This window comes from Stenotrophomonas sp. YJH_SMC_58 (assembly GCF_059369635.1).
In genome coordinates this window covers 1-111,154 of the sequence record NZ_JCAFSW010000002.1, presented here as the reverse complement: position 1 = coordinate 111,154, position 111,154 = coordinate 1, and the positions used below count along the sequence as shown (strand labels likewise).

Sequence of the window (111,154 nt, the reverse complement as noted above, 5' to 3'; positions counted from 1 at the left end):
TTCAACACGCCTCGGAATGGACATGCCGGATTCCTCCTCGACGGTACGCTTCTGGCTGCTCAATGCGCTGGTGTGGGCGCTCTATGGTGTTGCCGGAATCGGCCTGCGCCAGGCCTATTTCAGCGATGCCGGAAGCGCAGGCGTGTTGATCACGCTGGGACTGGCGTTGGCCCTGTTCGGGTGCAGCGGTGCCATCCGCGCGCTGGCGCTGCGTGCCGACTGGTGGGCGCGCGGCACGGCCGGGCTGTTGCTGCGGCTGGCGCTGTCGGTGGCATTGGGCGCGGCAGTGGCGCAGCTGCTGGTGAACATCGCGCTGCACTCAGCGCTGGCCTGGAACTGGGTGAGCCTGGGGCGGCAGACGGCCGACTTCAGCCCCAAGGCGCTGCTGCTCTACTGGTACACCACTGCGGTGATGCTGGCCCTGTGGGCAGCGCTCTGGGCAGGCCTGCACAGCCTGCGCCGGATACGCAGTGCGGAACTGGCGCGCCTGCGTGCCGAGGCCGAGCGCAGCGCGCTGGAGCGCGATGCACTGCGTGCACGGCTCAACCCGCATTTCATGTTCAATGCGCTGAACAACCTGCGCGCGCTGATCCTGGAAGACCCGGAGCGTGCGCGCGACATGGTCACCCGCCTGTCGCGCACGCTGCGCCAGGCGCTGGCACACAACCGCAGCGAGCAGGTCACCCTGGCCGAGGAACTGGTGGTCGTGGACGACTACCTGGCCATCGAGGCAGTCCACTTCGAACAGCGCCTGCAGGTAAGCCAGCACATTGATGCCGATGCCCTGCAGGCACAGCTGCCGGCGATGGCGCTGCAGCTGCTGGTGGAGAATGCGATCAAGCATGGCATCGCCAGCCGCCCGGGCGGCGGTGAGGTGCAGATCCGTGCCACGCTGGACAATGACGTGCTGCGCCTGCAGGTGGACAATCCGCTGGGCAGCGCCAACGAGCCCACCCATGGCCATGGCGTTGGCCTTGCCTACCTGCGTGCGCAGCTCGGCACGCAGGGTCGTTTCACCCTGCAGCCGGTCGGCGACCGCATGCAGGCCCTGCTGGAGATTCCGCAATGAGTGGCGTGCTGCGTGTGTTGATCGTTGATGATGCACGGCTGGCGCGCCAGGAGCTGCGCACGCTGTTGTCGGCGCTGCCGTGGGTGCAGTGCGTGGGCGAGGCCGACGATGTGCCCGCTGCACGCGAGGCGATCGCCACACTGGCCCCGGACCTGGTGCTGCTGGATGTGCAGATGCCCTCCGGCAGCGGCTTCGATGTGCTGGAGGGGCTGGAGACGGTGCCGGCGGTGGTCTTCGTTACTGCCTACGACACCTACGCGGTGCGCGCCTTCCAGGCCAACGCGCTGGACTATCTGGTGAAGCCGGTCGAGGCGCCGCGCTTGCTGGAAGCGTTGCAGCGGGCGCGCCAGCGCGAGGTGGTGGCGGGCGAAACGCCGGAGCCGCGCAGCACGCTGGGCGCGCAGGACCAGGTGTTCGTGCGCGAGGGCGAACGCTGCTGGTTCGTCGCGGTCTCGGAGATCCGTCGGCTGGTGGTGGATGGCAACTACACACGGCTATGGTTCCGCGACCAGAACGCCCTGCTGACCCGCAGCCTGAGCGCGCTGGAAGCACGCCTGCCGCCGGAGTTGTTCTTCCGCGCCAACCGCAACACGCTGGTCAACCTGCGCCGCATTCGTGGCGTGACGCCCAGCATTGCAGATGGCTACGATCTGGCGCTGGACGACGGCAGCGAGGTGGAGGTATCGCGGCGGCAGGCACGTGAACTGCGCGAGCGGATGGCGTTGTAGCTGCCGCTACAGCTCGGCACTGACCGGGCTGGTGATGAATCCCCACAGCAGGCGTGCCATCACTGCGGGCGAGCGTGCCTGCCTGCGTGCATAAGTCTGTAGCGCATCCAGCCGCGGGCGGTCATAGAGGTGGCCGGCCAGCAGCACGGCATGCACGCGGCGGGTATTGGCGATGTCGTGCAGCGGGTTGCCATCAAGCAGCACCAGGTCTGCGGCTTTGCCGGCCTCGACGCTTCCATGCGATGCCTGCCGTTGCAGATGACGTGCGGCCTGCAGCGTAGCTGCGCGCAGCACGTCGGCCTGGCTCAGGCCGGCCTGTCGCAGCCACTGCAGTTCATCGTGGTAGCGGAAGCCGCCCAATCCGGTATCGGTGCCGACCAGCACGGTGACGCCGGCACGATGGGCCGCACCGGTGAGAGCCAGGCCATGCTCGAAGTAGGTCTTCAGTGCGTCTTGGCCGCGTCGGCCGGGATAGCGCGCTGCGGTGGCCTGCAGGTCATCACGCCACGCCCAGCGTGAAAGCGGGTCCAGATAGGCCAGGCGCGGATCGTCGACGAAGGCGGGGTCGCTTGCGCGTGCATCTTCTTCGCGGGTGACATGGGTCGGTACGAACGCGGCACCGCTGGCCTGCATCAAAGCGAACGCCTTGTTGCAGAGCGTGGGCTGATAGCTGGCAACCATGCGTTCGGCCAGTACGATCGGGTCTTCGCCGTCGAGCGTGCCACCGCGCCATGCCGCCGCGTTGTCGAAGCAGTGGCGCACGAACAGATGGGCGTGCTCGAAGCTGCGCTGGCCCGCCTGCACCGCGTCGTCCAGAGGCACCGCCTTGGGCAGGTGGCCGACCAACGGACGGCGCAGCTGCTGCGCCTCGGTGGCCAGCCGCTGATAGGTGTCCGCACGCAGCCGGTTGTAGACCTTCAACGCGTCGACCCCGCGCGCGCTGTACGTCCGTGCACGCGCAGCGGCGGCCTCCGGCGTGAGTGACGGATCTTCGAAGTAGAAACTGGCGATCTGTACGAAGCGCGGTGCAACCTGCTGCCCGGCAATGGCCTGTGCGGTCCAGCGGCGCTTGTCGGCCACGCAGGCGATCAGCGGATCGGTGGTCTGCGGGCAGTCCATCATGTCACGGGTGCCGGTGATGCCGTTGGCCAGCATCAGCGGGAACTGCAGCTGCGGCGACAATTGCAGTGCATGGGTGTGCATGTCCCAGAAACCGGGCAGCAGCCAGCGGCCGCCGGCGTCGAGCACGGGAAGCCGCGCGTCCTGCGGATCTTCCCCAATGGCAGTGATGGTGCCGTGGCGCACTGTCACGGTGGTGGGTTCGCTGACCTGGCCGCGCGCCACGTCCACCACCCGCGCATTGACGATCACGCGGCTGTTGCCCGGCTCGGGCAACGGCGGAGCCGACAGCGGCCAGAGCAGAGCGGCGGCGAACAGCAATGGCGGCGCCAGCAGGAGGATGACCAGTACGATCGGCCACTGCCGACGGTGGGCGGAACGGGGCAATGCGCATGCTGCATCCATGAGCCGGCGATCCTTGTAGTGGGTCGCCCGCAGGGTGCTGCAAGCGGGACGCTGGCGCCAGTGACCATCGGCATCCGGCCCTGTCTGCCTCCGGGGCGGTTACCCTGTGCAGCAGAACTCCTGATCACACCCGCGCCATGTCCATCGTCCTCACCGATTTCGCCCGTCCCCGCCTGTTCCCGCGCGTGCCGCGTGGCAACACCATCCAGGACTGCACTGCCGAGCAGTTCGAGGCACACCTCAATGCGCATGCGCCGCTGAAGGTGCTGGATGGCTACGCGCCGTTCTGCAAGCTGTTCGTCTACGAGAACTGGACCAGCACGCGCTGCCTGACCGTACCGATCACCGAGGCCAACCGCCACCTGCTGCGCAGTGGTTACGAAGCGCGCAACCGCGAGGAACTACCGGTGCTGGTGCGCTGGTTCGAGGGCGTGGAATCACCGCGTGCGAACTACCTGGTGGTGATCCTGTACAGCGCCGGGCAGCTGGCCAGGGAAGGCTCGCCGATCGAGGCCGACTGGGGCATCGTCGGCTGCATCTACACCGCCGAACCGGAAGAGGTACCGATGGCGCCGATCACGATGATGCGCAATGCGCTGGGCGTGGACGAGGGCGGATCCGGCGTGCCGCTGGACCGCGAAGCCTACCGGCGTTCCGTCGAGTTCTGGGAGAACAACGCGAACTGGCGGCCGTGAGCAACATTTGTCATCCACGCATCGCGTGAATGTGCGGACCGCAGTAGAGCCACGCCATGCGTGGCCGCTTGGCCTTCACGCAGCTTTCCATTCCCACCACGGGTAATGGTACTCGCGGTCGATGGCCTGCCAATGCTGGCCGCATTGCGTGCAGGCAACGGCGTGGCAGTCGCCCCAGCAGCCCTCAGCCTCTTCCACAGAGAGCAGCTGCATCTGTCCTTGTTCAATCAGGCGACGGGGATCGAAGAACGGGTAGCCGGGGTTGAGCGCGCACAGGCAACCCTCGCGTGCACGCCAGTAACGCAGCCGACGCAGGGCGGCCTTCAGATACGCCTGGTTGCTGATCAGCATGCCGCCAAGCGCGATGCCCTGGCAGCGTTGTTCGATCAGATCCACATGTGCGCTCAACGCGTCCAACGATGAGGCACTGAACAGTCGTGCGACGACGCGGGCGGCATCGGTGATGCGCGTCGCGTCGCGCGACAACAGGTCCTGCAGCAGCACATCGGCCTGTGCATCGTCGAGCCGGGGTATCGGCGCTGCAGACCACGGCCAGCGCATCAGCGTGACTTGCCGATGGCGGCGTAGTTGCCGGTTGTCAGGCGCAGCAGATCGGCCGGCGCCAGTTCCACTTCCAGGCCACGGCGACCGGCGCTGACATGCAGGCTGGGCAGCGCTTCGGCGCTGGCGTCCAGGAATGTGCGCAGGCGCTTCTTCTGCCCGAGCGGGCTGATGCCACCCACCAGGTAACCGGTCGCGCGCTGCGCGGCGTCAGCAGCAGCCATCTCGCACTTCTTGCAGCCGGCGGCTTCGGCCAGTGCCTTCAGGTCCAGCTGGCCGGCCACCGGCACGATCGCCACCAGCAGTTCGTGTGTCTCGGTGCTGGCCAGCAGGGTCTTGAAAACCTGGGCCGGATCGAGGCCGAGCTTGTCGACAGCTTCGCCGCCATAGGATTGGGCGTGGGCGTCGTGCACGTAGCTGCGCACGGTGTGGGCGATCTTCTCGCGCTTGAGCAGGTTGATGGCCGGGGTCATGGCTGCATCGTAGCGCGCGCTGGGCGCGTTGCCTTGACCGAAGCTACTGCCGGAGCATCCACGCATGGCGTGGATCTACCGTGGGGACTGGATGCGGGGTGTACGACCATACGCAAACGCAGAACGGACGCCCGAAGGCGCCCGTTCTGTCTGCATCTGTTGCCGGGGTCAGAGCCCCTTCCTGCGGAAAGGGATCCGACCCTGCGTACGCCGGTAGTGCCGGCCGCTGGACGGCACTCCGCAGGCATCAGTAGCGGTAGTGGTCCGGCTTGAACGGGCCTTCCACCGGCACGCCGATGTAGTCGGCCTGTTCCTGGCTCAGGGTGGTCAGCTTCACGCCGATCTTTTCCAGGTGCAGGCGGGCCACTTCTTCGTCCAGCTTCTTCGGCAGCAGGTAGACCTTCTTCTCGTAGTTGTCCTTGTTCGCCCAAAGGTCGATCTGTGCCAGGGTCTGGTTGGCGAAGCTGTTGGACATCACGAAGCTCGGGTGGCCGGTGGCGCAGCCCAGGTTCACCAGGCGGCCTTCGGCCAGCAGGAAGATCGCGTTGCCGTTCGGGAAGATGTACTTGTCCACCTGCGGCTTGATGTTGACGTGCTTGATGCCGGCGAACGACACCAGCGCATCGACCTGGATCTCGTTGTCGAAGTGGCCGATGTTGCAGACGATGGCCTGGTCCTTCATCGCGCTCAGGTGCTCGATGCGGATGATGTCCTTGTTGCCGGTGGTGGTGACGTACAGGTCGGCACGGCCCAGGGTCGATTCGATGGTGTTGACTTCATAGCCTTCCATCGCCGCCTGCAGGGCGCAGATCGGGTCGATTTCGGTGACGATCACGCGCGCGCCGTAGGCACGCAGCGAGGCGGCGCAGCCCTTGCCGACGTCGCCGTAACCGCAGACCACGGCCACCTTGCCGGCCAGCATCACGTCCATCGCGCGCTTCAGGCCGTCGGCCAGCGACTCGCGGCAGCCGTACAGGTTGTCGAACTTGCTCTTGGTGACCGAGTCGTTGACGTTGATCGCCGGGATCAGCAGGGTGCCGGCCTGGGCCAGCTGGTACAGGCGGTGCACGCCGGTGGTGGTCTCTTCGGAGACGCCCTTCCAGTCCTTGACCACGCGGCCCCAGTAACCCGGGCGTTCCTTGGCGACGCGCTTGAGCAGGTTCTTGATGACCTGTTCTTCGTGCGAGGACGAGGCGGTGTTGACCCAGTCACTGCCGTTTTCCAGCTCGTAGCCCTTGTGGATCAGCAGGGTCACGTCACCGCCGTCGTCCACCACCAGCTCCGGGCCGGTCAAGGTGCCATCGGCCAGGGTGAAGGTCAGCGCGTCCAGGGTGCAGTCCCAGTACTCTTCCAGGGTCTCGCCCTTCCAGGCGAACACCGGGGTGCCGGTGGCGGCAATGGCGGCAGCGGCGTGGTCCTGGGTCGAGAAGATGTTGCACGAGGCCCAGCGCACGTCGGCGCCGATGTCCTTCAGGGTCTCGATCAGCACCGCGGTCTGGATGGTCATGTGCAGCGAGCCGGTCACGCGCACGCCCTTCAGCGGCAGCTCGGCCTGGTACTTGCGGCGGATCGACATCAGGCCCGGCATTTCGTGCTCGGCAATGTCCAGTTCCTTGCGGCCCCAGTCGGCCAGCGTGATATCGCGGATCTTGTAGTCACCTTCGGTGGAGAAGGTCTTGGCAACAGCGTTCATTCGTGTGCTCCGGTTGTGGACGAGCGGATGCTCGCATCTAGCCGGGCGCCGTTGTTACAAAGCCACCTTACCGAGCCTGGCCGGGCCTCGTGGGATCCGGTCGCAGCGCCCCTCGGCAGGGGAGAACCCCCATTATATCGCGGCCCCGGCGTGACATCGGGATGACCCAACCATCGGCAGATGGGGCCGCGTGCACGGCCTGTTAAGGTCGGTGTTTTCACGCATCACACAGGTGGAACGATGAGCATGCACGCGCGCCGTACTCGGCGCTGGACCGGCCTGGTCCTGTCGATGGGACTGCTGGCGGTGGCCCCGCTGGCCTGGGCCGCAGCGCCGCAGCCGGTGGCCGCACAGGCCCAGGGCGTCAACGGCTACGAACTGCCGTCGGCCGCGCTGCAGGCGGTGGTGGACGCGCCGCGTGCACCCTCGTTGTACCTGTCGCCGCGCCGCGACGTGGCCGCGATGATGCAGATGCCGTCGCTGCCTTCGATCCAGGTGGTGGCGCAGCCGGAACTGAAGCTGGCCGGCCTGCGCATCAACCCGCGCACGTTCTCCGACAGCCGCTTCAGCTTCGGCGAGAAGCTGTGGCTGATGAACGTGGCCGACGGCAAGGAGCGGCAGATCAGCGGCCTGCCTGCCAAGCTGTCGATCGCCAGTGTGACGTGGTCGCCGGACCAGAAGTGGCTGGCCTTCAACCAGGTCGACGCCGGCAGTGGCGCCAATGAACTTTGGCTGGTGGACGTGGCCGGCGGCAGCGCCCGTCGCCTGGTTGCCGGCCTGAACACGGTGATCGGCAGCGGCTACCAGTGGCTGCCGGACAGCCGCGGACTGGTGGTGTTCACCCGCCCGGCCAACCTCGGTGCGGCCCCGGCCGCCGACGGCATTCCGACCGGCCCGGCCGTGCAGCAGACCAGCCAGGGCGGCGGCGTGGTGTCGATCCGTACCTACCAGGACCTGTTGAAGAACGAGGCCGATGCGCGCCAGTTCGATTACTACGCGACCACCCAGCCGATGGAAGTCAGCCTGGATGGCAGTACCCGCGCGATCGGCGCGGCCGGCATCTTCATGGGCTTCTCGGTGTCGCCGGATGGCCGCTTCGTGCTGCGCCAGCCGGTACAGCGCCCGTATTCGTACGTGGTGCCGGTGGACAGCTTCCCGCGCCGCATTGAAGTGATCGACCGTGCCAGCGGCAAGCTGGTGCACACCGTGGCCGTGCGCCCGCTGGTGGAAGGGCTGCCGACCGGCAACGACGCCGAAGTGACCGGCGTGCGCGACATCCGCTGGCGCGGTGATGCCGACGCCACCCTGGTCTGGGCCGAAGCGCAGGACGGCGGCGACCCGAACAGGGACGCCAAGGTACGCGATGCGGTGCTGATGCAGGCCGCGCCGTTCGACAAACCGCCGGTCACCCTGGCCCAGCTTGGCAGCCGCCTGGCCGGCATCAGCTGGGGCCGCGGTGACCTGGCCCTGCTGACCGAATCGTGGTGGAAGACCCGCAGGACCAAGACCTGGTTGATCGCCCCGGACAACGCCAGTGCCGAGCCGCGCCTGCTGTGGGACCGCGATGCGCAGGACCGCTATGCCGATCCGGGCCGGCCGCTGTTGTCCAGCGACGACCGCGGGCGCTCGCTGCTGCAGACCAGCGCCGATGGCAGCAGCCTGTATCTGGCCGGTGCCGGTGCATCGCCGGAAGGCGATCGTCCGTTCGTGGACCGCTTCGACATCGCCACGGGCAAGGCAACCCGCCTGTTCCACTCGCAGGCGCCGAGCTATTCGCTGCCGGTGGCATTGCTGGACAACCAGGGCAGTTCGCTGCTGCTGAGCCGCGAGAGCCCGGACGAGCCGGCCAACTTCTACGTGCAGTCGCTGGCCGATGCTGGGAGCGCACCGCGCGCGCTGACCCACTTCGCCCATCCGCTGCCGCAGCTGAAGGGCGTGCAGAAGGAGCAGATCCGCTACAAGCGCAAGGACGGCGTCGACCTGACCGCGACCCTGCTGCTGCCGCCGGGCTACGACCCGAAGCGCGACGGCCCGCGCCCGCTGCTGATGTGGGCCTACCCGGGTGAGTTCAAGAGCGCAGCCGCGGCCAGCCAGGTGACTGATTCGCCGTACCGCTTCAACGCGGTCAGCTACTGGGGCCCGCAGGCGTTCCTGGCCAAGGGCTACGTGGTGCTGGCCAGCCCGTCGATGCCGATCATCGGCGAGGGCGACAAGGAGCCGAACGACACCTACATCGAACAGCTGGTGGCCAATGCACAGGCGGCGGTGGATGAAGTGGTGCGCCGTGGCGTGACCGATCGCGAGCACATCGCCATCGGCGGCCATTCCTACGGTGCGTTCATGACCGCCAACCTGCTGGCGCATACGCGCCTGTTCAAGGCGGGTATCGCGCGCAGCGGCGCCTACAACCGTACGCTCACGCCGTTCGGCTTCCAGGCCGAGGAGCGCAACTACTGGCAGGCGCAGGACGTCTACCAGAAGATGGCGCCGTTCAACTACGCCGACAGGATCAAGGACCCGATCCTCTTCATCCACGGCGTGGACGACAACAACTCCGGCACCTTCCCGATCCAGAGCGAGCGCATGTTTGCTGCGGTGAAGGGCCTGGGTGGCACCGCGCGGCTGGTGATGCTGCCGAACGAATCGCACGCCTACCGCGCACGCGAATCGATCATGACCATGCTGGCCGAGAGCGAGCGCTGGCTGGAGCAGACCATCGGCCCGGCCGAGCAGGGCAAGGCGAAGAAGAAGCGCTGACCGGGCCTGGTAGTGCCGGCCGCTGGCCGGCAACCTCATGGAGACATGCAACCTGAGGTTGCCGGCCAGCGGCCGGCACTACCAGATGAAACCAATTTTGCATCGCAGCACGACGCCCGATATGGGATAGGCTTGGGGCCTGGATCCGTTGACCGAGGCCTGTGCGTCGCCGATGAACGAGTACCGCAGCAGCATCGAATTTGCTTCTCCCGATCTTCCGCTTCGCGATGATGTGCGCCGACTTGGCGCGCTGGTCGGTGACCTGCTGGTTGAACAGGTGTCGGCAGCGTTTCTCGACGATGTCGAAGACGTGCGCACCCGCGCCATCGCCCGCCGCGAGAATCAGGCGCCCCTGTCCGAGCTGGCCGAAGGCCTGGCCGGGCGCACGCCGCAGCAGGCCGAGACCATGGTGCGGGCGTTCAGCACCTACTTCCAGGTGGTCAACATCGCCGAGCGCGTGCATCGCATCCGCCGTCGCCGTGACTACCAGCGCGCCGGTACCGCAGGTGCGCAGCCCGATGGCCTGCAGGACGCGCTGCAGCACCTGAAGGTGCAGGGCGTGGGCCTGGACGAACTGGCGCAGTGGCTCCCGCGCATCGACATCGAGCCGGTGTTCACCGCGCATCCGACCGAAGCCGTGCGCCGCGCGTTGTTGGAAAAAGAGCAGCTGATGGTGGCCAGCCTGGTCGACAACCTCGACGGCCAGCGCACCCCGGGTGAGGCCGCCGCCGATGCCGCGCGCTTCCGCATGGCGCTCACCGCGTCGTGGCAGACCACCGATTCCTCACCGGTGCGGCCGACCGTGGATGACGAGCGCGAGCACGTCGGCTTCTACCTGGTGCAGGTGCTGTACCGGGTGATCCCGGTGCTGTACGAATCGCTGCAGCAGGCGCTGCGCGATACCTACGGCGAAGAACTGCCGCTGCCGCGCCTGCTGCGCTTTGGTACGTGGGTGGGCGGCGACATGGACGGCAACCCGAACGTGGATGCCCACACCATCCGCAATACGCTGGATGCGCAGCGGCAGGCGGTGCTCGGGCGCTACCAGAAGGAACTGCTGCAGCTGGCCAGCCTGCTCAGCCAGTCCACCGAGCGGGTAGGGGTGAGCGATGCGCTGCAGGCGCGCGTGGCGCAGTACCAGCAGCTGCTGCCGCAGGTGCAGTCGCGCCCGCGCCACGCCGATATGCCGTACCGCCTGCTCAACGACCGCATGCGCGCGCGCCTGCAGGCCACGCTGGAAGACGGCGAGGGCGCTTACGCCGGCCCGGATGAACTGATCGACGACCTGCAGCTGATCCTCGACAGTTTGCGCGCCAATCGCGGCGAACACGCTGGCGGCTTCGCCGTGCAGCGGCTGTTGTGGCGGGTGAAGACGTTCGGCTTCCATCTGGCGCGGTTGGACGTGCGTCAGGAATCGAGCGTGCATGCGCGCGCGCTGGCGGCGGTGCTGGGCGGCGACCCGGCGTGGGAGGGCCTGGATGCCTTGGGCCGCGCGCGCCTGCTGGCACCGCATGCCAGTGGCGAGGTGCCGTTGCCGAAAGGCGACGACGAGAGCAACCAGCGGCTGGATGCGGTGTTCGCCGCGCTGGCCGATGCGCGTGCGCGGCATGGCAGCGATGCGCTGGGCAGCTACATCATCTCGATGGCGCACGACCGCAGCGACGTGCTGGCCGTGCTGGCGCTGGCGCGGCGTGGTGGCCTGGTCGATGCCGATGGCGGCGTGCCGCTGGACATCGCGCCGCTGTTTGAAACCGTGGACGATCTCAAGCGCGGCACCGCCACGCTGCGCGACCTGCTGGAGGATCCGGTGTACCGCGCGCACCTGCGTGCACGCGATGATGTTCAGATGGTGATGCTGGGCTACTCGGACAGCAGCAAGGACGGTGGCATCGCCGCCTCGCGCTGGGGCCTGCAGCGCGCGCAGGTGGAACTGCTGGAGGTGGCGGCCGAGGCGGGCATCCGGCTGACCTTCTTCCATGGCCGTGGCGGCTCGATCAGCCGTGGCGGTGGCAAGACCACGCACGCGGTGGATGCTTCACCACGCGGCAGCATCGATGGCCGCCTGCGAGTGACCGAGCAGGGCGAGGTGATCCATCGCAAGTACGGCATCCGCGCGCTGGCCCTGCGTTCGCTGGAACAGGCCACCGGTGCGGTGCTGCGCGCCAGCCTGCGCCCGCGTGCCGCCGAGCCGCGCGAGGATGAGTGGCGACCGGTGATGGATGCGGTGGCTGCGGCCAGCAGCGAGGTGTATCGCGGGTTCGTTGGCCAGGCCGGCTTCATGGATTACTTCCGTACCGCCACGCCGATCGATGTGATCGAACGGATGACCCTGGGCTCGCGTCCGTCGCGCCGGCTCGGCCAGGACGCAGCACTGGGCAACCTGCGTGCGATTCCCTGGGTGTTCGCCTGGAGCCAGGCGCGTGCCGTCATTCCCGGCTGGTACGGCGTAGGCAGCGGCCTGCAGGCGGCGGTGGATGCCGGCCACGAAAAGACCCTGCGCGAAATGGCGCGTGACTGGCCGTTCTTCCGCACCTTCCTGGATGACATCGCGATGGTGCTGTCCAAGGGCGATATCACCATCGCCGAGCAGTTCTCGCTGTTGTCGGGCGGCCTGCACGACCGCTTCTTCCCGCAGGTGCAGCGCGAACTGGAACTCACCCGGCACTGGCTGCTGGCATTGATGGACCAGCAGACGCTGCTGGACCACGATGCGCGACTGGCGCTGTCGATCCGCCTGCGCAATCCCTATGTCGATCCGATCAGCGTGCTGCAGGTGGACCTGCTGCAGCGCTGGCGGGCCAGCGGACGCGAGGATGACGATCTGCTGCGCGCGCTGGTGGCCTGCGTGAACGGTGTTTCGCAGGGCGTGCAGAACACCGGGTGAGGTGTCGCGGTAGTGCCGGCCGCTGGCCGGCAACCTCATGATGTCTGGCGGCACGCACGAGGTTGCCGGCCAGCGGCCGGCACTACCTCATTCCTCCGGCGACGGCGGGTTCGACGCCAGCAGTTCCAGATGGCGCTGTTCCATTTCCTGGCGCAGCTGGCGGCGGATCAGCGCGGCCGCCTGGCGGCGCTTTTCGTCCGAGGTGACCGGCTGCAAGGGTGGCACCGGCGTCGGCCGGCCTTCCTCATCCACCGCCACCATGGTGAAGAAGCAGCTGTTGGCGTGGCGCACGCTACGCTTGAGGATGTCCTCGGCCACCACCTTGATGCCGATCTCCATCGACGAGGTGCCCGTGTAGTTCACCGATGCCAGGAAGGTGACCAGCTCGCCCACCGCGATGGGCTGGCGGAACATCACCTGGTCCACCGACAGGGTGACTACGTAGCTGCCGGCGTAACGGCTGGCGCAGGCGTAGGCGACCTGGTCGAGCAGGCGCAGGATCGCACCACCGTGGACCTTGCCGGAGAAATTGGCCATTTCCGGCGACATCAGCACGGTCATGGACAGCTGGTGGGTTTTCAGTTCGGTCGACATGCGGCGGATTGTATCGGCGTGGCGTAGCTCTTGTAGAGCCGAGCCCATGCTCGGCTGCTCTTGTCGCAAGAAAAAGAAAGCCGAGCATGGGCTCGGCTCTACAGAAAGCAGAAGGGCCGCGTGAGCGGCCCTTCGTGTTTCTTACTTCAGCTTTGCATCGGCGCGCAGGGCGGCGGCGCGGTCGGTCTTCTCCCAGGAGAAGGCCGTGGCGTTGACGGTCTCGCCTTCGCCGTTGAGGTAGCTGAACTCCTTCGGCTTGCGGCCGAAGTGGCCGTAGGCCGCAGTCTGCTGGTACATCGGGTGGATCAGGTCCAGCATCTTGATGATGCCGTACGGGCGCAGGTCGAAGTGCTTGCGGATCAGCTTCTCGATCTTGTCATCGCTGATCTTGCCGGTGCCGAAGGTGGTGACCGAGATCGAGGTCGGCTCGGCCACGCCGATGGCGTAGGAGACCTGCACTTCGCAGCGGTCGGCCAGGCCGGCAGCAACCACGTTCTTGGCGACGTAGCGGGCCGCGTAGGCAGCCGAACGGTCGACCTTGGACGGGTCCTTGCCGGAGAACGCGCCACCACCGTGACGGGCCCAGCCGCCGTAGGTGTCGACGATGATCTTGCGGCCGGTCAGGCCACAGTCGCCCACCGGGCCGCCGATCTCGAACTTGCCGGTCGGGTTGATGTGGAACTTGGTGCCCTTGTGCAGCCACTTGGCCGGCAGCACCGGCTTGATGATTTCTTCGCGGACGGCCTCGATGAGGTCCTTCTGCTTGATGCCCGGGGCGTGCTGGGTCGACAGGACCACGGCGTCGATGGCCGAGACCACGCCGTTTTCATAGCGCAGGGTGACCTGGCTCTTGGCGTCCGGGCGCAGCCACGACAGCGGCGAGTTCTTCTTCTTGCGGATCTTGGCCTGCTGCTCGACCAGGCGGTGCGACAGGTGGATCGCGGCCGGCATGTAGCTGTCGGTCTCGTTGGTGGCATAGCCGAACATCAGGCCCTGGTCGCCCGCGCCCATTTCTTCCGGCTTCTTGCGGTCCACGCCCTGGGCAATGTGCGGCGACTGCTTGCCGATCAGGTTCAGCACGCCGCAGGTGGCGCCGTCGAAGCCGACGTCGGAGCTGTCATAGCCGATGTCCGTGATGACCTTGCGGGTCAGGGCTTCCAGGTCGATCCAGGCGCTGGTGGTGATTTCACCGGCCACGATGGCAACGCCGGTCTTGACCATGGTCTCGCAGGCCACGCGGGCGCGCTGGTCCTGGGTCAGGATCGCGTCCAGCACCGCATCGGAGATCTGGTCGGCAACCTTGTCCGGATGGCCTTCGGAGACCGACTCGGAGGTGAAGAGATAGCTGGACATCAGGCGTAATATCCCTTGATTCGGATGGAAAGATGGGCGCGCATGATACACGGGGTGCGCCGCCTGTGCATTGTGAACCTGTACCGGTTGCCGGTGGTTAAGCCCGCGTAGGCCCGGCAAGGGCCGTCCTGACGGGATTGGGCCCCGGCCTCGAGGCCCAGTGTTCCACCAGCGTGACAGCGGGCCGGGTGGCGAGGTGGGGCGGTTGCGGCCCCTCCGGCCGGGGGCGACCGTCATCGTTCTGCCCCGAAACCGCCATCTGGCTGCCGCCTGCCGGGCGCAGGCTGTCGGCCAATCCGGCCGCCGGGCATGAGTGGATCCGCCATGCAGGAACTTGAACAGCGTCTCCAGCAACGCTTTCCCGATTGGTTCCATGGCCGCCGTGGCCAACTGGCGCGGCCATTGCTTCGCAGCGTCGGGCGCTGGTCGCGGTTGGACCAGATCGAAGCGTTCCTGCAGCGCAGTGCAGGATTGCGCGGATTCGGCTTCGTCGCCGCCGGGCTGGAGTTCATCGATGGCCAGTACCAGGTGGATCCGGCCGCGTTGGCGAAGATCCCGGCCACCGGTCGCTTGCTGATCGTCGCCAACCACCCGTCCGGCGCACTGGACGCGCTGGCCCTGCTGGACGCGGTCGGCCGCATCCGCCGCGATGTGCGGATCGTGGCCAACGACCTGCTGGGGGCGATCGCGCCACTGCAGGACCTGCTGTTGCCGGTGCGCATCCTCGGTGGCAAGGCCCAGCGTGGCAGCCTGCACGCTGTGGAGGAGGCGCTGGCCGCCGAGCAGTGCGTGATCGTGTTCCCGGCCGGCGAGGTCTCGCGCCTCTCGCTGCGAGGCATCCGCGATGGTCGCTGGCAGCGCGGGTTCGTCCGCTTTGCCCGTGCCGCCGGGGCGCCGGTGCTGCCGGTACGGGTGGAAGCGCGCAATTCGGCGCTGTTCTACGGCGCCTCGACCCTGTTCAAGCCGGCCGGCACCGCGCTGCTGGCGCGCGAGATGTTCACCCGCCGCGGCCGCCCGCTGCGCCTGAGCATCGGTGAGCCGATGCAGCTGGGCAAGGGCGGTGACCCGGGCGCGCAGCTGCTGTCGGTACGCCGCGCGCTGTATGCGCTGGGCCGCAATGGCGCGGCCGGCAATGCCGCTGCCTTCGCAGGCCCCGAGCCGCTGGCGGCCCCGGTGCCACCCTCGCAGGTCGCCGCTGGGATTGCCGCAGCCACCCAGCTGGGCCAGACCGCCGACGGCAAGCAGATTCTGCTGGCCACTTGTACTGCCGATTCGCCGCTACTACTGGAGCTGGGCCGCCTGCGCGAACTGACCTTCCGCCAGGTGGGCGAGGGCACTGGGCGCAGCCGCGACCTGGACGATTACGACCCGCAGTACGAGCACATCGTGATCTGGGACGCGGCCGCGCAGCGCATCGCCGGCGCGTACCGGATCATGCGCGGCGCCCATGCGCTGGCCCGGCACGGACTGTCCGGGCTCTACAGCGCGTCGCTGTTCCGCTATTCCGACGATGCCATCACCCACATCGCCGAAGGCCTGGAACTGGGCCGCAGCTTCGTGGTGCCCGACTACTGGGGCAGCCGCAGCCTGGACTACCTGTGGCAGGGCATCGGTGCCTACCTGCAATGCAGGCCGGGCATCCGCTACCTGTTCGGCGCCGTGTCGATCAGCGCGGCGCTGCCACGCGATGCGCGCGAGCAGCTGGTGGCGTACTACCAGCGCTATTACAGCGGTACCGCTGGCCTGGCCGAATCGAACCGGCCGTTCCAGTACTTCGCCGCACCGCCGAGTTTCGGTGAGCTGGATGCAGGCGCCGCGTTCGACGTGCTCAAGGCCAACCTGGCCGCACTCGGCACCGGCGTGCCGACGCTGTATCGCCAGTACACCGATCTGTGCGAACCCGGTGGCGCGCGCTTCCTCGCCTTCGGTGTGGACCCGGACTTCAGCGATTCGATCGACGGCCTGATCGAAGTGGACCTGTGCGCGATCCGGCCGAACAAGCGCAAACGCTACCTGCGCGATGCGGGGACGCCGGCATGAGCGTGCTGGCGAACCTGTCGCCGCACCGGCGCGCAGTGTTCGTCTCCGACGTGCACCTGGGTTCACGTCATTGCCATGCCACCGAACTGGCACGTTTTCTCTCGCAGCTGCGCTGTGAGCGTCTGTACCTGGTCGGCGACATCATCGACCTGTGGTGGATGGCCCATCGCCGTGCCAACTGGCGGCAGTCGCACAGCGAGGTCATCCAGGCCCTGCACGCGCTGCGCCGTGCCGGCACCGAGATCATCTACATTCCCGGCAACCACGATGCCTCGCTGCGCCAGGTGTGCGGGCTGATGCTGCCAGCGATGCAGGTGCGCCGCCGCGCCATCCACGTGACCGCCGATGGCCGTCGCCTGCTGGTCGCGCACGGCGACGAGTACGACGGCGTGACCCACTTCGGTGGCCTGCAGGAGAGGTTCGGCGACTGGCTGTACTACCGCATCCTGACCGGCAACCAGGCCTTGAATGCAGTGCGGCGCCGGCTGGGCATGCGCTACTGGTCGCTGTCGGAATTCCTGAAGAAGCGCAGTGGTGCCGCCGAACGCTACATCGAGCGTTTTGTGCAGGCCGGGCTGGATGACGTGCGCCGGCGCGGACTGGATGGCATCGTCTGTGGTCACATCCATCGCGCTGCGTTGATCGAACGCGATGGCCTGGTCTACGCCAACGACGGCGACTGGGTGGAGAGCCTGACCGCGCTGGCCGAAGACCACGATGGCGCGCTGCGCCTGCTCGATCACAACGGCCAGACCCTGGTGAAACTGCCGGGCGCGCGGTTGTCGCAGGCGGCGTAACCCGTTCCGTAGAGTCGACTGTCGCGTGTAGCGCGTGGTTTCCGCAGCCTGATGGGAGAGCAGTCGACCAGCAGTCGACTCTACAGACGCGGTGTCCGGGAGTGAGACGGCGCGCCCGCAAGCCGCTAGCATCGGCCCATGGATTCCCTGACCCAGATCGTGCTCGGCGGCGCCGTCGCTGCTGCCATCGCTCCGCCCGGCCATCGCCGCGCGGCCCTGCTGGCCGGTGCCGCGCTCGGCACCCTGCCGGACCTCGATGCCCTGTGGTTGGGCTTCACCGCCGCCGACCCGGTGGCGAACATGATCGAGCACCGCAGCTTCAGCCATTCGCTGCTGGTGCTGCCCTGGGTGGCGGCACTGATCTGGTGGTTGTTCAGGCGCTTCGGCAACGGCCGCGTCGCGCAGTCACCGGTGCGCTGGTTCTGGGCGATCCAGCTGGCGCTGGTCACCCATCCCGTGCTGGATGCGTTCACCGTCTACGGCACCCAGTTGTGGTGGCCGCTGCGCCCACACCCGACCATGGGTTCCAGTGTCTTCATCATCGATCTTGGCTACACGGTGTGGCTGCTGCTGGGTTGCGTGCTGGCCTGGTTTGGCCGCGCCCGCCCCTGGGCTGGCAAGGTGCTGGGCGTGGCGTTGCTGGTCAGCAGCGCCTACCTGGGCTGGGGCCTGATCGCAAAGGCCCAGGTCGACCGTGCTGCCCAGCAGAGCCTGGCGGCGATGGGTCTGGGCGATGCACCGCGCTTCTCGGTGCCGATGCCGTTCAACACCCTGCTGTGGCGCGTGGTGGCGATGACGCCGAACGGCTACGTGGTGGGCGACCGCTCGCTGGTGGCCGACCATGGACCGATGCAGTTCGAAGGCCATGCGTCCAAGGTGCAGGCGTTGCGCGAAGCAGGGAGCATCCCGGCAGTGCAGCAGCTGACGTGGTTCAACCGTGGCTTCATGCGTGCACAGGTGGTGGATGGGCGGCTGGTCCTGAGTGACCTGCGCATGGGGCTGGAGCCTGACTACACCTTCAACTTCGCCGTGGCCGAGCAGGTCGACGGGCAGTGGCGACCGATCACACCCGAGCAGGTGCGGACGGATTACAGCAGCCCGGCCGCGCGCGCGGATGCCGGGCGCCGGCTGGCGGCGATATGGCAGCGGATCTGGCACGAGCCTGCAGCCTCCGGGACTGGTGCGGCACACCCGTAGATCCACGCCATGCGTGGATGGCGGGACCATCGGCAGTGCTGCGTTGGCTCAATACACCGTCGCGCGGCCCTGCACGAACGAGTAGAAGAACACCGCGTTCGGGTCGTTCTGCACCAGGCGGAACTCGCGGCGCATGCCTTCCACGGTTTCCTCGTCCACCGAGCCGGCCTGCAGCAGCTGGTCGGCGGCCGACAGCAGCAGCTGTTCCCAGAACGCGATCATCGTCTTGCGACGCGCCGGCTCGCGGTTGTCCAGGTGGATGGTCTTGATCTCGGTGTGCACGTCGCGGAAGCCGCCGGCCAGCAGCAGGTTGCCCAGCTTGGCGCCGACGAACGGGTCGCCCCCGTGGTCGTACTGGAAATCGTTGAAGGCCATCCAGTAGCGCCAGATGTGCGGCGAATACGGATCGAGCAGGAACGAGGCATTCATCACTTCGGTGATGTACACCGGCGAACCCGGTGCCAGCACCCGGCGCACTTCGCTCAGCACACGTGCGGGTGACGGCACGTGCTCCAGCACCCAGCACAGGAACGCCGCGTCGAAGCTGCGTGCCTCGAACGGCAGCTCACCGGCATCGGCCTGCTGCAGGGTGTAGCGGTCGCTGCACCACGGCGTGCGCGCCAGGTTCTCGCGCGCGGTGGCCAGCTGCGTTTCGCTCAGGTCCACGCCGGTCACGTGCAGCTCGGGGAAGCGGCGCAGCAGGATCTCGGTCTGTGCGCCCACGCCGCTGCCGACTTCCAGCAGGCGACGTGCGCCGCTGTAGTCGATCTGGCCGAAGATGCTTGACTCCAGCAGCCGGGCCTGGGTCATCAGGCGCTGCTGCTCGGTGCCGGAAAACCCGTGCAGATAGGTCGGGGAGGAAATCGGCGGGGTCATGGTGGGCTCTTGTAGCGTCGAGCTGGCTCGACTGTTCGCAGACGCGGGGCTGGTGGCTCAGGCCGCCGAAGGCAGCGCCGGTTCCCCGGCGATCAGGCGGTCGAAGTATTCGGTGGTCAATGCGATCTGGCTGGCCGGATCCTCGGCACGGTTGACCACCGCGCGGAAAGCGGCATTCTCCGGCCGGTCCTTGGCATACCAGCCCAGGTGCTTGCGCGCGATGCGCACGCCCTGCGGCTCGCCATAGAACGCATGCAGCGCGTGCAGGTGGCCAAGCAGGATGTCGCGCACTTCCGCCAGTGATGGCGGTGGCAGTTCCTCGCCGGTGGCCAGGTAGTGCGCCACTTCGCGGAAGATCCACGGCCGGCCCTGCGCCGAGCGACCGATCATCACCGCATCCACGCCGGTTTCCTTCAGGACGTAGGCGGCCTTCTGCGGCGAATCGATATCGCCGTTGGCGATCACCGGAATGCGCAGCGCGGCCTTGATCTCGCCGATCGTGGCGTACTCCGCCTGGCCGGTGTAGTGCTGGTCGCGGGTACGGCCGTGCACCGCCAGTGCCGCGATACCGCTGTCCTCGGCGATGCGTGCGATCAGCGGGCCATTGCGATGGTCGCAGTCCCAACCGGTGCGGATCTTCAGCGTGACTGGCACGTCCACCGCGTTGACCACGGCCTCGAGGATGCGCGCCACCAGTTGCTCGTCGCGCATCAGTGCCGAACCGGCCCAGGCGTTGCACACCTTCTTGGCCGGGCAGCCCATGTTGATGTCGATGATCTGCGCGCCGTGGTCGACGTTGTAGCGCGCGGCCTCGGCCAGCTGCTGCGGCTCGGTGCCGGCGATCTGCACGCTGATCGGGGCCGGTTCGCCGTCATGGTCCATGCGGTGGATCGACTTGCGCGTGTTCCAGAAGCGCGGATCACTGATGGTCATTTCCGAGGCGGCCAGACCCGCGCCCAGCCGTTTGCACAGCAGGCGGAAGGGCTTGTCGGTGACGCCGGCCATGGGCGCCAGCACGACGTTGGGGGCAATGGTGTACGGGCCGATCTGCATGCGCTCATTGTAGGGCGCGCGCGGCGGTACGGCCGCGTCGGGCGCGGTCCGGTTCAGGCCGATCGGCACCGACCTCATGCCGTACCGGCATCAGCAGATGCTTGACGGTTGCTTCCGCCGCCCCCACGGGCGGGCGATGGTGGGCGGCTACCCCAGGCTCTGCCAGGCCTGGCCGGTACCCAGCGCGAAGGCCAGCCCCAGGCTGAGGCAGACCACTGAACTGACCACCCAGAAGCGCCGGCCGTTGTAGCCGGGCCGGAGCAGGGCCAGCCCGAAGCCCATCGCCGCGCGCAGCAGCAACAGCAGGGCGATGCCCGACAGGACCAGACGGCTGGCCGGCAGCGGCGAATGCCAGCCCGCGGCTGCCAGTGCGTACAGCGTCCAGGCCACCAGCACGGCAGTGATGCCGGCGGTCATCAGCGGCGGCCACCAATGCCCGGCCTGTGCCAGCCGGACCATGCGCTGGCCAGCACCGAAGTACCTGTACCACGCGGCGCCGAAGGCAATGCAGCCGATATGCAGCAGCGCCGCAGCGGCACTGCCTGCGGCCGCGACCAGCAACCAGGGGAATCCGTCCATGTCCTGCCCGTGCAAGGAAGCTGCGCGGATCGTGAGCGAGGGGCAGGATGTGGGCAATGCGACAGGCGGTCGCAGGGGCTGGGCAATGGGCGAAATAAAGGCCCAGGTGCCTGTGCACCCGGGCCTTGTCATCCACGCGTGGCGTGGAATTACTTGGCTTCGGCGTCGGCCGGGGTGAAGCGCGGCATCGCCGCTGCAGCGCCTTCCTTCTCGGTCGAGCGACCGGCGAACTGGTTGGCAAAGCGCACGTGGCGGGCGAACGGTGCATCGGCCACCTGTGCCAGCGACGCAGCCAGCGCACCGTTGAAGGCATCACCGGCACCGGTGGTGTCGATGGCCTGCACCTGTTCGGCACCCACGCGGTAGTACGGCTGGGTATCGCCGCGCAGGTTCTCGTCGGCATGCGACACGAACACGCCCACCGAACCCAGGGTCACCACCACCGTGCCGTTGCCGACCAGCTTGCGGCACAGCGCGTGCAAGCTGGCGCCATCCAGCGCGGCGACGTCGTTGGCATCCACGCGCTCACCGACATGACGGCCGAGCAGGGCGGCGAACTCGGTCTCGTTCGGGGTGATCACGTCGGCCAGCTTGAGCAGGCCGATGGTGGAGGGGGCATCGGCCGGTGCGGTGTTGAGCACGGTGGTGACGCCGGCCTCGCGGGCCGTGGCCAGTGCCGCTTCGATGGTCTGCACCGGCGATTCCAGCTGCACCAGAACCACCCTGGCGCCGGTCAGCAGGGCCTGCTGCTGTTGCAGGAAGTCGGTGCTCAGCGCAGCGTTGGCACCCGGGCCGATCACGATGGTGTTGCGGCCACGGGCATCGACGTAGATGCCGGCGGTGCCGGTCGGTTCGCTGCTGGCTTCGGCGATGAGGCCGAAACCATCCTGCGCCGCCAGTTCGCGCGCGGTGGCGCCACCGGCGTCGTCGCCCAGCGCGCACACGAAGTGCGTCTCGGCACCGGCGCGGCAGGCCGCCACAGCCTGGTTGAAGCCCTTGCCACCGGGGCCGGTGCTGTAGCGGCCGGCAATGGTCGCGCCCGGTGCCGGCAGCGACTCGCACCGCCACACGTGATCGACATTGAAGGAACCGACGACAACGACACTGCTGCTCATAGGAAATCTTTTCTCAACCAGGGGTTCAACTGAAGTGCGTCAGCACGCCGGCGATGGTCGCCGTCATGAAGGTGGCAATGGTACCGCCCAGCACCGCGCGCAGGCCGAACTTGGCCAGGTCGTGGCGGCGCTCCGGCGCCAGGCCACCGATACCGCCGATCTGGATCGCGATCGAGCTGAAGTTGGCGAAGCCGCACAGCGCGTAAGTGGCAATCAGGCGGCCTTCGGCGGACAGGCTCACGCCCGGGATCTGGCCGTTCACGATCTGCGACAGTTCGGTGTAGGCGACGAACTCGTTGATCACGACCTTCTGGCCGATCAGCGAGCCGACGGTGGTGGCGTCGGCCCACGGCGTGCCGATCACCCAGGCGATCGGGGCCAGCAGATAGCCGAAGATGGTCGACAGGTTGGTCGGCTTGCCGATGGCAGCGGCCAGGCCGGTCACTTCGCCCACCCAGGTCAGCGGCGCGTTCAGCAGCGCGATAAGGGCGATGAAGGCCAGCAGCATCGCGCCGATGTTCAGCGCCAGCTTCAGGCCGTCGCCGGCGCCGGCCGCAGCCGCGTCGATGATGTTGCTGGAGGTCTTTTCGACTTCCATCTTCACCGTGCCGCGGGTGAGCGGGGTGCCGGTTTCCGGGATCAGCAGCTTGGCCACGACCAAGGTGGCCGGCGCGGCCATGATGCTGGCCGCCAGCAGGTGCTTGGCGTAGAAAGCCTGCTGCGCCGGATCGCCGCCGCCCAGCATGCCCACGTAGGCCGCCAGCACGCCGCCGGCGATATGCGCCATGCCGCCGATCATCATGGTCAGCAGTTCGGACTGGGTCATCCTGGCGATGTACGGGCGAACGGTCAGCGGCGCCTCGGTCTGGCCGATGAAGACGCTGGCGCAGACGCTGGTGGTTTCCGCGCCGGACACGCGCATCACCTTGGTGATCGACCAGGCCATCACGCGCACGATCGCCTGCATGACGTTGAGGTGGTACATCACCCCCATCAGCGCCGAGAAGAAGATGATGGTCGGCAGCACCTGGAAGGCGAAGATGAAGCCGTAGTTCTTGGTGTCCATCAACGAGCCGAAGATGAAGCCCGAGCCCTCGTTGACGAAGCTGAGGATCTTGACGAAGCCCTTGCCCAGGGCATCGAACACGTCGCGCCCGCCCGGCACCAGGATCACCAGCGCCGCAAAGGCGATCTGCAGGGTGATACCGGTGGCAACCAGCTTCCAGTCAACTGCACGCTTGTTGTTGGAAAACAACCAGGTGATGCCGATCAGCACCGCCAACCCGAACAGGCCGAAGCCGATCCTGCCCAAACCTTCGACCATGTGAGTGACTCCCCTGGGGCGTCGCGAAAAACGGGAAGCCTAGTGCAGGGCAGGGGCCGGGGCAAGAAAAAGCAGCGTGCGCGCACCTAACGGTACCGATCGGGCCAGCAACGGCAAGGGCTTGCGGCCGGTGGCGGCAGGTAGAATGTAGTTCGATCCCGGCCCGGATGCGGGCCCGCAGCAGGAGATTTGCATGCAATACCGTCGCTTGGGCTCCACCGGCCTGCCGATTTCCGCCCTGTCCTTCGGCGCCTGGGTGACCTTCGGTGACCAGATCCCGCGCGACGAGGCCCGCAACCTGGTGGCGGCCGCCTGGGATCATGGCGTCAACTTCTTCGACAATGCCGAGGGCTATGCCAACGGCCGCGCCGAACAGGTGATGGGCGATGTGATCGCCGACCTGCGCCTGCCGCGCGACGGTTTCTGCGTCTCCAGCAAGGTGTTCTTCGGCAGCGCCAAGGACCCACGGCCGACCCAGCGCGGCCTGTCGCGCAAGCATGTGACCGATGCCTGCCATGCCGCGCTCAAGCGCCTGCGGGTGGATTACCTGGACCTCTATTACTGCCACCGCCCGGATCCGGACGCACCGGTCGCCGAGACCGTGCATGCCATGGACACCCTGGTGCGGCAGGGCAAGATCCTCTACTGGGGGACCTCGGAGTGGTCGGCCGTGCAGATCCAGCAGGCGCTGGACATCGCGCAGGCGCGCAACCTGCAGGGCCCGTCGATGGAGCAGCCGCAGTACAACCTGCTGCACCGCGAGCGGGTCGAGGTCGAGTACGCGCCGCTGTATGCCGGCGCCGGACTGGGCACCACCATCTTCTCGCCGCTGGCCTCGGGCCTGCTCACCGGCAAGTACGACCAGGGCATCCCGGCCGATGCACGGCTGGGGCGCGAAGGCATGGAGTGGTTGCAGGACCTGGTGCTGGGGGCCGACGCCGGGGCCCGCCTGGGTCAGGTGCGCCGTTTCAGCGAAGTCGCGCGCGCGCTGGGCCAGGCCCCGGCCACGCTGGCGATTGCCTGGTGCCTGCGCAACCCGAATGTCTCCAGCGTGATCCTCGGCGCCAGCCGGGTCAGCCAGCTGCTGCAGAACCTGCAGGCCCTGGACGTGCTGGAGCAGGTCGACGCGGCCGGCTGGGCGCAGGTCGAAGCCGTCTTCGCCTGAACCCCGGGGCCGACCGGGCCTCGGGGGCCTCGCTCGGGCCGGTTCGGCCGAGGGAACGGGACGGGAACGCGAACGGGAACGGTAGAGTCGCCTGTGAGTCGACTGCTTCGAATAACCGACTGCTTCGAGCAACAGCAGTCGACCAACAGTCGACTCTACACACCTGCGTCGCCATTTAATTGATGCGATCTATCGAATTACGGAACTCGATCATTAATCCCATCAATGAAATTGAGAATGGTTGTTGATTGTCAACTGAGAATCATTATCATTTGACTCGTCCCTCGCACGAGTCCAGATGCTCATGAATGCTCAACCTGTACTGCTGCGCCCCGAAACGCTGACCCTCCGCGATCGACCGGTCCGCGTCGTTCCGCCGGAAGAGGTCATCGACAGCGAAGCCCTGCTCAAGGGCCGTCGTGAAATCCTGATCCAGCACGGCGACCGCTTCTATCGCCTGCGGCACACCAGCAACGACAAGCTGATCCTGACCAAGTAATCGCGGTCTGGTCGCCCGCCTCCCTCCCTCCTGCCGGCAGGGCCGACAGGGTGGGCGACCCGTCCGCTCCCGCTCTCTCCCCCTCGGTCTACCGCGTGCACCTTCCGGGTGTGCCGGTAACCGGGGGTTCCCCTGCCTGACCGAACGAACCCGATGACCCGCCATACCGCCCTTTGCCTTGCTGTCTGGATGGCGCTGCCGCTGTCCGCCCACGCTGCTGCCACTGCTGCCACTGCTGCCACTGCTGCCACTGCTGCCCCCGATGCGCGCGAATTCGATCGGGTGCAGGTCACCGCCACCCGCACCGAGCGGGCGGTGAGCGACGTGGCGGCCACGGTGGATGTCATCGACCGTGAGCAGATGGACCGGCACCTGGTGCAGGACATCAAGGATCTGGTGCGCTACGAGCCGGGACTGTCGGTCACCCGCAGCGCGACCCGCTTCGGCCTGGATGGTTTCCGCATCCGTGGCCTGGACGGCAACCGCGTGCGCATCCAGACCGACGGCATCGTCATGCCGACCCGGTTCGACATCGGTTCGTTCGCCAGTTCCAACCGCAACTTCACCGACCTCGATACGCTCAAGCGCGTCGAGATCGTGCGTGGACCGGCCAGCTCGCTGTACGGCTCCGACGCACTCGGTGGCGTGGTCGCGTTCGTGACCAAAGACCCGGCCGACTATCTCAAGGACGGCAAGAACAGCTACTTCGGCCTGAAGTTCGGCTACGACGGTGAGTGGAAGGGCCTGCTCGGCGGTGCCACCGCCGCCTTCGGTGGCGACCACTGGAGCGGCCTGGTCAACGTCAACCATCACCAGGGCCAGGAAACGGACAACAAGGGCACGGTGCGCAGCGACAACGACACCCGCACCGCGTCCAATCCGCAGGATCGCGACGGCCGCAGCCTGCTCAGCAAACTGGTCTATGCACCCAGCGAGGACCAGCGCTTCCGCTTGACCGTGGAAGGCAACGAAGACACCACCGATACCAATGTGCTGTCGGCGATCGCCAGCGTTGCACCGCGCCCCGGCGCGATGGCTGCGGCCACTGGCATGAAGTCCCACGACACCCAGAAGCGCAACCGCGTGTCCTTCGCCCACGAGATGGATGCGCTGGACCAGCCGTTCGCCGACAGCCTGCATTGGCAGGTGTACGCGCAGAACAGCGAAACCCGGCAGCAGACCGACGAGACCCGCACCGACGGCACCCGCCGCCACCGCGTGTTCTCCTTCGACCAGCATGCCTATGGCCTGCAGGCGCAGTTCAACAAGGCGTTCACCACCGGCAGCGTCGAGCACGCATTGACCTACGGTTTCGAAGGCACCCGTACCGAGATCCGCCAGAAGCGCGACGGCTATCAGGTCAGCAAGGCTGGCGTGGTCAGCAACACGGTGCTGCCGGACACCTTCCCGGTGCGTGACTTCCCGATCAGCAAGACCACCGAGCTGGGCCTGTATGCACAGGATGAGATGCGCTTTGCCGATGGCCGGCTGTCGCTGGTACCGGGCGTGCGCGTGGACCGCTACGAGCTGAAGCCGGAAGTGGACAGCATCTTCGCCGAAGACAACCCGACCACGGCCGTGGCGCAGCTGAAGAAGACCAGCGTGTCGCCGAAGCTGGGCATGGTCTGGCGCTTCACCGACGAATGGTCGCTGTTCGCCGGTTATGCGCGTGGCTTCCGTTCGCCGCCGTACAACGACGTCAACATCGGCCTGACCAACGTCGCCTTCCGCTATACCGCCATCGCCAACCCGGATCTGAAGCCGGAAACCAGCGACGGTTACGAACTGGGCCTGCGCTTCATCGCGCCGGCGGCGTACGTCAGCGTCAGCGGCTACTACAACGACTACAAGGATTTCATCCAGTCCAACGTCGATACCGGTCGCAACGCACAGGGTTTGACCGTGTTCCAGTCGCAGAACATCGCCGACGCGCGCATCTATGGCGCGGAAATGAAGGCCGGCATCGAGTTCGGCGAACTCAGCCCGGCGCTGAAGGGCTGGGCGCTGCGCAGTGCGTTGGCATGGTCGCGTGGTGACAACCGGACCGATGACGAACCGCTGGCCTCGGTCGATCCGCTGCGTGGCACGCTGGGCCTGATGTACGACACCGATACCTGGGGCGTCGAACTGGCCGGTACCTTCGTGCAGCGCAAGAAGCGCCTGTCGCCGCCTGCAGCGCAGACCAATCCGAACGCACCGGCGCCGTTCGTCTACCAGCCGGCCGGCTACGGCGTGCTGGACCTGATGGCGCACTGGAACTTCGCGCCGGGTGCCACCTTCAATGTCGGCGTGTTCAACCTGGCCGACAAGCGCTACATCGAATGGTCGTCGATCACCCCGAGCCTGATCACCGATCGCGCACTGAGCGATCGTTTCAGCAGCCCGGGCCGCACCTTCTCCGCCAGCCTTGCCGTTTCCTGGTGACCTCATGAGCCGAGCACTGTCCGCACGCAGGAATGACTCCATCGCCGCGCCGAACAGCGCGGCCTGGCCGACCCCGGCACAGCTGGCCACGCTCGGCACCGTGTTGTGCCTGTACCACGCCGACGGCAACGAGCTGGGCGGCTGGCGCCAGGCCGTACGCGTACACGCCTGTCAGGGCGTGGACAGCGAGGGGCTGCGCGAAAGCCTGTGCTTCCTTGATGGCCGCGGCCGCTGCGTGTGGCGCCTGTACCTGCTGCCCGACAGCGATTTCCTGGCCTGGGACCGTCTGGTCGCGCCGCTGCCGCCGGGACCGGAACACGACGTCGAGGCGAGCGTTGGCGAACGCTTGTGGCGGCGTCTGGCCGGCCATCTTGGCGGCCAGCGCTGGCGCCTGTGCGCGCTGCGCCTGCATGCCGCCGACGACGGACGCACGCTGGCCGCCAGTCTGTCGACCCTGTCCTCGCTGGGCGCGGCCACCGCGCGCCGCATCGCACGCCTGGAAGGTGCTGAAGGCGAGCTGGCGATCGACGACTGCTGCTGTGCCGACGCCGCCCGGCGTCCGGCGCCCCAGATTCCCGGCGACCTGCCGCTGATCCGCCTGTGACCCTCTCCTGATGGAACGCCCGTTGGCCACGGATGGCCCCTCGATGAATCTGCAACCCCGAAGGAAAACCCCGATGAAGCTCCAGACAGCCAGCGCCATGCTGCTGCTCGCCGCCAGCGGCGTGGCCAGCGCGCAGCCCTCCGACATCGCCCGCGACCACGACAGCATCCTCGCCATGCAGGGTGAGTACACCGTGGACTTCGCCTTCGACGAGACCGTGCTGCTGAAGCCGGGCTACGAGCGTGCACCGGCGATGCGCAGCGGCGGCAGTGAAGTGGTCATCGTGGTCGAGGACACGCCGAAGCGCATCGTGCTGCAGCACCTGCTGCTGGATGAAAAGAGCGGCCACATCACCAAGCACTGGCGCCAGGACTGGGTGTACGAAGCACCGAACCGTTTCGAGTTCAGCGCCGACCAGACCTGGAGGGTGCGCAGTATTCCGTCGGCGGTGAACCAGGGCGCCTGGACCCAGTGCGTGTACGAAGTGAGCGACGCACCGCGCTACTGTGGCACCGGCACCTGGACCTACACCAACAACGTGCCGAGCTGGACCAGCGACCTGAGCTGGCGCCCGCTGCCGCGCCGTGAGTACACCAAGCGCAGCGACTACAACGCGCTGGCTGTGGTCAACCGCCACACGCTGACCCCGAACGGCTGGACCCACGAGCAGTTCAACACCAAGGTGCAGCGCAACGCCGATGGCAGCCAAGTGGAGATCGCACGCGAGTTCGGCTTCAACGACTATGTGAAGACCACCGAGGTCGACTTCACCCCGGCGCGCAACTACTGGAAGGCCACCGCCGGCTACTGGGCCAAGGTTCGCCAGCGCTGGGACGGTTTCCTGACCCAGGCCCCGGGCGTGCACCTGAAGACCAGGATCGACGGCATGGCGATGATCATTCCGCTGTTCACCCAGGCCGAAGCGATCCAGTCCGGCAAGAAGGTGAAGGACAAGCAGATCGACGACGTGTTCGCCAAGTACGTGGAAAAGGCCCAGTAGATCCACGCCATGCGTGGAATGTGCTTGTTCCTTGAACACTGGCAGCGCCGTCCTGGGCTCTTGGTAGGTGCCGAGCTTGCTCGGCACGCGCCCCGGTCCGGCGCCGCCTCAGGCCTCGCGCAGCGCCAATGCCGGTGGCGTATGCAGGATCGCCCGCGTACCCCACCAGCCTGCCAGCAGGCTCAGCCCGATGCCGACCACGCCGCCGATCAGCAGGCCCGGCCACGGCGGCAGCAATGGCAGCTCGAACACCTTCTGCGAGACTGCCACGCCGATGGCGGCCGCCGCGCCCACCGCGAGCAACGCGGCCAGCGTGCCCAGTGCGCCGAACTCCACCAGCACCGCACCGCGCAGCTGGCGCCGGGTCGCGCCCAGCGTGCGCAGCACCGCGCTGTCGTAGCGACGCTCGCCCGCCGTGGCCTGCAGCGCGGCCAGCAGCACCAGCACGCCGGCCAGCAGGCTGAACACCATCACCAGCTTCACCGCCTGTGCCACCCGCTCCATCACATCGCGCACCTGCGAGATCACCGCGTCCACGTCCAGCAGCGACAGGTTGGGCTGAGCGCGCACCAGCTCGCCCAGTCCGGCTGCCTTGCCGGCCGGCAGGTGGAATGCCGACAGCAGGTTGTGCGGTGTATCGCCCACCGCGTTCGGGTTCAGCAGCACGAAGAAGTTCGGGCGGAAGGTGTTCCAGTCGGCCTTGCGCACACTGGTCACGGTGAACTCGCGCTCCTGCTCGCCTACTGCAATGGTGATGCGGTCGCCCGGATATACGCCGTAGCGCTTGGCCCAGCCGATCTCAACCGACGCCTCCGATGCCGTGCTGTCGGGCGTCCAGAAGGTGCCGTTCATCAGCGTGTTGGCCGGCGGGAAGCTGCTGCGCCAGCTGAAGTTCAACGGCCGGTTCTCGTCGTCATCATCGCGCTGACCTTCGCCCTGTGCCGCTTGTCCGTCCTGACCGGGCTCGCGATCCACGCGCAACGGCGGCTTGCCGTTGATCGCGATCAGGCGGCCGGTGGCCATCGGTTCGATGCTGGCGTCGTTGGCGCCCAGTCCACGCAGCGCGGCCAGCACGCTGTCGCGCTGTTCGGGCTGGATGTTGATCAGGAAGTAGTTCGGCGTATCCGCGGGCAGGCGTTCGCGCCATTGCTGCAGCAGGCCGGGGCCGGTCACCGCCAGCAGCAACAGCGCGCACAGCGACAGCGACAGCCCGACCAGCTGCATCACCGCCAGCATCCGGCGCCGGGTCAGCGCCGCCAGGCCCAGCCGCCAGTGGCCGTGCAGGCGGTGCTGCAGGCCGCGCAGCAGCTGCAGCAGCACGAAGCCGACCACGCCGGCCGCCACCGCCAACGCGGCCAGGCCGCCCAGCACCCATAGCGCCAGCTTGAGATCACCGGTCACCTGCACCGCCAGCAGCAGGCTCGCCGCCAGCGCTGCTACGTAGGCCAGCAGCGAGGCCGGGGGCAGGGCGGCGAAGGAGCGGTTGAGCACGCGCATCGGCGGCACCCCGCGTAGGCGCAGCAGCGGCGGCAGGCCGAAGCCGAACAGCAGCAACAGGCCGATGCCGGCGCCGGTCAGCGCCGGCATTGCCTCGGGCAGCGGCAGGCGCTGCGGCACCAGGCTGCCCAGCACCTGCACCAGGCCTTCCTGCGCGGCCATGCCCAGGCCGATGCCGAGCGCACAGGCCGGCACCGCCAGCATCAGCAGCTGCAGCGCCAGGCCAAGCAGGATGTCGCGCTGGCGCGCGCCCAGGCAGCGCAGGATCGCCACCTGGTCGATGCGGCGCAGGGCAAAACGGTTGGCCGCCAGCGCGGTCGCCACGCCGGCTAGCAATACCGCCAGCAGCGCGCTCAGGCCGAGGAAGCGCCCGGCCAGATCAAAGGCCTGGCGCACGCCGCGCTGGGTGTCGTCCACGCTAAGCAGGCGAAGGCCTTTCACCTGTGGCAGCAGCCACTCGCGCAGGGACGCGACCTGTCCTGCCGGTCCTGCAAACATCAGCCGGTAGTTGATGCGGCTGCCCGGACCGAGCAGGCCCGTGCCTTCCACATCGGCGCGGTTGACCAGCAGGGTGGGGGAGAGCGTCAGCAGGTCGCCACCGGTATCCGGTTCGGCCTCGATGATGCCGGCGATGCGCAGCGTGCCAGCGCCGAACTCGAGATCGTCGCCGGCCTTCAGTCCCAGTCCCTGCAACAGGCGCGGGTCGGCATAGGCCTGGCCCTTGGGCGGCGTGCCGGCGTTGGCGATCAGCGCGCCACCGGGCGTGCTGCGCACCCGCAGCGTGCCACGCAGCGGATAGCCCGCCTGCACCGCCTTGATGCTGGCCATCTGGCTGGCATCACCGTTGAACAGCACGCTGCCGAAGCTGGCGATGCGGGTGAAGGCCAGTCCACGCCGCTGCGCCTCGTCGACGAATGCCTGCGGCGGGTCATCGCGCCCGGCGATGCCGAGGTCGCCGCCGAGCATCTCCGCCGCGCTGCCGGTCAGTGCCAGGTTGACCCGGTTCACCAGCGTGCCGACCGCGGTCATCACCGCCACGCCCAGCACCAGTGCGGCGAACACGGTCAGCAGGTCACCGGCCAGCGCCTCGCGGCGCAGCGCGCGCCACGCATGCCGCAGCAGGTTCATGCCTGCGCCCCACGCTCGACCGGCAGCAGGCGGCCGTCGTCGATGCGGTGGATGTACTGGCAACGCTGGGCCAGGCGCAGGTCGTGGGTGACCAGCACCAGGGTGGTGCCGCTGCCGGCGTTGAGTTCGAACAGCAGGTCGCTGATGTGCTGGCCGGTGGCGTGGTCCAGCGAGCCGGTCGGTTCGTCGGCGAACAGGATGCGCGGGCGGGTGACGAACGCACGTGCCAATGCCACGCGTTGCTGCTCGCCGCCCGACAACTGGCGCGGATAGTGGCGGGCGCGATGGGCCAGCCCGACCTGGGCCAGCACTTCATCGACCCGCGCCCGGTCTTCGCGCCCGGCCAGTTCCAGCGGCAGCGCGACATTCTCGGCGGCGGTCAGCGCCGGCAGCAGGTGGAAACTCTGGAACACGAAGCCGACCTCACGCGAGCGCAGCTGGGCGCGGGCCTCCTCGTCCAGCGCCGACAGGTCCTGGCCAGCCAGCGCGACGCGGCCGCGACTGGGCAGGTCCAGCCCGGCCAGCAGGCCAAGCAGGGTGGTCTTGCCGGAACCGGAGGCGCCGACGATGGCCACGCTGGTGCCTTCATGGACCTTCAGGGTGATGTTGTCCAGTATGTGGACTTCACCCTCCGGGCCCTGCACGGACTTGCCGACCTGGTCGACGGCGATGGCGACGGGCGCGCTGCGGGGGGACAGGCTGTCGATGAGGAGACTCCAATGCGCAAGACGGGATGGAGCCGGCGAGCCGGCGCGATGATGGTGCTGCTGCTAGGGTTCCTGCTGCTGCCGGGGCTGGCCTGTGCCAAAGGTCCGGCCGGTACCGTGCTGGTGCTCGGCGACAGCCTCAGTGCTGCCCACAATATCCCTGCCGACGCCGGCTGGGTCAGCCTGCTGCAGCAGCGGGTCAGGCAGCAGTCGAAAACCCCGGCGCGCATCGTCAACGCCAGCATGAGCGGCGAGACCACCGCCGGCGCACTCACCCGCCTGCCGGCCCTGCTGGCGAAGGAAAAGCCGACCGTGGTAGTGATCGCCCTTGGCGGCAATGACGCACTGCGCGGGCTGACCCCGGCGCAGGTGCAGGGCAACCTGGGAAAGATGGTGCAGGCCAGCCAGAAGGCGGGCGCGAAGGTGCTGCTGCTGGGCATTGACGTGCCGCCCAACTACGGGCCGGCCTATCGCCAGCGCCTGGCGGCGGCCTACAAGGCGCTGGCCACGCAGTACAAGGTGCCGCTGCTGCCCTTCCTGCTGGAGGGCGTCGCCCTGCAGCCGGGCATGATGCAGGCCGACGGCCTGCACCCGACCGCACAGGCGCAGCCAAAGGTGCTGGACAACGTCTGGCCGCTGCTGAGGCCGCTGCTCTGAACCGTTTGTGTACCTCTTGACGGAACTTCACATCGCGTCCACCGTCGATCCGGCATGTTTCACAAAGCTGAAGTTAGAGGGAATCACATGCGTCAGACGAAGGAGACCTCCGGCTTGGTGCTGGTGGTCGAAGACAACCGCAACATCTCCGAGATGATCGGGGAATACCTGGAAGGTCGCGGCTTCGAAGTCGACTATGCACAGGACGGCCTGGATGGCTACCGCCTTGCGGCGGAGAACAGCTATGACGTCGTGGTGCTCGACTTGATGTTGCCGCGCCTGGATGGCATCGAAGTGTGCCGTCGCCTGCGCAACGATGCGCGCAAGTCCACCCCGGTGCTGATGCTCACGGCACGCGACACGCTGGACGACAAGCTCACCGGCCTGGGTTTCGGTGCCGATGACTACCTGACCAAGCCGTTCGCGATCCAGGAGCTGGAAGCCCGCCTGCGCGCGCTGATCCGTCGCGAACGTCGCCAGGTCGGTTCGGAAGTGCTGAAGGTGGCCGACTTGGTGCTCGATCCGGTCAGCATGCGTGCGACCCGTGCCGGCACCGAGCTGCAGCTTTCGCCGATCGGCCTGCGCCTGCTGACCATCCTGATGCGCGAATCGCCGCGCGTGGTCACCCGCCAGGAGATCGAGCGCGAGATCTGGGGCAATGGCCTGCCGGATTCGGACACCCTGCGCAGCCACCTGTACAACCTGCGCAAGATCATCGACAAGCCGTTCGACCGTCCGCTGCTGCACACCGTGCAGAGTGCCGGCTACCGCATTGCCGACATCGCCCAGCCGATGGCCTGAGCAGGATACCCGCCGGTGCAGCAGCAGGCCCGGCCGGGTTGTGGCCACGTACGAGGGCAGGGCATGACCGGCCGGCGTTGCCGCCGGTCATCGCCCATGCACCCGCACGGCGTGGCGCGCTGCCTATAATCGCAGCGCTCTGACCGGGACTCCGCAATGCCGCACGGCCTGCCGCGCAAGATCCGTATCGCCTTCATCCTGCAGGCAGTGCTGGCCAGCCTGGGTATCCTGCTGGGTGCGTGGCTGGTCTCGCTGGTGATCAAGCACAGCCTGGTGGGCGCTGCCCTGCGCGAGGAGGCGGCGTACTACTGGACGCTGCACGAAGCGTCCCCGGTGCAGCCACCGCCCAATACCCAGAACATCCGCGGCTACCTGCTGGAAAGCGGGCAGTCGGCACTGTCGTTGCCGGCCAACCTGCGCAATCTGGAGCCCGGCTTCCACGAACTACCCAAGGACGACCAGCTGGTGCTGGTTGATGTGCGCCCGGCTGGCCGCCTGTACCTGGTGTTCCTGCGCTCGCGCGCAGAGATGCTGGCGTTCTGGTTCGGCATCGTGCCGGTGCTGCTGACCCTGTTGGCGGTGTATGGCGCCAGCTGGGTGACCTACCGCGCGTCCAAGCGCCTGGTGTCGCCGGTGAACTGGCTGGCTCGACGCGTCTCGCGCTGGGACCCGGGGCATCCGGAAGCGGCCGACCTGGAGCCCAACAAGCTGCCGGCGGACATGCAGGGCGAGACCCGGCAGCTGGCGGCCGCGTTGCACTCGCTGGCCAACCGGGTCAGCGCGCACGTGGCTCGCGAGCGCAACTTCACCCGCGATGCCAGCCATGAACTGCGCACGCCGCTGACCGTCATCCGCGTTGCCAGCGACATGGCACTGGGTGATGAAAGCCTGCAGCCGCGCCTGCGCCGCAGCCTGCAGCGCATCCAGCGGGCTGGCCGCGACATGGAAGCGGTGATCGATGCGTTCCTGATCCTGGCCCGCGAGGCAGACGTCGAACCGCAGATCGAGCTGTTCGACGTCAACGACATCGTCCGCTATGAAGTGGACAACGCCAACGAACTGCTGGGGGCTCGCCCGGTGTCGGTGCACCTGCACAGCGATGGCCCGGTGCAGCTGCATGCGCCGCCGCGGGTGCTGCAGGTGGTGGTCAGCAACCTGGTGCGCAATGCATGCAGCTACACCGACGAGGGGCGCATCGACGTGCATGTGCACAACGATCGGGTGGTGGTGCACGATACCGGCATCGGCATGTCCCCCGAAGCGCTGTCACGGGCGTTCGAGCCGTTCTATCGCGCCGAACCCAGCCGGCCGCAGGGTACCGGCCTGGGCCTGTCGATCGTACGCAGGCTGTGTGATCGCTTCGGCTGGAAGGTCAGCCTGGCCAGCGAGCCGGGCCAGGGCACCGAAGCGACGGTGGTGTTCCGCTGACCGGGCGCCTGCTGCCTTGGTAGTTGCCGACCTTGGTCGGCGCTTTCAGCAGGATTCACGCCGGTGTCCCATGCCAACCAAGGTTGGCATCTACCGGAGCGCGTGCGTGGCGCGCTCCGGCGCACGTCCGCCTCAGTTGCAGTTGACCTTCGGCGCCAGCGCCCTGGTCCAGATCGCATACCCGGCCGGGGTCATGTGCAGCATGTCCTCGCGGAACAGCTTCGCATCCGGCTGGCCATCCGCGCCCAGCATCGGTGTGTAGATATCGGTGAAGCCGGTGTTGGGCAGCTTGGCCAGCGCGGCCTTGATCAGCGTGTTGGCCTCGTTGATCGCCGGCAGCAGGTGCGCCCGCGACGGGCTCGGCTTGATCGACAGGTACTCGACCTTGGTCTTCGGCAGGTCGCGATGCACGCGCTGCACGAAGGCGACCACGTCGTCGCGCACCTGGGTCGGGGTGCGGCCGCTGTTGAGGTCGTTGTCACCGGCGTAGAAGAACACCTTGCACGGCGCATACGGCACCACGATCTGGCCGGCATACCAGGTGCTGTCACGCACTTCCGAGCCGCCGAAACCGCGGTTGAATACAGGCTGGCCGGGGAAGTCGGTGGCCAGGTTCTCCCAGAAGCGGATGGAGGAGCTGCCGATGAATTCGATGCCACCGCGGGGCGGCGGGTTGGCCTGGTCGGCGCTGGCGAACCGGGCCATGTCGCCGGCCCAGGCCACGTTGGAGACCTGTTCGGGTACCCGGGGCGACGTGGTCGGGCCCAGGGCCTGGGCCAGCGGTGCGGCGGTCAGCAGGCCCAGCATCAGCAGGCAGGTACGGCGACGGGACATCAGGCGCTCCAGCAGGGAAGGGAACGTCATCATAGAAGCTGGGGCGGGCCGGGGCTTGCCCCTGGCAGTCCATTCACCGGGCCGGTGCCGGGATGCGGCTGGCGGCCTTGTGGCAAAATGGCGGCCATCTGCCTATTCCTGTGCACCCATGATTCCCTGCCGTGCGTCTGAGCGGTCGCTGCGCCGCGCCCCTGTTGCTGGATGTTCCACCCGTGGCTGATCAGTTCGGCCATCTGCCGCGCGGCCCGCGCCGCATCTTCCAGGCCGCCCGCTGGTCCTGGCAGGGCCTGCGCGCCGCCTGGCTGCACGAATCGTCGTTCCGGCTGGAGGTCTACCTGCTGATCCTGCTGGCGCCGGTCGCGGTCTGGCTGGGGCAGACGCCGGTCGAGCGTGCGCTGATGATCGGTTCGATGCTGCTGGTGCTGGCGATGGAACTGGCCAACTCGGCGATCGAGGCGGTGATCGAACGTTACGGCAGCGAAATCCACGAGTTGGCTGGCCGCGCCAAGGACATGGGCTCGGCGGCGGTGTTCGTGCTGATGATGAACGTGCTGTTGTGCTGGGCCCTGGTCGTGGTTCCGCACGCGCTGGCCGGCAGCTACGGCTGAAGCCCCATTCCCCCACTGCCTTGAAGAGATTCCATGTCCTTTGAGTTCCTCGCCGACCCCAATGCCTGGGTAACCCTGTTCACGCTCAGCGCGCTGGAAATCGTGCTCGGCATCGACAACCTGGTATTCATTTCCATCGCGGTCAGCAAGCTGCCGGAAGAACGTCGCCCGTTCGCACGCAAGCTCGGTATCGCCGTGGCCTGCATCACCCGTATCGGTCTGCTGGTGTCGCTGGCGTATCTGGCGCACATGGCGGCCAACCTGTTCACGGTGGCCGGCATGGGCATCTCCATCCGTGACCTGGTGCTGATCGTCGGTGGCCTGTTCCTGATCATCAAGGGCTGCATGGAGATCAAGGAACTGATCAGCGGCGGCGAGGATGAAGATCCGAGCACCACCAAGGCCTCGGCCGTGTTCGGCTACGTGATCGCGCAGATCGCGGTGATCGACATCGTGTTCTCGCTGGACTCGGTGATCACCGCGGTTGGCATCGCCGACCACATCCCGGTCATGGTCGCCGCCATCCTGCTGTCGGTGTTGGTGATGCTGCTGGCCGCCAACCCGCTGGGCCGCTTCATCGACGCCAACCCGACCGTGAAGATGCTGGCGCTGGCCTTCATCCTGATGATCGGTGCGGTGCTGATCCTGGACGGCCTGGACGTGCACGTGCCCAAGCCCTACATCTACGCCGCGATGGGCTTCTCGGTGCTGGTGGAATGGCTGAACCTGCTGATGCGCCGTCGCGCGCGCGAGCACAACGTGCCGGGCGCCGGCAACTGGTAAGCGCCTCTGGCATGTAAGTCCCTCAGAACCCCCGGCCCGGCCGGGGGTTCTGCGTTTGTGGGGGGGGCACGGCTCTGCTACGGCGCTGCGGTTTTTGCACTTGCAGCGGGTTTCCGTGCCTCACTTGTGAACCAGAATCAACAGTGTTTTCCCGGGGCGAGGCTTAATCCGCCACAGCAAAGCGCGCAGGCTACGCACTCCCGAATCCCTCCCCCAGGACCCCCCCATGAATTCCAGAGCCGCCTTGCTGGCGCTTGCCGTCGGCGCCTTCGCCATCGGAACCACCGAGTTTGCGCCGATGGGCCTGTTGCCGGTCATCGCCGACGGCGTGGGTGTGGGCATTCCCACTGCCGGCATGCTGATCACCGCTTACGCCGTGGGCGTGATGCTGGGCGCACCGGTGATGACCCTGCTGATGGGCCGCTTCGGCAAGCGCACCGCGCTGATGCTGCTGATGTCGATCTTCGTGGTCGGCAACCTGCTCTCGGCACTGGCCCCGAACTACGGCCTGCTGTTGCTGTCGCGCCTGGTCACCAGCCTCAACCACGGTGCCTTCTTCGGCATCGGTGCGGTGGTTGCCGCCAGCCTGGTGCCGAAGGACAAGCAGGCCGCCGCCGTGGCCACCATGTTCATGGGCCTGACCATCGCCAATATCGGCGGCGTGCCGCTGGCGACCTGGGTGGGCCAGCAACTGGGCTGGCGCCTGTCCTTCGCCGGTACTGCAGTGTTGGGCCTGATTGCGATCACCGCGCTCGGCTTCGCGCTGCCGGCATCTGCACCGGGGCCGCGCCCGGACGTGCGCCGCGAACTGAAGGCCATCCTGCAGCCGCAGGTACTGCTGGCGATGGGCACCACGGTGCTCGGCGCGGGTGCGATGTTCACTCTGTACACCTACGTGGCGCCGGTGCTGACCGAACTGACCGGCGCCTCCAACACCTTCATCGCGATGTCGCTGGCCCTGATCGGTATCGGCTTCACGTTTGGCAATGGCATCGGTGGGCGCATGGCCGACTGGTCGCTTGATGGCGCGACCCGCATCCTGCTGGCGGTCCTGGCCGTGCTGATGTTCGTGCTGCCGCTGGCCTTCATGCACCACGCCACTGCGGCGCTGGGCGTGCTGCTGTTCGGCGCGGCGACCTTCGCCATCGTGCCGCCGCTGCAGATCCGGGTGATGCAGGCGGCGAGCGAGGCGCCGGGCCTGGCGTCGTCGATCAACGTGGGTGCGTTCAACCTCGGCAACGCGGTGGGTGCCGCGCTGGGGGGCGCGGTGATCAGCTCGGGTTTGGGTTACGCGGCGATTCCGGTGGCCGGTGGCCTGCTGGCGGCATCGGGCCTGCTGCTGGCGTGGCTGGGGCGTCCCCGCACTGCGGTGGCTGAAGCCTGCTGAGGGGAGAGGGTTTCCGGCAGGGCTTGCAGCCCTGCACCCGCTGCAATCAACGTCAACGTCAAAAGCTGGTTATCCGTGGGGTGGCGGGGTGGGTCCGGTGGCGGGGGACGCCGTGAATCCGTCCCTGGAGGCTTGGCAGCCGCATCCATGCGGCCAGATCAGACACCCCCGCCACCGGACCCACCCCGCCTTCGACAATTTCCCGCGGTCTGCCGGAACGGCGTTCCGCTCCGGTAGGTGTCGACCTTGGTCGACACGAATGCCTGAAGAACCGCGTTTTGCTTTTGATTTTTCTTTTGATCTCCCCGCGGTGCCCAGGAAATTGTCCGTGGCCGGGAGGGTGGGTTGGCTGGGGGCGTGAGCGCCATGGGCCCGAGGCATGCCACGGGCGGGTTGGGCAGGATGCCCAACCCCGGTCTTGCCGTGTGCGCAGGACAGCGCACACGAGCAAGCGCGATCGAGCTTACATGGACGTACTTGCAGCGCCCCCCAGCCAACCCACCCTCCCGGCCGACCCCGATAACGCTTCCTCGCCAACCACCGCGGAGGGGGCGGTGCCCGATGGCCGGTCTTTCACTCGAACCGTGGCATGCTCGGTGCCCAGTCCACCCGGAACCTCCGCCATGCGCCTGTTCACCCGTGTCCTGCCCCTGATGCTGCTGGCCTCCCTGCTGTCCGGCTGCGGCTACAACGCCATCCAGCAGAAGGATGAAGCGGTCAAGGCCGGCTGGTCCGAAGTGCTCAACCAGTACAAGCGCCGCGCCGATCTGGTGCCCAACCTGGTGCAGACCGTGAAGGGCTTCGCCAGCCAGGAAGAGCGCGTGCTGACCGAAGTCACCAACGCCCGCTCGCGTGTTGGTCAGATCAACGTCAACGCCGACGACGAAGCCTCGCTCAAGCAGTTCCAGCAGGCCCAGGGTGAACTCGGCAGCGCACTGTCGCGGCTGCTGGTGGTCACCGAGAACTACCCGGTGCTGAAGTCGGACCAGAACTTCCGCGACCTGCAGGCTCAGCTGGAAGGCACTGAAAACCGCATCACCGTCGCCCGCGGCCGCTACATCCAGCAGGTGCAGGACTACAACACCTACATCCGCTCGTTCCCGCAGGTGATCACCGCCAAGATCTTCGGTTACAAGACCAAGCCGAACTTCACCGTGGAAAACGAAGCGCAGATCTCCAACGCGCCGGCGGTCGATTTCGGCAGCGCGCCGCAGCAGCAGCCGGCACCGCAGCCGGGCCACTGACCCATGCGCCTGGCCACTGCGCTCCTGGCCCTGCTGCTGTGGCTGCCGCTGGCTTCGCATGCACAGCAGCTCGCTCCGATTCCGGCGCTGGATTCGCCGGTGGTCGATACCACCGGCACGCTGGACGCCACGCAGAAGCAGGCGCTGGTGCAGCAGGCGATTGAGCTGCAGCAGCGCAAGGGCAGCCAGCTGCAGGTGCTGGTGGTGCCCACCACCCAGCCGGAAGACATCGCGCAGTACACCACGCGGGTCTTCGACCAGTGGCAGATCGGCCGCAAGGGCGTGGACGACGGGGTGCTGCTGGTGGTGGCCAAGGACGACCGGCGCGTGCGCATTGAACCCGGTTATGGTCTGGAGGGAGCGATTCCCGATGCCATCGCCAACCGGGTCATCCAGGAGTACCTGGTGCCGCGCTTCCGCAGCGGCGACTACGCCGGTGGCATCACCGACGCCACGGCGGTGCTGGTCAAGCTGATCGACGGCGAAACGCTGCCGGCACCGGTCAGTGGCCATCGCGGGCGTGAGCCCAGCGGTGGTGGCGATACCTGGTTCCTGGCGCTGTTCATCGGTGTGTTCGCCGGCAGCATCCTGCGCGGCGTGTTCTCGCGCGTGCCGCGACCGCTGCGCGGCCTGCTCGGCGGTGCCGGTGCGGCGCTGGCGGCGTTCCTGTTCACCTCCACGCTGCTCGCCAGTGGCCTGGCTGGCGTCGTGGGCCTCATTGTTGCCATGCTCTCCGGTCACCCGGGCCGCTTTGCCGGTGGCGGTGGCTGGGGCGGTGGCAGCTGGGGCGGCGGAGGCGGCTTCGGCGGCGGCGGCGGTTGGGGCGGCGGCGGTGGCCGCTCCGGCGGTGGTGGTGCTTCGGGGGGCTGGTGATGATCCAACGACTGTGTCGTCATGTATTTTCGCCGTCGGTACGGCGCGCGTTCCCGCCCGCCACGCTGCAGGCGATCACCGAGGCCATCGCAGCCGGTGAGCAGCGCCACGGCGGCCAGGTGATGTTCGCGGTGGAAGCGGACCTGCCGCTGGCCGCGCTGTGGCACAAGGTCACCCCGCGCCAGGCCGCCGAACATGCCTTCGCGCGCCTGCGCACCTGGGATACCACCCACAACAACGGTGTGCTGATCTACCTGCTTCTGGCCGACCACGCCATCGAGATCGTCGCCGACCGTGGCCTGCAGGGCCGGGTCAGCCCGGCACAATGGCAGCGGGTCTGCACCCACCTGCGCGAGGGCCTGCGTGGCTCCAATCCGGTGGAAGCGCTGCAGGATGCCATCGACGAGGTCTCCAGCCTGATCGAAGGGCACTTTCCGGCCTCGACCCGGTCGAACGATGACGCGTTGCCGAACTCGCCCCAGCTCCTTGGTTGAGCCGGGGCGGCACTGGCCCGAGAATAGGCGTTCAACCGCAAGGCACCTTCCATGATCTATTTCCACGACATCGACCCCATCGCCCTCTCGCTGGGGCCGATCAAGGTGCATTGGTACGGCATCATGTACCTGCTGGGCTTCACCGCCGCCTGGCTGCTGGGACGCAAGCGCATCGCCGCCGGCCGCCTGCCGGGCGTCGACGCCAATGGTTTCTCCGACCTGCTGTTCTACGCCATGCTTGGCGTGGTGCTGGGCGGGCGCATCGGCTACATGCTGTTCTACGCGCTGGGCGATTTCCTGCACAACCCGCTGCTGCTGTTCAAGGTGTGGGACGGCGGCATGAGCTTCCACGGTGGCCTGCTGGGCGTGCTGGGCGCCTGCTGGTGGTGGTCGCGCAAGCACAAGCTGCATTTCTTCGACACCATGGATTTCATGGCGCCGCTGGTACCGCTGGGCCTGGGCTTCGGCCGCATCGGCAACTTCATCGGTGCCGAGCTGTGGGGCAAGTACACCGACGGTACCTGGGGCGTGGTGTTCCCGTCCGGCCTGCCGGCGCCGCTGAACCAGCTGGACCACGCGACCCTGCAGGCGCAGTTCGCCACCGGCGCGCTGAACCAGTTCGCGCGCCATCCGTCGCAGTTGTATGAAGCCTTCCTGGAAGGCCTGGTGATGTTCGTGGTGCTGTGGGCCGTGTCGGCCAAGCCGCGCCACCGTTACCTGGTCGGCGGCCTGTTCGCGCTGATGTACGGCCTGTTCCGCTTCGCGGTGGAGTTCGTGCGCATGCCCGACAACGGCGTCTACGTGGCCTTCGACTGGCTGACCCGTGGCCAGATCCTCAGCCTGCCGCTGATCGCCTTCGGCCTGGTGCTGCTGGTGATGTCGCGCCGCGCGCCGGTGCTGCAGCCGCAGTTGCCGGTGGCTGCCGAGGGCAAGGCATGAAGCCCTACCTGGACCTGCTGGCGCACGTGCTCGAACACGGCGCCGAGAAGAGTGATCGCACCGGCACCGGCACCCGCAGCGTGTTCGGCTGGCAGATGCGCTTCGACCTCAATGAAGGTTTCCCGCTGGTCACCACCAAGAAGCTGCACCTGCGCTCGATCATCCACGAGCTGCTGTGGTTCCTGAAAGGCGACACCAACATCGGCTACCTGAAGGACAACCAGGTGCGCATCTGGGACGAGTGGGCCGACGGGAACGGCGATCTCGGCCCGGTGTACGGCAAGCAGTGGCGCAGCTGGGCCACCGCCGATGGCCGTGAGATCGACCAGATGCAGTGGCTGGTGGACGAGATCAAGCGCAACCCCGATTCGCGGCGGCTGGTGGTCAGCGCCTGGAACGTGGGCGAGCTTTCGCAGATGGCGCTGATGCCGTGCCACAACCTGTTCCAGTTCTACGTGGTGGACGGCAAGCTCAGCTGCCAGCTGTACCAGCGCAGCGGCGACATCTTCCTCGGCGTGCCGTTCAACATCGCCAGCTACGCGCTGCTGACCCACATGGTGGCGCAGGCCACCGGCCTGGGCGTGGGCGATTTCGTGCATACGCTGGGCGACGCGCACCTGTATTCGAACCACTTCGAGCAGGCGCGCGAGCAGCTGTCGCGTGAACCGCGCGCGCTGCCCAAGCTGTGGTTGAACCTGGAGGTGACCGATCTGTTCGGCTTCCAGTTCGACGACATCCGCATCGACGGTTACGATCCGCACCCGGCGATCAAGGCGCCGGTGGCGGTATGAGCGCGATGAAGCTGTCGATGATCGTGGCGCTGGATCGCAACCGTGGCATCGGCCAGGGCAATGCCATGCCCTGGCACCTGCCGGATGATTTCAAGCACTTCAAGGCGCTCACCCTGGGCAAGCCGATCCTGATGGGCCGCAAGACGGCCGAATCGATCGGCCGCGTGCTGCCGGGACGGACCAACCTGGTGCTGACCCGCAGCGGCCAGGTGCCGTTCGAGGGCATGCGCGCGGTGGCGTCGCTGGACGAGGCGAAGGCGATTGCCGAAGGCGAGGGCGCCAGCGAGCTGTGCATCATCGGCGGCGGCGAGATCTTCCACCAGCTGCTGGACCAGGCCAGTGACCTGTACCTGACCTGGGTGGATGCCGAAATCCCCGCTGATACCCATTTCCCCGAAGTCGACATGCAGGACTGGCGGGAAGTGAGCAGCGAGCCGCACCCGGCCGACGAACGCCATGCCTACGCGTTCCGCTTCGCGCACTACGTGCGCCGCTGATCGCGCAAATACCAACGAAAACACCGACGGGGATGTCGACGGGGTAGAGTCGACTGTTGGTCGACTGCTCTCGGCGGTCACCCGAAAAACCCACGCTGCGCGCGATAGTCGACTGACAGTCGACTCTACCTGGGCTGTCGCTGCGGCATCCGGTAATGCCCGATGATGGCGTGCTGGAACAACAGGTTCTCTTCGCGCGTGCCGCGCGCGATGTTGTGCAGCACCAGCGGCGTGCCATTGGCCAGCCGCCGGTCGGAGACGATGCCCACGTGCAGCAGGCCGTTGCCGTTGAGCTTCCAGGCGACGATGTCGCCGGCCGCATAGTCGGTGGCGGCGGCCGTGATCGGTTGCTGCCAGCCCTGCCGTTCGAACCAGCGCATCAGGTTCGGCACACGGCGATGATCGATGTTGCGGTCCGGCCGTGACAGGCCCCAGATCGCGGGATAGGCACTGAAATTGCCGCGCATGTCTTCATGCACGCGCGCCTGCAGGTCCAGGCCCTGGCTGCGCAGGGCACGCACCACCACGTCGGTGCACACGCCGCGATCAACCGGAACGTCGCCGCCGGGATAGGCCAGCACCTGATAGGCAGGGTCGTAGCGGGTGGTGACGCCGACCTGTGCGCGCGCCGCTGCCACCAGCGGCGGCGAAGGCGCCTGCGGCTGCGATGGCGTGAGGCCGGCGTTTCCGCCGTCGGCGGGGGCCGGGGCCGAAGGGGGCTGGCAGCCGCTGGCCAGGGCCACCGTCAGCAGCAGCACCGTCCATGGTGCCCCACCGCGCCGCGTCATGCCTGCGGCGGGGGACTGTTGCTGCCGGGGCCCGCAGAGCCACCACCCGCGCCGCCGCCACGGCGCCGACGACGGCGTGGGCCGCGGTTGCCCGGGTTGGCGGCCGGGGTGTTGCCGCCGCCCTGTTCCTTGCCCTGCGCCGATGCCGCCGGGCGCTCGTGCGCCGGTCGCGCTGGCGGGCGTGCGTTGGGCACGGGTGCGGGGACATCGCGGCCCGGCACCTGCACCACGCGCAGTTCATCGGTATCGAGCTGGATCGCGGTCAGCTTGCCGCCCCAGACTGCGCCGGTGTCGATGGCATGCACGCCCTGGGTGATGGTCAGGCCCAGCGCCGACCAGTGGCCGCAGACGATCTTCAGGTCGCGCTCGACCCGGCCCGGCACTTCGAACCAGGGGTACAGTCCCTGTTCCTGCGTGCCCGGCGTGCCCTTGTCCTCGATGCCGATGCGCCCGCGCGGGGTGCAGTAGCGCATGCGGGTGAGCACATTGATGATCGCGCGTGAACGGTCGTAGCCGGACAGGTTCGGTGCCCAGCTCGGCTTGTCGCCGTACATGTTGCGGAACAGCTTGCGGTAGCCGGCACCGTGCAGTTGCACCTCGACCTCGGCGGCATGCTTTTCGGCCATCTGCGTGGTCCACTTCGGCGCCAGGCCGGCGTGCACCATCATCCATCCCAGCTCGCGGTCCACGTGCACCAGCTTCTGCAGGCGCAGCCAGTCCAGCAGTTCGTCGCGGTCCTCGGCCTGCACGATGCGCAGCAGGTCCGGGTTGACCTTGCGCTGTTCCTCTTCGGTGCGTGCACCGACGGCCAGCAGCGAAAGGTCATGGTTGCCCAGCACCACCATGCTGTGCTCGCGCAGCGAATGCACCAGCCGCAGCGTTTCCAGCGACTGGCCACCGCGGTTGACCAGGTCGCCGCAGAACCACAGGGTGTCCTGCGCCGGGTCGAAGCGGATCTTCTCCAGCAGCCGCTGGGTGACGTCATAGCAGCCCTGCAGGTCGCCGATCGCCCACACACTCATCGTCCGGCCTCCGTGTCAGTGCAGGGTACGCGGGATGGCCAGCACGAAAGGTGCGACCGGCGCGGCAAATTCGGTGCCGTCGTCGGCGACCATGTCGTAGTGGCCCTGCATGGTCCCGTGATCGGTCCCCAGCATGACACCGGACGTGTAATGGAAGTCTTCACCGGGACGCAGGCGTGGCTGCTCGCCGATCACCCCGTCGCCATCGACATGCTCGACGCGGCCGTTGGCATCGGTGATGCGCCAGTGGCGTGCGACCAGGCGCGCGGCAACCCGCCCCTGGTTGTGGATGCGGATCGTGTAGGCGAACGCATAGCGTCCGTCTTCCGGCGCGGATTGATCGTCGAGGAAGCGCGGTGCGACTTCGACGGAGATGGCGTAAACGTCAGCGTCTTCCATACCGGCAGTGTAATCAGGAGGCATTGGCCAAAGCGATGAATTCGGCCACGTCCAGCTGTTCGGCGCGGGCATCGGGACGCACGCCGGCGGCAACGAACTGTTCGGCGGACACCACGTTGTTCAGGGCGTTGCGCAGGGTCTTGCGGCGCTGCCCGAAGGCGGCCTTGACCACTTCGGCGAAACGCTTGTGGTCGTTGATGTCGATCGCGGCCGGGTCACGCGGCACCAGCCGCACCACGGCCGAATCGACCTTCGGCGGCGGCCGGAACGCGCCCGGCGGCACCACGAACAGCGAGGTCACCTGGCAGTAGGCCTGCAGCATCACGCTGAGCCGGCCGTACACCTTGCTGCCGGGGCCGGCGGCCATGCGGTCGACCACTTCCTTCTGCAGCATGAAATGCATGTCGCGGATAACCGCGGCATGTTCCAGTGCATGGAACAGGATCGGCGAGGAGATGTTGTAGGGCAGGTTGCCGACCAGGCGGATCGGCTGGCCGGCGGCCAGCTCGGTGAAGTCCACGCGCAGCACGTCGCGGTGGACGATGGTCAGCTCGCCCAGCGGCTCGGCGGCGGCGGTCAGCGGCGCGATCAGGTCACGGTCGAACTCGATCACCGTCAGTTTCGGATGCACGCGCAGCAGCGGCAGCGTGATCGCGCCCTGGCCGGGACCGATCTCGACCAGGCGGTCACCGTCTTTCGGGTTGACCGCCATCACGATCTTGTCGATGTAGTGGCGGTCGGCCAGGAAATGCTGGCCAAGCTGCTTCTTGGCCGGGGCGGTGAACACCGGGCCGGAGGGGGAGTGCGGGGAATTCATGCGCTCAGTGTACGTTGCCGCGCAAGCTGCGCACACAACGTCGTTGCCGCCTGCAGGCTGGAAGGATCGGCAACGCCACGGCCGGCAAGGTCCAGCGCGGTGCCGTGGTCCACTGCAACGCGTGGGTAGGGCAGGCCCAGGGTCAGGTTCACCGCCTGCTCGAAGCCCGAGTACTTCAGCACCGGCAGGCCCTGGTCGTGGTACATCGCCAGCACGGTGTCGAAGCCGGCCAGCTTGGCCGGCAGGAAGGCGGTATCGGCTGGCAGCGGCCCGATCAGGTCCATGCCCTCCGCGCGCAGGCGCTGCAGCAGCGGGATGACCAGGTCCAGTTCCTCGCGGCCCAGATGGCCGTCTTCGCCGGCGTGCGGGTTCAGGCCGAGCACGGCGATGCGTGGCGCGGGCAGGCCGAACTCGCGGCGCAGCGCGGCGTGCACGGTGCGAAGGGTGTGTTCCAGGCTGGGCGTGGTGATCGCGTCGGCCACCTCGCGCAGTGGCAGGTGGGTGGTGGCCAGGGCCACGCGCACGATGTGGTTGGCCAGCATCATCACCACCTTCACCCCAGCCTGGTCGGCCAGCAGTTCGGTGGTGCCGCTGTAGGCGATGCCGCCTTCGTTGATGACGGCCTTGTGCACCGGGCCGGTCACCACGCCGTGCAGTTCGCCTGACAGGCAGGCCTGGCCGGCACCGAGCAGGGCGCCGATGACCGCGCCGGCATTGGCCGGATCGGCCTGGCCGAAACGGCTCGGGGTGGCATTGGCCACCACGCGCAGGCGCAGGTCGCCGGGGACGCGCGCTTGGGCATCCTCGGGCAGCAGTTGCAGCGGCAGGTTCAGCGCGGCCGCGGCCGCGCGCAGGGTGTCCGGGTCGGCGAAGGCCAGCAGCCGACAATCTTCACGCGGCTGCTGGACGAGGCGGACGCACAGCTCCGGGCCGATCCCGGCGGGCTCGCCCGGTACCAGAGCGAGCTCGGGGCGCATCGATCAGGACTGCGGCGGCGTGGCGGTGTTTTCCGCGCGGTCGCCACTGCGGAAGCTGACGTAGGCTTCGCCGCGCAGTTCCTGCAGGAAGCGGTTGTACTCGTCTTCCAGCTTGCGGCGGCCAATGGTCTCGCGGACCTGGGCACGCTGGTTGTCGTTGGTCACGTCGGTCTGGCGAGTGGCCACGCGCTGCAGGATGTGCCAACCGGCATCGGTGCGGAACGGCTGGCTGACGCCGCCGTCCTGGATGGCGGCCACCTGCTGGCCAAAGGCCGGACCGAACGCATCGGCCGGGAACCAGCCCAGATCGCCGCCCTGACCCTTGCTGTTGTTGTCCTCGGAGGACTCCTTGGCCACGGTCTCGAAGTCCGCGCCACCGGCAATGCGGGCACGCAGGGTATCGATCTTGGCTTTGGCGGCCGCGTCGGTCTGATGATCGTCCACGCGCACCAGGATGTGGCGACCGTGGTACTCGGTGACGGTGCTTGCGCCAGCGGTGGCGCTGGCATCGCGCACTTCCACCAGCTTCAACAGCTGGAAGCCGCTGGGGCCACGGATCGGGCCGACTACTTCGCCGGGCTTCATCTTTTCCATCATCTGCGCGAAGGCCTGCGGGATTTCATCCAGGCTGCGCCAGCCCAGGTCGCCGCCTTCCAGCGCATTGGGGCTGTCGGAATAGCGCACGGCCGCCGCGTTGAAGTCCAGCTCGCCCTTGTCCAGCAGGGCCTTGACGCCATCGGCCTTCTTCTGGCCGGTGGCGATCTGGTCGGCGTTGGCGCCGTCCGGCAACGCGACCAGGATGTGCGCCAGGTGGTACTGGTTGCCTACCGTGGCCTGCTGCTTCAGCGCGGCATCGACTTCACCCTCGCTGACGCTGATGCGGCTCTGCGCGAAGCTCTGGCGCAGGCGCTGCACGGTGATCTCATCACGCACCGATGCGCGGAAATCGTTGAAATCGATGCCGTCGTGGGCCAGGCGCTGGCGCAGGGTGTCCAGGTTCGAACCGTTCTGCTGGGCGATGGAGTTCATCGCCTGGTTCAGCTCCTGGTCGCTGACCCGGATGCCGCTGCCCTGGGCGCGGGCCACCTGCAGCTTGACCAGCACCAGGCGCTCGAGCACCTGGCGGCTGAGCACGTCTTCCGGCGGCAGCTGGTTTTCCCGCCCGGCGTACTGCGCCTTGATGTTGGCGATCGCACGCTGGAGCTCGCTCTGCAGGATCACGTCCTCATCGACGACGGCGGCAATGCGGTCGAGCGGCTGCGCCTCCTGGGCAAGCACCTGCAGGGGGGCGGACACGCTGGACACCGCCAGCAGCGAGGCGAGTAGAACGGGGAAGCGCTTGGTCATGGGATCAGATTCGGATCGTAGTCATCGCGGGTCGCCCCGGTGTTGCTGGGCGGCACGAGATAGAGGTCGTCGCGGTTGTAGCCGAGGATAGCACGGCGCAGAGTGCGGTCCGTGTCCTGGCCGATGGAGCTCAGGCCCTTCAGGACGAACTCCACCTGGATGGAGTTGTTCATCTCGCCTTCGCGATTGCGGACATAGCGGCGGCCGACCACACGCACGGCCAGGCAGCAGCTGTCCCACTGGACACCGCCGATGATTTCCAGCGGCTCCTTGTCCTGCAGCGAGTAGTAATAGCGGCCGACCAGGCTCCAACGCGCATTCAGCGGGTACAGGAACGACAGGTCGGCCTGCTCCAGCAGGGTGCGGTCATACTTGTTGGCACCGGGCAGAGCACCGGCATTGATGCGGTAGCGGTAGCTCAGGTTGACCACGCCGTCGTTGGGCATCAGGTAGCGGGCACGGACGCTGGCCAGATCCTCGCGCTTGTACTTCGGGTCCCACTGGTAGGTGGCGCCCAGGGTCCAGCGGTCGTTGATCATGTAGTTGCCGTCGGCGATCCAGGCCGACTTGCCCTTTTCCACCGGGGCGCCGCCGGGGGTGGTGGTCACCCGCGACTCATCGAAGTACTGGATCTGGCCGATCGAGGCCGAGAAACGTTCCTTGCCGGTGGTCTGGTCGATGAACCGGGTGCTCACCGCCAGGGTCAGCTGGTTGGCGTCGTTCTGGCGGTCGGCGCCGGTGTAGCGCGAATCGCGGAACAGCTGGCCCCAGCTGAAGGTGAAGTCACGGGTGTCGAAGATCGGAAGGTCGTCCTGGTTGCGGTACGGCGTGCGCAGGTAGAACAGGCGCGGTTCCAGGGTCTGCAGGAAGGACTTGCCGCCGATGCTGGTTTCGCGGTCGAAGAACAGGCCGGCATCGATGCTGCCGATCGGCAGGCTGCGGCTGGGCGAGGTGTTGCCGCGCAGCTGCTCGGGCGTGGCCGTGTTCGGGTCGATGCCCTGCGAACTCAGGATCTGGGCCTGGATGCCTCTCACACCATCCACCAGGCCACGGTCCAGCTGATAGGCGGTGTAGCGGTAGGCCAGGGTCGGGGTCACATACCAGGCCGCGCCGCTGATCGGGAATGACACATACGGCTTCACGTCCAATCGCGAACCGCCGCTGACACCGACGCCGTCGGTCCACTGCAGTCCATTGCGGGTGTACTGCAGATCCTTACCGGTGCCGACGGCGTTCTTGAAGTTGATGTCGTCGTGGGTGAAGCGCACCGCTTCGGCGTAGATGCCGGCTTCCAGCCAGGGCCGGACCGGCTTGTCCCAGTTGAAGTACAGGCGCGGCTGGCGGTTGTAGGGCAGGGCGCGCTCGTCGAGCGTGTAGTCGGTCAGCTGCCAGCGGTCGGCCATGATGCCGGCCGTCCAGTTCTTGCCGGTGCCGTACAGGCCCACCGTGCTCTGCAGGTTGGAGGCGGTCACCCCCACCAGGCGGTTGGCGAAATCCTCGACATAGCGCTCGTCGCTGACCCAGGCCAGATTGGCACGCGCGTGCCAGTTACTGTCCAGGTTGTGGTAGCCGGAGAACATCACCCGGCCGCGGTCACGGTCGCGCAGGCGGTCGTTGGGCATGAACGAGGTCAACACCTCGCCGCGGCCGCCGTTGTAGAGGTAGCGGAACTCGTTGTCGAGCAGCAGGCCGCGCCGGCTCATGTAGCGCGGGGTCAGCGTGTCGTCGTAGTTCGGCGCCAGGTTGAAGTAGATCGGCTGGGCGTAGTCGAAGCCGTTGCGCCCGGACATGCCCAGCTGCGGGAACAGCAGGCCGGTCTTGCGGCGGTCATCGATCGGGAACTTGAAGTACGGCGCCCACAGCACCGGCACCTTGCCGATGCGCAGCACGGCGTTGCGCGCGGTGCCGAAGCCCTCGTCGTTGTCCACTTCGATCTGCGGTGCCGACAGCTTCCACACCGGCTGCGAGGGGTCGCAGGTGGTGTAGGTGGAGCGGTGCATCTGGCCGACCGCACCCTGCAGGTCGACCGACTCGGCATCGCCGTTGCCCCGGCGCGACACCAGCTGGTACTTGATGTCGGAGATCTTGTGGGTATCGCTTTCCTGGTTGCCTTCGGCACGCTTGGCGACCATCCGGATCGACCCGTCCTGGTAGCGGACATTGCCGTCGGCGATGTAGTTGCCGGTCTCGGTGTCGAAGCTGAGCTTGTCGGTACCGACGAACTGGTCACCCCGGCGCAGCGCCACGTTGCCCTCGTACTGCGGCACGGTGGTGGTGCCCAGCAGCTGGTCACCCTCGATGTCGGTCGGCTGCTGCTCGCGGGCGGCCGCGGCGGCAGCCTTGTCCTGGGCCGGGACCGGGGTGGGGGCGTCAGTGAACGCGGGAATGACGTCGGTGGCCGGGCACAGGCCCCAGTTGAGCGGCTTTTCATCGGCCATCGCCGGCAGGCTGATGGCGATGCTCAGAGGCAGGGGAAGCAGGCGGAGGGCTCGGCGCACGCGGTTCGGATTCGGGCGAAAACGGACGGTAGCTTGCCCCATCCCTTGCATAGGGGCAATGAAGGACGCCGGAGCCTGCCGGTTCGGGTTCATCCGGCGGAGGTGCCCACGGACGGCGTGAGCAGGGCCTGGACATGGGCCACGCTGCACTCGGCCAGGGCCTGCAGGTCGTAGCCACCCTCCAGCATCGAGACCACCCGGCCGGCCGCGTGACGGCGTGCCAGCGCGTGCAGTTCACCGGTGATCCAGGCGAAATCGTCGGTCTCCAGCATCAGGTCCGCCTGCGGATCACGCAGGTGGGCGTCGAAGCCGGCCGAGATCAGCAGCAGCTGCGGGCGGAAGTCGTCGATGGCCGGCAGCATCTCGTCGGCCCAGACATTGCGGAAGCGGAAGCCACCGCTGCCCGGCGGCAGCAGGATGTTCATCAGGTTGCCGGCACCGCGGTCACGGCGCAGGCCGGAATTGGGGAACAGCCCGGCCTGGTGGGTGCTGTAGTACGAGACCCGGGCGTCGTGCTGGAAGATGTCCTGGGTGCCGTTGCCGTGGTGGACGTCGAAGTCGACCACCGCGATCCGTTCCAGGCCGTGGCGGTCGCGGGCATAGGCGGCGGCGATGGCGATGTTGTTGAGCAGGCAGAAGCCCATCGCCGTGCTGCTGGTGGCGTGGTGTCCCGGCGGGCGTACCGCGCAGAAGGCCAGCGGGTCGTCGCCCAGCATCACCGCATCGACCGCGGCCACGCCGGCACCGGCGGCGTGCACGGCGGCGCTGGCCGAGCCGGGTGAGGTCCAGGTGTCCATGTCCAGCTGGCGCAGCGGTGCGGTCTGCGGTTGCAGCACGAAGTCGAGAAGGGCGCTGTCGTGGACCCGGGTCAGTTCACCGAACTTGGCCGGTGGCGCTTTGCGCCACTCCAGCTGGCCGGGGAACGCGGTGTGCAGCGCGTCCAGCACATGCTGCAGGCGTTGCGGGCACTCCGGGTGGCCGGGGCCGGGGTCGTGCAGCAGGCAGGACGGATGGGTGTAGACCAGCATCGTGCAGGCTCAGCGCTGGCGCTGCTGTGGTTGCCACAGCGCTTCGCCCTGGCCGTCGGCACGGGCCAGCACCCGGGCCAGTACGAACAACAGGTCCGACAACCTGTTCAGGTACTGCAACGCCTCGCTGCGCACGGCCTCGTGGCGGGCCAGGGTGACCGTTTCGCGCTCGGCGCGGCGGACGATGGTGCGGGCCAGATGGCAGCGCGCGGCGGCTTCGCCGCCGGCCGGCAGGATGAATTCCTTCAGCATCGGCAGGCCGGCGTTGTAATGGTCCAGCTGCTGTTCCAGGGCGGAGACATCGGCGGCGTGGATCGCGGCGTGGCCGGGGATGCACAGTTCGGCGCCCAGGTCGAACAACTGGTGCTGCAGATGCACCACCAGCGCGCGCACATCCTCGGGCAGGGGCACGGCCAGCAGCAGGCCGAGCGCGGCATTGGCCTCGTCGACGGTGCCGTAGGACGCCACCCGGGCGTCATCCTTGGGCACGCGCTGGCCGTCACCGAGGCCGGTACTGCCGTCGTCGCCGGTGCGGGTGTAGATGCGCGAGAGGCGATGACCCATGTCGCGGCTCAGTGGCGGATGTCGCGGCGGGCCTGCTGGAGCTTCAACACCTGCTCCACGGCCAGCTGCAGGGCGGCGGCCAGCGCCACGTAGATCGCCGTGGTGCGCAGGTAGGGGCCGAACCACTGCGCGTAGTTCTGTGCCCAGCCGGCCAGGGTCGGCTCGGCCACGTTGCTGCTGGTCCAGTAGAAGCCGCCCTGCGCCAGCAGGTGGCAGACCGCCACCGAGGCGACCAGCAGCAGCGCGCCCTTGGCCAGTACCGGCCAGCGCGCGCTCTGGTAGTTGCGGCCCAGCAGCATGCCGCCGGCCCACAGCGAGAAATAGGCCGGCAGCAGCAGCCAGTAGCCCGGCGACACGCAGTAGTGCTGCCAGAAGTCCAGGCCGCTGCTGCGGATCACGATCCAGTCCACCAGCACCGCGAACACCATCAGCAGCGGGAACGCCCAGCGCGTCCAGCGGGCCAGGTAGAAGCCACCGATGAAGAACACCGCCCATGAGGCATCGGGGATCGCCGCGAAGTGATTGACACGGGTCGCTGCCAGCACCAGAACGAGCACGGACAGGACGAAGGCGCGGTTGGCAGTGTCGGACATGGTGGCGGGCCCGGAGCGGATTCAGGTTTCATTCTAGCCCGCCGCGCGGGTTGGCGCAGGACCGGCCGTTCGGCGTACAGACGGGGCGAGCGCGTATCATGAACGCATGAGTGAACGACATGACGTGCTGATTGTCGGTGGTGGCCTGGTCGGCGCCAGCCTGGCCATTGCCCTGGACCGCCTCGGCCGCGACGTGGGCCTGCTCGAGGCCAGCCCGGCCGGCGAGCTGCCGGCGGTGTTCGACCAGCGCAATCTCAGTTTTGCCGCTGCCACCGTCAATGCGCTGACCGCGCTGGGGGTGATGCAGAAGCTGGCGATGGCACCGGGCCCGATCCGGCGCATCCACGTCAGCCGTGCCGGCGATTTCGGCCGTGTGCAGCTGGAAGCGGCCGATTACGACCGGCCTTGGTTCGGCCAGGTGGTGGTCGCCCGCGACTTCGGCCAGGCGCTGGAAGCGCGGCTTCAGGAGCTGCCGCGGCTGCGCCGTTACCGGCCGATGCGGTTCCTGGGCCTGGGTGAAGTGGTCGACGGCTACCGCCAGGTGCGGGTCGCCGATGAGGCCGGCGAGCGCGTATTGCTGGCACGGCTGGTGGTGGGTGCCGACGGTACGACCAGTGGCGTGCGTGGTGCACTGGGCATCGAGGTCGACCGCCATGATTTCCAGCAGACCCTGTTCGTGGCCCGTGTACGCAGCCAGCGCGTGCCGGATGGCACCGCGTGGGAGCGTTTCACCGATACCGGTCCGACGGCCCTGCTGCCGCGCGGCGATCGTCACTTCGGCACCGTGCATGGTGTTGCGCGCGACCAGGCCGATGCGGTGATGGCGCTGGACGATGCCGCCTGGCTGCAACGCCTGCAGAACGCGATCGGCTGGCGTGCCGGCCGCCTGCTCGAGTCCGGCCCGCGCAGCGCCTACCCGCTCATCCAGGTGCTGGCGCGCGCCCTGGCCGGTGAGCGCACGGTGCTGCTGGGCAATGCCGCGCAGACCATTCATCCGCTGGGTGCACAGGGCTTCAACCTGGGCCTGCGCGATGCGCTGACCCTGGCCGAGCTGCTGGAGGATGCGCATGAAGATGCCGGCAGTGATGCACTGCTGCAGGCCTATGTCGCGCGCCGCGAGGAAGATCGCCGGCAGACGGTGGCGTTCTCCGGCGGCCTGGCGCGCCTGACCAGCAACCCGGCGCCGCTGATGCGGCCGCTGCGCAGCCTCGGCCTGGTGGCCGCGCAACGCGCATCGGTGCAGTCGATGCTGGTCGGTGGCGCGATGGGCTTCCGCGGCGAAGTGCCGCGCCTGTGCCGCGGAGAAGCCGCATGAGCCGGCGCATGCGCCTTGATGTGGCCATCGTCGGTGGTGGCGTGGTCGGTGCCGCGTGCGCGCTGGCGCTGGCCGATGCCGGCCTGTCGGTTGCGCTGGTGGAAGGTCGTGAGCCCGCGCCGTGGCAGGCCGCACAGCCTGACCTCCGCGTGTTCGCCTTCGCTGCTGACAACGTACAACTGTTGAGCCGCCTGGGCGTGTGGCCGGCGATCGTGCAGGCCCGCGCCTGGCCCTACCGGCGCATGCAGGTGTGGGATGCGGCCGGCGGCGAAGATCTGCTGTTCGATGCCGATCGCTTCGGCCGTCGTGAACTGGGCTACATCGTCGAGAACGGCCTGCTGCAGGATCGCCTGTGGGCGGCGTTGCCGGCGGCGGGCGTGCAGCTGCACTGCCCGGCGCGGGTGGAAGCGCTGGAGCAGGACGACGACGGCGTGCGCCTGCGCCTGGATGACGGTCGTCGCCTGGAAGCGGCGTTGGCGGTAGCCGCCGACGGCGCCGAATCGACCCTGCGCCAACTGGCCGGGATCGAGGTTGAAAAGCATGACTACCACCAGCGTGGCGTGGTGGCCTACGTGGACAGCGATCTTCCCAACCAGGCCACCGCCTGGCAGCGTTTCCTGCCGAGCGGGCCGCTGGCGCTGCTGCCGGTGGCCGAGCGCCGCAGCTCGATCGTCTGGACCCTGCCCGAGGACGAGGCGGCGCGCGTGCTGGCGCTGGACGAAGACAGCTTCAACCGCGAACTGACCCGCGCCTTCGCGGCGCGGCTGGGTGAGCTGCGGCTGGCATCACCGCGCGCAGCCTTCCCGCTGCGCCGCCAGCTGGCACGTCACTACGTGGCCGGCCGTGTGCTGGCATTGGGTGATGCCGCGCACGTGGTGCATCCGCTGGCCGGGCAGGGCGTGAACCTGGGCCTGCGCGATGTGTCCGCCCTGCAGCAGTGGCTGGCGCCGTCGGCCGAGCGCCGTGGGCAGCCGCGGCTGTCGCCGCAGCGCCTGCAGCGCTGGGCACGCGAACGGCGCAGCGACAACCACATCGCCGCCTACAGCTTCGATGCGATCAACCGCCTGTTCTCCAACGACGAAATGCACCTGACCCTGGCCCGCGGACGCGCGCTGGGCTGCGTCGGCAAATGGCCGCCGATGGTGCAGGCATTCTGGAAGCGCGCCGCCGGGGTGTAGCCGGAGAGCGAACCGCACGTTGCTGGGGGGCACCGCTGGCGCGTTAGCAACCACGGGATCCCGCTCTGGTAGGTGCCAACCTTGGTTGGCACGTCTGCCAGGTCACGTCGGCCCAGATGGGGCGACGGCGTTTCCGATGCTGTGCCAACCAAGGTTGGCACCTACCGGAAGCGGACTCCGCTACCGCTACCGCCGTTGCTCCAGTAGATCCACGCCATGCGTGGATGAAGATCGCGCTGGATCAAAAAAGGGGACGGAGGGGATTAAGTCGTTTGTGCCACAAACGACTTAATCCCCTCCGTCCCCTTTTTCAGTCGACCAGCCAGCCGGCCAGGTCGGCACGATCCAGCTTGCCGCGACGCTTCACGTCCAACGCATTGAACTCATCGGCCAGCGCCGGATTCGCCTGCGCTTCCTCGCGGCTGATGAAACCATCGCCGTTCACATCCAGCGCAGCGAAGTGGATGCGGTACTGGCCAACCACGCTGCTCGGTTCCAGCGAACGCACGGTCACCTGCGCCTCGCCGGCCGGCTGCGGAATCTCGACGCTGCCGCTGACCCGGCCCGCATCCAGCGGTTGCTGGCGGATCGCGCCGCCGGTGGGGCCCAGCGGCTGGCTTTGTGCCGGGGTGTGCGGCAATTGCTGGGCCACCGCTGGTGCGGCGGCCAGCAGGGTGATCAGCAGCGGAATCGTTCGATGTCGCATGGATGCTCCTCCCTCTGCAGCGCCGGGGTATGCCCGGCGGACGTGATGGCCTCAGCGCAACGGCGAGGCCAGTACGGTGATCTCCTCACGGTCGTGATAGAGCTGCTTGGCACGCACCACCAGCGGTTTGCCGGCCTGGTCCTGGAACAGGTCCAGGCACAGGCGGGTTTCGTCCCAGCGCTTCTTCATCGGCAGCTTCAGGTTGAAGATCGCGTGCCGGCACCAGCCTTCGCGGAACCAGGTGGCCATGCGTTCGGCCACGCGGCGCGGCTGCTCGACCATGTCGCAGACCATCCAGTCCAGCGGCTGTTCCGGGTGCCAGTGGAAGCCATCGGCGCGCAGGTGCTCGACCAGGCCGGTGTCCAGCACGTGCTGGCGCAGTGGGCCGTTGTCGATGCTCAACACGTGCATGTGCTGGCGGGTCAGCACCCAGGTCCAGCCGCCGGGGGCGGCGCCCAGGTCGGCTGCACGCATGCCGGGCTTGGCCAGTGCTTCGCGTTCTTCCGGCGTCAGCAGGGTCAGCAGCGCTTCGTCCAGCTTCAGCGCCGAACGCGAGGGTGCTTCGGGCAGCAGCTTCAGGCGCGGGATGCCCAGTGCCCACGGCGCGCTGTCGGTCGGGTCGGCCACGCAGACGAAGGCGTGGGTGCCGTCGACGAACACCACATGCAGGCGCGGCAGGCGGTTGTTCGGCTTGTCAGTCAGCTTGCCGGCCTTGCGCAGCGCCGGGCGCAGTGCGTTGCCGAAGGCGCGGGCCAACCCGGACAGCGGCTTGCCGGCGTCCGAGTCCGGGTGTTCCACCCACAGGTCGCCGAAGCGCGGCGCATCGGCCAGCACGTCGAGCATCGGGGTAATACGGTCGGCCGGGTCCAGCTGCGGCAGCTCGGCCAGCACCACCAGCTTCTGCCGCGCGAAAATCAGCTCGCGCCAGCGCAGGCGCGGCGCCAGCGCGGCGGCTTCGTCGCACATGAAAAGCACGTAGCCATCATTGCGCTGGGTGCGCGCGTAGCCGGCGAAACCGGCTTCACCGGCGCGGAACTGCAGCTCGCCGGCCAGCTCGGGCTCGAAGCCCTGCCGGCACAGGCACAGCAGGCCGATGCCGGTCTCAGTAACGGGCGCCATCGCTTTCCCCGTAGGTGCGCAGCACGCTGCGCGCGGCGTCGCGGTTCAGGCCCTGCACCACTTCGATGCCACGCTTGTTGAGCTCGCCGACCCAGTCGGCCGGCAGCGGGCCTTCATCGAACGGGGTCAGTTCCTCGACGTCGGCCGAGTTGGCACCGATCAGCAGGCGGTCGATGCCGGCCCACACGGTAGCGCCATAGCACTGGCAGCACGGCTGCGAACTGGTGGCCAGGGTGACCGGCGACAGCACCGCGTTCAGGCGCGGGGTCTGCAGGCGCTGCTGGGCCAGCATGTAGGCCATGTTCTCGGCGTGCGCCAGCGAGGTCGCGTGCGGCATCACCCGGTTCACGCCCGCGGCGATGACCTTGTCGTCCGGTCCGAACACCACGGCACCGAACGGACCGCCACTGGCGTGCTCGACGTTCAGCCGCGACAGCTCGATCGCCAGCGCGACCTTGGCCTCATCGCTCGGATATCGACGATCCAGGTCGATCTGGTCGTGGATCCAGGCGGGAAGGGTCAGGTGGACTTGCGCGTACAGCATCGCGGGGGTGCCTCGTGTGGGATGGGAAAAAGTGCGGTTGCTTGGGGAACCGGCGCGCAGTGTAGCCGCACGGGCCTGTACCGGGTGTGGGCGTGGGTCAGCCCGGCGAGCCGGTGCGGATCACCACGTACTGCTTACGGAACTCCAGCCCGGCCTGCGGCCAGCTGGCCGCGTAGGCGCGCAGCAGGGGCAGGGCGGCGGCGAAGTCGTGGCCGTTGACCCGGCAATCGGCCTCGCACAGGCCGTCGGCATCGCGCGAGGCGAACAGGCGGATGGCGAGGAATTGGCGGGCTTTCAGCAGCTCGTCGAAGGCCTCCATGCTGCGGGTGAACAGGCAGCAGGGGCAGGAGCCATGATCGTCTTCGCTGCAGGTGGAGGCATCCACTTCCTGTGCACGGTAGTGCGCCAACGGCCCCAGCACTACAGTGCGCTCGTGTTCCTCGCCATTGTCACCGGCCGGATAGGTCAGGCCCATCATCGGCAGGCCCTGTGCGTCCTGGGCGCCGATCGCGGTCTGCAGGGTCACCAGGTCCACCCGGGCCCAGGCCTGGAAGCCGGACAACAGCGATGCCTGCTCATCGGCACCATTTGCGTGCTGGTACTCGAACAGACCATCGGCGAACAACTGCGGATGCTGGCTTTCAATGACGGTGGAGGTCTGCCAACCACCGTTGTCGCGCGCGTGTGCGGCCATTGCATGCGGGGTCAGGCGCAGGCCGCTGTCCAGCAGCAGCGCGTTGCCGTCGACGTGGCTGGCGACGCCCGCGTCCTGAAGGACCTGCTGCAGCAGCGGGAGGAGAGCGGCGGAGGTCGTGGTCATGTCAGGCCTGTGGGGTGGATGGGGTGGAACATCCAGGCAGGGCCTGGGCATCTAGCGGTCGAGCGCGTCGAGTTCGGCGCGATATCGCTGCGCGTCGGATTGCTGCTGCGGATCGTTGCCGTGGTCGCGCAGCCAGCTTCCCAGCTCGCGGCGATAGTCCGCGCGGAACTCGGCATTGCCCGGGCTGAAATGCAGCTTGCGTGCCGCCACCTCCACCCGCTCGCGCGCGCTGGCCCGGGCCTGGGCGACGCCGTGCGGGGATTCATTGGTGAGGATGACGAAGTTGCGTGGGAAGCCCGGCGTGTACTTGACCACGAACGGCTGGTCGCGCGCCGGGATACGGATGGCGTTTTCCAGCGGCCACAGCGAAGCGGTGTTGGTGTGGAACACCACGTCCACGTCGCGGCCCTCGGCGGTACGCAGCACCCCTTCGTAGCGCCAGATGTACTGCTCGTTGAGCGTGGAGCTGGTTCGCTCGGCCTTGACGATCACCGCTTCACCACGCTCGCCCACCACGTTGAGGAAGGTGGCGTTGAGGAAGTGGCCGAAGAACATGTTGAGCATCGCCAGCGGGAACACCACGATGGCGTAGCCCGGAAAGCGCCGCCACCACGAGACCAGCCCGGCCAGCACCATCGCTGCAAAGAACGTCAGCAGCGGATGCTGCGAGATGAACCAGAACAGGACGGAGAGGGCGGTGATCATTGTCGATGGCGTGCGGGCGCCGTGCTGGCGCCCGCGCAGGTCCTCAGGCCGACCAGGTATCGCGCAGGGTCACGCTGCGGTTGAACACCGGCGTGGCTTCGGTGTGGTCGCGGCGGTCGGCGACGAAGTAGCCGGTACGTTCGAACTGGAACGACTGCTCCGGCGCGGCGCTGGCCGCGGCCGGCTCGACATAGCCGGTGACGGTGCGGCGCGATTCCGGATTGAGGTAATCGCGGTAGGTCTTGCCTTCCGATTCATCATCCGGGTTCGGCACCGAGAACAGGCGGTCGTACAGGCGGATCTCGGCCGGCACACCATGCACGGCGCTGACCCAGTGGATGGTGCCCTTGACCTTGCGGTTGGCGCCTTCCATGCCCGGACGCGATTCCGGATCCAGCCAGCCGCGCAGCTCGGTGATGGTGCCGTCGGCATCCTTGATCACTTCGTCGCAGCGGATGATGCCGGCGCCGCGCAGGCGCACTTCGCCACCCGGCACCAGGCGCTTCCAGCCCTTCGGCGGCACTTCGGCGAAGTCCTCGCGGTCGATCCACACTTCGCGTGCGAACGGCACGTCGCGGCTGCCGAAGCTCTCGTCCTTCGGGTGGTTGCTGAAGGTCAGCTGTTCTTCATGGCCCTCAGGCAGGTTGGTCAGCACCAGCTTGACCGGATCGATCACTGCCATGCGGCGCGGCGCGGCACTGTCCAGGTCTTCGCGCAACGCGCCTTCCAGCACGCTGAAGTCGATCAGCGAGTTCTGCTTGCTGATGCCCACGCGCTCGGCGAACAGGCGCATCGCGGCCGGGGTGTAGCCACGGCGACGCAGGCCCTGCAGGGTCGGCATGCGCGGGTCTTCCCAGCCGTCCACCAGCTGCTCGGTGACCAGCGCCATCAGCTTGCGCTTGCTCATCACCGTGTAGTTGATGTTCAGGCGCGAGAACTCGATCTGGCGCGGCTTGGCGGCTTCGCGCGGCAGGCCGGCATCGACCAGCGGCTGGGTCAGCGCGTCGTCATGGGCGAAATCGACGTTGTCCACGCACCAGTCGTATAGCGGGCGGTGGTCTTCGAACTCCAGCGTGCACAGCGAGTGGGTGATGCCCTCGATCGAATCACCCAGCGCGTGGGCGAAGTCGTACATCGGGTAGATCGGCCACGCGTTGCCGGTGTTCTGGTGCTCGACGTGCTTGATGCGGTACAGCGCCGGATCGCGCAGGTTGATGTTGCCGCTGGCCATGTCGATTTTCGCGCGCAGGGTGCGCGCGCCATCCGGGAACTCGCCTGCGCGCATGCGGCGGAACAGATCGAGGTTTTCCTCGACGCTGCGGTCGCGCCACGGCGACGGGCGGCCCGGTTCGGTGAGGGTGCCGCGGTAGGCGCGCACTTCCTCGGCCGACAGGTCGCAGACGTAGGCCTTGCCCTGCTCGATCAGCTTCTCCGCGGCCAGGTAATAGGCCTGGAAGTAGTCCGAAGCATGGCGCAGCTCGTTCCACTCGAAGCCCAGCCAGCGCACGTCGTCCTGGATCGCGGCCACGTATTCCGGGTCTTCCTTGGCCGGGTTGGTGTCGTCGAAGCGCAGGTTGCAGACGCCGCTGAATTCGCCGGCGATGCCGAAGTTCAGGCAGATCGACTTGGCGTGGCCAATGTGCAGGTAGCCGTTCGGCTCCGGCGGGAAGCGGGTCTTGATCGCCTGGTGCTTTCCGCTGGCCAGGTCCTCGCGCACGATCTGGCGGATGAAATCGCGCTTCTCGTGGCTGTCGGCGGGGGTCTCGGGGCTGGCGGGGGTGTGCTCGGACATGAGTCTGGGGCGAAAAAGGGCAGAAAGACCAACAGTCTAGCGCGTACGGGGCAGGGCTGCCCGGTGGGGTGTGGGGATGCCGGCCAGCGGCCGGCACTACCCAACTGCACGGCGATCCACATTCCGCAGGCCCGCTGCCGGCGCTACCGGAAGGTGGATGGGTAGTGCCGGCCGCTGGCCGGCAGAACGGTCATGCGCCGTCACCACCACCATTCAGCCCCCGGGCGTATGCTGGAACCCTGTCCCACGGAGCCGCCGCATGCACATCGTGTACAAGGCCGACAACCTGTTCGACGCCCACCTGGTCAAGCACGCGCTGGAAGATGCCGGCATCCCGGCCTTCGTGTTTGGCGAGCAGCTGCTGGGCGGCATGGGCGAGCTGCCGCTGTTTGGTGTGCTGCGGGTGGGAATCCCCGATGCGGCACGCCCGCAGGCCGAGGACATCGTGGCGGCGCTGGACTTGGGCCACGCGCCGGACGCCCCCATTTCAGATGCAGACGACATAGCCGGACTTCCGGCGTAGGAGCGCATCATGTTGGGAATTGGCCAGGGCATCCTCGGCATCGGCGCCTTCAAGCAGCGCCTGCCACGCCCGGAAGAGGCGCTGCCGGGGCGTGACCAGCCGCTGCCGCTGCACAGCAACCAGCACTTCGTGAACAGCCATCCGCTGAAGGACCGTTTTGCCGGCCTGCAGCAGATCCGTTTCGCGCTGGGCTGCTTCTGGGGCGCCGAGCGCAAGTTCTGGACCGAACCGGGCGTGTACAGCACCTCGGTGGGCTATGCCGGGGGCATCACCCCGAACCCGACCTATGAAGAAGTGTGCTCGGGCCTGACCGGGCACACCGAAGTGGTGCAGGTGGTGTTCGACCCGGCGGTGGTGAGCCTGGAGCGCCTGCTGCAGCTGTTCTGGGAGAGCCACGACCCGACCCAGGGCATGCGCCAGGGCAACGACACCGGCACCCAGTACCGCTCGGCGATCCACGCTACCGACGAGGCGCAGTACGCCGTCGCGCTGGCCAGCCGCGAGACCTACCAGGCGCAGCTGGATGCGGCCGGCTACGGCCCGATCACCACCGAGATCATGTACCCGGCACCGGCGTACTACTACGCCGAGGATTACCACCAGCAGTACCTGGCGAAGAACCCGAACGGCTACTGCGGCATCGGCGGCACCGGCGTGAGCTGCCCGATCGGGTTGGATGTGGAGGCGCCGCGCTGACGCGCGGTGGTCCGCCTGCGGCGGGCAACGTCAACGGCTGAAAGCCAAAGCCAAAGCCAAAGCGGCTCTGGGTTTCTGCGGGTTGGGTGGGGCGGTGTGGGTTGGCAGGACACGCCGTGAACCCCGCTCCGCGGTCCGGCCCAGCCGCTGGCGGCTGTGCGTTCGGGCGCATGCGAAGCAGTGCTTCGCAAGCAAAGCGCCCTCACCCCTGGGGGCTCGATGGCGCCATCCATGGCGCCAACGGTCCTGCCAACCCACACCGCCCCACCCCCGACAGTTTCCCGGTGACGGTGGGAAAGAGCATTGGGTTACTGACGAACTGATGGACAACAAAAAGGACGCGGCGTTCGCCGCGTCCTTTTTGTTTGGTCCTGCAGTGCTTTCTGTAGAGCTGAAGGCAGCGGCAGGAGCCGCTGCCAACGTCGCTTGCGACGGCCCGGAGGGTGCCGGTCAGGACGACCGGCATAGCCATGCTCCGATCCAAGCAAGCGAAGCGCGCGACCCGCTTTTGCTCTTCCTTCTTTCTCCCGTGGCGGGCGGCCACAGGAAACTGTCAGAGGGCGGGCGGGTTGGGTTCGCGGTAGTGTCCGCCGCATGGATGCGGCGGCCAAGCCTCCAGGGATGGATTCACGGCGTCTCCCGCGAACCCAACCCGCCCGACCCAGCACGGCTTTTGCTCTGAGCCCCCCGCCACGAGGGGCTCAGCCGTTGGCCGGAATCACAGTGCCGCGCGGATCCGCTCGCGCAGTGCTTCCAGATCCTTGGCAAACGCCTCGATGCCGGTCGCCAGCTTCTCGGTGGCCATCGGATCGGCCGCCAGGTCCGCCGCGAACTTCGCCGCGTCGATCGGGGTCACCGCCGTGCCATCGGCGGCACCGGCCACCAGCTTGCGCGGCAACTCGCCGTGGTCGGCGTCCAGCTTCTCCAGCAGGTCCGGCGAAATCGTCAGGCGGTCGCAGCCGGCCAGCGCTTCGATCTGCGCGGTCGAACGGAACGAGGCGCCCATCACCACCGTCGGCGAACCACGGCGCTTGAATTCGGCATACACGCCACGCACGAACTTCACGCCCGGGTCTTCGTCGATGGTGGCCGGGGTCTGGCCGTTGGCCACGTACCAATCGAGGATACGGCCGACGAACGGCGAGATGAGGAACGCGCCGGCTTCGCTGCAGGCCAGCGCCTGGGTCGGGTTGAAGATCAGGGTCAGGTTGCAGTCGATGCCCTCGGCCTGCAGGATGCGCGTGGCTTCCACGCCTTCCCAGGTCGCGGCGATCTTGATCAGGATCTTCTCGCGCGGCACGCCGGCATCGGCGTACATCTGGATGAACTGGCGGGCCTTGGCCACGGTGGCGGCGGTGTCGTGGGCCTGGTCGGCGTCCACTTCGGTGGACACGCGGCCCGGCACCAGCGTGCTCAGCAGCGCGCCGACGCCGATGGTCAGGCGGTCGGCCACGGCGTGCACCACGGCTTCGCGGTCGCCACTCTGCTGGCGGCCCCAGGCCAGTTCGCGTTCGATCAGCTCGGCGTAGACCGGCAGGTCCAGCGCCTTCTTCACCAGGGTCGGATTGGTGGTGCAGTCCACCGGCTGCAGGCGCTTGATCGCCTCGTAGTCACCGGTATCGGCAACGACCACGGACAGTTCGCGCAGCTGGGACAGTTTGGACGGGGTACTCATTACGGCTCCTGGTGCAGGGGGATCGAATCGCGCGCGGTGCGCAGCGGTAATCAGGGGCGGTCGTTGTGGACCGCAGTCACGCGCAGGCGCAGCTTGCGGCCGCCGGGCGCGTTCCAGTCGATGCTCTGGCCGATCGAAAGGCCGAGCAGGGCACTGCCGACCGGGGCCAGCACGGAAACCTTGCCTTCATCGACGTTGGCTTCGCGGGGGAAGACCAGGGTCAGGACGTGCTTCTCGCCCGACACTTCATCTTCGCACTCCACGCGCGAATGCATCATGACGATGCCTTCGGGAATCTGGTCCGGTGCCAGCACGGTGGCCCGGTTGAGTTCTTCAGCAAGCGCGAGCGCGGCAGGCGTCTGGCTCAGCGCAGGGGATTCGAGCATGGCGTCCAGGCGGTCCATGTCGAAGGTGGAAACGGTGATCGACGGCGGCAGGCCGCTGGCGGTACTCATGGTGAAGCTCCTTGGTTGAAAGCCATGCAAAAGGCGGCACCTGCTGGCGCCGCCTGTCTGTATTGTGGGGACAAATGCGGCCGGAATCGACTCCTGCCGATTCCAGGCCGGTGCTGCGGGGGTTCAGCCGTTCAGGGCGGGGCCGGGCAGGGCGGTCGCTTCGCCGGTGGCATTCACCGCATCAAGGGTGAACAGCGCCTGCGGCAGGCGCTTGAACTGGTCGGCCAGTTCCATCAGGAAGTCGTTCATGGCCGAGCTGCGGCGCCAGATCATGGCGATGCGACGGCTGGGACGGCCCTCGCCGGTGAAGTCGAGCAGGCGGATGTTGTTCGAGCGCGGCACCGGCGGCTGCACCGACAGGCTGGGCAGCAGGGTGATGCCGACATCGGCGGCAACCATCTGCCGCAGCGTCTCCAGGCTGGTGGCGCGGAACTCGGACTTCTCGTTGGCGCCGAACAGGCGGCACACTTCCAGCGCCTGGTCGCGCAGGCAGTGGCCATCTTCCAGCAGCAGCAGCTTCTGCGTGGCCAGTTCCTGCACATCCAGGTGTTCGCGGCGGGCCAGCGGGTGGCGCCCGGACACCGCCAGCAGGAACGGTTCCTCGAACAGGAACTCGGCGTGCAGCTGGTCGTCGATTACCGGCAGCGCCAGCAGCGCGGCGTCCAGCTTGCCTTCGCGCAGGCGGTCCAGCAGCACATCGCTCTTTTCCTCGACCAGCAGCAGTTCCAGCTCCGGGAAGCGCTCGCGGATGCGTGGGATCACATGCGGCAGCAGGTACGGACCGAGGGTCGGGAAGATCCCCAGGCGCACCGTCCCGGCTTCCGGGTCGCGGCTGCGTCGCGCCGCTTCCTTCAGCTGCTCCACTTCGGACACGATCACCCGTGCCCGTGCCGCCGCTTCCTGGCCGGCCGGGGTCAGCATCACCTTGCGCGGTGCGCGTTCCACCAGCGGCAGGCCCAGTTCTTCCTCCAGCTTGCGGATCTGCGTGGACAGCGTGGGCTGGCTGACAAAGCAGGAGGCGGCAGCCCGGCCGAAATGCTTGTGGTCGGCCAGGGCTACCAGGTACTTCAGATCACGTAGGTTCATCCTTACACCCCAAGGGTAACGGACCGGCTGACGACGTGGTTACCCGACAGGCAGACAATGTTCCCGGTGATCTGGGAACGGTGGATCAGGCCGCTTCAGCAACGGCACCGCTGCTGTTGCTCACCGACGAGCGGATCAGGTGGTCGAACGCGCTCAGTGCGGCGGTCGAACCGGCGCCCATGGCAATGATGATCTGCTTGTAGGGTACCGTCGTGCAATCGCCAGCAGCGAACACACCCGGCAGGTTGGTCTGGCCGCGGTCGTCGATGACGACCTCGCCACGCGGCGACAACGCCACCACATCCTTCAGCCACTCGGTGTTGGGCAGCAGGCCGATCTGCACGAAGATGCCTTCCAGCTCGACGCGGTGGGCGTCGCCGCCGACGCGGTCCTTGTAGACCAGGCCGGTGACACGGCTGCCGTCGCCCAGCACTTCGGTGGTCTGTGCGCTGGTCAGCACGGTGACATTGGCCAGGCTGCGCAGCTTCTTCTGCAGCACTTCATCGGCGCGCAGGCTGGAATCGAACTCCAGCAGGGTTACATGCGACACGATGCCGGCCAGATCGATGGCCGCTTCCACGCCGGAGTTGCCGCCGCCGATCACCGCCACGCGCTTGCCCTTGAACAGCGGGCCATCGCAGTGCGGGCAATAGGCCACGCCCTTGTTGCGGTACTGGTCTTCGCCCGGCACGTTCATCTGCCGCCAGCGCGCGCCGGTGGACAGGATCACCGAACGCGACTTCAGCACCGCGCCGTTCTCCAGCTGCACCCGCACCAGGCCGTCTTCGCCGGCCGGCACCAGCGCGCTGGCGCGCTGCAGGTTCATGATGTCCACCTCGTACTCGCGCACGTGCTGTTCCAGTGCCGTGGCCAGCTTCGGGCCTTCGGTCTCCTTCACCGAAATGAAGTTCTCGATCGCCATGGTGTCCAGCACCTGGCCACCGAAACGCTCGGCGGCGATGCCGGTGCGGATGCCCTTGCGTGCGGCGTAGATCGCCGCTGCAGCACCGGCCGGGCCACCGCCCACCACCAGCACGTCGAAGGCGTCCTTGGCGGCGATCTTCTCGGCATCGCGCTTGCTGGCATTGGTGTCCAGCTTGGCCACGATCTGCTCGAGGGTCATGCGGCCCTGGTCGAACACTTCGCCGTTGAGGTACACGGTCGGCACCGACATGATCTCGCGCTTCTCGACTTCGTCCTGGAACAGGGCACCGTCGATGGCCACGTGCTGGATGCGCGGGTTGAGCACCGCCGCCAGGTTCAGCGCCTGCACCACGTCCGGGCAGTTCTGGCAGGACAGCGAGAAGTAGGTTTCGAACCTGTACTCGCCTTCCAGGTTCTGCACCTGCTCGATCAGCTCGGCGGTGGCCTTGGACGGATGACCGCCCACCTGCAGCAGCGCCAGCACCAGCGAGGTGAACTCATGGCCCATCGGCAGGCCGGCGAAGGTCAGGTGGATGTCCTGGCCCGGGGTGCCCAGGTCGAAGGACGGCACGCGGCCCTGGCCATCGCGCAGCACCCGCAGCGAGATCTTGTCCGACAGACTTTCCAGGGTCTGCAGCAGTTCCAGCATCTCCTGCGACTTGGCGCCGTCGTCGGCGTGCGCGGTGATCTGGATCGGGCGGGTCACGCGCTCCAGATAGGTCTTCAGCTGCGACTGCAGGTTGGCGTCCAACATCGGTCTTCTCCTGGCTTCAGGCAAACAGGGGGCGTGGCACCGCTGTACAAGGTAGCGGACCAGCTGGGGGTAGGGGTGAACCCAAGACAGCGACCGTGGAAGGGGCTGGCTGGCCAAGGCGGGCGAGCATTGGCTGTCTTGGGTTCACCCCCACGCCGGTAGGGCACCGGCATGGGGATGATGGGCGCGCCGTGGCGTGGGGCCACGGCAGGCCGGTACTGCGTTAGATCTTGCCGACCAGGTCCAGCGACGGGGTCAGGGTCTTCTCGCCTTCCTTCCACTTGGCCGGGCAGACCTGGTTCGGGTTGGCGGCGGTGAACTGGGCAGCCTTCAGCTTGCGCAGGGTCTCGGAAACGTCACGGGCGATCTCGTTGGAGTGGATCTCCAGGGTCTTGATCACGCCTTCCGGGTTGATGATGAAGGTGCCACGCAGGGCCAGGCCTTCTTCCGGAATGTGCACGCCGAAGGCGTTGGTCAGCTGGTGGGTCGGGTCGCCGACCAGCGGGAACTGGGCCTTGCCGACGGCCGGCGAGGTTTCGTGCCACACCTTGTGCGAGAAGTGGGTATCGGTGGTGACGATGTAGACCTCGGCGCCAGCCTTCTTGAACTCGGCGTAATGGTCAGCCGCGTCTTCGATCTCGGTCGGGCAGTTGAAGGTGAAGGCGGCCGGCATGAAGATCAGGACGGACCACTGGCCCTTCAGGCTGGCGTCGGAAACCTTGATGAACTCGCCATTGTGGTAAGCGTTGGCTTCGAACGGCTGGATCTGGGTGTTGATCAGGGACATCGTTTTTCCTCTGGTGAAGGGGAGTGGGTGAATCGACAGGAGCTAGGTTACCGACTCGCTGGCGATAAGAACAATCCATTGATTGCATCTATTTGATAGATGAAGTCTATCATTTGGCCATGAGCAGGCACTGAACCTTGCCGCTCCCATCCTGCAACTGGCTGTGTGACAAGGGAAATCTCCCGGAGGCGCGAAAAGGGGCCGATAGCCCCTCCTTATTCCCTCCGGCAGAACCTGAACGGATTGCAGCTTTTTGTAGTGTCGAGCCACGCTCGACTGCGGATCTCTGGAACCGAGCCCATGCTCCGCTGTTCCAGAAGCAGCCGAGCATGGGCACGGCTCTACAATTGCGGAATGTCTTTCCAAACCGAACCCACCCTGCGCCAGATCGTGGCCGAGGCCAGTGCCCGTCTCGGCGGCATCGAAGCCCGCCACGAGGCTGAACTGCTGCTGCTTCACGTACTGGACCGCCCGCGCAGCTGGCTGTTCGCCCACGCCACCGATCCGCTGGCCGCCAATGACCAGGCCGCCTTCGAGGCGTTGCTGGCCCGCCGCGTGGCCGGTGAGCCGGTGGCCTACCTGACCGGCCGTCGCGGATTCTGGACGCTGGACCTGGAGGTCGACCCGGCCACGCTGATCCCGCGTCCGGAAACCGAGCTGCTGGTCGAGCTGGCGCTGGAGCGCCTGCCGCCAGACCAGTCGCTGCAGCTGGCCGACCTGGGCACCGGCAGTGGTGCGATTGCACTGGCACTGGCCAGCGAACGGCCGCAGGCGCAGGTGCTGGCCACCGACGCCAGCCCGGGCGCGCTGGCCGTGGCCGCGCGCAATGCCGCCCGCCATGATCTGCGCAACGTCCGCTTCGCCGAAGGCGGGCACGACTGGTATGCGCCGCTGCAGGGCGCGCGTCTTGATCTGATTGCCAGCAACCCGCCGTACATCGCCAGCGACGATCCGCATCTGGAGCAGGGTGACCTGCGCTTCGAGCCGGCCACCGCACTCGCCTCGGGTCCGGATGGCCTGGATGACATCCGCCGCATCGTCGACGGTGGCCAGGCCCACCTGCTGCCCGGCGGCTGGCTGCTGATCGAGCACGGTTGGGACCAGGGCGAGGCGATCCGCGCGCTGTTCGACGCGGCGGGTTTTGCCGAGGTGCAGACCGTGCAGGATCTGGAGCAACGCGACCGCATCACCCTGGGCCGGCGTCCGGCCTAGAATGGAGGTTCTCCTGCCACGGCAGGGCATCACCCTGGAGCTGCAAGCATGCGTACGCTGTACCCCGCCATCACCCCCTATGACGTCGGCACCCTGAAGGTCGACGACCGCCACACGCTGTACTTCGAGCAGTGCGGCAACCCGGACGGCAAGCCGGTGGTGATGCTGCACGGTGGCCCGGGCGGTGGCTGCAGCGACAAGATGCGCCAGTTCCACGACCCGTCCAAGTACCGCATCATCCTGTTCGACCAGCGCGGTGCCGGCCGTTCCACCCCGCACGCCGACCTGGTGGACAACACCACCTGGGACCTTGTTGCCGATATCGAAAAACTGCGCGAGCACCTCAAGGTCGATCGCTGGCAGGTGTTCGGCGGCAGCTGGGGTTCGACCCTGGCGCTGGCCTATGCCGAAACCCATCCGCAGCGCGTGACCGAACTGGTCCTGCGCGGCATCTTCATGCTGCGTCGCTGGGAACTGGAATGGTTCTACCAGGAAGGCGCCAACCGCCTGTTCCCGGATGCGTGGGAGCATTACCTGAAGCCGATCCCGTCGGTGGAGCGCCATGACCTGATCTCGGCCTTCCACCGCCGCCTGACCAGCGACGACGAAACCACCCGCCTGGAAGCGGCCAAGGCCTGGGCGGTCTGGGAAGGCGCGACCAGCTTCCTGCATGTCGATGATGACTTCATCAACAGCCACGAAGACCCGCACTTCGCGCTGGCGTTTGCCCGCATCGAGAACCACTACTTCGTCAACGGCGGCTTCTTCGAGGTGGAAGACCAGCTGCTGCGCGACGCGCACCGCATCGCCGATATTCCCGGCGTGATCGTGCACGGCCGCTACGACGTGGTCTGCCCGCTGGCCAACGCCTGGGACCTGACCAAGGTCTGGCCGAAGGCGAAGCTGGAAATCACCCCGGCCTCGGGCCACTCTGCGTTCGAGGCCGAGAACGTGGACGCGCTGGTACGCGCTACCGATAGCTTCGCCTGATCGGTAGTGCCGGCCGCTGGCCGGCAACGCCGCACCGGTAGCGCCGGGTCATGCGCGGCGCTATCAACCCTCATCCACGCATGGCGTGGATCGACCACAGCCTGGTAGTGCCGGCCGCTGGCCGGCAACGCCGCACCGGTAGCGCCGGGCGATGCGCGACGCTACCAACCCTCATCCACGCATGGCGTGGATCTACCACAGCCTGGTAGTGCCGGCCGCTGGCCGGCAACGCCGCACCGGTAGCGCCGGGCGATGCGCGACGCTACCAACCCTCATCCACGCATGGCGTGGATCTACCACAGCCTGGTAGTGCCGGCCGCTGGCCGGCAAACCTGAAACGGGTGGATTCCTGCAGACGCCGGTCAGTGGCCGGCGCTACCAATCCCCGGCCAGCAACGCGTCGGCCAGCACCTGCAGCTTCGGCGAATGCTGGCGCGACGGCGGGTAGATCAGTGACAGCGCGCGGCTGCGGCCTTCGAAAGGCTGCAGCACGCGCTGCAGGCGGCCGTCGGCCAAGGCATCAGCCACCGCGAAATCCATCACCTGCACGATGCCGATGCCAGCGATGGCCGCTTCCACCAGCGGATCGCCGCTGTCGAACACCATCCGCGTCGGCGGCGTGAACTCGCGCAGTTGCCCGTCCTGCAGGAACTGCCAGTCCACCAGCCGGCCACTGCGCAGGTTGCGCACCGCCAGGCAAGCATGATCCTGCAGCGCGGCCACATCGTCCGGTGCGCCACAGCGGGCCAGATAAGCGGGGCTGGCCACCGTCACCCAGCGCAGCGGCCGCAATGGCCGCGCGACGATGCGCTGGTCGGCGATGACGCCGGTGCGCAGCGCGGCATCGAAGCCTTCCTCGACCAGATCGACCAGGCGGTCGCTGAGCACGGCTTCCACCTGCAGTTGCGGATGCTGTTCCAGCAATGGCGCCAGCATCGGCACCAGCACCTTGCGCCCGAACATCGACGGCGCACTGATCTTCAACGTACCCGAGGGCGTGCACGGGCGGTCGGCCAGTTGCCGCTCGGCATCGTCCAGGCCGGCCAGCAGCGGTGCCACCTGTTCCACGAACTGGCGGCCATCCGGGGTCAACGCCACGTTGCGGGTGTTCCGCTGCAGCAGCTTTACCCCCAGCGTGGCTTCCAGCCGCCCGATCGCGCGCGACAGGCCGGACTGGCTCAGGCCGAGTTGGCCGGCGGCCACGGTGAAACTGCGCGCTTCGGCCACCTGCACCAGCATGCGCACCGCATTGAGGTCCATCGAGGCTGCATTCATGCGGAAAATCATGACAGAAATGGTGGGCAGGGGGTTTATTGATTCGGTCGCATCAATGAGACTGCGCTCCCCCATCGATCCAGACCGCCGATGCCTCCCCTTAAATACCCGCGCTGGGCGTTGACCCTGCTGGCCACCGCGCAGCTGATCATCGCGCTGGACGCCACCATCATCTTCGTAGCCCTGCATGACATGGGCCGCGCGCTGCAGATCAACGCGCAGCAGCTGCAGTGGGTGGTCAGTGCCTACACCGTGGCGTTCGGTGGCAGCCTGCTGCTGGGCGGCCGCGCCGCCGACCTGATCGGCCGTCGCCGTTTCTACCGGCTGGGCATGCTGCTGTTCGCACTGGCGTCGCTGCTTGGCGCACTGGCGCCGAATGCGACCTGGCTGATCATCGCGCGCGCCGCGCAGGGCGTCGGTGCCGCGTTGCTGTTCCCCGCCACGCTGGCACTGATCAACACGCTGTACGCCGAAGGCCCGGTGCGCAACCGCGCGCTGGCGATCTGGAGCATGGCCAGCGCGGTCGGCCTGGCGCTGGGCACGCTGCTCGGTGGCGTGCTGACCCAGGCGTTCGGCTGGCCGGCGGTGCTGGCGGTGATCGTGCCGCTGGCCACGGCGTGCGCGGTCGCAGCCGGTGCGTGGTTGCCGTCCGATGGTCCACGGGTGCAGGGCCGTTCATTCGATCTGGCCGGTTGCCTCACTGTCACCGCCGGCGGCAGCCTGCTGGTCACCACCCTGGTGCAAGGACCGGAGTGGGGCTGGACGGCACCGGCCACGCTGATCTGCCTGCTGCTTTCAGCCGTGCTGTTGACGGTGTTCGTACAGATCGAAAAACGCAGCCGTGACCCGCTGATGCAGTTTTCGCTGTTGCGCCTGTCGGGCCTGCGCGCGGCACTCGGCCTGACCTTCGCCTTCATGAGCAGCTATGGCGTGCAGTACTACTTCCTGGCGCTCTACTTCCAGGATGGCTATGGCTGGAGCCCGCTGCAGGCCGGCATGGCCTTCCTGCTGCCGACGTTGGTGTGCACCTTCGGCATCCGTATTGCCGAACGCATGCTGCGGCGCCGTTCGCCACGGCAGGTACTGGCCTGGGGCTTCGCCGCCGGTGCCATCGGCATTGCCGCGGTGGCGCTGGCGATGCCGCACGGTGCCAGCTACTGGCCGCTGCTGCCGGGCATCGTGGTGCTCAGCATCGGCCAGGGCATGAGCTGGACAGCGATGTGGATCGTGGCCGGGCAGGGCGTGCCCGGTCCGCAGCAAGGCGTCGCGTCCGGCATGGCGGCCACCGCCCAGCAGATCGGCGGCGCGTTGGGACTGGCGGTGCTGGTGATGGTGGCTAACGCCGCGCGCGGCACGCAGGCCGCAACCAGTGCCGACGCCCTGCAGGGCATGGTCAATGCACAGTACGGCGCCGCGTTGTTCGCCGCGCTCGGCGTGGTGATCGCGCTGGGCCTGCGCCCGGCGCCGGTCGAATCGGCCGCCACCGTCTGCCCGGTCAGCGAGGCATGATTGAAGGCGCTGGCGTGGGTGGTGGATGTGCCACGCCTGCGGTAGTGCCGGCCGCTGGCCGGCAATGCAATGATCCAACTACCCTGAGGTTGCCGGCCAGCGGCCGGCACTACCGATCCGGAATGGATCCACGCGCGTTCAACCGAACGCCAGCAACTGCGGCTGCAATGCGCTGAAGATCCGCGCCAGCCGCTCCGCCCACGCCTGCTGCCCAGCCACATCGGCGATCAGGTCCTGGCGGATCTCCAGTTCCACGTGCACCAGCCCGCGGCCTTCGCCATGCACCGGCACCGCGTAGTCGCTGGTGCTGCTCACCGAATACGGTTCGTTGTCACCGACCACCAGGTCGCCTTCGTCGCGCAGTGCCTGCAGCAAGGCATGGGCGAAGCGCGTGTCCTGGTGGTACAGCACGCCGGCATGCCACGGTCGCTGCGCGCCGTTCATCGCCGGAGTGAAGCTGTGCATCATCACCAGCAGGGTGGGGCGGCCGGCATCTCGGCGCGCATCCAGTTCCGCGTCGATGCGCGCGTGGTAGGGCGCGTGGATCGCATCGATACGCTGCTGCCGCTGTGCCGCCGACAGCCCGGCATTGCCCGGCACCACGGTGTGGTCGCTCACCTCCGGAATCAGCGTCGGCGAGGCCAGCGGGCGGTTGCAGTCGATCAGCAGCCGCGAATAGGTCTGTTCGATGGCCCAGGCATCCAGCCGTTCGGACAGTGCGCGGGTGGTGCCGGCAATGCCGATGTCCCAGCCGATATGGCGGTCCAGTTCGGCCTGCGGCAAGCCCAGGCCTGCGAGGACACGCGGCACCTGCTGGCCGGCATGATCGGCCAGCAGCAGGTACGGCGAGGCGCCATGCGGCCGGTGGAGGGTGTAGATCGCTGGGTCGTCGGCGCCGAGCAGCGCCGGCAGCGCATGCAGGTCGGCGTCAGCCACGCGGGCGTCCGTCCAGGTGATGCTCGATCATCCACAGCCCGGCCCAGAGCTTGGCGTCCAGCTCGTAGCCTTCGCCCATCTTCTGCACCAGCCAGGCCGCTGCCTCACTGCGCGGAATCTCGTGCACGATGATGTCTTCGCTGTCGTCACCACCGCCCTCGCCAACGCGGCGCAGGCCGGTCGCGCGCACGAAGGCGATCTTCTCGCTGCTGGCGCCGGAAGAGGTCGGGCCGATCAGCAGCACTTCGGCGTGATCGGCGGTCCAGCCGGTTTCTTCTTCCAGTTCGCGCACGGCCGAGACTTCGATCGATTCGCCGGCGTGGATGTCCCCGACCAGGCCGGCCGGCATCTCGATGGTGGGTGCCTGCAGCGGCACGCGGAACTGCTCTACGAACAGCACCTTGTCCTCGGGGGTGACGGCGATGATGATCGCGGCCAGGCCACCGGCGTGGGTACGTTCGCTGTATTCCCAGGTGCCGCGCACCAGCATGCGCTGGTACTTGCCTTCATAGACGACACGCGGGGCTTCGGTGTTGCGCTGGCTCATGCGGGCTCGCTGTGGGTGGGAAGAATATCGGGCACGCCGGCGGCATCGAACAGCCGGCGGCGGGTCATCGGGCCGAAGCGCAGGGTCTGGCACAGGCCGCCGAGCAGCTCGGGATCGGCCGCCTGGCGCAGCAGGCCGGGCTGGCTGCCTTCCAGTGGCGCGTCCAGCGCGATGGTGGTCAGCTGGCGCCAGAGCTGGGCGTGCTCGCGCTGCTCGCGCAGGCGCACCGCCATCTGGGCGGCGCCGCGCAGGCGCAGGAAAGGCACTTCGTCCAGGCGTTCGTACAGTGCATCCATGCTGCCGAAATGGGCCAGCAGCACGGCGGCGGACTTGCTGCCGACGCCACTGATACCGGGAATGTTGTCCACCGCATCGCCGCACAGCGCCAGGTAGTCGGCAATCTGGTGCGCGTGCACGCCGTGCCGCGCCTTCACTCCGGCCACGTTCCAGCGCTGGTTGCGTGCGTAGTCCCACTGCTCGTCGTGATCCAGCAGCAGCTGCGACAGGTCCTTGTCGGCGGAGATGATCACGCCGCGGTGGCTGCCACGATGCACATGCAGGGCGCTTCCGATCAGGTCGTCAGCCTCGTACTCGTGGTGCGCCAGCACCGCCAGGCCCAACGCCGCGCACAGCGCCTTGCAGTGCACGAACTGGCGCTTGAGCGCCTCCGGCGCCGGGTCGCGGTTGGCCTTGTAGGCGGGGTACAGGCGGTGGCGGAAGCCACTGTCCAGCGCTTCGTCGAAGGCGATGGCGATGTGACGCGGGCGTTCGCGCTCGAGCAGGTCCAGCAGGAAGCGGGCGAAGCCGTGCACGGCGTTGGTCGGCCAGCCCTGCGCGTCCTGGAACTGGTCGGGCAGGGAATGCCACGCGCGGAACACATAGATGCTGGCGTCGACCAGGTACAGCGACGGCGGTGGTACCGGCAGGGTCATGCCGGAGGCGTCCAGTCGCGCAGCAGGGTGGCAGGGGCCGGACGCTCGCGCTCTGGCACGGCGGCCTTCGGCGTGCCGATATGGATGAAACCGGCGATGCCTTCGCCCTCGGCCAGGCCCAGGTAGGCGTGCACGGCGGGGTCGAAGGCCATCCAGGCGGTCAGCCACTGCGCGCCGAAGCCCAGCGCCTGTGCGGCCTGCAGCAGGGCGAAGCAGACGCAGCCGGCGGTCATCAGCTGCTCCTGTTCGGGGACCTTCGGGTCCGGGCGCGGGCTGGCCACCACCACGATCACCAGTGGCGCATGGCTGAAACGCTGGCGATCCTTCTCGAACACGGCCTCGCCCGCATGCGGGTCGCGTTGGCGGCGGCGCTCGGCCAGGAAGTCGCCCAGAGTGTGACGTGCATCGCCAGCGATCTTCAGGAAGCGGAACGGTACGCGCTTGCCGTGATCGGGCACGCGCACTGCCGAAGCCAGCATCCGCTGCAGGGTGGCCGGGTCCGGGCCGGGCTCGGCCAGTTGCCGCGAAGGCACTGAGCGGCGGGCATCCAGGGCGAGCAGGGCGGCGGGATCGGGCATGGAGTCTGAACCGGTCATCACGAAGGTTTGATTATAGTCGGGGTGGTCAAAGACACCGTCTGTGTCGCGTCTGGCCTTTGAATACCAAACTGTGATGAACGTCATGCCACTGGCGGGAAACGGGCGGCCGCTTCCCCTCGCCTCGCAGGCCTTGCACGGCTTACGATATCTACCTTGCCGGGCCGCCGGTCATGAGGTTTGAAGTGAGGACTGTTTCACTGTCCGTGACGGGCTGGCCGGCCTACCATCGACGTACCGGTACATGGGGTGTGCCGGTTGTCGCGATGTCCACGTTGTCTGTCGTACCAGAGAAGGTGGGGAGCCTTCCCGAATGATGAGCGCGCCCACACCGATGGGATCGCCGGGCCGTGACCCGGCCCAGCTCCAGCGTGCCCGGGACATGGTCCTGCCCGCGCTGTGCCAGGCCTTTGGCGCGGCACTGGCGCGCTTCGACGATGCCCTGTTCGACCGGGCCGGCAATGCCGGTTCGTCGCAGCTGCTGTTCCTGGATGCGATGCGCGAACTGCGCCGCCGCCGCGAGGACATTGCCGGTGCCTTCTCTGGCCACCTGCAGCGGGCTTGGGATGCGCTGGCCAGTGGTGAGCCCATGTCGGCCGAATCGACGCTGTCCGGCCCAGCCGAGGATGGCCTGAGCCTGCTGGCCGAGCACGTGCTGGAGTCGCGGCTGGCGGTGCGCAATTTCGCCACGGTGCTGCTGCGTGACTTCAAGCCGGTGCTGGCGCGGCTCGACCGTCGCCTGGGCCGTCTGGTCGGTGGCGCCGAACTGGATGCCGACCATAATCCCATCAGCCCCGAACACCTGGGCGTGGCCATCCACGAAGCCTTTGCCGGCTGTGAACTGGCCCCGGAAGTGCACCTGGTGCTGATCAAGCTGTGCGAGCGTGACCTGCGCGCGCCGGTGGGTCGCATCTACGAGAAGCTGGACGAGCAACTGGCCGCGGCCGGGGTGATGTCGCAGATGGGGGCGCCGCGGCGTCCACCGTCGGCCGCGCCCGACCCGCGCATGGCCTCGGGCCTGGATGACCTGGTGGAGCAGCGCCCGGGCTCGGGCCTGGACGGCGAATTCGGTGATGACGAGCAGGCCGCGCCGGCCTGGGCGCAGCGCTTTGCCGCACGCTGGTCCGAGCGGCGTGGCCACATGCAGCAGCACCTGGGCGCCGAAGGCAGCGGCACCGCCGAGGCCCATGCGGGCCAGCAGGGCATGCTGCTGGAGGCGCTGCACGAACTGCTGCAGCAGACCCGCCACGTGCGCGAGGACGCGACGTCGGCCGCACAGGTGGCGATCGGCCAGCAGCGTCCGCTCAGCCAGCGCGAGATGATGTCGGTGCTGTCGCTGCTGCAGGCCACGCCCAGTGCGACCCTGCGTGCAGCGATCGGCGAGGACGGCGAATCACTCGCGCAGCGGTTGAAGAGCGAAGTGCTGTCCAGCGCCACCCGTCTCGGTGTCGACCCGGGCCAGACCCGGCTGGACCCGCAGGACGAGGATGCAATCGACCTGGTGGGCATGCTGTTCGACGTGATGCTGGACGAGCGCGAACTGGAAGGCCGCTCGCGCGAGTTGATCGGCCGCCTGGTGGTGCCGTTCGTCAAGGTCGCCATGCTCGACCGTCGCATGTTCGTGCAGAAGACCCATCCGGCGCGCAAGCTGCTCAACTCGCTGGCCGAGGCCTGCGAAGGCAACACCGGCGAAAGCCAGGCCGAGCGCATGCTGATGGCCAAGGTCGAGGAGATCATCGAGCGCCTGGTCGCCGAGTTCAACGAGAACCTGGCGATCTTCCTGACCCTGGAAGAAGAATTCCGCGAGTTCCTCGTGCAGCATCGTCGCCGCGTGGAAATCGCCGAGCGTCGCGCCGCCGAAACGCAGCGTGGCCAGGAAAAGCTGGAAATGGCCCGTACCCGTGCCGGTGCCGAGCTGGACCGCCGCATTGGTGATGCCACCCTGCCGCCGGCCATCGCTGAATTCCTGCGCCAGCCATGGCAGCACCACCTGACCCTGGCGCTGCTGCGCGAGGGCGAGGAGGGCGCATCGGTGGCCGAAGCGCTGAACCTGGGCGACGGGCTGCTGGAGGAAGTGGCCGAGGCCCGCCGCCAGATCGTCGGCAAGCCGTGGCTGCAGGCCTGGCAGCCGGCGCTGGCCAAGGTGTTCGCCAGCGTGGGCGTGCATGGCGACGCCGCCACCGGTGCCATCGATGCCCTGCATGACACCCTGCAGGGCATTGCCGAATCGCGGCCGGAACTGCAACGCGCGCTGCCGGAACTGCCGCAAGTGGCACTACCGACCCCGCCGGTGGCCGAATCGCCGGCGGTCGAGCTGGGCGGGCAGATCGATGCCGATGATTTCGACAATGCCGACGCCGATCGCTTCCGTCGCATGGAGATCGGCAACTGGCTGGACTTCGTCGACAAGGACGGCAAGGTGCAGGCCGGCAAGCTGTCCTGGGTCAGCCCGATTTCCTCGCGCCTGCTGTTCGTCAACCGTCGCGGCGTGCGCTTCTGCGTGGCCTCGCCGGAGGAACTGGCGGTGATGGTGCGGCTGGGACGCCTGCGCGCCCATGTGGATGACGGTGCGTTCGACAGCGCGATGCAGGGTGTGATCGATCGGCTGGACCCGGGCAGCGCCACGCTGCACTGAGTGGAGCCGCCTGCTAGGATCGGGAAAACTCACCGATCAGCGGGGACCTGCATGGCCGTGGCGTTGCTGGGGATCAAGGAGACCGCGCCGGGCGAACGGCGCGTGGCGCTGACGCCGGAAACCGCGCGCAAGCTCGGCGCCCTCGGCATTACCGTCTGGTACGAGGCCGGTGCCGGTCTGGCCGCAGGTTTCACCGATGCAGCCTATGACGATGCCGGTGCCCGCGCATTCGACGCCGGGCGCTGGGCCGAAATCGACATCCTGTTGTGCGTGCAGCCGCCGCCGGCGGCGGTACTGGAACAGCTCAAGCCGGGTGCCACCGTGGTTGGCCTGTTGACCCCGGCCAGTGATCCGGGCCTGGCGGCACTGGCTGCCGATGACCGCCTGCACCTGTTCCCGCTGCAGCAGCTGCCGCGCACCACCCGTGCGCAGGCGATGGACGTGCTCAGTTCGCAGGCCGGCATGGCCGGTTACAAGGCCGCGCTGATCGCCGCCGAACGCGCACCACGTTTCTTCCCGATGTTGACCACCGCTGCCGGCACCGTGCGTCCGGCCAAGGTGCTGGTGATCGGTGCCGGCGTGGCAGGGCTGCAGGCCATTGCCACTGCCCGGCGTCTCGGTGCACAGGTGGAAGGTTTCGACGTGCGTCCGGAAACCCGCGAGCAGATCCAGTCGCTGGGCGCGCGCTTCCTCGACCTGGGGGTGAGCGCGGCGGGCGAAGGCGGGTACGCGCGCGCGTTGACCGATGAAGAGCGTGCCGAGCAGCAGCGCCGCCTGGCCGACCACCTGCGCAACGTGGATGTGGTGATCTGCACCGCGGCGGTACCGGGGCGCCCGGCGCCGACGATCGTGACTGCCGCGATGGTGGAGGGCATGGCCACCGGCAGCGTGATCGTGGACCTGGCCGCCGAGAGCGGCGGCAACTGCGCACTGACCCAACCGGGGCAGTGCATCGAGCATCAGGGCGTGACCATCGACGGCCCGCTGGGCCTGGCCAGCCGGGGCGCGACCCAGGCCAGCGAGATGTATGCGCGCAACCTGCTCAACTTCGTCGCGCTGTTCGTGCGCGAGGGGCAGCTGGCGTTCGACTGGGACGACGAGCTGCTGGCGAAGACACGCTGGCAGGCGTGAACGAACGAAATGGGGTCAGATCCCGGAATCTGCCAGGGGGCGGATCCCTTTGCCTCAGCAAAGGGCTCTGACCCCGTTCCCCGCGGCGTTTCAGCGCGGCTTCGCCGGCGGCGGGTTGTCGCGCACCCAGTCCTTGCGTTGTTCCGGCGTCATCTGCGACCAGCGCTCGCGCAGTGCGTCGCGCTGCGCGGGCGGCAGTTCCCGCATCTGGCCGAACAGGGCCCGGGCCTGCTCACGCTGTTCCGGGCTCATGTGCTCGAAGCGGCGCAGGCCACGGCGGGCCTTGTCGCGCTCCTCCGGGCTCATCGTCTGCCAGCGCCGGCCATGCGAGAGCATGCGCTGGCGCTGGCCGGCATCGGCGCTGTTCCAGCGGTCGCGCAGTGGCGCCAGCAGCGATTCCCGCTGCGCTTCGCTCAACTGTTCCCAGGCAGGCAGCGGTGCGGCCGGCGCGGGGCGTGCGGCAGGGGCGGGCGCGGCGCTCTGCGCCAGTGCCGGGAGGGCCGGCAGCAGCAACAGGGTCATCAGCAGGGGCAGGGCGTGCAGTCGGGACATCATTCACTCCATCGCCAGGTCGGTATCGCCCAGCCACAGGTACAGATCGGGATTTTCGTCGTAGAGCGCGCTGTTGTCTTCCACCGAGGCCAGCACAGGTGCCGGCGCGGGGCCCGTCAGCGTGCCATGGCCAGTGAGCTGCAGGCCGATACCCAGCGCCACCACCAGTGAACAGGCGCTGGCCAGCCACCAGCGCAGGCGCCCGTGCCGGGTCGCGCTGGCGCCGTGTCGGGCCTGGCGCAGGCGTGCCAGTGTGGCCGGCGACAGCGCGTGCAGCGACTGCGCGTGCAGGCTGCGCAGGGTGTCATCGGAAGGCAGGGAGCGGTTCACGGGTGGATCTCCAGGTAGTCCTGCAGCGCCTGCCGGGCGCGTGCCAGATGGGTTTTTACCGCGCCTTCGCTGCAGCCCATGGCGCGGGCGGTGGTGGCCCCGTCCAGGTCCTGCAGCACGCGCAGGGTGAAGGCCTCGCGCTGGCGGGCGGGCAGGCGGCGCAACGCGTCCACCAGCTGCTGGTACTGCTGGCGCTGTTCGTGCGCCTGTGCCGGGTCCGGGCCGGGATCGGCCCAGTCGATCTCGCCGCCTTCCGCGTCCTGGTTGTCGCGCCAGAACGGCAGGCGGAAGCGGCGCCGGCGCCGCACGTCGATCACGCGCCGGCGCAGGATGCTCCAGAACAGCGGCGCCCATTCGGCTGCCGGCTTGTCGGCGTAGTCCAGCATGCGCAGCAGCGCGTCCTGCACCGCGTCCATGGCGTCTTCGCGCTGGCGCAGGCCGGCCTCGGCGAAGCGGAACGCACGCGGGCCAACACTGGCCAGGAACGCTTCCAGCGATGCCGGCAGGGCATCGGTCTCGGCGCTCGGGGGGACGGGGCTGCTCACCAGCACAGGGTACGGTTCCTCGCTCGGGGTCACCATCGACAACGCGTGAGCGCCGCTTCGGTTGACGCCGGGTGCACGCCGGGTTCAGCCCATGGTTATGATGGGCCGACGAAGACAGAGCGGGAGCGTTGCCAGTGAGTGACGGGTTCGTAGCGCTGTACATCTTCATGCTGGCCGCCATCGCCGGCCACGTGATCATTTCGCGGGTGCCGGTAATCCTGCATACCCCGCTGATGTCGGGCTCCAATTTCATCCACGGCATCGTGCTGATCGGCGCGATGGTGGTGCTGGGGCACGCACAGACACCGTTGGAGAAGGCCCTGGGCTTCCTCGCCGTGGTGCTGGGTGCCGGCAATGCCGCCGGTGGCTACGTGGTCACCGCGCGCATGCTGGAAATGTTCAAGCCGAGCGCGCCCAAGGCCGGCAAGGACGAGCCGAAGGAGCCGCAGGCTTGAACATCAGCACCGTCGAACTGCTCGACTGGCTGGTCAAGGCCAGCTACCTCGTCGCCGCCACGCTGTTCCTGCTGGGCCTGCAGCGCATGGCCTCGCCACTGACCGCGCGCAGCGGCATCCGCTGGGCCGGGCTGGGCATGCTGCTGGCCACGGCGGCCACTTTCTTGCTTCCCGAACTGCACAACGTGCCGCTGATCCTGGTGGCGCTGCTGCTCGGCGCGGGCCTGGCCTGGTGGTCGGCCGGCAAGGTTGCCATCACCGACATGCCGCAGATGGTGGCGCTGTACAACGGCATGGGCGGTGGATCGGCGGCGGCGATCGGCGCGGTGGAGCTGCTGCGCTACGCCTTCCTTGCCAACCGCGATACCCGCCACTGGAGCGCACAGGCGCTGGCCGATCTGGCCGCGCGCCAGCCGTCGGGCACGGTGCTGCTGCTGGCGGTGGTCGGCGCAGCGATCGGCGCGGTGTCGCTGTCCGGCTCGGTGATCGCCTGGGCCAAGCTGGATGGACGCCTGGACAAGCGCGTGACCTGGCCGGGCCAGCAGGTGATGAACCTGCTCGTGGCGCTGGCGGTGGTGGTACTGGCGATCATCGCCGCCAGCACGCTCAGCACCTGGGCGATCGTTGCCTTCTTCGTACTTGCGCTGGCGCTGGGCGTGCTGATGACGCTGCCGATCGGTGGCGCCGACATGCCGGTGGTGATCTCGCTGTACAACGCGTTCACCGGCCTGGCGGTGTCGTTCGAAGGTTACGTGCTGGGCAACGAAGCATTGATCATCGCCGGCATGATGGTCGGCGCGGCGGGCATCCTGCTGACCCGGCTGATGGCCAAGGCGATGAACCGGCCGATCCGCAACGTGCTGTTCTCCAACTTCGGCGGTGGTGCTGGTGGCGAAGCGCAGGCGATCAGCGGCTCGCAGAAGCCGATCGAAGCGGCTGACGTCGCCGCGATGATGGCCTTCGCCGAGCGCGTGGTGATCGTGCCCGGCTACGGCATGGCCGTGGCGCAGGCGCAGCACAAGATATGGGAACTGGCGCAGCGGCTGGGCCAGCGCGGGGTCAAGGTGAAGTTCGCGATCCACCCGGTGGCGGGGCGCATGCCGGGGCACATGAACGTGCTGCTGGCCGAAGCGGGCGTGCCCTACGACCTGATCGCGGACATGGACGACATCAACCCGGAGTTCGCCAACACCGACGTGGTGCTGGTGATCGGCGCCAACGACGTGGTCAATCCGGTCGCACGAACCGATCCGGCCAGCCCGATCTACGGCATGCCTGTGCTGGACGTGGTCAATGCGCGCAACGTGGTGGTGATCAAGCGCGGCAAGGGCACGGGCTTCGCGGGCATCGAGAATGCGCTGTTCTACGCCGACAACACCCGCATGCTGTATGGCGACGGTGCCGAAGCGGCAGCCTCGCTGGTCAGCGAGTTGAAGGCGCTCGACGGCGGGCATTGAGGACCGGGGTCGGATCCCTTTCCGCAGGACTGGGCTCTGACCCCTTTGCCGGCCAGCGGCCGGCACTACCGCATCCACGCGTGGCGGCTACATCGGGTAGGTGCGGGCCCTGGTCCGCACGCGTTTGCCGGCCAGCGGCCGGCACTACCGAATCCACCCGTGGCCGCTGCATCGGGTAGGTGCGGACCTTGGTCCGCACGCTTCTGCCGGCCAGCGGCCGGCACTACCATCCCATCCACGCATGCGTGGATCTACCTGCATGTCCCCGGCGGGCGTGGCAACCGGCGCGCTCAGCGCGCCAGCCAGGCGCCCACGGCCAGGCCCAGCGCCAGCCACAGCCACTCCACCGCGCCATTGGCCAGGGTGATCAGGGTCCAGGCCAGGTGCGGGCCCATCCGCATCGTGGCGTCCCACAGGTCCAGCCCGATCGAGCCGCCCATCCAGGCGCTGGCGATGGCCCAGTTGGCCACGGCGGCCACCAGCAGGGTGCCCACCACGACCAGCACGATGCGCAGCAGGCCCGGGCCGAGCGTACCCATGCGCAGCATGAACACCAGTTCCAGGGCGGTCAGTACCGCCATCCAGCCGACCTGCCGGCCGGTCATCAGCGCCAGCACCATCCAGGCAAGGGGAGCAACAACCAGGCCCAGCAACAGCATGATGGGCCAGAGCCAGGTCACGGTCCTGGCACGCGCGGCATTGGAGGACATCGAAGCTCCCTGAAGATCACCCACAGGATACTGTGGTTTGCGGCGGTGCACCGGCGGTGCCGGAGCGGCTGGGCTAGAATGCCGTCTTGCGTGGCCCCGGCCACGGCCCCATATCGGTCCCCATGTATTCCCGTAGCAGCGAACCTGTCCACTTCGAGCGCGATTGCGAGGCCGTGATGGTCCCGCAGGGCGATACCGTGACCCTGCCCGCCGGCAGCTATGGGTACATCACCCAGGCGCTGGGCGGCAGTTATTCGGTGTTCGTCGAGGGCAACCTGTTCCGCATCGCCGGCAAGGACGGCGACGCCATCGGCAAGGAGGCACCGGCACCGCTGGAACTGCCGGCCGACGCCACTGATGAACAGGTGGAACAGCTGGTGTGGCAGCAGCTGCGCACCTGCTTCGACCCGGAAATTCCGGTGAACATCGTCGAACTGGGCCTGGTCTACGAGGTCGAGATCAAGCACCTGGACGAAGGCCAGCGCGAGATCGACGTGAAGATGACCCTGACCGCACCGGGCTGTGGGATGGGCGACATCCTGGTCGACGACGTGCGCAGCAAGCTTGAAATGATCCCGACGGTGGCCGAGGCCGACGTCGACCTGGTGTTCGACCCGCCGTGGAACCAGCACATGATGTCCGAGGCGGCCCGGCTCGAGACCGGCATGCTTTGACCCAGGGCCCGCAGTGACGCGGGCCCGGCACTACCCGCAACCAGAACAGGAATCCTCCGGTGTCCCAGTCCATCCCCAGCTTCGCCGTTACCCGTTCGGACCACCCGCGCAGCGCTGAAGAGCGCGCCCAGATCCTGGAGAAGCCGGGCTTCGGCCTGCACTTCACCGATCACATGGTGGAAGTGCGCTGGGACAAGGATGCCGGCTGGCACAACGCCAACGTGCGTGCCTACGGCCCGTTGCAGCTGGATCCGGCCGCGGCCGTGCTGCACTACGGCCAGGAAATCTTCGAAGGCATCAAGGCCTACCGCCATGCCGATGGTTCGATCTGGACTTTCCGTCCGGATGCCAACGGCCGTCGCCTGCAGCGTTCGGCGCAGCGCCTGGCGCTGCCGGAACTGCCGGTGGAGATCTTCGTCGAATCGCTGAAGCAGCTGATCGCGGTCGACAGTGACTGGGTGCCGTCGGCCGATGAGTCCAGCCTGTACTTCCGCCCGTTCATGATCGGCGACGAAGCCTTCCTCGGCGTGCGCGGTGCGCACAAGGCCGGCTACTACGTCATCGCCAGCCCGGCCGGCCCGTACTTCGCCAAGGGCGTTGCCCCGGTGTCGATCTGGCTGTCCACCGAATACGCGCGTGCGGCGAAGGGCGGCACCGGTGCCGCCAAGTGCGGTGGCAACTACGCAGCGTCGCTGTTGCCGCAGCAGAAGGCGCAGGCACAGGGCTGCTCGCAGGTGCTGTTCCTCGACCCGGTCGAAGGCAAGTACCTGGAAGAACTGGGTGGCATGAACGTGTTCCTGGTCTACAAGGACGGCACCCTGGTGACCCCGGAACTGTCGGGCAGCATCCTCGAGGGCATCACCCGCGAGAGCATCCTGCAGCTGGCCCGCGACCGTGGCATGAAGGTGGAGGAGCGCAAGGTCAGCATCGACGAGTGGAAGGACGGCGTGGCCTCCGGCGCGATCAGCGAAGTGTTCGCCTGCGGCACCGCGGCGGTGGTGACCCCGATCGGCCAGCTGAAGGGCGAGGGCTTCTCGGTGGGCGACATCAACGCGCCGGCCGGCGAAGTGACCATGTCGCTGCGCAAGGAACTGACCGATATCCAGTACGGCCGCCTGCCGGACCGCCACAACTGGCTGGTCAAGCTGGGCTGATCGGCCACATCGAATCGTAGAGCCGGGCCCGCGCCCGGCTGCGCTTCTGGAAAGCCCGTCCCCGCGACGGGCTTTCTGCGTTTCGGGCCAAGGAGTCAGATCCCTTTCCGCGTGAAAAAGGGATCTGACCCCGGATCGGTGGACGCCGATGTCGGCAAAGTCATTCCAGGACACGTGACGACCCAGTCAGGTCTGTGCAGGACACGAGAAAGTTCCTTCACCTTCACAAACCCTCGACCCAAAAAGTCTCAGAACGAACATTTCATCTTGCTGAAAAGACGCTGAAAATCTTGTGGTGTCCGGTTTCGGCCATTAGCGTCATGTGCACGGCGGATCGTTAGGGGGATCCGCTGACTCACCGGACTTCGAACCTCGCCAATGCAAGCCAGCCCAGGGTTCGGGCCGGTGCTTCTGCCGATTCCGGCATTCACACCACAAGAAAGGGAAATACGATGTCCCAGGTAACGCAACCGCGTGTGCGTCGAGTGTGGGTGGTCCTTGGTGCGTCCGTTCTGTCATCGCTGCTGCTGGCCACGCCTGCGCTGGCCGGTGATGTCCAGCTCAGCGGCCTGCAGTCCGCGCCGACGCACCAGCGCTTCATCGTCAAGTACCGCGACGGCAGCGCCGCCGTGGCCAACACTACTGCACTGGCTTCGTCGCTGAAGACGGCCGCTGCCGGCCTGGCCAGCAGCCAGGGCCGCGCGCTGGGCCTGCAGCAGGTCCGCAAGCTGGCCGTCGGCCCGACCCTGGTCAAGACCGACCGTCCGCTCGACCAGGCCGAATCCGAACTGCTGATGCGCAAGCTGGCCGCCGACCCGAACGTGGAATACGTCGAAGTCGACCAGATCATGCGCGCGACGCTGACCCCGAACGACACCCGCTTCAGCGAGCAATGGGGCTTCGGCACCTCAAATGCCGGCATCAACATCCGGCCGGCCTGGGACAAGGCCACCGGCACCGGCGTGGTGGTGGCCGTGATCGATACCGGCATCACCAACCACGCCGATCTCAACGCCAACATCCTGCCCGGCTACGACTTCATCAGCGACGCCGCGATGGCGCGTGATGGCGGCGGCCGCGACAACAATCCGAACGACGAAGGCGACTGGTACGGCGCCAACGAGTGTGGCGCGGGCATCCCGGCCTCCAACTCCAGCTGGCACGGCACCCACGTTGCCGGCACCGTGGCGGCGGTGACCAACAACAGTACCGGCGTGGCAGGTACCGCGTTCAATGCCAAGGTCGTGCCGGTGCGCGTGCTCGGCAAGTGCGGCGGCTACACCTCCGACATCGCCGATGCGATCGTGTGGGCGTCCGGTGGCACCGTCAGCGGCGTACCGGCCAACGCCAATCCGGCCGAAGTCATCAACCTCTCGCTGGGCGGCGGTGGCAGCTGCTCGACCACCTACCAGAACGCGATCAACGGCGCGGTCGGCCGTGGCACCACCGTGGTGGTCGCCGCCGGCAACAGCAACACCAACGTGTCCTCGTCGGTGCCGGCCAACTGCCCGAACGTGATCGCGGTGGCGGCGACCACCTCGGCCGGTGCACGTGCCAGCTTCTCCAACTACGGTACCGGCATCGACATCTCGGCACCGGGCCAGAGCATCCTGTCCACCCTCAACACCGGCACCACCACGCCGGGCAGCGCGACCTACGCGTCGTACAATGGCACCTCGATGGCAGCGCCGCACGTGGCCGGCGTGGTCGCGCTGATGCAGTCCGTCGCTCCGAGCCCGCTGAGCCCGGCGCAGGTCGAGAGCATCATCAAGAGCACGGCACGTCCGCTGCCGGGCGCCTGCTCGGGTGGTTGCGGCGCCGGCATCATCGACGCCAATGCCGCCGTGGCCGCGGCGATCAACGGTGGCGGCAACCCGAACCCGGGTGGCAACGTGCTGCAGAACAACGTGCCGGTGACCGGCCTGGGCGCTGCGACCGGTGCCGAGCTGAACTACACCGTGGCTGTTCCGGCCGGCAGCACCCAGCTGCGCGTCGCGATCAGTGGCGGCAGCGGTGATGCCGACCTGTATGTGCGCCAGGGCAGTGCCCCGACCGATACCACCTACACCTGCCGGCCGTACCTGAGCGGCAACAGCGAGACCTGCACCATCAACAGTCCTGCCGCCGGCACCTGGTATGTGCGGGTGAAGGCCTACAGCACCTTCTCGGGCCTGACCCTCAACGCCCAGTACTGAGCCCAAGCCCCTCTCCATGGGCACGCCCCGGCTCAGGCCGGGGCGTTTTCTCTTGGGTAGGCACCGGCCTTGCAAGGGCAGCGCTTTGGTGGGTGCCGACCTTGGTCGGCACGCTGTTCCTCAGACAGACTCGAAGCGGTTCGCGGCCACGTTCTTGCGCACGTGCTGCGGATCGAAGATACGACCGTTCATGGCGATGTATACGCCGCTCGGCAGCGACTGCACCGCACCGATCGCGCAGCCGATGTTGAACTCCGCATCCGACCCACGGAACCGCGCCGGGCTGAGCGCGCCGGTCATCACGATGGTCTTGTCCGGGATCGTCGCCAGCACCTTGCCTGTCTGCACCATCGAGTCGGTGCCGTGGGTCACCAGCACGTGGCGGGTCGGCTGCGCGGCGATGGTGGCGCGGATCAGTTCGCGGTCTTCATCGTTGATGTGCAGCGAATCCTTGCGCAGGATCGGAATCACGTTGAAGCGGAACGTCACGCCCAGCTCGCGCAGGATCATGCCGATCTGGGGGTCGCCGATCTGGTAGTCCGACTTGTCGTCGAAGTAGATCTTGTCGATCGTGCCACCGGTGGTGACGACCAGGAGCTCTTCCATCATGTGCATGCGCGAAACCAGGACAGGTACAGCGGCGCGGGGCCAGGAACACAGATGATACGGCCCGGCGGGCGCAGCGTCAGCGTCGCTTGCCGAAGCGGGCGCGCAGCCCCGGCAGGCTGGCGCTGAAGATCACCAGCAGGGCCAGGGCGACTTCGATCAGCGCCAGCCAGCGTGTTTCCGGGTGGCTCCAGGCGCTCATCACGCCGTGGCTGAACCAGCCCAGCGCCAGCACCGAGGCCCAGAACCCGGCCTTGCGCCAGCCCAGACGCAGCGCAAAGGCCAGCGCCAGCGGCGGCGCGGTGAACACCAGCTGGGTGGCCAGCCAGTGCTTGTCATTGATGAACCAGCCGGCGAACAGCGCGGCCAGCCCCATCAGGGCCAGCAGCAGGACCGTGCGCGGCGGGCGGCTCATCGGGCCAACCGCTGCGCGATGTCGGCCACCCGGCGGCCCAGCGCGCGGGCCAGCACGGCCTCGTCGTCGGTCGGCTGCGGATCGTCGGCGGCACCGGCCACGTGGCTGGCGCCATAGGGCGTGCCGCCGCTGGTGGTGTGGCTCAACGCCGGTTCGGTGAACGGGATGCCCACGATCACGCAGCCATGGTGCAGCAGCGGCACCTGCATCGACAGCAGGGTCGATTCCTGCCCGCCGTGCATCGAGGCGGTGGAGGTGAACACGCCGGCCGGCTTGCCCGACAGGGTGCCGTTGACCCATTCGGCGCCCAGCCCATCCAGGAAATGCTTCACCGGGGCGGCCATGTTGCCGAAGCGGGTCGGGCTGCCGAGCAGCAGGCCCTGGCATTCGACCAGGTCCTGCACGCTCACGTAGGGGGCGCCATCGTCGGGCACCGGCGGCTGTGCGGTCTGGGTCACCGCGGCCACCGGCGGCACCGTGCGCAGGCGCGCGGTCATGCCCGGCACTTCGCCGATGCCCCGCGCGATCTGGCGCGCCAGCCGTGCCACCGAACCGCCCCGGCTGTAATACAGCACCAGAATCTCGCCCATCGTGCCCGCTTCTCCTCGTCGTGTGGTCACCAGTATGGCTATCCTGCGAGCATTCCGCATCGGGTACCCTTCCACCGATGGAACCTTTGGATACGCTCAACCTGTGGATGGAGCGCGCGCGGGATCGCGCACGGGCCATCAGTTTCGGCCGCTTCCTGTGGCATCGCTTCCTCGACGACCGCCTGTTCCAGGCAGCGGCGGCGCTGGCCTACACCACGGTGTTCGCGCTGGTGCCGCTGGCGATCGTGGTATTTGGTGTGCTGTCGGCCTTCCCCGTCTTCGACCGCTGGAGCGACCAGCTCAGCGATTACGTCTTCTCCAACTTCGTGCCCAACGCCGCGCGTGCGGCGGAGGGCTACCTGCGGCAGTTCTCGGCCAGTGCCGGCCAGCTCACCGCCGCTGGCTTCATCGCGCTGGTGGTATCGCTGCTGATCACCCTCAACAGCGTTGAAGAGACCTTCAACCAGATCTGGCGGGTCGGTTCGACCCGGCCCAAGCTGACCCGCTTCCTGGTCTACTGGACCGTGCTGACGTTGGGCGCGATGCTCGCTGCCGCTTCGCTGGCGGTGTCGGCGCGGGTGTTCGCGATGCCGCTGTTCGGCACCCAGGAGGGCCGCTGGCTGGCCGAACTGGCACTGCGGCTGGCGCCGATCCTGATCGAGTTCGTCTGCATCACGCTGATGTTCCGGGTGGTGCCGCACCACACGGTGAAGTGGCGGCATGCAGTGCCTGGCGCCATTCTGGCCGCGGTGATCCTGGAGCTGGTGAAGTGGGGCATCGGCGCGTATCTGGGCAGCTTCCAGTCCTACCAGAAGCTCTATGGCACGGTGGCCTTCGTGCCGATCCTGCTGCTGTGGATCTACCTGTGCTGGGTGGCGGTGCTGCTGGGCGCGTCGTTGTCTTCGTCGATGGCGGCCTTCCGCTACCAGCCGGTGGAACTGCGCCTGCCGCAGGGCTACGAGTTCTATGGCCTGCTGCGCCTGCTCGGCCGCTTCCACCACGCCCGTGCCAAGGGGAAGGGCCTGGCCGACGATGAAATCCTGCGGCTGGAGCCGATGCTGACCGATTCGCTGCTGCAGGACCTGGCCTGCAACCTGCAGGAAATCGGCCTGTTGCGCCGCGATGAACGCGGCGAATGGCTGCTCTCGCGCGACCTGGACCAGGTGAGCCTGGCCGATCTGTACGAATGCACCCAGCTGCGCATCCCGGTAGCCGAGCAGCATCTGCCCTACCGCGACGACACACTGGGCCGTGCTGCGCTGGCGGCACTGGACGATCTGCGGCTGCCCCTGCGCGAACGCCTCAAGCGCAAGGTCAGTGATATCTACACCGATTCCGGAGACATGCTATGACCCGCAAGACCCCGTTGCTGCTCCCGCTGGCCCTGCTGCTGGCGCTGTCGGCCTGCAAGCCGGCCCAGGAGCCGACCCCCGCCAGCAGCCAGCCACCGACACAGACACCGACGCCGACCGCACCGGCGCCGGTCGAGGAAACCCCGGCCGAGCGCACCACCGCCGAGTTCCCGACGCTGAAGATGAAGGCGGTGGATGGCAGCGACTACGACCTGGCCGCGCACCGCGGCAAGTGGGTGGTGGTGAACTTCTGGGCGACCTGGTGTGCCCCCTGCCGCAAGGAGATGCCGGAGTTGTCGGCGCTGCATGCGATGCGCAGCAACATCGAAGTGGTCGGCCTGGCCTACGAGGACATCGAAGTGCCGGAAATGCAGTCGTTCCTGACCAAGCATCCGGTCACCTATCCGATCGTGATCGTGGACCCGTTCGATCCGCCGACCGATTTCGCCACGCCGCGCGGCCTGCCGCTGACGCACCTGCTGGATCCACAGGGCAAGCTGGCGCACACCTTCCTCGGCCCGGTGACGGCCGCCGACATCGAAAAGCAGATCGCTGCTGCCAAGTAATGGGTGGGTCGGCAGGGCCTGCGGCCCTGCACCCGCCGAAACATTCAAGCAACGGCAACAGCAACAGCCAAAGTGCGATTTCCGTGTTGTGGCGGGGCGGTGTCGGAGTGCGGGGACGCCGCAAGTACGTCCCTGTAAGCTTGGCAGCCGCATCCATGCGGCTGACACCCCGCACTCCGACATCGCCCCACCTCTGACAGATTCCTCATGTCTGGTAGATCCACGCCATGCGTGGATGATTCTCCAGACAAGTCGAATATTTCGAATTGAATTCGAAGAGCATCCACGCATGGTGTGGATCAACGACAGATCGCGGAAATTTGTCGAAGGCGGGGTGGGTCCGGGTGCGGGGGCGTGAGCCGCATGGATGCGGCGACCGAGCTTACATGGACGTACTTGCAGCGCCCCCCGCACCCGGACCCGCCCCGCCATCCCTCAGGAAGCCCGCCGTTGCTGTTGCTGTTGCCGTTGCTCTGGCCCCTGCAGGTGCAGGGCCGCAGGCCCTGCCGACCCACCCTAATCCTCGACCGGGAAGTCCTCGATCGGCTTCAGCACATCGTAGTGCTCGCGATGCAGCTTGCCCTTCAGCTTCGGCAGCTCCGGCAACGGCGCATCCACGCGCGTGTCCGGCAGCCGGTCCAGCAGGTTGCGCACCAGCGTCAGCCGGCCGAGCCGCTGGTCGTTGAAATCCACCAGTGTCCACGGTGCCGCCTCGCGATGGGTCGCGCGCAGCATCGCCTCGCGCGCCTCGGTGTAGGCGCTGTACTTGCTGCGGGATTTCAGGTCCACCGGGGAGAGCTTCCAGCCCTTCAGCGGATCGAGATGGCGCTCGGCGAAGCGCTTCTCCTGCTGCTCCTGGTCCACGCACAGCCAGTACTTGAACAGCAGGATGCCGTCGTCCACCAGCAGCTCTTCGAACACTGGCGCCTGGCGCAGGAACTGCTGGTACTCGGTCTCGCTGCAGTAGCCCATCACCCGTTCGACGCCTGCGCGGTTGTACCAGCTGCGGTCCATCAGCACGATCTCGCCGGCGGCGGGCAAGTGCGAGGCGTAGCGCTGGAAGTACCACTGCGTGGCTTCGCGGTCGGTGGGCTTGGGCAGCGCGACCACCCGGCACTGGCGCGGGTTGAGGTGCTGGCTGATGGCCTGGATCGCGCCGCCTTTACCTGCGGTATCACGGCCTTCGAACAGCACCAGCAGGCGCTGTCCGCTGTGCTGCACCCAGCGCGCCATGGCGGTCAGTTCCAGCTGCAGCGGCAGCAGCAGTTCGTCGTAGTCCTTGCGCTTGAGCTTGGCCATCGTCACACCACGCGGGGAGGAAGCCCGAGCGTAGCGCAGGGGCTGCCCAGGCGATGTCGACGCCGGGTAGAGTCGACGGTCAGTCGACTATCGCGCGCAGCGCGGGGTTTTCGGCTTCCTGCCGAGGGCAGTCGACCAGCAGTCGACTCTACCCAGTCGACGTCATCCAATGGACGTTACCCAGCCGACATTACCCAGTCGGTTCGGTTGTTCCCAGCCAGCCGTGTTCGCGCGCCAGCTGCTGCACCAACGCCGACAGATCGCGGGCAAACCCGCCCATGTCGAACAGCCCGCTGCGCTCGCGCGCCTGTGCCAGTTCAGCGCGCAACGCCGCCAGTGCTGCAGGGTCGTTGCCCAGCGTGCTGGCGGTGGTGATGAACGCCGCATCGTCGGCGACATTCATCCGTGCCATTCCCAGATGGTGGTTGAGGCTGCCGGCCACGCGCGCGGCGAAGGTGTCACCCGGGCAGGTCAGCACCGGGCAGCCGGCCCATAGTGCGTCGGACGCGGTGGTGTGCGCGTTGTACGGATGCGTGTCGAGGAACAGGTCGGCCAGCGGGTAACGGGCCAGGTACTGCGGATGCGGCAGCTTGGCCATGAACACCAGGCGCGCCGCGTCCAGGCCGGCAGCCTGCGCGGCAGTGCGCAGGCGGGCGTCGGCCTGGCCCGGTCCGGACAGCAGCCACAGTACGCTGCCGGGCACTGCCTGCAGCACTGCGAAGGCACGGCCCATGCTGCGCGGGTTGAGCTTGTAGCTGTTGTTGAAACAGCAGAACACCACGCCCTGCGCGGGCAGGCCGCAGTCCGCACGGGTCGGCGCAGGCTCCAGCACGCGCGTATTGTCTGACGGCTGGAAGGCTCGTGGCAGGCGCAGCACGCGTTCGCTGTAGCACGGCTCCAGTGCCGGCGGCAGGGCGAAGGCATCGCCGACCACCGCGTCCATCCACGGCGCCCCCGACGTGCCCGGATAGGCCAGCCAGTTCAATTGCAGCGGGGCAGGGCGCATCGCCAACACTTCCGGCGTGCCGCCACCGCCCCAGCCGCGCAGGTCGAACAGCAGGTCGATGCCCTGTGCGCGGATGCGTGCGGCGGTATCGGTGTGTCGCAGGCCAGCCACATCATGCAGCTGCGCGGCTGCCTGCAGGCGCTGGCGAATGCGGCTGCCGTCGTCGCGGTTCAGCGCGAACAGATGCAGTTGCAGTGCGGGGTCGCGACGCAGCTGCTCGAACAGCGCCACGGTCAGCAATCCGGTCGGATGTGCGCCGAACCCATTGGAGAGGAAGCCGACGCGCAGCGGGCCGTGCGGGCACACCGTTGCCCGCGGCAATGGCCGCACCGAGGCAGCCACGGCCAGCGCACGGGTGTGCGCGCAGGCCAACTGTTCGGCAGCGCTGGCGTCCTCGCTGAGGAAGGCGAACGGCTCGACCACGCCCTGGCCGCTGGCAACGGCGGCGCGCACCTGTGCCGCCAGCGTGTCCAGGTCCTGCCAATCGCACAGGCGACGCTGCCAGGCCAGGCGCTGGGCGGCGATGTACGGCTCGGCCGGCATCAGCCCATGCGCGCGTCGATAGGCCGCCGACGCGCCTTCGGCATCATCGGCATCTTCCAGTGCATGGCCCAGCCACAGCGCAATGCCGGGATGCTGCGGTGCCAATGCCGAGGCCTGGCCGAGCAGCTTGGCCGCATCGCCATGTGCACCGGCCATCCACGCCACGCGGCCCAGCCGTGCCAGCGCTTCGGGGTGATTCGGGCGCAGCTGCAGCGCACGTCGCGCGGCCTGTTCGCCGGCAGCGATGTCGCCGGCTTCCAGTTCCACGTCGGCCAGCATCACCCAGGCGACGAAGTCGTCGGGCTGGCGGGCGATCGCTTGCTGCAGTTGCTGTCGCTGCTGCCAGGCCGACATCGTGCTCAGCCTGCCGACAGCTGGGCCAGGGCGTCGACCTGGTGTTCGTGGCTGAGCCGCTGCAGCAGCGGATCGAGGTCGCCGGCCAGGATGTTGGGCAGGTCGTACAGGGTCAGGCCCTCCACGCGGTGATCGGTGATGCGCCCCTGCGGGAAGTTGTAGGTGCGGATGCGCTGGCTGCGATCACCACTGCCGACCTGCAGGCGCCTCGACTCGGCCTGGGCCGCGTCCTGGCGTTGGCGCTCGGCGTCGAGCAGCTGCGCTTTCAGGCGCTTCATCGCCTTGTCGCGGTTGGCGTGCTGGCTGCGTTCGGTCTGGCATTCCACCACCACGCCGGTCGGTACGTGGGTGATGCGGATCGCCGACTCGGTCTTGTTGACGTGCTGGCCACCGGCGCCGGAGGAGCGGAACGTATCCACCTTCAGGTCGGCCGGGTTGATGACGATGTCATCGACTTCGTCGGCCTCCGGGATGATCGCCACGGTGGCCGCCGAGGTATGGATGCGGCCCTGCGATTCGGTGGCCGGCACGCGCTGCACTCGGTGCGTGCCCGATTCGAACTTCAGGCGCGAGAACGCACCACGGCCGACCACCCGTGCCACCACTTCCTTGTAGCCACCGTGCTCGCCGGGATTGTCCGATTCGATCTCGACCTTCCAGCCCTGGCGCTCGGCATAGCGGGCGTACATGCGGAACAGGTCGCCGGCAAAGATCGCCGCTTCATCGCCGCCGGTACCCGCGCGCACTTCCAGGAACAGGTTGCCTTCGTCGCGCGGGTCGCGCGGTACCAGCAGCAACGCCAGCTCCTGCTCCAGTTCCAGCAGGCGCGCCTGCGCGGCGGCGATTTCCTCGTCGGCCAGCTCGCGCAGGTCGGGGTCGGCGCGCATGCCTTCGGCGGCGGCCAGATCGGCCTTGGCACGTGCTTCATCGGCCAGTGCAGTGGCAACCGGTTCAAGTTGGGCGAATTCGCGCGAAAGGTCGCGGAAACGGGTGTTGTCGGCGACCACGTCGGGTTCGGCGAGCAGGCGTTCCAGTTCTTCGCGGCGCTCGGCCAGCGCTTCCAGCTTACGGCGCAGGGTCGGCGTCATCGGGTCTCACGGGTGGGTGGCGGTAACCCGGCGTAGCCGGGAACAGGCGCTCGGCGGCGCGGGTCAGGTCGGCATCGCCGCTCAGTGCGGCAGCGCGCAGGGCAGCGGTAGGAGGATGCAGCAATCGATTGGTCAGGCCGTGGGCCAGCAGTTCCAGCACTTCGTCGGCCGGCTTGCCGTTGGCCAGCTGCTGGCGCGCGCGTTCCAGCATTTCAGTGCGGGTGGCCTCGCCGAACGCACGCAGCTGTCGTAGCGGCGCCTGGTGGGCGCTGGCCTGCTGGGTCTCGATAAAACGCGATACCTGAAGGTCGATGATCGCCTCGGCCTCGGCGGCCGCCTCGCGGCGTCCGCGGCGGTTGTCTTCCACCGCGCGCTCCAGGTCGTCGACGGTGTAGAGGAAGGCGTCGTTGAGCGTGCCGACCTCCGCCTCGATGTCACGCGGCACGGCCAGGTCGAACAGCAGCATCGGCTTGTGCCGGCGCGCGCGCAGGGCCTTGGCCACCATCTCGCGGTGGATCACCGGTTCGCGCGCAGCGGTGGCCGAGAACACCACGTCGGCCTCGCCCAGGTGGCGGTCCAGTTCGGTCAGCGGCAGGGCTACGCCACCATGGCGGCTGGCAAGTTCCTGCGCGTGGGCGAGGGTGCGGTTGGCGATCAGCAGCCGGCGTACCTTGCCTTCGCTCAGGTGCCGTGCAGCCAGTTCGATGGTCTCGCCGGCACCGACCAGCAGCACGGTGGAATCGTCCAGCCGCGCGAACGCGTTCTGCGCCAGGCGCACCGCCGCCGACGCCACCGATACCGGGTTGGCGCCGACCTGGGTATCGGTGCGCGCACGCTTGGCCACCGAGAAGGTCTGCTGGAACAGGCGGTCCAGGCGCTGGCCGAGCAGGCCGTGGTCACGCGCGGTCGACCATGCGTCCTTCACCTGGCCGAGGATCTGCGGTTCGCCCAGCACCATCGAGTCCAGGCCGGTGGCGACCCGGAACAGGTGGCGTACGGCTTCTGCATCGGCATGCTGGTACAGGTAGCCCTGCAGGTCGCCGGCCTGGGCCTGCAGCCACTGGTCCAGTGCCTGTGCCGAATCGGCCACGGCATACAGCTCGGTGCGGTTGCAGGTGGACAGCAGCACCGCCTCGGCGATCTGCGGAGTGTCGCGCAGCGAACCGAGCGCGCGCGGCAACGCCTCACCGGCGAAGGCCGCGCGCTCGCGCAGCTCCACCGGTGCGGTCTGGTGATTCAGTCCGAGCACCCACAGGGTCATTGTTCAGTTGCTTGCGATAAGCTGCTGGCCATTGGACGACATTTTAAGGCCCCGATGCCGACGATGCCCGCATTGATTCGCATCCCCAGTGTTCTGCTGCTGTCCCTGGCCTGCAGCCAGGCCCTGGCGGCGGTGCCGGCCAAGGCCCCCGTACGGGCCCCGGCCACTGAGGAACTGGCGCTGGAACCGGTGATGGCCGGTGAGTTCGCGCTGCAGGCCGGCAAGCTGGCCGAGGCGGCCCGCTGGTACCTGCAGGCCGCCCAGCAGACCGACGGCGACGCCGGCCTGGCCGAGCGCGCGACCCGCATTTCCATGCTCGCCAACGATGACTCCAGCGCCGCCAAGGGCCTGGCCCTGTGGCAGCAGCGCGCGCCCAGCTCGTTGACCATGCGCAGTGCCGCTGCCGCGCTGGCCATGCGCCAGGGCGATGTGAAGGCAGCGCGTGGCGATCTGCAGGCCTTGCTGGCCGACCCGGATGAACGTGGCTGGAAGTTCGCCCTGGCCGCCCTGATCGGCGGCGGCCGCGACCCGGCAGTGCCGGCGCAGGTGCTGGGCGAGCTGGTCGACGCCAACGCCATTCCGCCGAAGATCGAGGCGTGGCAGGAGTTCGGACGCCTTGCCCTGCGCATGGACAAGCCCGAGCTGGCGCGGCGCATGATCGATGAAGTGGTCAAGCGCTTCCCCGAGGAACCGCGTGTGGCGCTGCTGCGCGCCAGCCAGCTGCAGCAGGCCGGGGAGACCGGCAAGGCGCTGTCGCTGCTGCACGATGTGGAGCCGAAGACCCGACAGGACCCGGAACTGCGCAATGCAGTGGCCATCGCCTACGACAGCCTCGGCCAGCCGTCCGCCGCCGAGCGCGTGCTCGCGTTCGGCCCGCAGGACGTGCAGACCTGGGGCATGCGCGCCTCGCTGCTGGCCAAGCAGGGCGACAAGGCGGCGCTGTCCAACCTCTACAACGAACTGTCGCGGCAGGCGGCCAAGCCGGACCCGGCGCAGCGCCTGCTGCTGGGCAAGATCGCCGAATACCTGAAGCGTTATCCCGAGGCGGTGCAGTGGTACCACAGCGTGCCCGGTGGCGATGAACTGAGCGAGGCGCGCCTGCGCGCGGCCAACGCCCAGGCCCTGGCCGGGCGCCTGCCGCAGGCATTGGATGAAGTGCACGCGATCCAGTCCGATGCGGTGGTCGACGACGATGTGCGCCGCGATGCCTACCTGCTGGAGGCCGAACTGCGCCAGCGTGCTGACGACAGTGCCGGGGAGCTGGATGCGCTGGCCCGCGGCCTGGCCGCCTACCCGGATGACAACGGCCTGCTGTACGCCCGTGCGCTCACCTGGGAACGCCGCGACGAGATCCCGCGCGCCGAGGCCGACCTGCGCAAGATCCTGGTGACCGACCCGGAGAACGTGCCGGCATTGAACGCGCTGGGTTACACCCTGGCCGATCGCACCGGTCGCCTGCAGGAAGCGCTGGAGCTGATCGACCGCGCCCGCGTAGCCGAACCGGACAACGCTGCCATCGTCGACAGCTATGGCTGGGTGCTGTACCGCCTGGGCCGCAAGGAAGAAGCATTGGTGCAGCTGCGCCGTGCCTGGACCCTGGCCAAGGACCCCGAGATCGCCGCCCATGTCGGCGAAGTGTTGTGGGTGCTGGGCAAGCATGACGAGGCCCGCCATTTCTTCGACGAAGCGGCCAAGCTCGACCCCGAAAACCGCGCGCTGCTGCGCGCCCGCGAGAAATTCAATCCATGAGTGTTTCCCTGATCCGGCCGCTGCTGTTGGCAACTGCGGCCTTGGCGTTGACCGCCTGTACCAGCGTGGGCACGCAGAAGACCCCGGCGCCGGCGGTGGTCGAGGTTGTTTCGGCCGAGGCGGCGCAGGCCGAGGCGGCGCGCGTGGCCGCGCTGCAGGCACAGCCGGACTGGACTTTCCAGGGCCGGGTCGCGGTCAGCAAGGGCAAGGACGGCGGCAGCGGACGCATCGACTGGAAGCAGGAAGGACGCCGCTATGTGGTTGAGCTGAGCGCGCCGGTGACCCGACAGAGCTGGAAGCTGACCGGCGATACCCATTCCGAAGCCGGTCGCCTGGAAGGACTGGCCGGCGGGCCGCGTGACGGCGAAGACGCCCAGCAACTGCTGCTGGAGGCGACCGGCTGGGACATCCCGGTCAACCAGCTGCCGGCGTGGATCCGTGGCCTGGTGGCCGGTGATGCGGCCGGTCCGGAGAAGGTCGAGCGTGATGGTGAAGGCCGGCCGCGTCGCATGCAGCAGATGGGCTGGCAGGTGCAGTACCTGGACTGGTACCCGGCCGAGGCCGGGCGCCCGGCGCTGCCGCGCCGGATCGAGGCCGGCAATGGCGACGCCAAGGTGCGCCTGCTGGTCGACCAATGGGGGCAGGGCACCCCATGAGTGCCGGGCGCGATGATAGGGGCTGGTCCTGGTGGCCGGCCCCGGCCAAGCTGAACCTGTTCCTGCACATCAACGGCCGCCGTGCCGATGGCTACCACGAGCTGCAGACCGTGTTCCGCCTGCTGGACTGGGGCGATCGCATCGGTCTGCGCCTGCGTGAAGACGGCCAGGTGCGCCGGCAGGGCGAGGGGCTGGCTGGCGTGGCCGAGGCGGATGACTTGGCGGTCCGCGCCGCGCGGCTTCTGAAAGATGTGGCCAATATCGTGCAAGGCGCAGACATCATCGTCGAAAAACACGTTCCTGCAGGCGGTGGCTTTGGCGGCGGTTCGTCCGACGCGGCTACCGTACTGGTGGTGCTGAACCGGCTCTGGCGTGCCGGTCTGGATGAGGACGCGCTTGCTGCGCTGGGCCTGCGCCTGGGCGCTGACGTGCCGGTGTTCGTGCGCGGGCGCAATGCCTGGGCCGAAGGGGTGGGTGAGCGCCTGCAGCCGATCGTGCTGGAGCCGGCCTGGTATGTGGTGGTTGAACCGGGTGTTCATGTTCCCACCCCGGCTCTGTTCGCAGACCCGGATTTGACGCGCGGCAGCCCAGTGGCGAAAATAGAGGACTTCGCTTCCGGGACCCTGGTCGGGAACGCGTTCGAACCGGTGCTGCGCCGCCGTGAGCCTGCCGTCGAGGCAGCGTTCGCCGCGTTGAGCAATATCGGCACGGCGCGGCTGACCGGTTCGGGAAGTGGTTGTTTCGTCGAGTTCGCATCGCAGTCTGCCGCAGAGCAGGGACGGTCGAAGTTGCCGAAGGAGTTGCGGGCAAGGGTGGCAGCGGGCGTTGCGCGTTCGCCACTGCTGGATGCACTCGAGCAACACTGATTTATCAATGCAGGGGCGTCGCCAAGAGGCCCAAGGCACCAGGTTTTGATCCTGGCATTCGTAGGTTCGAATCCTACCGCCCCTGCCAATAGCGGCTGTGTCCGCGCCTTCCAGCGCATCGCCCGCGCGGGACGTGGAAACAACCGCGGTGTTGTCAGCAGCAAGGGTCCATCGGGGTCCTTGCCGACTCCGGATCCCCGCCACTCGTCCCCGCCCGAGACAATCATGATGCAAGAGTCCCCGAACCTGCTGGTCTTTTCCGGCAACGCCAACAAACGTCTGGCGCAGAACATCTGCAAGGAACTGGGGGTTCGCCCGGGCAAGGCGCTGGTCTCGCACTTCTCCGATGGTGAAGTGCAGGTGGAGATCGAAGAGAACGTCCGCAAGCAGGACGTGTTCGTGATCCAGCCGACCTGCGCGCCGAGCGCGGAAAACCTGATGGAACTGCTGGTGCTGATCGACGCGCTCAAGCGCGCATCGGTGGCCAGCGTGACCGCCGTGGTGCCGTACTTCGGCTACTCGCGGCAGGATCGCCGCATGCGTTCCTCGCGCGTGCCGATCACCGCCAAGCTGGCGGCGAAGATGTTCAGCACCGCTGGCGCTGATCGCGTGCTGACCGTCGACCTGCACGCCGACCAGATCCAGGGCTTCTTCGATATTCCGGTGGACAACGTGTATGCGTCCCCGCTGCTGCTGGCCGACATCTGGCGCGCCTACGGCACCGAGAACCTGATCGTCGTGTCGCCGGACGTGGGCGGCGTGGTCCGCGCCCGTGCCGTGGCCAAGCGCCTGGATGACGCCGACCTGGCGATCATCGACAAGCGCCGCCCGCGCGCCAACGTCTCCACCGTGATGAACATCATCGGTGACGTCGAAGGCAAGACCTGCGTGATGGTCGATGACATCGTCGACACCGCCGGCACCCTGTGCGCCGCTGCCGCTGCCCTGAAGGCGCGCGGTGCGCTCAAGGTCGCCGCCTACTGCACCCACGCGGTGCTGTCGGGCCCGGCGGTGGACAACATCACCAATTCCCAGCTCGACGAGCTGGTGGTGACCGACACCATCCCGCTGAAGGACGCGGCGCGGGTGTGCAGCAAGATCCGCCAGCTGAGCGTGGCGGAAATGCTGGCCGAAACGATGCGCCGCATCGCCTTCGGCGAGTCGGTCAGCTCGCTGTACGTCGACTGAGTTTTTCGCCCCTGCCGGCAACGGCGGGGGCATACCCGGATGCTTCTGGTCGCGGAAGCATCTTCAACCGCCACGCCGCAGGGCGCGGCAACAACCTGAGTAGTCGAAAATGTCGAAGACCCATGAAATCAAGGTCACCAAGCGTGAACTGCAGCGTAAGGGTGCGAGCCGCCGCCTGCGTCACGCCGGTGTGATCCCGGCCATCGTGTACGGCGGCAACGCCGAGCCGGTCGCCATCAGCCTGGACCACAACGAAATCTGGCTGGCCCAGCAGAACGAGTGGTTCTATGCCTCGATCCTGGACCTGAACCTGGATGGCCAGGTGCAGAAGGTCCTGCTGCGTGACATGCAGCGCCACCCGTACAAGCAGCTGATCATGCACCTGGACTTCCAGCGCGTGAACGAGAACGAAGCCCTGACCGCTTCGGTCCCGCTGCACTTCGTCAACGAAGACACCTCGCCGGCCGGCAAGGCTGCCGACGTCGTGGTCACCCACGAACTGAAGGAAGTGACCATCACCTGCCTGCCGAAGGACCTGCCGGAGTCGATCGAAGTCGACCTGGGCGAGCTGAAGGCCGGTGACGTGGTGTACCTGTCCGACATCAAGCTGCCGAAGGGCGTGGAAATCCCGGCCCTGGCGCTGGGCAAGGACCACGACGACGCCATCGTCACCGCCAAGGCCGGCAAGGCCGACGAGGCTGACGAAGAAGCGGCTGCCGCCGAGTAATACCGTTACGGTGCCTGCCTCCGGGCAGGCACCGTACTGGAAGGAACCATGGCAGGACTGCGACTGATCGTCGGTCTGGGCAATCCCGGATCGGAACACGCCCGGACCCGGCACAATGCCGGGTTTCATTTCGTTGAGGCCCTGGCGGAGAAAGCCGGTGCGCGATGGAATGTGGACAGCAAGCTGTTCGGTGAGACCGCCAAGGTCGAGATCGCCGGGCAGACGGTGTGGCTGCTCAAGCCCGCCACCTTCATGAACCTCAGCGGCAGGTCGGTCACCGCCGCACAGCGGTTCTGGAAGATCGAACCGGAAGAAACCCTGCTCGCACACGACGAACTGGACCTGGCGCCCGGCGTGGCGCGGCTGAAGTTCGACGGTGGCCACGGCGGCCAGAACGGCCTGCGCGACACCATCCGCCTGCTCGGCCACGGCAAGTTCCATCGCCTGCGCGTCGGCATCGGCCATCCCGGCCACAAGGACCGCGTAGTGGGTTGGGTGCTGGGGCGCCCGTCCAAGGAGGACGACGTGCTGATCGCACGCGCCATCGACGATGCGGTCGACGTGATGCCGCTGGCGGTACAGGGCGATTTCAGCGAAGCGATGAAGCGGCTGCACACCCCGAAATAAGCTGTAGGTACCGACCGTTGGTCGGTACGGAACCAACCAATCCGGTAGGTACCGACCGTTGGTCGGTACGGAGAATGATTGGAAAAGCAGCGCCCAGGCCGCTGTTTCCCCAATCACTTTCACCCCAGAGAGCTGTCACCCATGGGTATCAAATGCGGCATCGTCGGCCTGCCCAACGTCGGTAAGTCGACCCTGTTCAATGCGCTGACCAAGGCGGGTATCGCCGCGGCGAACTTCCCGTTCTGCACCATCGAGCCGAACGTCGGCATCGTGCCGGTGCCGGACCCGCGCCTGAACGAGCTGGCGGGCATCATCAATCCGCAGAAGGTCATCCCGACCGCGGTCGAGTTCGTCGACATCGCCGGCCTGGTGGCCGGTGCCGCCAGCGGTGAAGGCCTGGGCAACAAGTTCCTGGCGCACATCCGCGAAGTCGACGCGATCACCCACGTGGTGCGCTGCTTCGAGCACGGCGACATCGTGCACGTGGCTGGCAAGGTCGATCCGATCTCTGACATCGAAACCATCGACACCGAGCTGGCGCTGGCTGACCTGGACAGTGTCGAGAAGGCGCTGAACCGTGCCGAGCGTGCGGCCAAGGGCGGCGACAAGGACGCAGCGGCGCGCAAGCCGGTGCTGGCCAAGCTGCAGGCTGCGCTGTCGGACGGCAAGGCCGGTCGCTCGGTCGGCCTGGACGAGGAAGAGAAGGCGCTGGTGCGCGACCTGTTCCTGCTGACCCTGAAGCCGGTGATGTACATCGCCAACGTGCTGGAAGACGGCTTCGAGAACAACCCGCACCTGGAAGCCGTGCGCGCGCACGCCGCCGCCGAGGGCGCGCAGGTGGTGCCGGTGTCGGCCGCGATCGAGGAAGAGCTGTCACAGCTTGACGACGAAGACCGCGACACCTTCCTGGCCGATCTGGGCCTGAGCGAGCCGGGCCTGAACCGCGTGATCAACGCGGCCTACAGCCTGCTCGGCCTGCAGACCTATTTCACTGCCGGCGTGAAGGAAGTCCGCGCGTGGACCGTACGCAAGGGCGCCACCGCCCCGCAGGCTGCCGCCGTCATCCACACCGACTTCGAGAAGGGCTTCATCCGCGCCGAAACGATCGCGTATGACGACTTCATCAAGTACAAGGGCGAAGCCGGCGCCAAGGAAGCCGGTCGCCTGCGCCTGGAAGGCAAGGAATACCGCGTGCAGGAAGGCGACATCCTGCACTTCCGCTTCAACGTCTGATCCAGCGGCATCGGATCGACCCCGGACGCCCCGCCCTGTGCGGGGCGTTCGCGTTTCCGGTAATGGACAAAAAAACACCACGCTGCGAAACGCTTGCGGTGTGATGTTCGCCGGCACTTGTCCACAGCAAACTCCCATCGCTTTCCACGTCGGGTGTGGAAAACCCTGCGTATCGCTGCAGAGCCGAGCCCATGCTCGGCTGATGCCAGCAGGAGCCGAGCGTGGGCTCGGCTCTGCAGGGATTGCCCGCGCAGCGCGGATAAATTTTCGCCATGCTTCGAAACGCTTGCGTGGCAACACTCCCACCTACTTGTCCACACCTAGTTCCCATCGCTTTCCACGGCGCATGTGGAAAACCCGGATTCTGTCTGGACAAAAAATTGCCACCCTTCGAAACCATTGCAATGCGTGGCTCGCAGGGACTTGTCCACACCAAACCCCCATCGCTTTCCACGTGCGGTGTGGAAAACCCAGGGCGGGTGCGCTGCAACGAATGCCCACCAAGGTGGGCATCTACCGGGTGCAGTGTGCATGGACAACAAGGCCCGCCAGTGGCGGGCCTTGTTGTCCACGTTCTGCAATACGGTGTGCCTTACAGCGCGCTGCCACCGAACTTGTGGGTGTACTGCAGGTTGATGGTGCGGCCGACGCTGTCGAACCAGGACACGTCGTAGTACGGATACGCGGTGTATGTGGCATCCTTCGGCGGCATCTTGTTGAACACGTTGACCACCGACAGCGACAGGCGCGAATGGTCGTCGAAGCGATACTGCACCGAGGCGTTGTAGCGGTAGGTCGCCTTCACGTATGGGCTGTCACCGCTTTCCCAGTCGAACGACTGGTCGTAGTTGTCCGAGGTCGGCAGCTTGCCCAGGCGCGAACCGTAGACCGTGGCCGACCACGCGTCCTTCTCCCAGGTCACGCTCAGGCTGGTCTTGGTGCGCGGGATGTCGAATCCGCTGTTGACCGCGAACTGGTCCAGGGTCGGATCGCCGGGGTAGCGCTGGAAATCGTGCTTCTTCACCCAGGTGTGGGTGCCATTGAGGATGAAGTCGCCGATACCGGTCTGCAGGCGGTAGCGCAGGCCGACGTCGATGCCGGAGGTCGACTCGCGGGCGACGTTGATCGGCGCCACGCGCACGCCGTACAGGCGGCCGTCGCTGGTACGGGTGATGCGGTCGAGCGCGTCCACGCAGGTCGGCGAACTGATGTCGGCACTGCCGAGCCGGCAGTTCGCTTCGTTGGCCAGGAGGGTGCGCACATCCATGTCCTGCACCTGCTTGCGCATGTCGATGTCGAACCAGTCCACCGACAGGTCCAGGCCGATCGCCGGCGACCAGACGAAGCCTGCGCTCCACGAGGTGCTGGTTTCCGGGTCGAGCTGGCGGTTGCCGGTGCGGCTGCGGATCAGGTTGCGCTCGTAGTCGGAACAGTCGCTGGCGCCATCGGCGCGGCAGCTGTACAGGTCTTCGGCGGTGGTCTCGTCGTTGCCCGGTCCGGCGAACACGTAGTGCAGGTCCGGCGCGCGGAACGCGGTGCCATACGAACCGCGTACCAGCAGCGTGTCGATCGGGCGCCATTCCAGACCGCCGCTCCAGGTCGCCTTGCCGATGGTGTGGCCGGAATAGCGGTACTGGTCGTAGCGGCCGGCCACGCTCAGGTTGACCGTCTCGTGCAGCGGCATGCGCAGCTCGGCGGCGGTCGCCCAGCGGTTGCGCGAGCCCTGGCCGTCCGAATCCTTCCAGCTGTAGTAGTAGTACTGGGTGGCCAGCGGATCGGGATTCAGCGCATAGGTCTGCTGGCCCACTTCCACGGTCGCGGCAAACCCGGCATCACCGCCCGGCAGGCCGAACAGCGCGGAATTGGTCAGCGTGAATGCAGCCGTCTCGGTGCGCGACTTTGGCGAATAGGTGGTGCGTGCGGCAATCGAATCGTACTCGGCGCGGGTCAGCGGCCGGTACAGCCGCGACGGGTCCGCGTTGTAGATCGGGAAACCGTCGTCGTCCACGCCCAGCTGCGGGCCCAGGAACAGGTCATTCGCCTTGGAGGCGATGATCTGCGCCCAGCTGATCCGCGACTGGTACTGCGAATGGCTCAGCGCCGCTTCGTAGTCCCAGTTGCCGGCAAGATTGCCCTTGAAGCCGGTGGTCACGCTGAAGGTCTTCTGCGTGCTGCGTACCATCGCATTGCGCAGGCCCCCCATTTCCTCGGGTGAGAACTGGCGCTGCCAGAACTCGATCTCGCCGGTGGCCTGGTTGTTGAAATAGCCCGACTCATCGCCATTGGCGTCCATGCGGCCCCACTTGGTGACGTCGCGCATCAGCGACATCGTGTGGTAGCCCAGCTGCACATCGGCGAACCATTGCTGGCCGTTGTCGAAGTCGTAGCTCAGCGAGGCGTAGCCATTGGCGCCGCGGCGCTTGCTGAGGATGGTGCCATAGCCGATCGAGCTGTCGCTGCCGCAGTAGTAACCGTAGCGCGGGCGGTAGGCGCGGTAGGTGCTGCCCTGGTTCTGCCCGGCCAGCGCTTCGCAGGTGGCCGCGCCCGGATCCAGGTAGTCGTCGTTGTAGTCCGTACGCAGGTAAGCGCGGCGGGCGATGCGCGAGCCCTCGGTGGGGCCGTCCTGGGTCGAATCCTGGATGTCGCGCTCATAGGCCCACAGCGGGGTCTGCGACTGCAGCTCGACGCTGTACACGGCGTTGAAGTTGCCGCGGCTGAAGCCGCTGGCCAGGCTCATGTCGAACGACTCGCCACCGCCTTCGCTGGTGGTGCCCATGCGCATGTCGATCGTGGTGCCGTCGGCCTTCTTCTTCAGGATGAAGTTGACCACGCCGGCGATCGCGTCCGAGCCGTAGATGGCCGAGGCGCTGCCGGTCAGCACTTCGATGCGCTCGATCATCCCCAGCGGGATGTTGGAGACATCGGTGAAGTTGCTGCGGCCCTTGAACGGCATCGGGAAGTCGGCGATGCGGCGGCCATTGACCAGCACCAGCGTGTGGTTCGGGCCCAGGCCGCGCAGGTCCACCTGCTGGGCGCCCGGCGAGAAGTCGGCGCCGCTGGAAGACTGCTGGCTCTGGGTCTCACCGCCGTTCTGGGTCATTGCACGCAGCACGTCCGGCACGCTGGTGAAGCCGCTGGAGCGGATCTGTTCGGCGTTGATCACCGTGATCGGGGCGGGGCCTTCCACCTGGGCGCGCGGAATGCGCGAACCGGTGACCTGCACCGCATCCAGTTGTTGAACCGAGGAGGAAGCCGGTGCCTGGGCCGCCGCGGAAGCAGCCACGCCCATCAACGCCAGCTGGATCGACCACGCCATCGCCTTTCTACGCATGAGGAATTCTCGGAAATGAAGCCGGCCCGCAGAGGAGGGGCCCTGTCCCCCATTCAGATTTCCGGAACGGGCGCGCGCATTTAACGCCTTTTTCATGTCCTTGACTACTGGGTCCCTATCTGGCAAAGAGTGGAAACGCTTGCAAGTCGATTTTGTTCAGGGAGATCAAGATGCGACGCCTCCATCGGACCCTGCGTGCCCCCTTCGCCTGGCTGGCGCTGCTGGTCTTGGCCGTGCCGTTGGTCGCCCTTGCGCAGGACCTGCAGGGCCCGGGCTTCGCCTACTACGAAGCCGGCGATCTCGACGCGCCCCGGCCCGGCCCGCGCGCACCGGCCATGATGCTGATGGGCGGTGGCGAATGGGTGCCGGAGGCTTTCCACTGGTGGCTGAAGCAGGCCGGCAATGGCCGCGTGCTGATCCTGCGCGCTTCTGGCAGTGATGAGCTGCAGGACCGCCTGTACCGCGAGATCGGCGGTACCACCGCAGTGCAGACGCTGGTCTTCGACAGCCGCCGCGGCGCCGACGATCCGGCCGTGCTGCGCGTGGTTGCCGCAGCTGATGCCATCTTCATTGCCGGTGGTGACCAATCGCGCTACATCCGCTTCTGGAAGGGCACTGCGCTCAACCGCGCGCTGAACGCCCACGTGCGCGCTGGCAAGCCGATTGCCGGTACCAGTGCGGGGCTCGCCATCCTCGGTGGCTATGCCTACGGCGCGATGGACGGCGGCAGCATCACCTCTGCCGGTGCCCTGGCGGACCCGATGGGCAGCGCGGTGACCATGGACAGCGGCTTCCTGCAGATGCCCTACCTGCAGCGCGTGGTCACCGACACCCACTTCGACAAGCGCGACCGGCTCGGTCGCCTGATCGTGTTCGTGGCGCGCGCCGCACAGGACAGTGGCGACCCCGACATCGTCGGCATCGGCGTCGACGAGGACACCGCCCTGTGCGTGGAGCCTGATGGCCAGGCGCAGGTCTACAGTGCTGACGGCGAGGGCAAGGTCTGGGTGGTCAACCCTGGCCGCGATGCCGACCGCCTGGTCGAGGGCGAGCCGCTGCGCTTCCGCGCGGTGCCGGTAACGGTGGTCGCCAGCGGCAGCCGCATGCGCCTGGATGACGTCCAGGCCGAGGCCGACTATCAGGCCGTGGCCGACGTCAGCGATGGCGAGCTTGAGTTCACGCTTCGGTAGTGCCGGCCGCTCGCCGGCAACCCACCTTTCCTGATACGCCCCTCGCCGGCCAGCGGCCGGCACTACCCTGCAATCCATTCCCCGTTACTGCTGGAGACGTATCCGATGAAACTGCGCCTGGCGCTGTCTATGCTGCTGTCCCTGCCCATGCTTGCCCAGGCCGCACCGGCCACTTCACCGCTGCTGGTCATCCACGGCGGCGCCGGCGTCGAGCGCAAGGACCTGTCGCCGGCCGAGGAAAAGGCCGCACGTGACGCGCTGCGGGCGGCACTGCTGAAGGGTCATGCGGAACTGGCGGCGGGGCGCCCCGCGCTGGCCGCAGTCACCGCCGCGATCACCGTGCTGGAGGACGATCCCACCTTCAACGCCGGCAAGGGCGCAGTGTTCACCCATGACGGCCGCAACGAGCTGGATGCGGCGGTCATGGATGGCGCGAACCAGGCGGCGGGCGCGGTGGCGGGCGTGCAGCGGGTGCGCAACCCGATCCTGCTGGCGCAGACCGTGATGCAGAAATCCCGCCACGTGATGATGGTCGGGCAGGGCGCCGAAGCCTTCGCGGCCGAGCAGGGCATTCCTCTGGTCGATCCCTCCTACTTCCGTACAGAGAAGCGCTGGCAGCAGCTGCAGCGCGCGCTGAAGGAAGAGGCCAGCGGCCAGGCGCATGCCGACCTGGAGACTGCAAAGCACTTCGGTACCGTTGGTGCGGTCGCATTGGACGCGCAGGGGCATCTGGCCGCCGGCACCTCCACCGGGGGCATGACCAACAAGCGTTACGGCCGGGTCGGTGACTCGCCGATCATCGGTGCCGGCACCTGGGCCGACGCACGCTGCGCGGTGTCCGGCACCGGGTGGGGCGAGTACTACATCCGCACTGCGGCCGCGCACGAGATCTGTGCGCGCATGCGCTACCAGGGGCAGAGCCCGGAGCAGGCCGGCAAGGGCGTGATCAACGAGACGATTCCGCAGATGGGCGGCGACGGCGGTGCGATCGTGCTCGGCGCAGACGGAAAAATGGCCACGCCGTTCAACACCCAGGGCATGTATCGGGGCTGGATCGGCGGCGACGGCGTCCCTCATGTCGCAATTTTCGCCAACGAGACCCTGCCGCTTCCCGGGCAATAACCTTGCGTATCAATGGGTTTGCGACAGCGTGTGAAAAAAATGGAAAAAAGCGTTGACAGCCCCCCGTCCCATCAGCAGAATAAGCGGCTCACCACCACGCACCGCAACGCTTCGGCGGCAACGGAATGGGGTGGTAAGGAGGGATACCCAAGCGGCCAACGGGGGCAGACTGTAAATCTGCTGGCTTACGCCTTCGGTGGTTCGAATCCACCTCCCTCCACCAGTTTCACGTTGTGACATTCCCGGCGCGGGAGTAGTTCAATGGTAGAACCTCAGCCTTCCAAGCTGATGGTGCGGGTTCGATTCCCGTCTCCCGCTCCATTGAATGAACTTTGAATATTATCGAGTTCATGTCATAATGCAAAACTCGGCTCACGTAGCTCAGTCGGTAGAGCACTTCCTTGGTAAGGAAGAGGTCGAAGGTTCGATTCCTTTCGTGAGCACCATCTTAAGCATCACCTCTCAGACGAATTCGAGATAAGCAGCCATGGCCAAGGGTAAGTTCGAGCGCACCAAGCCGCACGTCAACGTCGGCACCATCGGTCACGTCGACCACGGCAAGACCACGCTGACCGCCGCACTGACCAAGATCGGTGCCGAGCGCTTCGGTGGCGAGTTCAAGGACTACTCCTCGATCGACGCCGCTCCGGAAGAAAAGGCGCGTGGCATCACGATCTCGACCGCGCACGTCGAATACGAATCCCCGATCCGTCACTACGCCCACGTTGACTGCCCGGGCCACGCCGACTACGTCAAGAACATGATC

The 111,154-nt window shown here is 67.5% G+C and carries 104 protein-coding genes, 4 tRNA genes and 1 riboswitch; of the genes, 56 read left to right on the top strand and 52 right to left on the bottom strand.

Features of this window, described 5'->3' with window-relative positions:
* Positions 1-22: 22 nt before the first annotated feature.
* Both AC5P68_RS03025 and AC5P68_RS03020 read left to right on the top strand, forming a co-directional pair.
* Positions 23-1,069, top strand: a complete 1,047-nt coding sequence (locus AC5P68_RS03025; RefSeq protein WP_033834461.1) for a sensor histidine kinase — start codon at positions 23-25, stop codon at positions 1,067-1,069.
* A complete protein-coding gene (locus AC5P68_RS03020) occupies positions 1,066-1,797 on the top strand; it encodes a LytR/AlgR family response regulator transcription factor (RefSeq protein WP_049402357.1) in 732 nt (243 codons plus the stop codon). The genes AC5P68_RS03025 and AC5P68_RS03020 overlap by 4 nt, the downstream gene beginning before the upstream one ends.
* Positions 1,798-1,803: 6 nt before the next feature.
* Here AC5P68_RS03020 and AC5P68_RS03015 read toward each other — a convergent pair whose 3' ends face one another.
* Positions 1,804-3,321, bottom strand: coding sequence for an amidohydrolase family protein (locus AC5P68_RS03015; RefSeq protein WP_331283608.1), 1,518 nt, complete (start codon positions 3,319-3,321; stop codon positions 1,804-1,806).
* A 137-nt stretch (positions 3,322-3,458) separates the two neighbouring features.
* Here AC5P68_RS03015 and AC5P68_RS03010 point away from each other — a divergent pair, with 137 nt between their 5' ends.
* Positions 3,459-4,016 carry a DUF3228 family protein gene (locus AC5P68_RS03010; protein ID WP_033834446.1) on the top strand — a complete coding sequence of 186 codons (558 nt, stop codon included), beginning with the start codon at positions 3,459-3,461 and terminating at the stop codon, positions 4,014-4,016.
* A 75-nt stretch (positions 4,017-4,091) separates the two neighbouring features.
* Here the strand turns inward: AC5P68_RS03010 and AC5P68_RS03005 are convergent, their stop codons facing one another.
* The 3 genes from AC5P68_RS03005 to ahcY form a co-directional block, all read right to left on the bottom strand.
* Positions 4,092-4,577, bottom strand: a complete 486-nt coding sequence (locus tag AC5P68_RS03005; protein WP_012479167.1) for a hypothetical protein — start codon at positions 4,575-4,577, stop codon at positions 4,092-4,094.
* On the bottom strand, positions 4,577-5,050 hold the full coding sequence (ybaK, locus tag AC5P68_RS03000) for a Cys-tRNA(Pro) deacylase (protein WP_049402356.1): 474 nt from the start codon (positions 5,048-5,050) through the stop codon (positions 4,577-4,579). The genes AC5P68_RS03005 and ybaK overlap by 1 nt, the downstream gene beginning before the upstream one ends.
* Positions 5,051-5,297: 247 nt before the next feature.
* Entirely contained in the window at positions 5,298-6,743 is a 1,446-nt protein-coding gene (ahcY, locus tag AC5P68_RS02995) for an adenosylhomocysteinase (protein ID WP_231522710.1), read from the bottom strand.
* A gap of 36 nt (positions 6,744-6,779) precedes the next feature.
* Positions 6,780-6,863, bottom strand: a riboswitch (S-adenosyl-L-homocysteine riboswitch).
* Positions 6,864-6,983: 120 nt separating this feature from the next.
* Between ahcY and AC5P68_RS02990 the strand changes: the two genes are divergently transcribed.
* Together AC5P68_RS02990 and ppc are read left to right on the top strand one after the other, a co-directional pair.
* On the top strand, positions 6,984-9,500 hold the full coding sequence (locus tag AC5P68_RS02990) for a S9 family peptidase (protein ID WP_231522709.1): 2,517 nt from the start codon (positions 6,984-6,986) through the stop codon (positions 9,498-9,500).
* A 172-nt stretch (positions 9,501-9,672) separates the two neighbouring features.
* Positions 9,673-12,384 (top strand): phosphoenolpyruvate carboxylase, encoded by a 2,712-nt coding sequence (gene ppc, locus AC5P68_RS02985; protein ID WP_231522708.1) that lies wholly within the window; start codon positions 9,673-9,675, stop codon positions 12,382-12,384.
* Positions 12,385-12,471: 87 nt separating this feature from the next.
* Here ppc and AC5P68_RS02980 read toward each other — a convergent pair whose 3' ends face one another.
* Entirely contained in the window at positions 12,472-12,978 is a 507-nt protein-coding gene (locus AC5P68_RS02980; RefSeq protein ID WP_005412266.1) for an acyl-CoA thioesterase, read from the bottom strand.
* Between the two features lie 141 nt (positions 12,979-13,119).
* On the bottom strand, positions 13,120-14,331 hold the full coding sequence (gene metK, locus AC5P68_RS02975; protein WP_005408103.1) for a methionine adenosyltransferase: 1,212 nt from the start codon (positions 14,329-14,331) through the stop codon (positions 13,120-13,122).
* A gap of 324 nt (positions 14,332-14,655) precedes the next feature.
* On the opposite strand from metK, the gene olsF reads away from it, so the two are divergent.
* The 3 genes from olsF (at position 14,656) to AC5P68_RS02960 (ending at position 18,365) form a co-directional block, all read left to right on the top strand.
* Positions 14,656-16,371, top strand: coding sequence for a bifunctional ornithine lipid synthase OlsF (gene olsF / locus AC5P68_RS02970; protein ID WP_033834452.1), 1,716 nt, complete (start codon positions 14,656-14,658; stop codon positions 16,369-16,371).
* Positions 16,368-17,168, top strand: a complete 801-nt coding sequence (locus tag AC5P68_RS02965; RefSeq protein WP_033834453.1) for a UDP-2,3-diacylglucosamine diphosphatase — start codon at positions 16,368-16,370, stop codon at positions 17,166-17,168. The genes olsF and AC5P68_RS02965 overlap by 4 nt, the downstream gene beginning before the upstream one ends.
* 138 nt (positions 17,169-17,306) lie before the next feature.
* A complete protein-coding gene (locus AC5P68_RS02960; protein WP_049402352.1) occupies positions 17,307-18,365 on the top strand; it encodes a metal-dependent hydrolase in 1,059 nt (352 codons plus the stop codon).
* A gap of 48 nt (positions 18,366-18,413) precedes the next feature.
* On the opposite strand, the gene AC5P68_RS02955 is transcribed toward AC5P68_RS02960, so the two are convergent.
* The 5 genes from AC5P68_RS02955 to AC5P68_RS02935 all read right to left on the bottom strand — a co-directional run bounded on the left by AC5P68_RS02955 (position 18,414) and on the right by AC5P68_RS02935 (position 23,312).
* On the bottom strand, positions 18,414-19,241 hold the full coding sequence (locus AC5P68_RS02955; protein WP_005408109.1) for a class I SAM-dependent methyltransferase: 828 nt from the start codon (positions 19,239-19,241) through the stop codon (positions 18,414-18,416).
* A 57-nt stretch (positions 19,242-19,298) separates the two neighbouring features.
* On the bottom strand, positions 19,299-20,294 hold the full coding sequence (dusB, locus tag AC5P68_RS02950) for a tRNA dihydrouridine synthase DusB (RefSeq protein WP_012479176.1): 996 nt from the start codon (positions 20,292-20,294) through the stop codon (positions 19,299-19,301).
* A 147-nt stretch (positions 20,295-20,441) separates the two neighbouring features.
* A complete protein-coding gene (locus AC5P68_RS02945) occupies positions 20,442-20,873 on the bottom strand; it encodes a hypothetical protein (protein WP_049402351.1) in 432 nt (143 codons plus the stop codon).
* 149 nt (positions 20,874-21,022) lie between these two features.
* Positions 21,023-21,988 carry a ribokinase gene (locus AC5P68_RS02940; protein WP_005408114.1) on the bottom strand — a complete coding sequence of 322 codons (966 nt, stop codon included), beginning with the start codon at positions 21,986-21,988 and terminating at the stop codon, positions 21,023-21,025.
* A gap of 25 nt (positions 21,989-22,013) precedes the next feature.
* Positions 22,014-23,312, bottom strand: a complete 1,299-nt coding sequence (locus AC5P68_RS02935) for a NupC/NupG family nucleoside CNT transporter (RefSeq protein ID WP_019661098.1) — start codon at positions 23,310-23,312, stop codon at positions 22,014-22,016.
* 193 nt (positions 23,313-23,505) lie between these two features.
* On the opposite strand from AC5P68_RS02935, the gene AC5P68_RS02930 reads away from it, so the two are divergent.
* From AC5P68_RS02930 to AC5P68_RS02910, 5 genes are all read left to right on the top strand, one after another.
* Complete coding sequence (locus AC5P68_RS02930; protein ID WP_033834456.1) at positions 23,506-24,477, top strand: aldo/keto reductase; 972 nt, start codon at positions 23,506-23,508, stop codon at positions 24,475-24,477.
* A gap of 304 nt (positions 24,478-24,781) precedes the next feature.
* Positions 24,782-24,976: a hemin uptake protein HemP gene (gene hemP, locus AC5P68_RS02925; protein WP_005412278.1), complete on the top strand. Its 195-nt coding sequence runs from the start codon at positions 24,782-24,784 to the stop codon at positions 24,974-24,976.
* Between the two features lie 153 nt (positions 24,977-25,129).
* Positions 25,130-27,400 carry a TonB-dependent hemoglobin/transferrin/lactoferrin family receptor gene (locus AC5P68_RS02920; protein ID WP_414497751.1) on the top strand — a complete coding sequence of 757 codons (2,271 nt, stop codon included), beginning with the start codon at positions 25,130-25,132 and terminating at the stop codon, positions 27,398-27,400.
* Positions 27,401-27,404: 4 nt separating this feature from the next.
* Complete coding sequence (locus AC5P68_RS02915) at positions 27,405-28,004, top strand: ChuX/HutX family heme-like substrate-binding protein (protein ID WP_049397450.1); 600 nt, start codon at positions 27,405-27,407, stop codon at positions 28,002-28,004.
* Positions 28,005-28,077: 73 nt separating this feature from the next.
* Entirely contained in the window at positions 28,078-29,004 is a 927-nt protein-coding gene (locus tag AC5P68_RS02910) for a DUF6607 family protein (protein WP_099484683.1), read from the top strand.
* 108 nt (positions 29,005-29,112) lie between these two features.
* On the opposite strand, the gene AC5P68_RS02905 is transcribed toward AC5P68_RS02910, so the two are convergent.
* Both AC5P68_RS02905 and AC5P68_RS02900 read right to left on the bottom strand, forming a co-directional pair.
* Positions 29,113-31,629: an ABC transporter permease gene (locus AC5P68_RS02905; RefSeq protein WP_423373176.1), complete on the bottom strand. Its 2,517-nt coding sequence runs from the start codon at positions 31,627-31,629 to the stop codon at positions 29,113-29,115.
* Complete coding sequence (locus AC5P68_RS02900) at positions 31,626-32,273, bottom strand: ABC transporter ATP-binding protein (protein WP_049454848.1); 648 nt, start codon at positions 32,271-32,273, stop codon at positions 31,626-31,628. Before AC5P68_RS02900 ends, AC5P68_RS02905 begins: the two co-directional genes overlap by 4 nt.
* 75 nt (positions 32,274-32,348) lie before the next feature.
* Between AC5P68_RS02900 and AC5P68_RS02895 the strand changes: the two genes are divergently transcribed.
* The 3 genes from AC5P68_RS02895 (at position 32,349) to AC5P68_RS02885 (ending at position 35,222) form a co-directional block, all read left to right on the top strand.
* The gene (locus AC5P68_RS02895; RefSeq protein ID WP_033834742.1) at positions 32,349-32,993 is read left to right on the top strand and encodes an arylesterase; all 645 of its coding nucleotides are present in this window, start codon (positions 32,349-32,351) and stop codon (positions 32,991-32,993) included.
* Between the two features lie 87 nt (positions 32,994-33,080).
* A complete protein-coding gene (locus AC5P68_RS02890; protein WP_002811889.1) occupies positions 33,081-33,794 on the top strand; it encodes a response regulator transcription factor in 714 nt (237 codons plus the stop codon).
* Positions 33,795-33,950: 156 nt separating this feature from the next.
* Entirely contained in the window at positions 33,951-35,222 is a 1,272-nt protein-coding gene (locus AC5P68_RS02885) for a sensor histidine kinase (protein WP_005408124.1), read from the top strand.
* Positions 35,223-35,354: 132 nt separating this feature from the next.
* Here AC5P68_RS02885 and AC5P68_RS02880 read toward each other — a convergent pair whose 3' ends face one another.
* Complete coding sequence (locus tag AC5P68_RS02880) at positions 35,355-36,056, bottom strand: SGNH/GDSL hydrolase family protein (RefSeq protein ID WP_049433205.1); 702 nt, start codon at positions 36,054-36,056, stop codon at positions 35,355-35,357.
* Between the two features lie 212 nt (positions 36,057-36,268).
* On the opposite strand from AC5P68_RS02880, the gene AC5P68_RS02875 reads away from it, so the two are divergent.
* The 9 genes from AC5P68_RS02875 to AC5P68_RS02835 all read left to right on the top strand — a co-directional run bounded on the left by AC5P68_RS02875 (position 36,269) and on the right by AC5P68_RS02835 (position 43,672).
* Positions 36,269-36,664 (top strand): diacylglycerol kinase, encoded by a 396-nt coding sequence (locus AC5P68_RS02875; protein ID WP_005408126.1) that lies wholly within the window; start codon positions 36,269-36,271, stop codon positions 36,662-36,664.
* A gap of 33 nt (positions 36,665-36,697) precedes the next feature.
* Positions 36,698-37,447, top strand: coding sequence for a TerC family protein (locus AC5P68_RS02870; protein ID WP_005408127.1), 750 nt, complete (start codon positions 36,698-36,700; stop codon positions 37,445-37,447).
* 226 nt (positions 37,448-37,673) lie between these two features.
* Positions 37,674-38,834 (top strand): MFS transporter, encoded by a 1,161-nt coding sequence (locus AC5P68_RS02865; RefSeq protein WP_012479186.1) that lies wholly within the window; start codon positions 37,674-37,676, stop codon positions 38,832-38,834.
* A gap of 623 nt (positions 38,835-39,457) precedes the next feature.
* The gene (locus AC5P68_RS02860) at positions 39,458-40,078 is read left to right on the top strand and encodes a LemA family protein (protein ID WP_033834743.1); all 621 of its coding nucleotides are present in this window, start codon (positions 39,458-39,460) and stop codon (positions 40,076-40,078) included.
* A gap of 3 nt (positions 40,079-40,081) precedes the next feature.
* The gene (locus tag AC5P68_RS02855; RefSeq protein ID WP_414498138.1) at positions 40,082-40,951 is read left to right on the top strand and encodes a TPM domain-containing protein; all 870 of its coding nucleotides are present in this window, start codon (positions 40,082-40,084) and stop codon (positions 40,949-40,951) included.
* On the top strand, positions 40,951-41,445 hold the full coding sequence (locus tag AC5P68_RS02850) for a TPM domain-containing protein (RefSeq protein WP_033834745.1): 495 nt from the start codon (positions 40,951-40,953) through the stop codon (positions 41,443-41,445). Before AC5P68_RS02855 ends, AC5P68_RS02850 begins: the two co-directional genes overlap by 1 nt.
* Positions 41,446-41,496: 51 nt before the next feature.
* The gene (gene lgt / locus AC5P68_RS02845; RefSeq protein WP_033834746.1) at positions 41,497-42,384 is read left to right on the top strand and encodes a prolipoprotein diacylglyceryl transferase; all 888 of its coding nucleotides are present in this window, start codon (positions 41,497-41,499) and stop codon (positions 42,382-42,384) included.
* Positions 42,381-43,175, top strand: a complete 795-nt coding sequence (locus tag AC5P68_RS02840) for a thymidylate synthase (protein WP_414498139.1) — start codon at positions 42,381-42,383, stop codon at positions 43,173-43,175. The genes lgt and AC5P68_RS02840 overlap by 4 nt, the downstream gene beginning before the upstream one ends.
* A gap of 5 nt (positions 43,176-43,180) precedes the next feature.
* A complete protein-coding gene (locus AC5P68_RS02835; protein WP_024958640.1) occupies positions 43,181-43,672 on the top strand; it encodes a dihydrofolate reductase in 492 nt (163 codons plus the stop codon).
* Positions 43,673-43,797: 125 nt separating this feature from the next.
* On the opposite strand, the gene AC5P68_RS02830 is transcribed toward AC5P68_RS02835, so the two are convergent.
* From AC5P68_RS02830 to AC5P68_RS02785, 10 genes are all read right to left on the bottom strand, one after another.
* Complete coding sequence (locus AC5P68_RS02830; protein WP_033834748.1) at positions 43,798-44,460, bottom strand: DUF1287 domain-containing protein; 663 nt, start codon at positions 44,458-44,460, stop codon at positions 43,798-43,800.
* On the bottom strand, positions 44,457-45,482 hold the full coding sequence (locus AC5P68_RS02825) for a symmetrical bis(5'-nucleosyl)-tetraphosphatase (RefSeq protein ID WP_033834749.1): 1,026 nt from the start codon (positions 45,480-45,482) through the stop codon (positions 44,457-44,459). Before AC5P68_RS02825 ends, AC5P68_RS02830 begins: the two co-directional genes overlap by 4 nt.
* Positions 45,483-45,497: 15 nt before the next feature.
* The gene (apaG, locus tag AC5P68_RS02820; protein WP_005412297.1) at positions 45,498-45,881 is read right to left on the bottom strand and encodes a Co2+/Mg2+ efflux facilitator ApaG/CorD; all 384 of its coding nucleotides are present in this window, start codon (positions 45,879-45,881) and stop codon (positions 45,498-45,500) included.
* 13 nt (positions 45,882-45,894) lie between these two features.
* A complete protein-coding gene (gene rsmA / locus AC5P68_RS02815) occupies positions 45,895-46,698 on the bottom strand; it encodes a 16S rRNA (adenine(1518)-N(6)/adenine(1519)-N(6))-dimethyltransferase RsmA (protein ID WP_033834750.1) in 804 nt (267 codons plus the stop codon).
* A complete protein-coding gene (gene pdxA, locus AC5P68_RS02810) occupies positions 46,695-47,675 on the bottom strand; it encodes a 4-hydroxythreonine-4-phosphate dehydrogenase PdxA (RefSeq protein WP_033834751.1) in 981 nt (326 codons plus the stop codon). Before pdxA ends, rsmA begins: the two co-directional genes overlap by 4 nt.
* Before the next feature lie 3 nt (positions 47,676-47,678).
* Positions 47,679-49,022 (bottom strand): peptidylprolyl isomerase, encoded by a 1,344-nt coding sequence (locus tag AC5P68_RS02805; RefSeq protein ID WP_033835926.1) that lies wholly within the window; start codon positions 49,020-49,022, stop codon positions 47,679-47,681.
* Positions 49,019-51,520 carry an LPS-assembly protein LptD gene (gene lptD / locus AC5P68_RS02800; protein WP_080240921.1) on the bottom strand — a complete coding sequence of 834 codons (2,502 nt, stop codon included), beginning with the start codon at positions 51,518-51,520 and terminating at the stop codon, positions 49,019-49,021. The genes AC5P68_RS02805 and lptD overlap by 4 nt, the downstream gene beginning before the upstream one ends.
* An 89-nt stretch (positions 51,521-51,609) precedes the next feature.
* On the bottom strand, positions 51,610-52,548 hold the full coding sequence (locus AC5P68_RS02795; protein WP_049402190.1) for a histone deacetylase family protein: 939 nt from the start codon (positions 52,546-52,548) through the stop codon (positions 51,610-51,612).
* Positions 52,549-52,557: 9 nt separating this feature from the next.
* Positions 52,558-53,112 (bottom strand): cob(I)yrinic acid a,c-diamide adenosyltransferase, encoded by a 555-nt coding sequence (locus tag AC5P68_RS02790; RefSeq protein ID WP_033834179.1) that lies wholly within the window; start codon positions 53,110-53,112, stop codon positions 52,558-52,560.
* Positions 53,113-53,120: 8 nt separating this feature from the next.
* A complete protein-coding gene (locus tag AC5P68_RS02785; protein WP_005408145.1) occupies positions 53,121-53,705 on the bottom strand; it encodes a hypothetical protein in 585 nt (194 codons plus the stop codon).
* Positions 53,706-53,811: 106 nt separating this feature from the next.
* Here AC5P68_RS02785 and ubiH point away from each other — a divergent pair, with 106 nt between their 5' ends.
* Together ubiH and AC5P68_RS02775 are read left to right on the top strand one after the other, a co-directional pair.
* Entirely contained in the window at positions 53,812-55,020 is a 1,209-nt protein-coding gene (ubiH, locus tag AC5P68_RS02780) for a 2-octaprenyl-6-methoxyphenyl hydroxylase (RefSeq protein ID WP_049402191.1), read from the top strand.
* The gene (locus AC5P68_RS02775) at positions 55,017-56,198 is read left to right on the top strand and encodes a UbiH/UbiF family hydroxylase (RefSeq protein WP_111109095.1); all 1,182 of its coding nucleotides are present in this window, start codon (positions 55,017-55,019) and stop codon (positions 56,196-56,198) included. The genes ubiH and AC5P68_RS02775 overlap by 4 nt, the downstream gene beginning before the upstream one ends.
* 310 nt (positions 56,199-56,508) lie before the next feature.
* On the opposite strand, the gene AC5P68_RS02770 is transcribed toward AC5P68_RS02775, so the two are convergent.
* The 6 genes from AC5P68_RS02770 to AC5P68_RS02745 form a co-directional block, all read right to left on the bottom strand.
* Entirely contained in the window at positions 56,509-56,904 is a 396-nt protein-coding gene (locus AC5P68_RS02770) for an EF-hand domain-containing protein (protein WP_005408148.1), read from the bottom strand.
* Between the two features lie 51 nt (positions 56,905-56,955).
* The gene (gene rlmM / locus AC5P68_RS02765) at positions 56,956-58,023 is read right to left on the bottom strand and encodes a 23S rRNA (cytidine(2498)-2'-O)-methyltransferase RlmM (protein ID WP_033834177.1); all 1,068 of its coding nucleotides are present in this window, start codon (positions 58,021-58,023) and stop codon (positions 56,956-56,958) included.
* On the bottom strand, positions 58,007-58,567 hold the full coding sequence (locus tag AC5P68_RS02760; RefSeq protein WP_033834176.1) for a nucleoside deaminase: 561 nt from the start codon (positions 58,565-58,567) through the stop codon (positions 58,007-58,009). Before AC5P68_RS02760 ends, rlmM begins: the two co-directional genes overlap by 17 nt.
* Before the next feature lie 97 nt (positions 58,568-58,664).
* Positions 58,665-59,387, bottom strand: a complete 723-nt coding sequence (locus AC5P68_RS02755; protein WP_033834175.1) for a DUF6348 family protein — start codon at positions 59,385-59,387, stop codon at positions 58,665-58,667.
* A gap of 51 nt (positions 59,388-59,438) precedes the next feature.
* On the bottom strand, positions 59,439-60,092 hold the full coding sequence (locus AC5P68_RS02750; RefSeq protein ID WP_049433507.1) for a membrane protein: 654 nt from the start codon (positions 60,090-60,092) through the stop codon (positions 59,439-59,441).
* A gap of 43 nt (positions 60,093-60,135) precedes the next feature.
* Positions 60,136-61,884, bottom strand: a complete 1,749-nt coding sequence (locus AC5P68_RS02745; RefSeq protein ID WP_033834173.1) for a glutamine--tRNA ligase/YqeY domain fusion protein — start codon at positions 61,882-61,884, stop codon at positions 60,136-60,138.
* 259 nt (positions 61,885-62,143) lie between these two features.
* Here AC5P68_RS02745 and AC5P68_RS02740 point away from each other — a divergent pair, with 259 nt between their 5' ends.
* The 3 genes from AC5P68_RS02740 to AC5P68_RS02730 all read left to right on the top strand — a co-directional run bounded on the left by AC5P68_RS02740 (position 62,144) and on the right by AC5P68_RS02730 (position 63,785).
* Positions 62,144-62,407, top strand: coding sequence for a putative signal transducing protein (locus AC5P68_RS02740; protein ID WP_005408153.1), 264 nt, complete (start codon positions 62,144-62,146; stop codon positions 62,405-62,407).
* A 30-nt stretch (positions 62,408-62,437) separates the two neighbouring features.
* Positions 62,438-63,103: a peptide-methionine (S)-S-oxide reductase MsrA gene (gene msrA, locus AC5P68_RS02735; RefSeq protein ID WP_231522238.1), complete on the top strand. Its 666-nt coding sequence runs from the start codon at positions 62,438-62,440 to the stop codon at positions 63,101-63,103.
* Between the two features lie 322 nt (positions 63,104-63,425).
* The gene (locus AC5P68_RS02730) at positions 63,426-63,785 is read left to right on the top strand and encodes a hypothetical protein (RefSeq protein ID WP_231522187.1); all 360 of its coding nucleotides are present in this window, start codon (positions 63,426-63,428) and stop codon (positions 63,783-63,785) included.
* A 36-nt stretch (positions 63,786-63,821) separates the two neighbouring features.
* On the opposite strand, the gene AC5P68_RS02725 is transcribed toward AC5P68_RS02730, so the two are convergent.
* From AC5P68_RS02725 to ahpC, 5 genes are all read right to left on the bottom strand, one after another.
* Positions 63,822-64,778 carry a transaldolase gene (locus tag AC5P68_RS02725; protein ID WP_111172415.1) on the bottom strand — a complete coding sequence of 319 codons (957 nt, stop codon included), beginning with the start codon at positions 64,776-64,778 and terminating at the stop codon, positions 63,822-63,824.
* Positions 64,779-64,828: 50 nt separating this feature from the next.
* Entirely contained in the window at positions 64,829-65,233 is a 405-nt protein-coding gene (gene rnk, locus AC5P68_RS02720) for a nucleoside diphosphate kinase regulator (protein ID WP_005408156.1), read from the bottom strand.
* Between the two features lie 123 nt (positions 65,234-65,356).
* Positions 65,357-66,319: a LysR substrate-binding domain-containing protein gene (locus AC5P68_RS02715; protein WP_005412310.1), complete on the bottom strand. Its 963-nt coding sequence runs from the start codon at positions 66,317-66,319 to the stop codon at positions 65,357-65,359.
* Between the two features lie 85 nt (positions 66,320-66,404).
* On the bottom strand, positions 66,405-67,997 hold the full coding sequence (gene ahpF, locus AC5P68_RS02710) for an alkyl hydroperoxide reductase subunit F (protein WP_033834171.1): 1,593 nt from the start codon (positions 67,995-67,997) through the stop codon (positions 66,405-66,407).
* 223 nt (positions 67,998-68,220) lie between these two features.
* Positions 68,221-68,784: an alkyl hydroperoxide reductase subunit C gene (ahpC, locus tag AC5P68_RS02705; protein WP_005408159.1), complete on the bottom strand. Its 564-nt coding sequence runs from the start codon at positions 68,782-68,784 to the stop codon at positions 68,221-68,223.
* Between the two features lie 354 nt (positions 68,785-69,138).
* Here ahpC and prmC point away from each other — a divergent pair, with 354 nt between their 5' ends.
* Both prmC and pip read left to right on the top strand, forming a co-directional pair.
* The gene (gene prmC, locus AC5P68_RS02700; protein WP_033834170.1) at positions 69,139-69,996 is read left to right on the top strand and encodes a peptide chain release factor N(5)-glutamine methyltransferase; all 858 of its coding nucleotides are present in this window, start codon (positions 69,139-69,141) and stop codon (positions 69,994-69,996) included.
* Positions 69,997-70,044: 48 nt separating this feature from the next.
* A complete protein-coding gene (gene pip, locus AC5P68_RS02695; RefSeq protein WP_014646006.1) occupies positions 70,045-70,986 on the top strand; it encodes a prolyl aminopeptidase in 942 nt (313 codons plus the stop codon).
* Positions 70,987-71,361: 375 nt separating this feature from the next.
* Here the strand turns inward: pip and AC5P68_RS02690 are convergent, their stop codons facing one another.
* Positions 71,362-72,246, bottom strand: a complete 885-nt coding sequence (locus AC5P68_RS02690) for a LysR family transcriptional regulator (RefSeq protein WP_033834184.1) — start codon at positions 72,244-72,246, stop codon at positions 71,362-71,364.
* A 105-nt stretch (positions 72,247-72,351) separates the two neighbouring features.
* On the opposite strand from AC5P68_RS02690, the gene AC5P68_RS02685 reads away from it, so the two are divergent.
* Positions 72,352-73,770 carry an MFS transporter gene (locus tag AC5P68_RS02685; protein ID WP_049402842.1) on the top strand — a complete coding sequence of 473 codons (1,419 nt, stop codon included), beginning with the start codon at positions 72,352-72,354 and terminating at the stop codon, positions 73,768-73,770.
* A 138-nt stretch (positions 73,771-73,908) separates the two neighbouring features.
* Here AC5P68_RS02685 and AC5P68_RS02680 read toward each other — a convergent pair whose 3' ends face one another.
* Genes AC5P68_RS02680 through AC5P68_RS02665 form a run of 4 tightly spaced genes read right to left on the bottom strand, consistent with a single transcriptional unit; the run spans position 73,909 to position 76,763 of the window.
* Complete coding sequence (locus tag AC5P68_RS02680) at positions 73,909-74,706, bottom strand: N-formylglutamate amidohydrolase (RefSeq protein ID WP_049402841.1); 798 nt, start codon at positions 74,704-74,706, stop codon at positions 73,909-73,911.
* The gene (locus tag AC5P68_RS02675; protein WP_005408165.1) at positions 74,699-75,253 is read right to left on the bottom strand and encodes an NUDIX hydrolase; all 555 of its coding nucleotides are present in this window, start codon (positions 75,251-75,253) and stop codon (positions 74,699-74,701) included. The genes AC5P68_RS02680 and AC5P68_RS02675 overlap by 8 nt, the downstream gene beginning before the upstream one ends.
* Positions 75,250-76,185 (bottom strand): 5'-3' exonuclease, encoded by a 936-nt coding sequence (locus AC5P68_RS02670; RefSeq protein WP_005408166.1) that lies wholly within the window; start codon positions 76,183-76,185, stop codon positions 75,250-75,252. The genes AC5P68_RS02675 and AC5P68_RS02670 overlap by 4 nt, the downstream gene beginning before the upstream one ends.
* The gene (locus tag AC5P68_RS02665) at positions 76,182-76,763 is read right to left on the bottom strand and encodes a nitroreductase family protein (protein ID WP_231522189.1); all 582 of its coding nucleotides are present in this window, start codon (positions 76,761-76,763) and stop codon (positions 76,182-76,184) included. Before AC5P68_RS02665 ends, AC5P68_RS02670 begins: the two co-directional genes overlap by 4 nt.
* A 331-nt stretch (positions 76,764-77,094) precedes the next feature.
* Between AC5P68_RS02665 and pacR the strand changes: the two genes are divergently transcribed.
* The gene (gene pacR / locus AC5P68_RS02660) at positions 77,095-79,416 is read left to right on the top strand and encodes a PacR family protein (protein ID WP_231522190.1); all 2,322 of its coding nucleotides are present in this window, start codon (positions 77,095-77,097) and stop codon (positions 79,414-79,416) included.
* A gap of 51 nt (positions 79,417-79,467) precedes the next feature.
* Positions 79,468-80,547: an NAD(P) transhydrogenase subunit alpha gene (locus AC5P68_RS02655; protein WP_231522191.1), complete on the top strand. Its 1,080-nt coding sequence runs from the start codon at positions 79,468-79,470 to the stop codon at positions 80,545-80,547.
* Between the two features lie 90 nt (positions 80,548-80,637).
* Here AC5P68_RS02655 and AC5P68_RS02650 read toward each other — a convergent pair whose 3' ends face one another.
* The 3 genes from AC5P68_RS02650 to AC5P68_RS02640 are packed head-to-tail and all read right to left on the bottom strand — an operon-like array spanning position 80,638 to position 82,010.
* Positions 80,638-81,099: a DUF3106 domain-containing protein gene (locus AC5P68_RS02650; protein WP_231522192.1), complete on the bottom strand. Its 462-nt coding sequence runs from the start codon at positions 81,097-81,099 to the stop codon at positions 80,638-80,640.
* A gap of 3 nt (positions 81,100-81,102) precedes the next feature.
* Positions 81,103-81,429 carry a hypothetical protein gene (locus tag AC5P68_RS02645; RefSeq protein WP_033834163.1) on the bottom strand — a complete coding sequence of 109 codons (327 nt, stop codon included), beginning with the start codon at positions 81,427-81,429 and terminating at the stop codon, positions 81,103-81,105.
* Positions 81,426-82,010, bottom strand: a complete 585-nt coding sequence (locus AC5P68_RS02640) for an RNA polymerase sigma factor (RefSeq protein WP_231522193.1) — start codon at positions 82,008-82,010, stop codon at positions 81,426-81,428. The genes AC5P68_RS02645 and AC5P68_RS02640 overlap by 4 nt, the downstream gene beginning before the upstream one ends.
* A gap of 98 nt (positions 82,011-82,108) precedes the next feature.
* On the opposite strand from AC5P68_RS02640, the gene AC5P68_RS02635 reads away from it, so the two are divergent.
* Entirely contained in the window at positions 82,109-82,429 is a 321-nt protein-coding gene (locus AC5P68_RS02635) for an NAD(P) transhydrogenase subunit alpha part 2 (protein WP_033834162.1), read from the top strand.
* Positions 82,426-83,886 carry an NAD(P)(+) transhydrogenase (Re/Si-specific) subunit beta gene (locus AC5P68_RS02630; protein ID WP_033834161.1) on the top strand — a complete coding sequence of 487 codons (1,461 nt, stop codon included), beginning with the start codon at positions 82,426-82,428 and terminating at the stop codon, positions 83,884-83,886. The genes AC5P68_RS02635 and AC5P68_RS02630 overlap by 4 nt, the downstream gene beginning before the upstream one ends.
* Before the next feature lie 290 nt (positions 83,887-84,176).
* Here the strand turns inward: AC5P68_RS02630 and AC5P68_RS02625 are convergent, their stop codons facing one another.
* Complete coding sequence (locus tag AC5P68_RS02625) at positions 84,177-84,596, bottom strand: hypothetical protein (RefSeq protein WP_059033210.1); 420 nt, start codon at positions 84,594-84,596, stop codon at positions 84,177-84,179.
* A gap of 122 nt (positions 84,597-84,718) precedes the next feature.
* Here AC5P68_RS02625 and sufT point away from each other — a divergent pair, with 122 nt between their 5' ends.
* The 3 genes from sufT to AC5P68_RS02610 all read left to right on the top strand — a co-directional run bounded on the left by sufT (position 84,719) and on the right by AC5P68_RS02610 (position 88,619).
* Entirely contained in the window at positions 84,719-85,270 is a 552-nt protein-coding gene (gene sufT / locus AC5P68_RS02620) for a putative Fe-S cluster assembly protein SufT (protein ID WP_012479222.1), read from the top strand.
* A gap of 59 nt (positions 85,271-85,329) precedes the next feature.
* Positions 85,330-86,424 (top strand): branched-chain amino acid aminotransferase, encoded by a 1,095-nt coding sequence (locus tag AC5P68_RS02615; RefSeq protein WP_061480117.1) that lies wholly within the window; start codon positions 85,330-85,332, stop codon positions 86,422-86,424.
* Between the two features lie 452 nt (positions 86,425-86,876).
* Complete coding sequence (locus tag AC5P68_RS02610) at positions 86,877-88,619, top strand: S8 family peptidase (protein WP_049402837.1); 1,743 nt, start codon at positions 86,877-86,879, stop codon at positions 88,617-88,619.
* 120 nt (positions 88,620-88,739) lie between these two features.
* Here AC5P68_RS02610 and AC5P68_RS02605 read toward each other — a convergent pair whose 3' ends face one another.
* The 3 genes from AC5P68_RS02605 to wrbA all read right to left on the bottom strand — a co-directional run bounded on the left by AC5P68_RS02605 (position 88,740) and on the right by wrbA (position 90,230).
* Positions 88,740-89,225, bottom strand: coding sequence for an asparaginase domain-containing protein (locus tag AC5P68_RS02605; RefSeq protein ID WP_010481766.1), 486 nt, complete (start codon positions 89,223-89,225; stop codon positions 88,740-88,742).
* Between the two features lie 79 nt (positions 89,226-89,304).
* Positions 89,305-89,640, bottom strand: a complete 336-nt coding sequence (locus AC5P68_RS02600) for a DUF2069 domain-containing protein (protein ID WP_111188657.1) — start codon at positions 89,638-89,640, stop codon at positions 89,305-89,307.
* The gene (gene wrbA, locus AC5P68_RS02595; protein ID WP_012510135.1) at positions 89,637-90,230 is read right to left on the bottom strand and encodes an NAD(P)H:quinone oxidoreductase; all 594 of its coding nucleotides are present in this window, start codon (positions 90,228-90,230) and stop codon (positions 89,637-89,639) included. Before wrbA ends, AC5P68_RS02600 begins: the two co-directional genes overlap by 4 nt.
* A gap of 77 nt (positions 90,231-90,307) precedes the next feature.
* Here wrbA and AC5P68_RS02590 point away from each other — a divergent pair, with 77 nt between their 5' ends.
* Positions 90,308-91,582, top strand: coding sequence for a YihY family inner membrane protein (locus AC5P68_RS02590; RefSeq protein WP_111188656.1), 1,275 nt, complete (start codon positions 90,308-90,310; stop codon positions 91,580-91,582).
* Positions 91,579-92,148 (top strand): TlpA family protein disulfide reductase, encoded by a 570-nt coding sequence (locus AC5P68_RS02585; protein WP_111188655.1) that lies wholly within the window; start codon positions 91,579-91,581, stop codon positions 92,146-92,148. The genes AC5P68_RS02590 and AC5P68_RS02585 overlap by 4 nt, the downstream gene beginning before the upstream one ends.
* 516 nt (positions 92,149-92,664) lie before the next feature.
* On the opposite strand, the gene ppk2 is transcribed toward AC5P68_RS02585, so the two are convergent.
* The 4 genes from ppk2 to hemA all read right to left on the bottom strand — a co-directional run bounded on the left by ppk2 (position 92,665) and on the right by hemA (position 97,699).
* A complete protein-coding gene (ppk2, locus tag AC5P68_RS02580; protein WP_033833057.1) occupies positions 92,665-93,447 on the bottom strand; it encodes a polyphosphate kinase 2 in 783 nt (260 codons plus the stop codon).
* A gap of 190 nt (positions 93,448-93,637) precedes the next feature.
* The gene (locus AC5P68_RS02575; RefSeq protein WP_231522194.1) at positions 93,638-95,350 is read right to left on the bottom strand and encodes an O-linked N-acetylglucosamine transferase, SPINDLY family protein; all 1,713 of its coding nucleotides are present in this window, start codon (positions 95,348-95,350) and stop codon (positions 93,638-93,640) included.
* Between the two features lie 5 nt (positions 95,351-95,355).
* Positions 95,356-96,438: a peptide chain release factor 1 gene (gene prfA, locus AC5P68_RS02570; RefSeq protein WP_024957328.1), complete on the bottom strand. Its 1,083-nt coding sequence runs from the start codon at positions 96,436-96,438 to the stop codon at positions 95,356-95,358.
* Complete coding sequence (hemA, locus tag AC5P68_RS02565) at positions 96,416-97,699, bottom strand: glutamyl-tRNA reductase (protein ID WP_329754887.1); 1,284 nt, start codon at positions 97,697-97,699, stop codon at positions 96,416-96,418. Before hemA ends, prfA begins: the two co-directional genes overlap by 23 nt.
* A gap of 63 nt (positions 97,700-97,762) precedes the next feature.
* Between hemA and AC5P68_RS02560 the strand changes: the two genes are divergently transcribed.
* The 8 genes from AC5P68_RS02560 to ychF all read left to right on the top strand — a co-directional run bounded on the left by AC5P68_RS02560 (position 97,763) and on the right by ychF (position 104,745).
* The gene (locus tag AC5P68_RS02560; protein ID WP_172958434.1) at positions 97,763-99,448 is read left to right on the top strand and encodes a tetratricopeptide repeat protein; all 1,686 of its coding nucleotides are present in this window, start codon (positions 97,763-97,765) and stop codon (positions 99,446-99,448) included.
* Positions 99,445-100,104: a lipoprotein insertase outer membrane protein LolB gene (gene lolB, locus AC5P68_RS02555; RefSeq protein WP_033833052.1), complete on the top strand. Its 660-nt coding sequence runs from the start codon at positions 99,445-99,447 to the stop codon at positions 100,102-100,104. The genes AC5P68_RS02560 and lolB overlap by 4 nt, the downstream gene beginning before the upstream one ends.
* The gene (ispE, locus tag AC5P68_RS02550) at positions 100,101-100,970 is read left to right on the top strand and encodes a 4-(cytidine 5'-diphospho)-2-C-methyl-D-erythritol kinase (RefSeq protein WP_033833051.1); all 870 of its coding nucleotides are present in this window, start codon (positions 100,101-100,103) and stop codon (positions 100,968-100,970) included. Before lolB ends, ispE begins: the two co-directional genes overlap by 4 nt.
* Positions 100,971-100,981: 11 nt before the next feature.
* Positions 100,982-101,058: transfer RNA gene (locus tag AC5P68_RS02545), tRNA-Gln, on the top strand.
* Between the two features lie 140 nt (positions 101,059-101,198).
* Complete coding sequence (locus AC5P68_RS02540) at positions 101,199-102,158, top strand: ribose-phosphate diphosphokinase (protein WP_005415400.1); 960 nt, start codon at positions 101,199-101,201, stop codon at positions 102,156-102,158.
* Between the two features lie 109 nt (positions 102,159-102,267).
* Positions 102,268-102,885, top strand: a complete 618-nt coding sequence (locus AC5P68_RS02535) for a 50S ribosomal protein L25/general stress protein Ctc (RefSeq protein WP_005408191.1) — start codon at positions 102,268-102,270, stop codon at positions 102,883-102,885.
* Between the two features lie 48 nt (positions 102,886-102,933).
* Entirely contained in the window at positions 102,934-103,512 is a 579-nt protein-coding gene (gene pth, locus AC5P68_RS02530) for an aminoacyl-tRNA hydrolase (RefSeq protein ID WP_414497947.1), read from the top strand.
* A 141-nt stretch (positions 103,513-103,653) separates the two neighbouring features.
* Positions 103,654-104,745: a redox-regulated ATPase YchF gene (gene ychF / locus AC5P68_RS02525; protein ID WP_005408193.1), complete on the top strand. Its 1,092-nt coding sequence runs from the start codon at positions 103,654-103,656 to the stop codon at positions 104,743-104,745.
* 592 nt (positions 104,746-105,337) lie between these two features.
* Here ychF and AC5P68_RS02520 read toward each other — a convergent pair.
* Complete coding sequence (locus tag AC5P68_RS02520) at positions 105,338-108,076, bottom strand: TonB-dependent receptor plug domain-containing protein (RefSeq protein ID WP_231522195.1); 2,739 nt, start codon at positions 108,074-108,076, stop codon at positions 105,338-105,340.
* 170 nt (positions 108,077-108,246) lie between these two features.
* On the opposite strand from AC5P68_RS02520, the gene AC5P68_RS02515 reads away from it, so the two are divergent.
* The 6 genes from AC5P68_RS02515 to AC5P68_RS02490 form a co-directional block, all read left to right on the top strand.
* Entirely contained in the window at positions 108,247-109,266 is a 1,020-nt protein-coding gene (locus tag AC5P68_RS02515; protein ID WP_012479232.1) for a cyanophycinase, read from the top strand.
* Positions 109,267-109,371: 105 nt separating this feature from the next.
* Positions 109,372-110,388: an isoaspartyl peptidase/L-asparaginase family protein gene (locus tag AC5P68_RS02510; protein WP_049430290.1), complete on the top strand. Its 1,017-nt coding sequence runs from the start codon at positions 109,372-109,374 to the stop codon at positions 110,386-110,388.
* A 137-nt stretch (positions 110,389-110,525) separates the two neighbouring features.
* Positions 110,526-110,611: transfer RNA gene (locus tag AC5P68_RS02505), tRNA-Tyr, on the top strand.
* Between the two features lie 24 nt (positions 110,612-110,635).
* Positions 110,636-110,709 (top strand) — tRNA-Gly (locus tag AC5P68_RS02500).
* A gap of 49 nt (positions 110,710-110,758) precedes the next feature.
* Positions 110,759-110,834, top strand: a tRNA-Thr gene (locus AC5P68_RS02495).
* A gap of 41 nt (positions 110,835-110,875) precedes the next feature.
* Positions 110,876-111,154: GTP-binding protein (locus tag AC5P68_RS02490; RefSeq protein ID WP_308307142.1), on the top strand; the 279-nt coding region annotated here is incomplete at its 3' end.

Excerpts from the sequence above, each read along its gene's own strand:
- AC5P68_RS03025 (WP_033834461.1), top strand. The coding sequence starts at position 23 with ATGCCGGATTCCTCCTCGACGGTACGCTTCTGGCTGCTCAATGCGCTG.
- prfA (WP_024957328.1), bottom strand. The coding sequence starts at position 96,438 with ATGACGCCGACCCTGCGCCGTAAGCTGGAAGCGCTGGCCGAGCGCCGC.
- AC5P68_RS02590 (WP_111188656.1), top strand. The coding sequence starts at position 90,308 with ATGGAACCTTTGGATACGCTCAACCTGTGGATGGAGCGCGCGCGGGAT.
- rnk (WP_005408156.1), bottom strand. The coding sequence starts at position 65,233 with ATGAGTACCGCCAGCGGCCTGCCGCCGTCGATCACCGTTTCCACCTTC.
- AC5P68_RS02905 (WP_423373176.1), bottom strand. The coding sequence starts at position 31,629 with ATGAACCTGCTGCGGCATGCGTGGCGCGCGCTGCGCCGCGAGGCGCTG.
- AC5P68_RS02750 (WP_049433507.1), bottom strand. The coding sequence starts at position 60,092 with ATGATCACCGCCCTCTCCGTCCTGTTCTGGTTCATCTCGCAGCATCCG.
- AC5P68_RS02730 (WP_231522187.1), top strand. The coding sequence starts at position 63,426 with ATGGACAACAAAAAGGACGCGGCGTTCGCCGCGTCCTTTTTGTTTGGT.
- AC5P68_RS02725 (WP_111172415.1), bottom strand. The coding sequence starts at position 64,778 with ATGAGTACCCCGTCCAAACTGTCCCAGCTGCGCGAACTGTCCGTGGTC.
- AC5P68_RS02575 (WP_231522194.1), bottom strand. The coding sequence starts at position 95,350 with ATGTCGGCCTGGCAGCAGCGACAGCAACTGCAGCAAGCGATCGCCCGC.
- sufT (WP_012479222.1), top strand. The coding sequence starts at position 84,719 with ATGTATTCCCGTAGCAGCGAACCTGTCCACTTCGAGCGCGATTGCGAG.
- AC5P68_RS03010 (WP_033834446.1), top strand. The coding sequence starts at position 3,459 with ATGTCCATCGTCCTCACCGATTTCGCCCGTCCCCGCCTGTTCCCGCGC.
- AC5P68_RS03015 (WP_331283608.1), bottom strand. The coding sequence starts at position 3,321 with ATGGATGCAGCATGCGCATTGCCCCGTTCCGCCCACCGTCGGCAGTGG.
- AC5P68_RS02600 (WP_111188657.1), bottom strand. The coding sequence starts at position 89,640 with ATGAGCCGCCCGCCGCGCACGGTCCTGCTGCTGGCCCTGATGGGGCTG.
- ubiH (WP_049402191.1), top strand. The coding sequence starts at position 53,812 with ATGAGTGAACGACATGACGTGCTGATTGTCGGTGGTGGCCTGGTCGGC.
- AC5P68_RS02585 (WP_111188655.1), top strand. The coding sequence starts at position 91,579 with ATGACCCGCAAGACCCCGTTGCTGCTCCCGCTGGCCCTGCTGCTGGCG.
- AC5P68_RS02980 (WP_005412266.1), bottom strand. The coding sequence starts at position 12,978 with ATGTCGACCGAACTGAAAACCCACCAGCTGTCCATGACCGTGCTGATG.
- AC5P68_RS02625 (WP_059033210.1), bottom strand. The coding sequence starts at position 84,596 with ATGTCCTCCAATGCCGCGCGTGCCAGGACCGTGACCTGGCTCTGGCCC.
- AC5P68_RS02560 (WP_172958434.1), top strand. The coding sequence starts at position 97,763 with ATGCCCGCATTGATTCGCATCCCCAGTGTTCTGCTGCTGTCCCTGGCC.
- AC5P68_RS02690 (WP_033834184.1), bottom strand. The coding sequence starts at position 72,246 with ATGGACCTCAATGCGGTGCGCATGCTGGTGCAGGTGGCCGAAGCGCGC.
- AC5P68_RS02910 (WP_099484683.1), top strand. The coding sequence starts at position 28,078 with ATGAAGCTCCAGACAGCCAGCGCCATGCTGCTGCTCGCCGCCAGCGGC.
- rsmA (WP_033834750.1), bottom strand. The coding sequence starts at position 46,698 with ATGAATTCCCCGCACTCCCCCTCCGGCCCGGTGTTCACCGCCCCGGCC.
- AC5P68_RS02920 (WP_414497751.1), top strand. The coding sequence starts at position 25,130 with ATGACCCGCCATACCGCCCTTTGCCTTGCTGTCTGGATGGCGCTGCCG.
- AC5P68_RS02745 (WP_033834173.1), bottom strand. The coding sequence starts at position 61,884 with ATGTCCGAGCACACCCCCGCCAGCCCCGAGACCCCCGCCGACAGCCAC.
- AC5P68_RS03005 (WP_012479167.1), bottom strand. The coding sequence starts at position 4,577 with ATGCGCTGGCCGTGGTCTGCAGCGCCGATACCCCGGCTCGACGATGCA.
- dusB (WP_012479176.1), bottom strand. The coding sequence starts at position 20,294 with ATGCAGATCGGCCCGTACACCATTGCCCCCAACGTCGTGCTGGCGCCC.
- AC5P68_RS02855 (WP_414498138.1), top strand. The coding sequence starts at position 40,082 with ATGCGCCTGGCCACTGCGCTCCTGGCCCTGCTGCTGTGGCTGCCGCTG.
- AC5P68_RS02850 (WP_033834745.1), top strand. The coding sequence starts at position 40,951 with ATGATCCAACGACTGTGTCGTCATGTATTTTCGCCGTCGGTACGGCGC.
- AC5P68_RS02835 (WP_024958640.1), top strand. The coding sequence starts at position 43,181 with ATGAAGCTGTCGATGATCGTGGCGCTGGATCGCAACCGTGGCATCGGC.
- AC5P68_RS02825 (WP_033834749.1), bottom strand. The coding sequence starts at position 45,482 with ATGAGTGTGTGGGCGATCGGCGACCTGCAGGGCTGCTATGACGTCACC.
- AC5P68_RS02650 (WP_231522192.1), bottom strand. The coding sequence starts at position 81,099 with ATGTCCCGACTGCACGCCCTGCCCCTGCTGATGACCCTGTTGCTGCTG.
- olsF (WP_033834452.1), top strand. The coding sequence starts at position 14,656 with ATGCAGGAACTTGAACAGCGTCTCCAGCAACGCTTTCCCGATTGGTTC.
- AC5P68_RS02540 (WP_005415400.1), top strand. The coding sequence starts at position 101,199 with ATGCAAGAGTCCCCGAACCTGCTGGTCTTTTCCGGCAACGCCAACAAA.
- AC5P68_RS02870 (WP_005408127.1), top strand. The coding sequence starts at position 36,698 with ATGTCCTTTGAGTTCCTCGCCGACCCCAATGCCTGGGTAACCCTGTTC.
- AC5P68_RS02930 (WP_033834456.1), top strand. The coding sequence starts at position 23,506 with ATGCAATACCGTCGCTTGGGCTCCACCGGCCTGCCGATTTCCGCCCTG.
- prmC (WP_033834170.1), top strand. The coding sequence starts at position 69,139 with ATGTCTTTCCAAACCGAACCCACCCTGCGCCAGATCGTGGCCGAGGCC.
- AC5P68_RS02895 (WP_033834742.1), top strand. The coding sequence starts at position 32,349 with ATGCGCAAGACGGGATGGAGCCGGCGAGCCGGCGCGATGATGGTGCTG.
- AC5P68_RS02890 (WP_002811889.1), top strand. The coding sequence starts at position 33,081 with ATGCGTCAGACGAAGGAGACCTCCGGCTTGGTGCTGGTGGTCGAAGAC.
- wrbA (WP_012510135.1), bottom strand. The coding sequence starts at position 90,230 with ATGGGCGAGATTCTGGTGCTGTATTACAGCCGGGGCGGTTCGGTGGCA.
- ppc (WP_231522708.1), top strand. The coding sequence starts at position 9,673 with ATGAACGAGTACCGCAGCAGCATCGAATTTGCTTCTCCCGATCTTCCG.
- AC5P68_RS02955 (WP_005408109.1), bottom strand. The coding sequence starts at position 19,241 with ATGACCCCGCCGATTTCCTCCCCGACCTATCTGCACGGGTTTTCCGGC.
- AC5P68_RS02675 (WP_005408165.1), bottom strand. The coding sequence starts at position 75,253 with ATGAGCCAGCGCAACACCGAAGCCCCGCGTGTCGTCTATGAAGGCAAG.
- AC5P68_RS02715 (WP_005412310.1), bottom strand. The coding sequence starts at position 66,319 with ATGAACCTACGTGATCTGAAGTACCTGGTAGCCCTGGCCGACCACAAG.
- AC5P68_RS02965 (WP_033834453.1), top strand. The coding sequence starts at position 16,368 with ATGAGCGTGCTGGCGAACCTGTCGCCGCACCGGCGCGCAGTGTTCGTC.
- pth (WP_414497947.1), top strand. The coding sequence starts at position 102,934 with ATGGCAGGACTGCGACTGATCGTCGGTCTGGGCAATCCCGGATCGGAA.
- AC5P68_RS02760 (WP_033834176.1), bottom strand. The coding sequence starts at position 58,567 with ATGCTGTACGCGCAAGTCCACCTGACCCTTCCCGCCTGGATCCACGAC.
- AC5P68_RS02775 (WP_111109095.1), top strand. The coding sequence starts at position 55,017 with ATGAGCCGGCGCATGCGCCTTGATGTGGCCATCGTCGGTGGTGGCGTG.
- ppk2 (WP_033833057.1), bottom strand. The coding sequence starts at position 93,447 with ATGGCCAAGCTCAAGCGCAAGGACTACGACGAACTGCTGCTGCCGCTG.
- AC5P68_RS02990 (WP_231522709.1), top strand. The coding sequence starts at position 6,984 with ATGAGCATGCACGCGCGCCGTACTCGGCGCTGGACCGGCCTGGTCCTG.
- AC5P68_RS02935 (WP_019661098.1), bottom strand. The coding sequence starts at position 23,312 with ATGGTCGAAGGTTTGGGCAGGATCGGCTTCGGCCTGTTCGGGTTGGCG.
- AC5P68_RS02515 (WP_012479232.1), top strand. The coding sequence starts at position 108,247 with ATGCGACGCCTCCATCGGACCCTGCGTGCCCCCTTCGCCTGGCTGGCG.
- AC5P68_RS02670 (WP_005408166.1), bottom strand. The coding sequence starts at position 76,185 with ATGACCCTGCCGGTACCACCGCCGTCGCTGTACCTGGTCGACGCCAGC.
- lgt (WP_033834746.1), top strand. The coding sequence starts at position 41,497 with ATGATCTATTTCCACGACATCGACCCCATCGCCCTCTCGCTGGGGCCG.
- AC5P68_RS02770 (WP_005408148.1), bottom strand. The coding sequence starts at position 56,904 with ATGCGACATCGAACGATTCCGCTGCTGATCACCCTGCTGGCCGCCGCA.
- AC5P68_RS02945 (WP_049402351.1), bottom strand. The coding sequence starts at position 20,873 with ATGGACGGATTCCCCTGGTTGCTGGTCGCGGCCGCAGGCAGTGCCGCT.
- AC5P68_RS02940 (WP_005408114.1), bottom strand. The coding sequence starts at position 21,988 with ATGAGCAGCAGTGTCGTTGTCGTCGGTTCCTTCAATGTCGATCACGTG.
- ahpF (WP_033834171.1), bottom strand. The coding sequence starts at position 67,997 with ATGTTGGACGCCAACCTGCAGTCGCAGCTGAAGACCTATCTGGAGCGC.
- ybaK (WP_049402356.1), bottom strand. The coding sequence starts at position 5,050 with ATGACCCCGGCCATCAACCTGCTCAAGCGCGAGAAGATCGCCCACACC.
- AC5P68_RS02880 (WP_049433205.1), bottom strand. The coding sequence starts at position 36,056 with ATGTCCCGTCGCCGTACCTGCCTGCTGATGCTGGGCCTGCTGACCGCC.
- hemP (WP_005412278.1), top strand. The coding sequence starts at position 24,782 with ATGAATGCTCAACCTGTACTGCTGCGCCCCGAAACGCTGACCCTCCGC.
- pacR (WP_231522190.1), top strand. The coding sequence starts at position 77,095 with ATGATGAGCGCGCCCACACCGATGGGATCGCCGGGCCGTGACCCGGCC.
- AC5P68_RS02785 (WP_005408145.1), bottom strand. The coding sequence starts at position 53,705 with ATGTCCGACACTGCCAACCGCGCCTTCGTCCTGTCCGTGCTCGTTCTG.
- AC5P68_RS02885 (WP_005408124.1), top strand. The coding sequence starts at position 33,951 with ATGCCGCACGGCCTGCCGCGCAAGATCCGTATCGCCTTCATCCTGCAG.
- AC5P68_RS02535 (WP_005408191.1), top strand. The coding sequence starts at position 102,268 with ATGTCGAAGACCCATGAAATCAAGGTCACCAAGCGTGAACTGCAGCGT.
- AC5P68_RS02805 (WP_033835926.1), bottom strand. The coding sequence starts at position 49,022 with ATGACCAAGCGCTTCCCCGTTCTACTCGCCTCGCTGCTGGCGGTGTCC.
- ahpC (WP_005408159.1), bottom strand. The coding sequence starts at position 68,784 with ATGTCCCTGATCAACACCCAGATCCAGCCGTTCGAAGCCAACGCTTAC.
- rlmM (WP_033834177.1), bottom strand. The coding sequence starts at position 58,023 with ATGGCGCCCGTTACTGAGACCGGCATCGGCCTGCTGTGCCTGTGCCGG.
- AC5P68_RS02665 (WP_231522189.1), bottom strand. The coding sequence starts at position 76,763 with ATGCCCGATCCCGCCGCCCTGCTCGCCCTGGATGCCCGCCGCTCAGTG.
- AC5P68_RS02640 (WP_231522193.1), bottom strand. The coding sequence starts at position 82,010 with ATGGTGACCCCGAGCGAGGAACCGTACCCTGTGCTGGTGAGCAGCCCC.
- pdxA (WP_033834751.1), bottom strand. The coding sequence starts at position 47,675 with ATGCGCCCCGAGCTCGCTCTGGTACCGGGCGAGCCCGCCGGGATCGGC.
- AC5P68_RS02605 (WP_010481766.1), bottom strand. The coding sequence starts at position 89,225 with ATGGAAGAGCTCCTGGTCGTCACCACCGGTGGCACGATCGACAAGATC.
- AC5P68_RS02960 (WP_049402352.1), top strand. The coding sequence starts at position 17,307 with ATGGATTCCCTGACCCAGATCGTGCTCGGCGGCGCCGTCGCTGCTGCC.
- ahcY (WP_231522710.1), bottom strand. The coding sequence starts at position 6,743 with ATGAACGCTGTTGCCAAGACCTTCTCCACCGAAGGTGACTACAAGATC.
- ychF (WP_005408193.1), top strand. The coding sequence starts at position 103,654 with ATGGGTATCAAATGCGGCATCGTCGGCCTGCCCAACGTCGGTAAGTCG.
- AC5P68_RS02865 (WP_012479186.1), top strand. The coding sequence starts at position 37,674 with ATGAATTCCAGAGCCGCCTTGCTGGCGCTTGCCGTCGGCGCCTTCGCC.
- lolB (WP_033833052.1), top strand. The coding sequence starts at position 99,445 with ATGAGTGTTTCCCTGATCCGGCCGCTGCTGTTGGCAACTGCGGCCTTG.
- AC5P68_RS02610 (WP_049402837.1), top strand. The coding sequence starts at position 86,877 with ATGTCCCAGGTAACGCAACCGCGTGTGCGTCGAGTGTGGGTGGTCCTT.
- metK (WP_005408103.1), bottom strand. The coding sequence starts at position 14,331 with ATGTCCAGCTATCTCTTCACCTCCGAGTCGGTCTCCGAAGGCCATCCG.
- hemA (WP_329754887.1), bottom strand. The coding sequence starts at position 97,699 with ATGACCCTGTGGGTGCTCGGACTGAATCACCAGACCGCACCGGTGGAG.
- AC5P68_RS02510 (WP_049430290.1), top strand. The coding sequence starts at position 109,372 with ATGAAACTGCGCCTGGCGCTGTCTATGCTGCTGTCCCTGCCCATGCTT.
- ispE (WP_033833051.1), top strand. The coding sequence starts at position 100,101 with ATGAGTGCCGGGCGCGATGATAGGGGCTGGTCCTGGTGGCCGGCCCCG.
- pip (WP_014646006.1), top strand. The coding sequence starts at position 70,045 with ATGCGTACGCTGTACCCCGCCATCACCCCCTATGACGTCGGCACCCTG.
- AC5P68_RS02655 (WP_231522191.1), top strand. The coding sequence starts at position 79,468 with ATGGCCGTGGCGTTGCTGGGGATCAAGGAGACCGCGCCGGGCGAACGG.
- apaG (WP_005412297.1), bottom strand. The coding sequence starts at position 45,881 with ATGGAAGACGCTGACGTTTACGCCATCTCCGTCGAAGTCGCACCGCGC.
- AC5P68_RS02915 (WP_049397450.1), top strand. The coding sequence starts at position 27,405 with ATGAGCCGAGCACTGTCCGCACGCAGGAATGACTCCATCGCCGCGCCG.
- AC5P68_RS02755 (WP_033834175.1), bottom strand. The coding sequence starts at position 59,387 with ATGACCACGACCTCCGCCGCTCTCCTCCCGCTGCTGCAGCAGGTCCTT.
- AC5P68_RS02860 (WP_033834743.1), top strand. The coding sequence starts at position 39,458 with ATGCGCCTGTTCACCCGTGTCCTGCCCCTGATGCTGCTGGCCTCCCTG.
- AC5P68_RS02740 (WP_005408153.1), top strand. The coding sequence starts at position 62,144 with ATGCACATCGTGTACAAGGCCGACAACCTGTTCGACGCCCACCTGGTC.
- AC5P68_RS02790 (WP_033834179.1), bottom strand. The coding sequence starts at position 53,112 with ATGGGTCATCGCCTCTCGCGCATCTACACCCGCACCGGCGACGACGGC.
- AC5P68_RS02685 (WP_049402842.1), top strand. The coding sequence starts at position 72,352 with ATGCCTCCCCTTAAATACCCGCGCTGGGCGTTGACCCTGCTGGCCACC.
- AC5P68_RS02520 (WP_231522195.1), bottom strand. The coding sequence starts at position 108,076 with ATGCGTAGAAAGGCGATGGCGTGGTCGATCCAGCTGGCGTTGATGGGC.
- AC5P68_RS03020 (WP_049402357.1), top strand. The coding sequence starts at position 1,066 with ATGAGTGGCGTGCTGCGTGTGTTGATCGTTGATGATGCACGGCTGGCG.
- AC5P68_RS02830 (WP_033834748.1), bottom strand. The coding sequence starts at position 44,460 with ATGACGCGGCGCGGTGGGGCACCATGGACGGTGCTGCTGCTGACGGTG.
- AC5P68_RS02795 (WP_049402190.1), bottom strand. The coding sequence starts at position 52,548 with ATGCTGGTCTACACCCATCCGTCCTGCCTGCTGCACGACCCCGGCCCC.
- AC5P68_RS02840 (WP_414498139.1), top strand. The coding sequence starts at position 42,381 with ATGAAGCCCTACCTGGACCTGCTGGCGCACGTGCTCGAACACGGCGCC.